The 86,468-nt window shown below is 61.7% G+C and carries 87 protein-coding genes and 1 riboswitch; of the genes, 44 read left to right on the forward strand and 43 right to left on the reverse strand.

Translation table 11 applies throughout. The annotated features are described in order from the left end of the window. Window positions 1-192 precede the first annotated feature (192 nt). The 3 genes from BN32_RS19255 to BN32_RS19265 all read right to left on the reverse strand — a co-directional run bounded on the left by BN32_RS19255 (window position 193) and on the right by BN32_RS19265 (window position 4,145). The gene (locus BN32_RS19255) at window positions 193-1,305 is read right to left on the reverse strand and encodes a DUF2778 domain-containing protein (protein ID WP_019196379.1); all 1,113 of its coding nucleotides are present in this window, start codon (window positions 1,303-1,305) and stop codon (window positions 193-195) included. A gap of 225 nt (window positions 1,306-1,530) precedes the next feature. Continuing rightward, entirely contained in the window at window positions 1,531-3,036 is a 1,506-nt protein-coding gene (locus BN32_RS19260) for a glycosyltransferase family 39 protein (RefSeq protein WP_019196378.1), read from the reverse strand. Then, window positions 3,033-4,145, reverse strand: coding sequence for a glycosyltransferase (locus tag BN32_RS19265; RefSeq protein WP_019196377.1), 1,113 nt, complete (start codon window positions 4,143-4,145; stop codon window positions 3,033-3,035). Before BN32_RS19265 ends, BN32_RS19260 begins: the two co-directional genes overlap by 4 nt. 296 nt (window positions 4,146-4,441) lie before the next feature. Between BN32_RS19265 and BN32_RS19270 the strand changes: the two genes are divergently transcribed. The 4 genes from BN32_RS19270 to BN32_RS19285 all read left to right on the forward strand — a co-directional run bounded on the left by BN32_RS19270 (window position 4,442) and on the right by BN32_RS19285 (window position 8,017). Further along, a complete protein-coding gene (locus BN32_RS19270) occupies window positions 4,442-5,245 on the forward strand; it encodes a DUF72 domain-containing protein (RefSeq protein WP_019196376.1) in 804 nt (267 codons plus the stop codon). Window positions 5,246-5,283: 38 nt separating this feature from the next. Then, window positions 5,284-5,745: a DUF488 domain-containing protein gene (locus tag BN32_RS19275; RefSeq protein WP_019196375.1), complete on the forward strand. Its 462-nt coding sequence runs from the start codon at window positions 5,284-5,286 to the stop codon at window positions 5,743-5,745. Between the two features lie 134 nt (window positions 5,746-5,879). Then, complete coding sequence (gene bcsS, locus BN32_RS19280; protein WP_040427038.1) at window positions 5,880-6,635, forward strand: cellulose biosynthesis protein BcsS; 756 nt, start codon at window positions 5,880-5,882, stop codon at window positions 6,633-6,635. 104 nt (window positions 6,636-6,739) lie between these two features. Further along, entirely contained in the window at window positions 6,740-8,017 is a 1,278-nt protein-coding gene (locus tag BN32_RS19285) for an MFS transporter (protein ID WP_040427040.1), read from the forward strand. Between the two features lie 71 nt (window positions 8,018-8,088). Here the strand turns inward: BN32_RS19285 and BN32_RS19290 are convergent, their stop codons facing one another. From BN32_RS19290 to BN32_RS19350, 13 genes are all read right to left on the reverse strand, one after another. Then, the gene (locus BN32_RS19290) at window positions 8,089-9,237 is read right to left on the reverse strand and encodes an ABC transporter permease (RefSeq protein ID WP_019196372.1); all 1,149 of its coding nucleotides are present in this window, start codon (window positions 9,235-9,237) and stop codon (window positions 8,089-8,091) included. After that, complete coding sequence (locus BN32_RS19295; RefSeq protein WP_019196371.1) at window positions 9,234-10,175, reverse strand: ABC transporter ATP-binding protein; 942 nt, start codon at window positions 10,173-10,175, stop codon at window positions 9,234-9,236. The genes BN32_RS19290 and BN32_RS19295 overlap by 4 nt, the downstream gene beginning before the upstream one ends. Next, window positions 10,172-10,945 carry an HlyD family secretion protein gene (locus BN32_RS19300; RefSeq protein ID WP_019196370.1) on the reverse strand — a complete coding sequence of 258 codons (774 nt, stop codon included), beginning with the start codon at window positions 10,943-10,945 and terminating at the stop codon, window positions 10,172-10,174. The genes BN32_RS19295 and BN32_RS19300 overlap by 4 nt, the downstream gene beginning before the upstream one ends. Further along, complete coding sequence (locus BN32_RS19305; protein WP_019196369.1) at window positions 10,942-11,649, reverse strand: TetR/AcrR family transcriptional regulator; 708 nt, start codon at window positions 11,647-11,649, stop codon at window positions 10,942-10,944. Before BN32_RS19305 ends, BN32_RS19300 begins: the two co-directional genes overlap by 4 nt. Before the next feature lie 113 nt (window positions 11,650-11,762). Next, window positions 11,763-12,173: a DUF4189 domain-containing protein gene (locus BN32_RS19310; RefSeq protein WP_019196368.1), complete on the reverse strand. Its 411-nt coding sequence runs from the start codon at window positions 12,171-12,173 to the stop codon at window positions 11,763-11,765. A gap of 68 nt (window positions 12,174-12,241) precedes the next feature. Next, a complete protein-coding gene (locus tag BN32_RS19315; protein WP_019196367.1) occupies window positions 12,242-13,846 on the reverse strand; it encodes an NTP transferase domain-containing protein in 1,605 nt (534 codons plus the stop codon). Further along, window positions 13,843-14,553, reverse strand: coding sequence for an XdhC family protein (locus tag BN32_RS19320; protein ID WP_019196366.1), 711 nt, complete (start codon window positions 14,551-14,553; stop codon window positions 13,843-13,845). The genes BN32_RS19315 and BN32_RS19320 overlap by 4 nt, the downstream gene beginning before the upstream one ends. After that, window positions 14,550-14,879: an XdhC family protein gene (locus BN32_RS19325; RefSeq protein WP_019196365.1), complete on the reverse strand. Its 330-nt coding sequence runs from the start codon at window positions 14,877-14,879 to the stop codon at window positions 14,550-14,552. The genes BN32_RS19320 and BN32_RS19325 overlap by 4 nt, the downstream gene beginning before the upstream one ends. A 10-nt stretch (window positions 14,880-14,889) precedes the next feature. Further along, window positions 14,890-16,086: a vWA domain-containing protein gene (locus BN32_RS19330; RefSeq protein WP_019196364.1), complete on the reverse strand. Its 1,197-nt coding sequence runs from the start codon at window positions 16,084-16,086 to the stop codon at window positions 14,890-14,892. Window positions 16,087-16,105: 19 nt separating this feature from the next. Beyond that, window positions 16,106-17,014, reverse strand: coding sequence for an AAA family ATPase (locus tag BN32_RS19335; RefSeq protein ID WP_019196363.1), 909 nt, complete (start codon window positions 17,012-17,014; stop codon window positions 16,106-16,108). Between the two features lie 19 nt (window positions 17,015-17,033). Then, window positions 17,034-17,840: an FAD binding domain-containing protein gene (locus BN32_RS19340; RefSeq protein ID WP_019196362.1), complete on the reverse strand. Its 807-nt coding sequence runs from the start codon at window positions 17,838-17,840 to the stop codon at window positions 17,034-17,036. A gap of 26 nt (window positions 17,841-17,866) precedes the next feature. Further along, complete coding sequence (locus BN32_RS19345; protein ID WP_019196361.1) at window positions 17,867-18,352, reverse strand: (2Fe-2S)-binding protein; 486 nt, start codon at window positions 18,350-18,352, stop codon at window positions 17,867-17,869. 215 nt (window positions 18,353-18,567) lie between these two features. Then, window positions 18,568-19,017, reverse strand: a complete 450-nt coding sequence (locus tag BN32_RS19350; RefSeq protein WP_019196360.1) for an SRPBCC family protein — start codon at window positions 19,015-19,017, stop codon at window positions 18,568-18,570. A gap of 204 nt (window positions 19,018-19,221) precedes the next feature. Between BN32_RS19350 and BN32_RS19355 the strand changes: the two genes are divergently transcribed. From BN32_RS19355 to BN32_RS19365, 3 genes are read left to right on the forward strand one after another with little or no spacing between them, the layout of a single operon-like run. Further along, window positions 19,222-20,577 (forward strand): 3-carboxy-cis,cis-muconate cycloisomerase, encoded by a 1,356-nt coding sequence (locus BN32_RS19355; RefSeq protein WP_040427044.1) that lies wholly within the window; start codon window positions 19,222-19,224, stop codon window positions 20,575-20,577. Window positions 20,578-20,604: 27 nt separating this feature from the next. Beyond that, window positions 20,605-21,387, forward strand: a complete 783-nt coding sequence (gene pcaD / locus BN32_RS19360; protein WP_040427046.1) for a 3-oxoadipate enol-lactonase — start codon at window positions 20,605-20,607, stop codon at window positions 21,385-21,387. A 9-nt stretch (window positions 21,388-21,396) separates the two neighbouring features. Continuing rightward, complete coding sequence (locus tag BN32_RS19365; protein ID WP_019196357.1) at window positions 21,397-21,792, forward strand: carboxymuconolactone decarboxylase family protein; 396 nt, start codon at window positions 21,397-21,399, stop codon at window positions 21,790-21,792. On the opposite strand, the gene BN32_RS19370 is transcribed toward BN32_RS19365, so the two are convergent. Continuing rightward, complete coding sequence (locus BN32_RS19370) at window positions 21,762-22,295, reverse strand: hypothetical protein (protein ID WP_040427314.1); 534 nt, start codon at window positions 22,293-22,295, stop codon at window positions 21,762-21,764. The genes BN32_RS19365 and BN32_RS19370 overlap by 31 nt on opposite strands. 311 nt (window positions 22,296-22,606) lie before the next feature. Between BN32_RS19370 and BN32_RS27135 the strand changes: the two genes are divergently transcribed. The 7 genes from BN32_RS27135 (at window position 22,607) to BN32_RS19405 (ending at window position 28,433) form a co-directional block, all read left to right on the forward strand. Continuing rightward, window positions 22,607-22,801, forward strand: coding sequence for a hypothetical protein (locus BN32_RS27135; RefSeq protein ID WP_162161322.1), 195 nt, complete (start codon window positions 22,607-22,609; stop codon window positions 22,799-22,801). Window positions 22,802-23,009: 208 nt separating this feature from the next. Then, entirely contained in the window at window positions 23,010-23,924 is a 915-nt protein-coding gene (locus BN32_RS19380) for an ABC transporter permease subunit (protein WP_019196354.1), read from the forward strand. Between the two features lie 8 nt (window positions 23,925-23,932). Beyond that, entirely contained in the window at window positions 23,933-25,270 is a 1,338-nt protein-coding gene (gene livM / locus BN32_RS19385) for a high-affinity branched-chain amino acid ABC transporter permease LivM (RefSeq protein ID WP_019196353.1), read from the forward strand. Further along, on the forward strand, window positions 25,267-26,112 hold the full coding sequence (locus tag BN32_RS19390; RefSeq protein WP_019196352.1) for an ABC transporter ATP-binding protein: 846 nt from the start codon (window positions 25,267-25,269) through the stop codon (window positions 26,110-26,112). The genes livM and BN32_RS19390 overlap by 4 nt, the downstream gene beginning before the upstream one ends. Then, the gene (locus tag BN32_RS19395; protein WP_019196351.1) at window positions 26,109-26,843 is read left to right on the forward strand and encodes an ABC transporter ATP-binding protein; all 735 of its coding nucleotides are present in this window, start codon (window positions 26,109-26,111) and stop codon (window positions 26,841-26,843) included. Before BN32_RS19390 ends, BN32_RS19395 begins: the two co-directional genes overlap by 4 nt. After that, the gene (locus BN32_RS19400; protein ID WP_019196350.1) at window positions 26,843-27,202 is read left to right on the forward strand and encodes a DUF6867 family protein; all 360 of its coding nucleotides are present in this window, start codon (window positions 26,843-26,845) and stop codon (window positions 27,200-27,202) included. The genes BN32_RS19395 and BN32_RS19400 overlap by 1 nt, the downstream gene beginning before the upstream one ends. Before the next feature lie 115 nt (window positions 27,203-27,317). After that, window positions 27,318-28,433 (forward strand): branched-chain amino acid ABC transporter substrate-binding protein, encoded by a 1,116-nt coding sequence (locus tag BN32_RS19405; RefSeq protein WP_019196349.1) that lies wholly within the window; start codon window positions 27,318-27,320, stop codon window positions 28,431-28,433. A 134-nt stretch (window positions 28,434-28,567) separates the two neighbouring features. On the opposite strand, the gene BN32_RS19410 is transcribed toward BN32_RS19405, so the two are convergent. Next, window positions 28,568-29,302 (reverse strand): cytochrome c biogenesis CcdA family protein, encoded by a 735-nt coding sequence (locus tag BN32_RS19410; RefSeq protein ID WP_040427316.1) that lies wholly within the window; start codon window positions 29,300-29,302, stop codon window positions 28,568-28,570. A gap of 145 nt (window positions 29,303-29,447) precedes the next feature. Between BN32_RS19410 and BN32_RS19415 the strand changes: the two genes are divergently transcribed. Then, window positions 29,448-30,449, forward strand: coding sequence for a P1 family peptidase (locus BN32_RS19415; protein ID WP_019196347.1), 1,002 nt, complete (start codon window positions 29,448-29,450; stop codon window positions 30,447-30,449). A gap of 55 nt (window positions 30,450-30,504) precedes the next feature. Here the strand turns inward: BN32_RS19415 and BN32_RS19420 are convergent, their stop codons facing one another. After that, entirely contained in the window at window positions 30,505-31,233 is a 729-nt protein-coding gene (locus BN32_RS19420; protein WP_019196346.1) for an EF-hand domain-containing protein, read from the reverse strand. A gap of 292 nt (window positions 31,234-31,525) precedes the next feature. On the opposite strand from BN32_RS19420, the gene rpe reads away from it, so the two are divergent. The 6 genes from rpe to rpsD all read left to right on the forward strand — a co-directional run bounded on the left by rpe (window position 31,526) and on the right by rpsD (window position 36,323). After that, window positions 31,526-32,227 (forward strand): ribulose-phosphate 3-epimerase, encoded by a 702-nt coding sequence (gene rpe, locus BN32_RS19425; protein WP_040427318.1) that lies wholly within the window; start codon window positions 31,526-31,528, stop codon window positions 32,225-32,227. A gap of 103 nt (window positions 32,228-32,330) precedes the next feature. Next, a complete protein-coding gene (purB, locus tag BN32_RS19430; protein ID WP_040427049.1) occupies window positions 32,331-33,638 on the forward strand; it encodes an adenylosuccinate lyase in 1,308 nt (435 codons plus the stop codon). A gap of 4 nt (window positions 33,639-33,642) precedes the next feature. Continuing rightward, a complete protein-coding gene (locus BN32_RS19435) occupies window positions 33,643-34,182 on the forward strand; it encodes an MOSC domain-containing protein (RefSeq protein ID WP_019196343.1) in 540 nt (179 codons plus the stop codon). 51 nt (window positions 34,183-34,233) lie between these two features. Next, window positions 34,234-35,025 (forward strand): glutamate racemase, encoded by a 792-nt coding sequence (murI, locus tag BN32_RS19440; RefSeq protein ID WP_040427320.1) that lies wholly within the window; start codon window positions 34,234-34,236, stop codon window positions 35,023-35,025. A gap of 83 nt (window positions 35,026-35,108) precedes the next feature. After that, on the forward strand, window positions 35,109-35,510 hold the full coding sequence (locus tag BN32_RS19445) for a cupin domain-containing protein (RefSeq protein WP_019196341.1): 402 nt from the start codon (window positions 35,109-35,111) through the stop codon (window positions 35,508-35,510). Window positions 35,511-35,705: 195 nt separating this feature from the next. Further along, window positions 35,706-36,323 carry a 30S ribosomal protein S4 gene (gene rpsD / locus BN32_RS19450; RefSeq protein ID WP_019196340.1) on the forward strand — a complete coding sequence of 206 codons (618 nt, stop codon included), beginning with the start codon at window positions 35,706-35,708 and terminating at the stop codon, window positions 36,321-36,323. A gap of 75 nt (window positions 36,324-36,398) precedes the next feature. Here rpsD and BN32_RS19455 read toward each other — a convergent pair whose 3' ends face one another. After that, the gene (locus tag BN32_RS19455) at window positions 36,399-37,640 is read right to left on the reverse strand and encodes a serine hydrolase domain-containing protein (RefSeq protein ID WP_040427322.1); all 1,242 of its coding nucleotides are present in this window, start codon (window positions 37,638-37,640) and stop codon (window positions 36,399-36,401) included. Between the two features lie 215 nt (window positions 37,641-37,855). Between BN32_RS19455 and BN32_RS19460 the strand changes: the two genes are divergently transcribed. Next, window positions 37,856-38,923: a threonine aldolase family protein gene (locus tag BN32_RS19460; RefSeq protein ID WP_040427051.1), complete on the forward strand. Its 1,068-nt coding sequence runs from the start codon at window positions 37,856-37,858 to the stop codon at window positions 38,921-38,923. A gap of 1 nt (window position 38,924) precedes the next feature. Here BN32_RS19460 and BN32_RS19465 read toward each other — a convergent pair whose 3' ends face one another. From BN32_RS19465 to grxD, 3 genes are all read right to left on the reverse strand, one after another. Further along, on the reverse strand, window positions 38,925-40,208 hold the full coding sequence (locus BN32_RS19465) for a serine hydrolase domain-containing protein (RefSeq protein ID WP_040427053.1): 1,284 nt from the start codon (window positions 40,206-40,208) through the stop codon (window positions 38,925-38,927). A gap of 85 nt (window positions 40,209-40,293) precedes the next feature. Then, a complete protein-coding gene (locus tag BN32_RS19470; RefSeq protein WP_019196336.1) occupies window positions 40,294-41,577 on the reverse strand; it encodes a serine hydrolase domain-containing protein in 1,284 nt (427 codons plus the stop codon). A 129-nt stretch (window positions 41,578-41,706) separates the two neighbouring features. Continuing rightward, the gene (grxD, locus tag BN32_RS19475; protein ID WP_019196335.1) at window positions 41,707-42,042 is read right to left on the reverse strand and encodes a Grx4 family monothiol glutaredoxin; all 336 of its coding nucleotides are present in this window, start codon (window positions 42,040-42,042) and stop codon (window positions 41,707-41,709) included. A gap of 308 nt (window positions 42,043-42,350) precedes the next feature. Here grxD and egtB point away from each other — a divergent pair, with 308 nt between their 5' ends. Together egtB and egtD are read left to right on the forward strand one after the other, a co-directional pair. Then, window positions 42,351-43,622 (forward strand): ergothioneine biosynthesis protein EgtB, encoded by a 1,272-nt coding sequence (gene egtB, locus BN32_RS19480; RefSeq protein WP_019196334.1) that lies wholly within the window; start codon window positions 42,351-42,353, stop codon window positions 43,620-43,622. A gap of 22 nt (window positions 43,623-43,644) precedes the next feature. Next, complete coding sequence (gene egtD / locus BN32_RS19485; protein WP_019196333.1) at window positions 43,645-44,622, forward strand: L-histidine N(alpha)-methyltransferase; 978 nt, start codon at window positions 43,645-43,647, stop codon at window positions 44,620-44,622. 2 nt (window positions 44,623-44,624) lie between these two features. Here the strand turns inward: egtD and BN32_RS19490 are convergent, their stop codons facing one another. Then, on the reverse strand, window positions 44,625-45,809 hold the full coding sequence (locus BN32_RS19490; RefSeq protein WP_430641954.1) for a low temperature requirement protein A: 1,185 nt from the start codon (window positions 45,807-45,809) through the stop codon (window positions 44,625-44,627). Window positions 45,810-45,827: 18 nt separating this feature from the next. Further along, window positions 45,828-46,064 carry a BolA family protein gene (locus BN32_RS19495; RefSeq protein WP_040427058.1) on the reverse strand — a complete coding sequence of 79 codons (237 nt, stop codon included), beginning with the start codon at window positions 46,062-46,064 and terminating at the stop codon, window positions 45,828-45,830. Window positions 46,065-46,207: 143 nt separating this feature from the next. Between BN32_RS19495 and BN32_RS19500 the strand changes: the two genes are divergently transcribed. Further along, complete coding sequence (locus BN32_RS19500) at window positions 46,208-46,576, forward strand: DUF427 domain-containing protein (protein ID WP_019196330.1); 369 nt, start codon at window positions 46,208-46,210, stop codon at window positions 46,574-46,576. A 512-nt stretch (window positions 46,577-47,088) separates the two neighbouring features. Here BN32_RS19500 and BN32_RS19505 read toward each other — a convergent pair. Continuing rightward, entirely contained in the window at window positions 47,089-48,300 is a 1,212-nt protein-coding gene (locus tag BN32_RS19505; protein WP_040427060.1) for an ABC transporter substrate-binding protein, read from the reverse strand. A gap of 38 nt (window positions 48,301-48,338) precedes the next feature. Further along, entirely contained in the window at window positions 48,339-49,952 is a 1,614-nt protein-coding gene (gene ggt, locus BN32_RS19510) for a gamma-glutamyltransferase (protein ID WP_040427328.1), read from the reverse strand. Between the two features lie 140 nt (window positions 49,953-50,092). Between ggt and BN32_RS19515 the strand changes: the two genes are divergently transcribed. Beyond that, window positions 50,093-51,070, forward strand: coding sequence for a LysR family transcriptional regulator (locus BN32_RS19515; protein WP_244438216.1), 978 nt, complete (start codon window positions 50,093-50,095; stop codon window positions 51,068-51,070). A 13-nt stretch (window positions 51,071-51,083) separates the two neighbouring features. Here BN32_RS19515 and purL read toward each other — a convergent pair whose 3' ends face one another. Further along, window positions 51,084-53,297 (reverse strand): phosphoribosylformylglycinamidine synthase subunit PurL, encoded by a 2,214-nt coding sequence (purL, locus tag BN32_RS19520; protein WP_019196326.1) that lies wholly within the window; start codon window positions 53,295-53,297, stop codon window positions 51,084-51,086. A 234-nt stretch (window positions 53,298-53,531) separates the two neighbouring features. On the opposite strand from purL, the gene BN32_RS19525 reads away from it, so the two are divergent. Further along, window positions 53,532-53,993: a PaaI family thioesterase gene (locus BN32_RS19525; protein ID WP_019196325.1), complete on the forward strand. Its 462-nt coding sequence runs from the start codon at window positions 53,532-53,534 to the stop codon at window positions 53,991-53,993. Between the two features lie 18 nt (window positions 53,994-54,011). On the opposite strand, the gene purQ is transcribed toward BN32_RS19525, so the two are convergent. The 3 genes from purQ to purC all read right to left on the reverse strand — a co-directional run bounded on the left by purQ (window position 54,012) and on the right by purC (window position 55,861). Beyond that, window positions 54,012-54,713: a phosphoribosylformylglycinamidine synthase subunit PurQ gene (purQ, locus tag BN32_RS19530; RefSeq protein WP_019196324.1), complete on the reverse strand. Its 702-nt coding sequence runs from the start codon at window positions 54,711-54,713 to the stop codon at window positions 54,012-54,014. A gap of 7 nt (window positions 54,714-54,720) precedes the next feature. Continuing rightward, window positions 54,721-54,963 carry a phosphoribosylformylglycinamidine synthase subunit PurS gene (purS, locus tag BN32_RS19535; RefSeq protein WP_019196323.1) on the reverse strand — a complete coding sequence of 81 codons (243 nt, stop codon included), beginning with the start codon at window positions 54,961-54,963 and terminating at the stop codon, window positions 54,721-54,723. 130 nt (window positions 54,964-55,093) lie between these two features. Continuing rightward, on the reverse strand, window positions 55,094-55,861 hold the full coding sequence (purC, locus tag BN32_RS19540) for a phosphoribosylaminoimidazolesuccinocarboxamide synthase (protein ID WP_019196322.1): 768 nt from the start codon (window positions 55,859-55,861) through the stop codon (window positions 55,094-55,096). Between the two features lie 281 nt (window positions 55,862-56,142). Between purC and BN32_RS19545 the strand changes: the two genes are divergently transcribed. After that, window positions 56,143-56,460, forward strand: coding sequence for a DUF1476 domain-containing protein (locus BN32_RS19545; protein WP_019196321.1), 318 nt, complete (start codon window positions 56,143-56,145; stop codon window positions 56,458-56,460). Between the two features lie 66 nt (window positions 56,461-56,526). Here the strand turns inward: BN32_RS19545 and BN32_RS19550 are convergent, their stop codons facing one another. Together BN32_RS19550 and BN32_RS19555 are read right to left on the reverse strand one after the other, a co-directional pair. Next, on the reverse strand, window positions 56,527-57,018 hold the full coding sequence (locus BN32_RS19550) for a GlcG/HbpS family heme-binding protein (protein WP_019196320.1): 492 nt from the start codon (window positions 57,016-57,018) through the stop codon (window positions 56,527-56,529). 114 nt (window positions 57,019-57,132) lie between these two features. Next, complete coding sequence (locus BN32_RS19555) at window positions 57,133-58,320, reverse strand: TrmJ/YjtD family RNA methyltransferase (RefSeq protein ID WP_019196319.1); 1,188 nt, start codon at window positions 58,318-58,320, stop codon at window positions 57,133-57,135. A gap of 185 nt (window positions 58,321-58,505) precedes the next feature. Between BN32_RS19555 and BN32_RS19560 the strand changes: the two genes are divergently transcribed. The 5 genes from BN32_RS19560 to BN32_RS19575 all read left to right on the forward strand — a co-directional run bounded on the left by BN32_RS19560 (window position 58,506) and on the right by BN32_RS19575 (window position 63,550). Then, window positions 58,506-59,687 carry an HlyD family secretion protein gene (locus BN32_RS19560; RefSeq protein WP_082773411.1) on the forward strand — a complete coding sequence of 394 codons (1,182 nt, stop codon included), beginning with the start codon at window positions 58,506-58,508 and terminating at the stop codon, window positions 59,685-59,687. Beyond that, on the forward strand, window positions 59,674-61,263 hold the full coding sequence (locus tag BN32_RS19565; RefSeq protein WP_040427335.1) for an MFS transporter: 1,590 nt from the start codon (window positions 59,674-59,676) through the stop codon (window positions 61,261-61,263). The genes BN32_RS19560 and BN32_RS19565 overlap by 14 nt, the downstream gene beginning before the upstream one ends. A 64-nt stretch (window positions 61,264-61,327) precedes the next feature. After that, window positions 61,328-61,471 carry a hypothetical protein gene (locus BN32_RS26950; RefSeq protein WP_156449386.1) on the forward strand — a complete coding sequence of 48 codons (144 nt, stop codon included), beginning with the start codon at window positions 61,328-61,330 and terminating at the stop codon, window positions 61,469-61,471. Window positions 61,472-61,806: 335 nt separating this feature from the next. After that, window positions 61,807-63,021, forward strand: a complete 1,215-nt coding sequence (locus tag BN32_RS19570) for an NADP-dependent isocitrate dehydrogenase (protein ID WP_019196316.1) — start codon at window positions 61,807-61,809, stop codon at window positions 63,019-63,021. A 91-nt stretch (window positions 63,022-63,112) separates the two neighbouring features. Beyond that, on the forward strand, window positions 63,113-63,550 hold the full coding sequence (locus BN32_RS19575; protein ID WP_019196315.1) for an acyl-CoA thioesterase: 438 nt from the start codon (window positions 63,113-63,115) through the stop codon (window positions 63,548-63,550). A gap of 98 nt (window positions 63,551-63,648) precedes the next feature. Here BN32_RS19575 and BN32_RS25685 read toward each other — a convergent pair whose 3' ends face one another. Both BN32_RS25685 and ybaL read right to left on the reverse strand, forming a co-directional pair. After that, complete coding sequence (locus BN32_RS25685) at window positions 63,649-65,043, reverse strand: outer membrane protein (protein WP_162161325.1); 1,395 nt, start codon at window positions 65,041-65,043, stop codon at window positions 63,649-63,651. 145 nt (window positions 65,044-65,188) lie between these two features. Further along, window positions 65,189-66,910 carry a YbaL family putative K(+) efflux transporter gene (ybaL, locus tag BN32_RS19585; RefSeq protein ID WP_019196313.1) on the reverse strand — a complete coding sequence of 574 codons (1,722 nt, stop codon included), beginning with the start codon at window positions 66,908-66,910 and terminating at the stop codon, window positions 65,189-65,191. Between the two features lie 196 nt (window positions 66,911-67,106). Between ybaL and BN32_RS19590 the strand changes: the two genes are divergently transcribed. Both BN32_RS19590 and BN32_RS19595 read left to right on the forward strand, forming a co-directional pair. Continuing rightward, window positions 67,107-67,940: a universal stress protein gene (locus BN32_RS19590; RefSeq protein WP_019196312.1), complete on the forward strand. Its 834-nt coding sequence runs from the start codon at window positions 67,107-67,109 to the stop codon at window positions 67,938-67,940. A 225-nt stretch (window positions 67,941-68,165) separates the two neighbouring features. After that, window positions 68,166-69,125: a glycerophosphodiester phosphodiesterase family protein gene (locus BN32_RS19595; protein WP_019196311.1), complete on the forward strand. Its 960-nt coding sequence runs from the start codon at window positions 68,166-68,168 to the stop codon at window positions 69,123-69,125. Here BN32_RS19595 and alaS read toward each other — a convergent pair. Further along, a complete protein-coding gene (gene alaS, locus BN32_RS19600) occupies window positions 69,122-71,785 on the reverse strand; it encodes an alanine--tRNA ligase (protein ID WP_019196310.1) in 2,664 nt (887 codons plus the stop codon). The genes BN32_RS19595 and alaS overlap by 4 nt on opposite strands. A gap of 357 nt (window positions 71,786-72,142) precedes the next feature. Further along, a riboswitch (glycine riboswitch) is annotated at window positions 72,143-72,232 on the forward strand. A 134-nt stretch (window positions 72,233-72,366) separates the two neighbouring features. Here alaS and gcvT point away from each other — a divergent pair. The 3 genes from gcvT (at window position 72,367) to gcvP (ending at window position 76,955) form a co-directional block, all read left to right on the forward strand. Next, window positions 72,367-73,545, forward strand: coding sequence for a glycine cleavage system aminomethyltransferase GcvT (gcvT, locus tag BN32_RS19605; protein WP_019196309.1), 1,179 nt, complete (start codon window positions 72,367-72,369; stop codon window positions 73,543-73,545). Window positions 73,546-73,576: 31 nt separating this feature from the next. Continuing rightward, window positions 73,577-73,942 carry a glycine cleavage system protein GcvH gene (gcvH, locus tag BN32_RS19610; protein ID WP_040427338.1) on the forward strand — a complete coding sequence of 122 codons (366 nt, stop codon included), beginning with the start codon at window positions 73,577-73,579 and terminating at the stop codon, window positions 73,940-73,942. A 148-nt stretch (window positions 73,943-74,090) separates the two neighbouring features. Beyond that, the gene (gene gcvP, locus BN32_RS19615) at window positions 74,091-76,955 is read left to right on the forward strand and encodes an aminomethyl-transferring glycine dehydrogenase (RefSeq protein WP_019196307.1); all 2,865 of its coding nucleotides are present in this window, start codon (window positions 74,091-74,093) and stop codon (window positions 76,953-76,955) included. A gap of 321 nt (window positions 76,956-77,276) precedes the next feature. Here gcvP and recA read toward each other — a convergent pair whose 3' ends face one another. Then, window positions 77,277-78,365 carry a recombinase RecA gene (recA, locus tag BN32_RS19620; RefSeq protein WP_040427064.1) on the reverse strand — a complete coding sequence of 363 codons (1,089 nt, stop codon included), beginning with the start codon at window positions 78,363-78,365 and terminating at the stop codon, window positions 77,277-77,279. 284 nt (window positions 78,366-78,649) lie between these two features. Between recA and BN32_RS19625 the strand changes: the two genes are divergently transcribed. Next, window positions 78,650-79,384 carry a hypothetical protein gene (locus BN32_RS19625; RefSeq protein ID WP_152343641.1) on the forward strand — a complete coding sequence of 245 codons (735 nt, stop codon included), beginning with the start codon at window positions 78,650-78,652 and terminating at the stop codon, window positions 79,382-79,384. A gap of 80 nt (window positions 79,385-79,464) precedes the next feature. Here the strand turns inward: BN32_RS19625 and BN32_RS19630 are convergent, their stop codons facing one another. After that, window positions 79,465-80,346: an IS1595 family transposase gene (locus BN32_RS19630; RefSeq protein ID WP_019196304.1), complete on the reverse strand. Its 882-nt coding sequence runs from the start codon at window positions 80,344-80,346 to the stop codon at window positions 79,465-79,467. Window positions 80,347-80,583: 237 nt separating this feature from the next. Here BN32_RS19630 and BN32_RS26355 point away from each other — a divergent pair, with 237 nt between their 5' ends. After that, complete coding sequence (locus BN32_RS26355; protein WP_019196303.1) at window positions 80,584-80,781, forward strand: hypothetical protein; 198 nt, start codon at window positions 80,584-80,586, stop codon at window positions 80,779-80,781. 164 nt (window positions 80,782-80,945) lie between these two features. Here BN32_RS26355 and BN32_RS19635 read toward each other — a convergent pair whose 3' ends face one another. Next, window positions 80,946-81,128 (reverse strand): hypothetical protein, encoded by a 183-nt coding sequence (locus BN32_RS19635; protein WP_051488568.1) that lies wholly within the window; start codon window positions 81,126-81,128, stop codon window positions 80,946-80,948. Between the two features lie 194 nt (window positions 81,129-81,322). Here BN32_RS19635 and BN32_RS19640 point away from each other — a divergent pair, with 194 nt between their 5' ends. Beyond that, window positions 81,323-81,508 carry a hypothetical protein gene (locus BN32_RS19640; RefSeq protein ID WP_019196301.1) on the forward strand — a complete coding sequence of 62 codons (186 nt, stop codon included), beginning with the start codon at window positions 81,323-81,325 and terminating at the stop codon, window positions 81,506-81,508. A gap of 19 nt (window positions 81,509-81,527) precedes the next feature. Here BN32_RS19640 and BN32_RS19645 read toward each other — a convergent pair whose 3' ends face one another. Then, a complete protein-coding gene (locus BN32_RS19645) occupies window positions 81,528-81,794 on the reverse strand; it encodes a hypothetical protein (RefSeq protein ID WP_051488548.1) in 267 nt (88 codons plus the stop codon). A 269-nt stretch (window positions 81,795-82,063) separates the two neighbouring features. Here BN32_RS19645 and BN32_RS19650 point away from each other — a divergent pair, with 269 nt between their 5' ends. Continuing rightward, a complete protein-coding gene (locus BN32_RS19650) occupies window positions 82,064-82,375 on the forward strand; it encodes a PilZ domain-containing protein (RefSeq protein WP_019196299.1) in 312 nt (103 codons plus the stop codon). A 31-nt stretch (window positions 82,376-82,406) separates the two neighbouring features. Here the strand turns inward: BN32_RS19650 and BN32_RS19655 are convergent, their stop codons facing one another. Next, window positions 82,407-82,655 carry a PilZ domain-containing protein gene (locus tag BN32_RS19655; protein ID WP_019196298.1) on the reverse strand — a complete coding sequence of 83 codons (249 nt, stop codon included), beginning with the start codon at window positions 82,653-82,655 and terminating at the stop codon, window positions 82,407-82,409. 44 nt (window positions 82,656-82,699) lie between these two features. After that, a complete protein-coding gene (locus tag BN32_RS19660; RefSeq protein WP_019196297.1) occupies window positions 82,700-83,023 on the reverse strand; it encodes a PilZ domain-containing protein in 324 nt (107 codons plus the stop codon). A 381-nt stretch (window positions 83,024-83,404) separates the two neighbouring features. On the opposite strand from BN32_RS19660, the gene BN32_RS19665 reads away from it, so the two are divergent. Then, complete coding sequence (locus BN32_RS19665; RefSeq protein ID WP_019196296.1) at window positions 83,405-84,631, forward strand: GNAT family N-acetyltransferase; 1,227 nt, start codon at window positions 83,405-83,407, stop codon at window positions 84,629-84,631. Then, window positions 84,628-85,572: a cupin-like domain-containing protein gene (locus BN32_RS19670; RefSeq protein WP_019196295.1), complete on the forward strand. Its 945-nt coding sequence runs from the start codon at window positions 84,628-84,630 to the stop codon at window positions 85,570-85,572. Before BN32_RS19665 ends, BN32_RS19670 begins: the two co-directional genes overlap by 4 nt. A 9-nt stretch (window positions 85,573-85,581) precedes the next feature. Here BN32_RS19670 and BN32_RS19675 read toward each other — a convergent pair whose 3' ends face one another. Then, window positions 85,582-86,379 carry an AraC family transcriptional regulator gene (locus BN32_RS19675; protein WP_244438217.1) on the reverse strand — a complete coding sequence of 266 codons (798 nt, stop codon included), beginning with the start codon at window positions 86,377-86,379 and terminating at the stop codon, window positions 85,582-85,584. Window positions 86,380-86,468: the final 89 nt, after the last annotated feature.

Below are 86,468 nucleotides of genomic sequence, written 5' to 3' on the forward strand. Positions count from 1 at the left end.
AGCATTGCGTTGAGAAAGATCCGTAATAACTTCGTATAGTCATACATTATACGAAGTTATACGAGAGCACAGCGAAGTTTTCGGGTGAGGGGCTGGCACGCGAGAGACTGGATGCCCCTCACCCGCTCGCTCCGCTCGCGACCTCTCCCCGTAAGAACGGGGCGAGGTGAACTGCTCGAGTGAATCGATAACTTACATGCTGGCGACGACGACCAGGCGCTTCACTTCGCCGTTATGATACGCCTTCAGGAATGCGTTGTAGTCCTTGAACGACACGCAGCCGTTGGAATCGCCGTTCGGTCCCAGCATATAAGTATGAGCAAGCAGTCCGGTGCGGCCGTGGATTGCGCCCTCGCCGCCCACCGGCGTCAGCCGCAGCGCCGCCACGCCGTGAAACAGCGCCTCGCGCGGCTTGATCGTGTAGATGTGCGGCGGTGTCGCGCCGTGCATGCGGACATGGACGTAACGCGGATCGTCCATCTTGGCGCCGAGACCGGAATGCGCTTCCAGCTTGGTGCCGTTCGGCATGTAGACCGTGCGCGCGGTGATATCGTAGATCGCGGTCAGCTTGTCGTCCTCGCTCGATCCGCCGGGCGTGACCGAGGTGCCGTCGTTCATCACGCCGCCGTCGGAGCCGGCATAGGCGAGAACGGGACCGGGCGTCGTGCGGCCGAACAGCTTGTCGAACAGGCTCGGTGTCTTGCTGGCCATCGCCGCGAGCGCGGCGTTCTTGGCCCGCTCCACCATTTCGGAGTGGCCGGGCTTGACGCGGCTTTGCGCGAACTTGAAATCGGCCGGACGCGATGCGGGAAGCGGCACGCTGGCGACGCGCGGAGGCGGCGTCGGCGGAAGCGCAACATCGGGCGCGCTGGCGATTTCGGCCCGCGACGGCGCGGGCTTCGGAGTATCAGGGGCAGCGACAACCGTCGGCTTGAACATCACCGGCGGGGCGCCGAGCGAATGGGTCACGTCCATCAGCGCGGCGTAGTTCTTCTGCTCAACAGTGAGCGCCGGCGGTTCATCGGCGGCAGCAGTCACTGTCAGCGCGGTGAAGCGATCGGCGAACGCCTGCTGGTCGAGACCGGGACGCGCGGCAACGAAGACCACACGCCGCTCGGTGACCGGCGCATCGATACCCGTTCCGAACGGATTGCTGCCGAACACGTTGCTGTAGAGCGTCCAGCCGCATGCCAGGGTCACGAACGCAATCGCTGCGCCGCCGGCGATATTCAGAGGGCTGGAAGTCCGCGAGGAACGTCCGTGGTGGGCCGTGTAGCCGGTACGCGCAACAGAACTGGTACTCATACGCCTTGCATCCAGAACAATCCCACCTTGTCCTACCGGCTGCATTCGGCGGTTCATGCGCGAACGGCGCATGCGAAAGCGGGCCAGCGTCAGTTGCCGTGCGGAGCTTGGAGTTCCCCACGCGACATCTCGCAAAGGTGCAGAGCGGCATTAAGGCGGCATTTAGTTAAATGCGGATTAAGTCCCGGCAGATGTAAGGCAGACCAACGGGTTCCATCCGGCCGGTTATCGCGGCTCGCTGAACCCCGGCGGCGGGGAGCGGATGAGGACGTCGCCCTTTGCGCCGTCGAGCAAGTCCACCGCGTAAGTCTCGATCGCGACACCGCTGCGTTTGCGAGTCAGTACGGCGAGGTTTTCGACGCGCGCATACCCGGCAAGATACGCAGGACTTGCGCCCGCCGGGCCGATCAGGAGCGCTTTGCCCTTGAGCAGACCCGCGTCCGGTTCATTCATGAAGGTCCAGCGATAACGCTGCTGGAACTGGGCGACGCAAGTGCCCTTCGGCAGATAGAACATCAGGAACGACGTGGTGCCGTAGTCCGCCGTCAGCACGCAGTTCGCGCCGTGCGCGACACGGATCGCCTCGATCTCCCCGGCGAGCACCGGCCAGCCGACGCCCACGCTGCGCACCGTTGCGTCGCGGCGAAATCCCGTGAACACGCCCGTGTTGGCCTGGACGATCAGCACAACGAACAGCGCGACACCGATTGGCAGCGCCAGGCGGCGCGACCAGTTCATCGTGCGCTGCTCACGCGGATTCCATGTCGTGCCCCAAGCGGCATATGCGGCGGCGATGGCGAACGCCGGATAGACCGGTCCGAGCCAGTTGGCCTCGACGCGGCTGTGCAGCGAATGCCAGGCGAAATAGAGAAAGATCACCCAGACGCTGACGTTGATGAGCGTAGCGCCTGCGGCATGGGCCGCCCTCGCCCGCGCCAGCGCATAAAGGCCAAAGACGCCGAGAATGAAGACCGACGGGGTCGCGAAAGCGAACTGCGTCGGGATCATCTCGCCGAGATATTTGAGCGTCAGGCCCTCGACGCGCGCACGGCCGAGTTGCTTGATGAACGACACCCATTGGTGATCGGCATTCCAGAGGATCACCGGCGAGAAGATCGCGAATGCGACGATGCCGCCAAGATAAGGCCATGGCGACGCCAGCCAGCGGCGCTGATCCTTGACCAGTAAAAGCCAGAGCAATATTTGCGCGCCGAAAAACAGCGCGGTGTACTTCGACAGCAGCGCGGCTCCCACCGCTGTACCAACCGCAAGCCACCACGCGCCGCGCCCGGTCTGCCAGACCTTGGCGAGAAAATAGAGAACGAAACTTGAGGCCACCATCAGTGGCGCGTCCGGCGTCACAACGGTGGTGCCGACCGAGGCCATCAGCATTGCGTTGAGAAAGATCGTCGCCGCCGCCGCGATCCGGGCGTCATCAAACACTATCCTGGCGGCACGATAGACCGCCCAGCTCATCGGCAGCCCGAGCAGGATCGAGACCACCCGCACACCGAACACGGTATCACCCGCAATCATCGTGCCGAGACGGATCACCACGGCGACCATCGGCGGATGATCGTAATATCCGCCCGCCAGATGCTTGGCCCACGTCCAGTAATAGGCTTCGTCGAACGTCAGCTGCGTAAACGCTGCCGCGATCAGACGAAGCACCACCAGCGCGGCTACGGTGACAACGGTCCCGCGTATGAGCCTCGTCTCGGAGGAAATCATTTTGCGCGCCAAACGAAGAGACTGGAGACGCCGTAATTCCAGACCACGCCCATCAGCGCGCCAGCTGCGCCCGCGAGCCACCAGATCGGCTTCTGATCGAAGACGGTCGCGGCGACGCCGACATTGGCGAGCAGACCGACGCTGCAGACCAGATAGAACAGCATCAGGCCGCGAATGAGAGCGAAGCCCTTCAAACGCTGATCCCGGTAGGTCAGCCGGTTATTCAGAAGAAAGTTTCCGGTCATCGCGACGAAAGCAGCGAGGCCCTGCGCCTCGGCGAAGGGAACACTGAGTCCGATCGCGGTATAAAGCGTGACAAGATGCACGCCGAGGCCGATCCCACCGACCAGCGCGAACAGCAGGAACCGAAGCGACACCAGATCGCCGGTCAGCTTGGCAAGGACAAGGCCAAGGAAATCCAGCACGACCATCGAATCCAGTTTGCTCTCGCCGTGGAGCCGCGCCCCGAAGGAATACGGCACCTCGACGGCACGGAGTTTTCCGCCCGCAGTCGCCACGATGTCCAGCAGGATCTTGAAGCCCTGCACCGACAGAGCTGGTGCGAGTTGCTCGAAGCGATCGCGGCGAAGCATGAAAAAGCCGCTCATCGGATCGGCGATCTCGATATGCAGCAGCTTCTTCGCAATATTGGTCGCAAACACGCTGCCGCCGAGGCGCGTGCTGCCGAAGCTTCCGGTGTCGCCGCCGCTGACGTAGCGGCTGCCGACAGCGAGTTCAGCCTCGCCCGATTGCAGCAGCGCGAGCATTTTCGGCAACTGGGTTTCGTCGTGCTGAAGGTCGGCGTCCATGACGGCGACATACGGCGCGCTGGAAGCCAGAATTCCCTCGATGCAGGCGCCGGACAGCCCGCGCCGGCCGATGCGGCGAATGCACCGAACCCGCGGATCGGTCTGGGCCAGTTGTCGCGCGACCTCCCACGTCCCGTCCGGCGAATTGTCATCAACGAAGATGACTTCCCATGAAATGCCGGACAGCGCGGCGTCCAGCTTTGAGAAAAGCTTGGGAACGTTATCGCGCTCTTTGAAAGTTGGCACCACGACGCATAGTTGACGCGCAGGTGCCGCCCCGGGTGAGATGGCCTCAGTCATGGGGCATGCGTATATCCGGGGTGCCGGACGATGCCAAGACGCCTGCCGGGACGCGATTTCGATGCGATAATATCGGGAAACCGGGTGGCGGCAGGTGTTGATGGGGCCAGAAATGCCAACGACCACGGAGGGAAACCGGCGAGAGAATCAAGGCCGCGCGTACATCCGGCGCGCTCAACCTCTCACGGTATCTTCTCGTGGTCGTCCCGGCGACGGAGCGTAGCTGCAACATCGCCGGTAGAAACTAGATAGGTACGGGACCAGCGTTCCGCAAGGGGCCTCAAGGGAAGCAAGAAATGGCGAAAAAATCAGGTCAAATCCACATCGGGATCGGCGGCTGGACATTCGCGCCGTGGCGGGGGGTATTCTATCCCGAAAAGCTGACCCAGGCGAAAGAGCTCCCCTACGCCGCTTCCAAGCTGACCTCGATCGAGATCAACGGCACCTATTACGGGTCGCAGAAGCCTGAAAGCTTCCGCAAGTGGGCCAGCGAGGTGCCGGACGGTTTCGTGTTTTCCGTCAAGGGACCACGCTTCGCGACCAACCGCCGCATGCTGGCGGAAGCAGGCGATTCCATCAAACGCTTCTATGATTCCGGCGTCACGGAAATGGGCGACCGGCTCGGGCCGGTGCTGTGGCAGTTCGCGCCGACCAAGAAATTCGACGAAACCGACTTCGGCGCCTTTCTCGAACTACTGCCACGCAAGTTCGACGGACTCGCCCTGCGCCATGTGGTCGAAGTGCGAAACGACAGTTTCTGCACGCCATCATTCATCGCGCTGCTGCGCAAGCATAACGTCGCGGTGGTATACGCCGATCATGCGAAATATCCAGCAATCTCCGACATAACCTCCGATTTCGTTTATGTCCGGCTTCAAACCGGCAAGGATACGGTCAAGACCGCCTACCCTCCCAAGGAGTTGGATGAATGGGCAAAGCGGCTGACACTGTGGGCGCAAGGCGGCGAACCCACCGACCTCGCCCGCGCCGACAAGACGCCTGCGAAGAAAGAACCCCGCGATGTGTTCGCCTATGTGATCCACGAAGGAAAGATCCGGGCACCCGCCGGGGCGATGGAATTGATCGAACGGGTGAAATGAACTCACAGCCGCGTTAGTCAGCAAGCGCCGGAGACAGAATGGCCAGGGCCAAGAAGCTTTTCACCATCGGCTACGAACAAACGCCAGCGAAGGCCGTGCTCGACGAACTGCAGCGTGCCGGTGTGAAACTGCTGGTCGATGTGCGCGCAATCGCATCGTCGCGGCGGCCGGGCTTTTCCAAATCCCAGCTCGCCGCAGGCCTCGACGAACGCGGCATCTCGTACATCCATCTTCGGGGCCTCGGCACGCCGAAGGATGGCCGCCTGGCTGCGCGCAGCGGCGACATGAAGGCATTATCGAAGATCTATCATGCTCACCTGAAAACGCCGCAGGCGCGGGGGGAAATGGACGAACTGGCGGCGCTGGTGATGAAGGCCGGGCCGGTCTGCATCCTGTGCTATGAGCGCGATCACAACGTCTGCCACCGCAAGTTCATCGCCGAGATCATCAAGGATCGTGAAGACGTGAAGATCGAAGATCTGGTCGCGCCGCAGGTCTGAGTTATCCACAGGGCCCCCAAATCTTCCGCACCTGTTCGCCTCGCGTTCCCGGCTCGTTCGCTAGACGAACGCCAGGTTCAAGGCTCTAATTCCTGAGTATTTTTACGTAGGAATGTCCGGGGCTCGGGGGCTCCATGCGTTGCGTAGGATGGGTGTACGCGTTTTGCGTCGCCGCCGCGCTGTTTAGCGGAGGCTCTCCAACTGTTGCCAGTCACCAGACCGATCCCCTGCCTTCCTCGAGCCAACTCAGCGGCGGCGCATATCCCGAGAAGTTTCTCTATTTCAGCGGCTTCGATCTCTGGCGCAGCGGCGGCTCGTTCTATGGCGGCGTTCAATGGGCGCCGCGGGGCCTGAACGAGGACGGTTTCACTCTCAAGCTGTTGCTGGCCGAAGGCAGCTATCGTTATCTTGCAGGCAGCACCAGTATCCGCGGCACCAGCCTCCTCGCATCGGCTCTCCCCGGCTGGCGGATCAAGCGGAGCGACTTCGAAATCAAGCTTTTCGCCGGTCTCGATCTTCAGAACCACCGCCTGTCGCCGGACGATCCGGGCAACAGCCTGCGTGGCAATCATGCGGGCGTCCGCGTCGCCGCCGATCTGTGGTGGGAACCGACGACATCGCTCATGCTGGCGTCATCGATCTCGGGTTCAACCATCGGCAGCAGCTTCGGCGTCCGTGGAGCCGCTGGCTGGCGTGTCATGGATCGCTTCTGGACCGGTCCGGAGGCGGAAACATCAGGTGACGAAGTCTACCGACAATACCGGATCGGCGCTCATCTGACGTCACTGAAGTTTGCAGCGTTTGAGTGGTCGCTCGGCGCGGGCTATGTTGATGACAATAGCCATCGCTCTGGTCTCTATGGGCGCGTCGGTCTGCTCACGCGCCGATAGCAGACCCGTCCCGGGCGATATCGAAAGTATAAAACACGAAATATTGAATAGTATGATTTTCATCATACTATAAAGTCTGTTTCCGATTTTCACCAGGATACGCGATGATTTCCGCATGGGTTTCCGCTCGCCTCGCCGCTCGAGGCATTCACTACGGCTGGGTCATGGTCGCAGTGACGTTCTTCACCGCTCTTGTCAGTTCGGCTTCCGTCGGCGCCCCTGGCGTCTTCATCCTGCCGCTGGAGAAAGAATTCGGCTGGAGCACCACGCAGATTTCGTCGGCATTGTCGATTCGCTTGCTGCTGTTCGGGCTGATGGCTCCCTTTGCCGCGGCGCTGATGGTGCGCTTTGGACTGCGCAACGTGGTGATGTCGGCGCTGACGATCATCACGATCGGCCTGCTCGCATCTCTCGCCATGACCCAGGCCTGGCACCTGATCGCGCTGTGGGGCTTCGTCGTCGGATTCGGGACCGGCATGACGGCGATGGTTCTCGGCGCAACAGTCGCGACGCGCTGGTTCGTCGCGCACCGGGGGCTGGTCGTCGGAATTCTGGCCGCCAGCGTCGCCACGGGACAGCTGATCTTCCTTCCCGTCATGGCCTACCTGACCGAAGCATTCGGCTGGCGCATCGCTCTCGGCACGATGTGCGTGATGCTCGCTGTCGCCGCCGCAATGGTGTTGCTGTTCCTGAGTGACCGGCCATCGGACCTCGGACTGCGGCCTGTTGGCGATGACGGCACCGCGCCCGTTCCCGTAACCCCACCCGCGACCTCAATCATCTCGGCGGCTTTCACGGCACTACGCGATGCGTCGAAGACCCGTGTGTTCTGGATTCTGTTCGGGACGTTCTTCGTCTGCGGCGCGAGCACCAATGGGCTGGTCCAGACCCATCTCATACCGATGTGCGCCGATTTTGGAATCCCCGCGACAACATCCGCAAGCCTGCTCGCCGCCATGGGCATTTTCGATTTCGTCGGCACCATTGCGTCCGGCTGGCTTTCCGACCGGTACAGCAATCGCTGGCTGCTGTTCTGGTACTATGGTCTGCGCGGCCTTTCGCTGGTGTTCCTGCCGTTCACGGACTTCTCGTTTTACGGACTGTCGCTGTTCGCGGTGTTTTACGGACTCGACTGGATCGCCACGGTGCCGCCCACCGTCAAGCTGACCGCCAAGCACTTCGGACCGGAGCGCGCTGCGATGGTGTTCGGCTGGGTTTTCGTCGGCCATCAGCTTGGGTCGGCAACCGCCGCGTTTGGTGCCGGACTGACGCGAACCCTGTATGAAAGCTATCTGCCGGCGTTCTTTGCGGCAGGCATCCTCTGCCTGATCGCGGCGGCGGTGATGATGCTTCGGAGCGAGCCGAAAGCAGCGACCGCATAAGACGATCAGCCTATAACCCGTCCCGCAGCATCTGCATTCCATGATCCGGGATACGGGACAGCGGGTCACGCTCAATCCAGCGTCCGCCTGAATCGGCTTACCGCGATGGTCATCGCAACCAGCACCAGCACGAACAGCGCGATAGCGTCGTACTGCAGGTTTTGCAGCGATGCGCCCTTGAGCATGATCGCGCGGACGATGCGGATGTAATGAGTGAGCGGGAGCGCCTCGCCGATCCACTGCGCCCACACCGGCATCCCCGCGAACGGAAACATGAAGCCGGACAGAAGGATGTTCGGCAGAAAGAACATCATCGACATCTGCATGGCCTGAAGCTGGTTCTGCGCGATGGTCGAGAACGTGTAACCAATCGACAGATTGGCTGCGATAAATAGCGTCGAGAGCGCAGCCAGCATAGTCAGGCTGCCCAGGATCGGGACCCGGAACAGGAAGAAGCCGATGCCGATGATGATCGTCGCCTGCAGAAATCCGACCAGCACGTAGGGAATGATTTTTCCAAGCATCACCTCCACCGGAGTGATCGGCATCGCCAGCAGATTTTCCATGGTGCCGCGTTCGATTTCGCGGGTGACGGACAGCGCGGTGAAGATCAGCATGGTCATGGTCAGGATTGTTCCGACCAGCCCCGGCACAATGTTCAGCCGCGACTCCGCTGCCGGATTGTAGCGCGCATGGGCGCGGATCTCGAACGGCATCTCGGGCGGATCACCCACCTGCAGATCGTGCTTGAGCGCCGATTGCACGACCTGCCCCAGCGCACCAAGCGCCGATCCTGAAGCCACCGGGTCGGTCGCATCCGCCGCGACAAGCAGTGCCGGCTTGTCGCCACGGCGAACCCCGCGCTCGAAACCACGCGGGACTTCGACGCCGAACAACACCTTGCCGGATTCCAGCAAGCTGTCGAACTCGGCAACGGTGTGAACCTCGCGGGTAAAGCGGAAGTAAGCCGTATTCTGAAGCGCCTTGAGGATCGAGCGGCCGAGATCGCTGTCCTCCTGCAACAGAACCGCCGTGGGCAAATTGCGCGGTGTGGTGTTGATGGCATAGCCGAAAAGCAGGAGCTGCATGATCGGCAACATCACGATCATTGCGAACGAAACACGATCGCGGCGCAGCTGAAGGAACTCCTTCACCAGCATAGCGTAGGTGCGCTGCCCGAAGCCCCGTGCGCCGCCATTGTTCGTGTCGGCTGCGCTCATTGGAAGTTATCCTTCGCGCGTCCCATCAGTTCGATGAAAACATCTTCGAGCGACGGTTCGGATTTATGCCATGCGGTATCGCCACGGGATTTGTACGGCGCGATTGTGTTTTCAAGGGCCGCAACATCACGCCCTGAAACATGAAGGCTGGTGCCGAACGGCGCAACCATATCGATGCCGGGCTTGCCGGTCAGGTCGGCCGTAAGCTTGTTCAGCCCCTCGCCTGTCACGGTATAGGTCGTCAACGCCGAATTCGCGATGACCTCCTCGACAGAGCCGTGCACCAGAAGATTTCCGTAGGCAATGTATGCGATCTCGTGGCAGCGCTCCGCTTCATCCATGTAATGGGTCGAAACGAGCACAGTCAGCCCTTCGGCCGCAAGCGCATGAATTTCGTTCCAGAATTCGCGCCGCGCCTTGGGATCGACACCGGCAGTCGGCTCATCCAGCAGCAGCAACTGTGGACTCGGCAATGTGCAAGCCCCCAGCGCGAGCCGCTGTTTCCAGCCGCCGGAGAGTTCACCGGCGAGCTGTTCCTCACGTCCCGTCAGCCCGATGCGCCCGATCATCTCGCGTGCGGCCCCGCGCGGATCGGGCACGCCGTAAAGCCGCGCGACGAATTCGAGATTCTCGCGAACCGACAAGTCCTGGTAGAGACTGAAGCGCTGCGTCATATAGCCAACGCGCCGCTTGATCTTGTCGGCATCGCGCCGGATGTCGTAGCCGAGGCAGGTTCCCTCGCCGCTGTCCGGCGTCAGCAGGCCGCAGAGCATCCGGATCGTCGTGGTCTTTCCCGAGCCGTTGGGACCGAGAAACCCGTAGATCGATCCGCGCTTAACCTGCATCGACAGGTCATGCACCACCTCGCGGCCGTTGAACGACTTCGACAGGCCATGGACCTCAATCGCGATATCGGATTGTGCGGTGGCGATGCTCACGGTGTCGTGCCATTGGTAAAGATGCTGACCGGCTGTCCAACGCGCAGACTGTCCGGTTTGTTCGGCCGCGCCTGGATCAGATAGACCAGCTTCGATCGTTCATCGAGGCTGTAGATCACCGGCGGCGTATACTCCGCCGTGGTGGCGATGAAGTAGATCTTCGCCGTGATGTCGCTGGGGCAGCCATCGCACGTCACCCGCACCTCGTCACCGACCTTTAGCTTCGGCAGTTCGGGCTCCGGCACAAAGAAGCGTGCCTTCATGTTACCGGGCGGCAGGATCGAGATCACCGGGCGTTGCGCCGCAACGGTTTCGCCCTCGCGGAAGTAAATCTGCTGAATGGTGCCGGCAATAGGTGCCTTCATGCGCCGACGTTCCAGCTTGGTCTGCGATGTGTTCACCCGCGCTTCAGCAACACGAAGGTTCGCCAGCGCCGCATCGTAATTCGCCTGCGTCCCGGAGCCGGTCTTGCTCAGGGTTGCCGCGCGGTCATAAGCTTGTTTAGCGTTGGCGAGCGTCGCGTTGCTCTGGTTCAAATCGGCCTGCTGAAGATCGTCATCGACCGCATAGAGCGGCGCACCCACCTCGACATGATCACCCTCACGGACGTTGAGCTTGACGACGCGTCCCTGCTCATCCGGGCTGACGAAGATCAAGTCGGCTTCGACCCATCCCTGATAACCGCGACTTTTGGAATCCCAGCATCCGGACAGGGAAGCCGTGGCGAGCAACAGCACGAGAGTCCGCGCGACGTTTCGCGACGCAATCATGTCGCTCTCCCCTCGTCAAAAATCAAATCGAGATGAACACGCAGCATCGCGGCAACGTCGAGCGGCGCGTGCTTGCCGAAAAGGCCTTGCCAGATCACGGTCACAATCATCGGTCCGACCAGAAGCTGCGGAAAATCCGCCAGCCCCGGATTGCGAATTTCGCCGCGCGCGATTCCATACTGGATCAGCTTGCGCATCCCGGCGATGCCGTGCGCGATCACCTCGCGGTAATAGAAGTCAGCGAGTTGCGGAAAGCGTGTCCCTTCGGAAATTATCATCCTGACAATGTCTGCGCGGCGCGTGCCGATCACTTCGCGGGCGAACGTCTCGGCCAAAGCCTCCATCGCCGCGCGTGCCGATCCTCCGCCCACGCCAATCGGCGGATTCGAAATCCGCACGATCAACGGACCGAGCGCCGTGCGCACCAGTTCCTGAAACAACGCTTCCTTGTCCTTGAAGTGCAGATAGATCGTGCCCTTGGCCACTCCGGCGCGTTTGGCCACGTCATCGAGGCGGGTCGCCGCAAAGCCTTTCGCCGTGAACTCATCAAGACCCGCCGCAACGATGGCGGCGCGCCGCTCCGTCGCGCCGACAGCACGCTTCGATGGACGCGGCGGAGCAGGACGATCAGCAGGCGCGCGCGCCTTAGTACGCGCGGGCTTGCCTTTGACAGGACGGGTGTCGATCAGCGGGAATTTTGCCATGTCAGAATATGACTGACTAGTCAGTCATATTCAATGGTGAAATTGAAAGCAGTTTAATATATTGATTTATTTGTATTATTTTGCGACAGCGTTGCTGTGGCGCGGCCGGAAGCTCAACCCTTGGCGTCGCAAGCCCAGGCGCGGATGACGCATTCCTTGCCGCCGAAGGCGTAGCACTTCTTCATCGCCTCATTGAGCGCGCTCGAAATGCGCGGTGAAACGGCATAGCCGTGCGGGCCGCAGGGCTTGGTCATGTCGAGGGACAGCGCGGCGCATGCACGCTTCATGGTCACGGCGGTGCAATCACCCTTGCATTGCTTGAGAGCAGCCGCTCGCGCGGCCTGCTCGGCCGGATAGTCGAATGCCTGGCCATAAGCACCACACTTGCCGATCGCCAGTGCGCCGGCTGCGGAAGCCGGTATTGAGACGAACGGAGCGGCAAAGGCTGAAACAAAAACGACAATAAAAAACGCGCGAACCTGCGCGGCAGTGCGGTCGAACAAAATCCCCTCCCCCGAGGTCATTCCGGAATCACATTAGGCGGGAGGGCGTTTCAACTTGGTGAACAAGGTGGAAAGGAAGGCGGTAAACGCTAGCCGCGCCGTACGTCGGCGAGCATTTCGGGTGTGTCGATATCGAGGAACGCGCTTTTACCGTCGACCTCAACTTCCGCGACCGCTTCCGCGTGCTGCGCGATCAGATGGCGCGCGCCGATGTCGCCATCGAGCGTCATCAATTCCGGGAAGAATCTCCGCGACCACAACACCGGGTTACCTCGCCGCCCGCCGGCTACCGGCACCACGATCAGCGAACCGCGATCCGGTGCGAAGGCATTCACCAGCCGGTCGATCAGTTTCGCGTCGATCAGCGGCATATCGCCAAGGCATATCACCGCACCGTCGGCTGTTTCAGGGACCGCACCGATGCCGGCTTTGACCGACGTCGCGAGGCCTTCCGCGAAATCCGGATTGCGGGCGAATTCGACTTTAAGTCCCTTTAGCGCCGCCTCGACCTCAAGACTTTGATGACCGGTCACGACGATCACGGACGATGCCTTCGAAGCAAGCGCCTGCTCGGCGACGATCCGCACCAGCTTCTTGCCGTTCAGTTCGGCCAGGAGCTTGTTCGGTCCGCCCATGCGGGTGGAGCGTCCCGCGGCAAGAACAACTGCCGCGACCTTGTGGTTACCATCTGCCTCGATTGGTACGCGTGGTTGCGGCCGCGTCACGATTTCCATCAGGAGCCCGCCGACACCCATGCCGGTGACATCCGCGCGGGTGACCGGAAGCCCGGCCAGCAGGCGCATCAGGATCCAGTCGAAACCGTTTTCCTTCGGCGAACGCGCACAGCCCGGCGCGCCAAGCACCGGCGAATTCCCGACCTTCCCGATCAGCATGAGATTGCCGGGATCGACCGGCATGCCGAAATGCTCGACCGCACCGCCAATCCGTTCGATCGCCGCCGGAATTACGTCGCGCCGGTCGGCAATAGCGGATGCGCCGAACACCAGCACCAGCTCGGCGCCAAGTCCAAGCAGTTCATTGATGGCGGGCGCGAGCGCGCTCTCGTCGTGCGGAACGCGGCGCTCGCTGATAATGCGGGCGCCGGTCGGTGCGAGACGCTCCTCGGTCACGCGCAACGTCTTTTCGATCACTTTCGGGGCCAACCCCGGCAGCATGGTCGAGACGATGCCGACACGCTTGATGGTGAACGGCGCGACCCGCATCCGCCCTGCGCTTGCTGCGACGACGGCAGCGTCGCGCAGCTTCGCCTCGACGCCAAACGGAATGATCTTGACGGTGGCGATCATTTCACCGGCGACCACCGGCTTGAATGCCGAAAGTGTGGCGAAGGTGATGGCCTCGTCCACGCGGTTGATGCGATCGACAGCGTCGCGGTCCACCACCAGCACGCCGGCCTCCGCCGCGAACAGGTTGGCGCGGCCGGTAAAGGCCCGCTCGACATTGACCCCCTCGCCCGCGACCGCCGCGGCGATGCTTGCGGCTGCTTCGTCCTCGGACACATCGTCCTTGTCGAGGCGCGCGACGACGATTTCCATCACACCCGCCTGCTTCAGCGCGGCGATTTCAGCCGCGCCGATGACGGTGCCTTTCTTGAGAACGAGCGGTCCCTGACGGATCGCGTGAACAGTGACGCCGCCAAGGCCGTCTTCAGGCTTAACAGGACCGAACTTCATGCCGCTGACTTCGTCTTGAGTGGCGCATCGGCGGGAAGCCGCAGCCGCGCGGTAATCTCTGCCATGATGGCCACCGCGATCTCCGACGGCGACACCGCGCCGATATTGAGGCCGATGGGTGCGTGAATTCGCGCCAGCGCGGCATCGCTCGCACCTTGCGCCTTCAGCCGGTCCACGCGCTTGGCATGGGTCTTCCGCGAGCCGAGCGCGCCGATGTAGAAGCAATCGCGATCGAGCGCATGCAGCAGCGCCGGATCGTCGATCTTGGGATCGTGCGTCAGTGCGACGAAGGCCGTGTAACGGTCGATGTTGAGTGGCGGCAATGCGACATCGGGCCAGTCCGCGAACAGGGGTACATCCGGAAAACGTTCCGGCGACGCGAAGGCCGTGCGCGGATCGACCACGTAGACATCGTAGTCCAGCGATTGCGCCAGCGGCGCCAACGCCTGGCTGATATGAACCGCGCCGACGATGACGAGGCGCGCGGTCGGGGCATAGACATTCAGAAACAGCTTGTTGCCGTCGCTCTCGATCATCCCGCTCTTGCCCATGCGCAAGTGCTTGTCGAGGTCTTCATGGAGCGGATCGCTGGCGATGTTCGCAGCCTTGATCAAACGCTGGTCGCCAGTCACGACGTCGGTCACAACGATCACGGCCCGGCGCGCCGCGCGCTCGGCGTTCAGTTCTGCCAGTGTATCCTGTTTCAAGAGTTGCCCACTTTCTCGACAAACACGCGGATATTGCCGCCGCATGACAGCCCGACATTCCAGGCGGTTTCATCGGCGACACCAAACTCCAGCATCTTCGGCTTGCCGCTGGCAATGACGTCGAGCGCCTCGGTGACCACCGCACCTTCGACACACCCGCCCGATACCGAGCCAAGGAATGTCCCATCATCGTTGATGACGAGGCTCGATCCCGCCGGGCGTGGCGCGGAGCCCCAGGTCTCGACCACGGTCGCCAGCGCGACACCGTGACCGGATTTCATCCAGGTCTCGGCGGCTTTCAAAATATCTTCGTCGCGGTTGAGCATGGTTTGATCCTCACGCTGCGGAGCGGGTTTCGATGCGCCGGGGCGGCTGGCTGGACGACAGCGCAGCGATCAGCCCTCCCATGGACTTCAAGTTATGCACGGGACGGAATTCATCAACATGCGGCAGCATCATTTTGATGCCCTGCGCCTTGGCCTCGAAGCCTTCGAAGCGCAGCAGCGGGTTGAGCCAGATCAGGCGACGGCACGACCGGTGCAGCCGGTCCATCTCGAATTCCAGCCGGGAATCGGCTTCGCGCTCCAGCCCGTCCGAGATCAGAAGAACAGTGGCACCCTGCCCGAGCACCCGGCGGCCCCAGAGGTTGTTGAAATTATGTAGCGAGATCGCGATCCGCGTCCCCCCCGCCCAATCCTCGACGCTAGACGAACAGGCTGCCAGCGCCTCGTCGGGATCGCGCGCCCGCAACGCGCGCGTCACGTTGGTGAGCCGCGTGCCGAACAGGAACACCGAAACGCGTTTGCGCGCGTCGGTAATCGCGTGGAGGAACTGCAGGAACAGCCGGGTGTAATCTGTCATCGAGCCGGAAATATCGAGCAGCGCTACGATCGGCGCGGGCTTGTCGATACGGCCGAGCCGCTGGAATTTCACGATCTCGCCGCCGGTACGAAGGCTTCCACGTAGCGTGCGCCGCAGATCGAGCCGCTGGCCGCGCGCGTCCGGCTTGAAGCGTCGCGTGCGCAACTCCGCTTGCGGCAATTTCATCTGTGCAATCGCGCGGGTGACCTCGGCGATCTCGGCCGCGCTCATCTGCGCAAAGTCCTTGCGCTGAAGCACCTCGCGATCGGAAACCGAGAGCTGGACGTCCTTCTCCTCGATCTCAGGCCCCTCAATATTGCGACTCTGGGCGAATGCTTCCTGAACCCGCCGCGAGGCCGGCGGCGGAGGTTTCTTCGCTTCGGGTGGCAACGGGACCGAGTCGAGCATGCTTTCCGTGCCCTCGGCACGGCGGAAGAACAGGTCAAACGCCTGCGCGAACACCAATGCGTGCTCGCGGCGCTTGACGAAGATTGACTCTAGCGTGGTAAACAAATCGGCGCGGTTGCCGATATCGATCAGCTGCATTGCCTTTAACGCATCGATAACAGCGCCCGGCCCGATCGGCAGGCCGGCCACCCGCAAGGCTCGCGCAAATCCGATAACATTGTCCGCGATCAATCCGGCCGCTGGGGTCTCGATGTCATTCGACATGACGTTTTCCGGATTGCGTTCAGGCCGCCGGATCGTTGACGGCTTCCTTGATGACCTTGTCGAGCGCCGGACCCTGCATGCGTCCGATGTCGTCCTGATATTTCAGCAGCGCGCCGAGCGTATCGCCAACCACCTGCGGCGTCAGCGAGCGTGCATCGAGTTCGGTCAACGCGGTCGCCCAGTCGATGGTCTCGGCGACGCCGGGCACCTTAAACAGATCCTGCTCGCGCAGCGCCTGCACGAAACCGACCACCTGCTCCGACAGCTTCGCGCCGATGTTCGGCACGCGCGACTTGACGATGGCCAGTTCGCGCTCGGCGGAAGGATAATCGACCCAGTGATAGAGGCAGCGGCGCTTGAGGGCGTCGTGGATTTCACGAGTGCGGTTTGATGTGACGATAACGATCGGCGGCTGCGGCGCTTTCACCGTGCCGTATTCCGGAATCGTGACCTGGAAGTCGCTGAGGATTTCCAGCAGGTAGGCCTCGAAGGCTTCGTCTGCGCGGTCGAGTTCGTCGATCAGCAGCACCGGCGGCCCAGCGACATCCGGCTCCAAGGCCTGAAGCAGCGGCCGCTTGATCAGGTACTTTTCCGCGAACACGTCCGCGGACAACTGCTCGCGGTCGGTTTCGCCGCTGGCTTCCGCCAGACGAATGGCGATCATCTGCGCGGCGCTGTTCCACTCGTAGACTGCGGACGCAACGTCGAGACCTTCATAACACTGCAAGCGGATCAGTTTGCGCCCGAGAGCAGCACTGAGAACCTTTGCGATCTCGGTTTTGCCGACGCCGGCCTCGCCTTCAAGAAAAAGCGGACGACCCATCTTGAGGGACAGATAGACCACCGTCGCGAGCGAACGCTCCGCGAGATAACCACGGCTGGTGAGCAGATCAAGCGTTGCATCGACGGACGCCGGGATCTTACTCATGCTGGGATGGACTCCAAATTCAGCTCTTCGCGGTCGCGGCTTCCACAGCGCGGCGCGCAAGCACGCCGATCAGATGCGCACGATACTCGGCACTGCCGTGAATGTCGCTGTTGAGGCCGTCGGCAGACACCGTCAACCCGTCAAGTGACTTCGGTGAGAACCGCTTCTTCAGCGCTTCTTCGAACTCGGTGACGCGAAACACACCATCACCGCCCGCGCCTGTCACTGCAACGCGCACATCCGACGGACGCCGCGCGACGAACACGCCGACCAGCGCGTAACGCGAAGCCTGATTACGGAATTTCTGATACGCGGCCTTCTTCGGTAGCGGAAACATCACGCGGGTGATGATCTCGTCGGGCTCAAGCGCGGTGGTGAACAGGCCCTGGAAAAATTCCTCCGGCTTCAGCCGGCGCTTGTTGGTGACAACGGTTGCACCCAGCGCCGTGACCGCTGCCGGATAATCCGCCGTCGGGTCATTGTTGGCGAGCGAGCCGCCGATGGTGCCCTTGTGGCGAACGGCTGGATCGCCGATCAGGCCTGCAAGCTCCGCAAGCGCGGGGATTGCTTCACCGACGACGGCCGAATTGGCGACTTCGGCGTGGGTCGCGGTCGCGCCGATCACCAGATTGCGGCCCTTCATCTCGATGCCGTTGAGGCCTTGGATATGGCTGAGATCGACCAGATGCGGCGGGCTGGCAAGCCGCTGCTTCATCACCGGCACCAGCGTATGGCCGCCGGCGATCAGTTTTGCGTCTTCATTCTTGACGAGAAGATTGGCGGCCTGCCGCACAGTCCCCGGACGATGATACTTGAAGTCGTACATGAGCTGTCCTTCGGGAAAGTCGTCAATTACGCAAGATCGGATTTGGCCATCGCCTTGGCGCCGGCCGCAATCGACAGCACGATGTTCTGATAACCCGTGCAGCGGCACAGATTGCCTTCAAGCTCCTCGCGGATGACATGATCACTGAGGTCATGGCCCTTGCGATGGACGAGATCGACCGCGGTCATGATCATGCCGGGGGTACAGAAGCCGCACTGCAGACCATGATGTTCGCGGAAGGCCTCCTGCATCGGATGCAGCGGTGCCCCATCGGCAGCAAGGCCCTCAATGGTTGTCACACTATGACCATCCGCCATCACTGCCAGAGTGGTACAGGACTTCACAGCCTTGCCGTCGAGATGGACCACACAGGCCCCACACTGCGATGTGTCGCAGCCGACATGGGTCCCGGTCAGACGAAGATGCTCGCGCAAGAACTGGACGAGCAGCGTGCGCGAATCGACCTTGCCCATCACAGGATTGCCGTTCACGATCAGTGAAATCTTGGCCATCAACACTCTCTTGTTTTCGGCTTGGCGCCCAGATTCGTGGACATAACCTCTGGGACTCAAGTTCCGCACGCACCGTGCGTGGCGCGGTGCAAAACGCGTTTAAAATGGTTCCAAATTCATAATATGGGCCATTGCGGCAATGAGCAACCTCACCGCGCACCGCTCCCGGACGAGAAGGCTTGATTTATGCGGGGAGCTGATATGCCCAAACGGCCTCAGGCCGCCTTCACCGCGTCTGCGAATTTCGCGAAGAATTCATCGGCCAGCTTCTTGGCCGCGCCGTTGATCAGCCGCTGACCAAGCTGCGCCAGCTTTCCACCGATCTGGGCCTCGACATTATAGCTCAGCAGTGTGCCGCCATCCTTTTCGGCGAGCGCCACCGTCGCCCCGCCCTTGGCGAATCCGGCGACGCCGCCTTCGCCTTCGCCGGAGATCTTGTAGCTGTTCGGCGGATCGAAATCGCTCAGGGTGACCTTGCCCTTGAACCGAGCGGACACCGGTCCAACCTTCATCTTGGCGACGGCCTGAAACTGGTTGTCTCCGACCCGCTCCAATTCCTCGCAACCCGGAATGCAGGCCTTCAGAACAGCCGGATCGTTGAGTTTTTCCCATACCACTTCACGAGAAGCAGGAAGCTGCACCTCACCCGTCATCGTCATTGCCATGTGCAAGCTCCTTCATTCGATAGCCGCATCCCGCGGCCCTGCCGATCTCAGTTAGGATACAGCGCTCACAAAAGAAAGGGGAACGTTCGGGAACGAGCGATGCAAAAACATCAAACAGCAAGCCCCGCGCCGTGTTGCAGTGCTTTCACTGAAGGGTATCGCGCTATTGGCATGCGTCGGAGCCTTGGATAGGGTCCGCGCATCATGAGTTCATCCCTGCCTCCCTTGCTCGCGCCTTTGCTGTCGAGCGCCGCCATGCGCACTGTGTGCGACGATGAAGTATATCTCCAGCATATGCTGGACTTTGAGCATGCCCTTGCGCGCGCTGAAGCGGCGGTCGGCATCATTCCAGCCAGCGCCGTCGTCAGCATCGCGAAAGCCTGCCATGCCGAATCGTTCGACCGCGCGGCGCTTGCCGAGGCGGCGGTACACGCCGGAAATCTCGCAATTCCGCTGGTAAAAATGCTGACCGTGAAGGTCGCCAGTGCCGATCCTTCCGCCGCGCGCTATGTGCACTGGGGCGCGACCAGCCAGGACGTGATCGACACCGCCACAATGCTGGGCCTGCGCGCCGCCATCAACGCGCTGATCACGGACCTCGACCGCGCCATCACAGGTTTTGCCCGGATGGCTATCCAGTACCGCGAGACAGCGGTGGTCGCGCGGACATGGTTGCAACACGCCCTTCCGATGCCATTCGGATTGAAACTGGCTGAGTACGCAGCTGCGCTGCATCGTTCACGGGGACGGCTGAAGCGGATGCGCCGCGACACCCTCGCCCTGCAGTTTGGCGGTGCGGCCGGAACGCTCGCGGCCTTGGGCGGCAACGGCCTCAAGGTCGCTGAACAACTTGCAAACGAATTGTCGCTGCCGCTGCCGGATGCGCCGTGGCACACGCATCGCGACCGAATCGCGGATGTGGCGACAGCCCTGGCCATTCTTACAGGCACCTGCGGCAAAATCGCCCGCGACGTGTCGCTGATGATGCAGACCGACGTCGCGGAAGCCTTCGAACCTGCGGGCGAAGGCCGCGGCGGCTCTTCGACGATGCCGCACAAGCGCAATCCTGTGGCGGCGGCAAGAGCGCTGGCGGCGGCGACAATGGCGCCGAATCTTGCGGCGACGATTCTCGCTGCTCAGGTTCAGGATCATGAACGCAGCGCCGGCCCCTGGCATGCCGAATGGCCGACATTGCCGACGCTGCAACTGGTGACGTCGGGGGCGCTCTCCGCCATCGCCGAGATCGCTGAAGGACTCGAAGTCGATGCCGCACGCATGCGCGCCAATCTCGACATGACCCAGGGCCTCGTCATGGCCGAGGCCGTGTCGATGGCGCTGGCGGAGAAGGTCGGCAAAGGCGAAGCCCATCACATCGTCGAGGCCGCGAGCCGCAGAGCTATCGAAACCCGTCAGCATCTGCGCAGCGTTCTCGCGGACGACACGCGCGTCACCACCCACATCGATACCGGCACTCTCGAAAGCCTGTTCGACCCGATGGCCTATCAGGGCGTCGCGCAAACGCTGATCGACCGGCTGCTCGCTTCGCTGGACAGCGAATAAACAACAAGAAGTCACGGAGAATTTAACATGCCTATGATCGACGCCGACGGATGCCTGCTCAATGTCTCGGTGGAAGGGCGCGACGGCGGACCGACGATCATGCTGTCGAATTCGCTCGGCGCGACCATGCAGATGTGGGAGCCGCAAATGGCGGCGCTGACGAAGCTCTATCGTGTCGTCCGTTATGACCGCCGCGGCCACGGCAAATCCGGTGTTCCGGCCGGTCCTTACTCGATGGAGCGTTTCGGCAAGGACGTGCTGGCGATCCTCGACGACCTCAACATTGAGAGAGTGCACTGGTGCGGGTTATCGATGGGCGGCATGGTCGGCCAGTGGCTGGGAGCGAACGCGCCGGAGCGCATCGACAGGATGATCCTCGCCAATACGTCCTGCTATTATCCCGATCCCACCAACTGGCTGAACCGCATCAAGGCTGTCAGCGATGGCGGCATCGCGGCAATCGCCGACGCCGTGATCGCAGCTTGGCTGACCGAGGATTACCGTGAACGCGAGCCGGAGATTACCGCGCGCATGAAGGCGATGCTGATGGCCACGCCCGTGCAGGGCTATGCCGCCTGCTGCGAGGCCCTGAGCCGGCTCGATCAACGCGACTTGCTTCCGCGTATCAATGCGCCGACGCTGGTGATCGCGGGCCGCCACGATATGGCGACGCCGGTTGAAGCCAGCGTCTTTATCCGCAGCCACATCCCGAATGCGAGCATGACCCTGCTCGATGCGGCTCATATCTCCAACATCGAGCAATCGCACAACTTCACCGAAGCCGTGGTGGGCTTCCTGACACAGCGGTGAGAGCATCTCATGGACGACGATCAACGCCGCGATCAGGGAACAGCCCAACGCCGCAAGGTGCTCGGCAACGCATGGGTCGACAAGTCTGCGGCGGGAAAGAATTCATTCAACGCAGACTTTCTCGACCTCATCACGCGCTATGCATGGGGCGAGATCTGGACACGACCGCATTTCGACGAGCGCACACGCCGCGTCCTTGTGATCGGCACCATGGTGGCGCTCGGGCAATGGGATGAATTTCGCCTGCATGTCCGCGCGGCCTTGAGCGAAGGCGGCTTCACGCCGGACGACATCAAGGAAATCCTGCTGCAGCAGGCAATCTATTGCGGCGTCCCCGCAGCCAATCATGCGGTCAAGGAAGCCGCCGGCGTGGTTCAGGAATTGGGGCTGCTCGACAAGCCGTGATGCGGCGCGACCGACTCTACCGCTTCCGCTTCGGTTTTGTGCTCCACAGCAGGGTCAGTGTCGATGATCAGCAGGATCGCGGCGCCGATCAGCAGCAACGCTTCGCTGGCATGAAGGCGCAGCGCTGCCAGTTCGCCGACCTTTGAGGCGGCGATCAGGCACGCCATGCTGATGAACGCGCCAACTCCCAACGCGAAGGCCAGCGCCTCATCGGCACCGCCCTTGTTGCGGATCGCCGCGCGGATCACCAGCAGCAGAAACACGAAGAAGAACGCGGCGACTATCACTTTGGAAAGCGCGAGCAGCCATGCGACGCGGATGGTTCCCATTGCCGGGAGAGTCATAAAATCGCTGACATACATCGCAGCGGCGATATTGGAGCGGTCGTAGAATCCGCGGATCGGCGAGACCCAGATCTTCATCGCCGAAATGGTCCATGACGGGATGAAGTAACACGCCAGAAGCACGCCGTTGAACGTGCTGATCCGCCAATCCTTCGCCATGCCGCCTGCCCCTGACTTGAGGAACATGGCGTCCGAAACCAAGGCTTCGATGTCATGCTCCGGCCAAAGCCGCGCCGTCGGGCGCCGCATCGGCGGAGCTAACTCCGCTCAAACGCGAGCGGCAATTTAAACCCTTTTTTAACCTTAACGGCGCGGCGGGACCTGTGGACAACGGATAGGAACAATGGGCCCAAGAAAACACCCAAGAAAGCACCCGAGAAAAATACCAAGAAAAATCCCGCCTTTCGGCGGGACTTTCCTTCATCTGTAGACCCGAGGCTCCCGAAACGGGAACCGGGATCAATAAGCTAGTGTCCGCCCTTTTGGCTCTGCTGACCCTGCTGGCCGGGCTTGTGGCTGGGATCCTGCTGCTGCTGGCCAGGCTTCTGGCCGCCACCTTGCTGCTGACCTGGCTTCTGGCTCGGGTTCTGGCTCTGCTGGCCCGGGTTCTGGTTCGGATTGTTCTGGTTGCCCATGTTGGCATCTCCATTGTTGAGAACACGTAGCCAACCGCCCGCATCGCCATCGGTTGCAAAGGAACTCCAGTTCCGGCGTGATCCTTTCGCGGCAGCGAAATGTTGGGTGGATGACGACGGAAGCTGCACCCGGTACGGTTGCCGCCCCCTGTTCCCGCTGTTAGAAAATGGGACGACGCGACGATCCGGCTGCCGGAGCCTTCGACGTGTCGATCGCTTTGCTCGAACACGGCAGCCCATGGATTACTTCGCCCAGCAGCTCATCAACGGATTGGTGCTCGGCTCGATCTATGGCCTGATCGCGATCGGTTACACGATGGTGTACGGCATCGTGGGCATGATCAATTTCGCCCACGGCGATATCTTCATGATCGGCGGCTTTATTGCCCTCATCACCTTCCTCATCCTTGTTTCGATCGGCCTCACCACCGTTCCCGTCATCCTGCTTCTCGTGCTGCTGGTCGCAATGGCGATCACCGCGCTCTACGGCTGGACTGTCGAACGGATCGCCTATCGTCCGCTGCGGCAATCGTTCCGCCTGGCGCCCATGCTGTCCGCCATCGGCATGTCGTTTGTCCTGACCAACTACGCGCAGGTGTCGCAGGGCGCGCGCGTCAAGCCGGTGCCCCCTGTCATCACCGGTGGTTACACGCTGTTCGAAAACGACGGCTTCGTGGTGCGGCTGTCAAACATCCAGATCATCGTCGTCATCACCACGATTATCCTTCTTGCGGTCTTCTCATGGCTGGTAGCGCGTACGCGGCTCGGCCGCGACATGCGCGCCTGCGAGCAGGACCAGACCATGGCCGCGCTGCTCGGCGTCGACGTCGACCGCACGATCTCCATGACATTCGTGATCGGCGCTGCGCTCGCGGCCGTCGCCGGCATGATGTACCTGCTCTACTACGGCGTGGTCGACTTCTTCATGGGCTTCGTCGCAGGCATCAAGGCGTTCACCGCCGCCGTACTGGGCGGCATCGGTTCCCTCCCGGGCGCGATGCTGGGCGGACTTCTGATCGGCCTGATCGAAACCTTCTGGTCCGCGTACTTCACATCCGAATACAAGGACGTGGCGGCGTTCTCGATTCTCATTGTCGTTCTTATCTTTCTTCCGACCGGCCTGCTCGGCCGTCCGGAAGTCGAAAAAGTCTGAGAGGCAGCGTGGCGCGCTCCACCGATCCCGCCATTCGTGCGCCAAAAGCCGCCGCAGCCGGGCACGGCATCGCCTTCATTCTCAAAAAATCATTCATCAGCGCCCTTGTGGCGCTGGTTCTGTTTTCACTGATGATTGGCATCCGGACTGAAGCCGGACCGGAGGGCCAACTGGTCTACTGGACGCGGTTCGGCGATCTCGCCGCACTCGTGGCGGCGGTGTTTTTCGGAAGCATCATTGTTGAACTACTGCGGCAATGGATCGGACCGTCGAAGGGCGTCTCGCTGCTTCCGGAATCCGCCAGCAGCACGATCGCCACCCTGCGGCGCTTTCTCGCCCCGGCGCTTCTCGTGTTTGCCGTGCTGGTCCCGGTGATCTTCTACGACCAGCGTTACATCCTCGATCTTGGCATCCTCGTTCTGACCTACGTCATGCTGGGATGGGGACTGAACATCGTCGTCGGTCTCGCCGGTCTGCTCGATCTCGGCTACGTCGCATTCTATGCAGTCGGCGCCTATTCCTACGCGCTGCTGGCGACGACCTTCGATCTCTCCTTCTGGGTCTGCCTTCCGCTGGCCGGAATCCTCGCAGCTTTCTGGGGCGTGTTGCTCGGCTTTCCCGTGCTGCGATTGCGTGGCGATTATCTTGCCATCGTGACCCTCGCCTTCGGCGAAATCATCCGGCTCATCCTGCTGAACTGGCAGCATGTCACGGGAGGCCCGAACGGCATCACCGGGATTCCACGGCCGTCGTTCTTCGGCATCCCGCTCACCAACACCGATGACGGACTCGCCGCCCTGCTCGGCATCGAGTTCTCCACCACGCATCGCGTGGTCTTCCTGTTCTATCTGATCCTCGCGCTCGCGCTGCTGACGAACTGGGTCACCATCCGCCTGCGACGTTTGCCGATCGGCCGCGCATGGGAAGCGCTGCGCGAGGATGAAGTCGCGTGCCGCTCGCTTGGCATCAACACCACCACGACGAAGCTGACGGCGTTTGCGACCGGCGCGATGTTCGGCGGCTTTGCCGGTGCGTTCTTCGCCACCCGTCAGGGCTTCATCAGCCCCGAGTCCTTCACGTTCCATGAATCCGCGCTTGTGCTCGCGATCGTCGTGCTCGGCGGCATGGGCTCACAGCTCGGCGTTGCGCTCGCAGCCCTCGCAATGATCGGCGGGTTCGAACTGTTCAGAGGACTTGAACAGTTCCGCATGCTGGTGTTCGGCTCGGCAATGGTGCTCCTGATGATCTGGCGGCCGCGCGGCCTGATCGGTCACCGCGCGCCATCGGTGTTTCTGGAGAAGCCCTCGGAAATTTCATCCGCGATGGTCAAGGAAGGCCACGGATGACCACGAACAATACCAGCAACGACATTCTCGACGTCGATCACCTGTCGATGCGCTTCGGCGGCATCGTCGCCGTCAACGATCTGTCGTTTACGGCGAAGCGCGGCGACATTACCGCGCTGATCGGCCCCAATGGCGCGGGCAAGACAACCGTCTTCAATTGCATCACGGGTTTTTACAAGCCGACCACCGGCATGATGCGTCTCATTCATGACGACGGCCGCGAGTTTCTTCTGGAACGGCTGTTCGACTACCGCATCTCCAAGGTGGCGAAGGTCGCCCGCACATTCCAGAACATCAGGCTGTTCGCGGGCATGACCGCGCTGGAAAACCTGATGGTGGCGCAACATAACGCGTTGATGCATGCATCGGGCTATACGTTTCTCGGTCTGATTGGCGCACCCGGCTTCCGCCGCGCTGAGAAAAGCGCCATCGAACTCTCGCGCTACTGGCTCGATCGCATCGGCCTCACATCGAGGGCCGACGACGCGGCAGGCAACCTGCCCTACGGCGATCAGCGTCGGCTCGAAATCGCGCGTGCGATGTGCTCGGAGCCGGTGCTGCTGTGTCTCGATGAACCGGCCGCAGGATTGAACGCGCGGGAGAGCGATGAACTGAGCCAGTTACTGCTGGCGATCCGCAAGGATCATGGCACGTCGGTGCTGCTGATCGAACACGACATGTCGGTGGTGATGGAAATCTCCGACTGCATCTTTGTGCTCGACCACGGCGTCAAGATTGCAGCAGGTACGCCGCAGGAAATCCGCAACGATCCGAAAGTCATCGCCGCCTATCTCGGCGCGGACGAACAAACCGCCATCGAAGTCATGGAGGGCGGAACGTGAGCGCTCCCCTCCTTTCCATTCGCGGCCTCGTCGCAGCCTACGGCAATATCGAGGCGCTGAAAGGCGTCGATCTCGATATTCACCCGGGCGAGATCGTTGCGCTGATCGGCTCCAACGGCGCGGGTAAATCCACGCTGATGATGTCCGTGTTCGGGCGGCCGCGTGCCCGCGCCGGACTTATCGCATTCGATGGCCGGGACATCACGCATGAGCCCACTCATCACGTCGCGCGGCTGCGTATCGCGCAGTCGCCCGAGGGACGGCGCATTTTCCCGCGCATGACGGTCGCCGAAAACCTGCGCATGGGCGCGGACGCTGCCATGGAAAGCACCGAAGCCGAGCGCAGCGAAAATCTTGAACGCGTTTTCACGCTGTTTCCTCGCCTCAAGGAGCGTATCGCGCAGCGCGGCGGTACGTTGTCGGGCGGCGAACAGCAGATGCTGGCGATCGGGCGCGCACTGATGAGCCGCCCGCGCCTGCTGATGCTGGACGAGCCGTCGCTCGGCCTCGCACCGCTGATCGCGCGGCAAATCTTCGATGCGGTCCGCACGCTCAACCGGCAGGATGGCCTGACCGTCCTGATCGTCGAGCAGAACGCCAACCACGCATTGAAGCTGGCGCACCGCGGCTACGTGATGGTCAATGGCCTGATCACCCTTAGCGGAACCGGCGCGGAACTGCTGGCGCGGCCGGAAATCCGCGCAGCCTATCTTGAGGGAGGGCGCCACTGATGTCCTTCTATTCAAATGAGTCCATTTTTCAGGTTCTGTTTGTCACCCTGGTGCTCGGCGGCGGCTGTGCGGTGCTGGCCGGCCGCGCCATCGCGCTGACCTGGCGAAGCATCGGGATTGCGGTGATTGCAATGATACCGCTGGGGATGGCCGTGCGGTTCGTGCACTTCGCGCTGTTCAATGAGACCCTGTTGCAGCCGCAAGCCTATGTGGTCGAGACCGTCATCCTGATCGCCGCATCCTGCCTGTCTTTTCAGCGTACCCGGGCGCAGCAGATGGTCCGTCAGTACTACTGGCTGTACGAACGGCGCGGTCCCCTCGGCTGGCGGCTGCGGCAAGATGCGCCAGCCAAGGCATGAGCGCGGCCTAAAATTGCCGATGACTTGGCGGTAAAATCAGCGGACAATATCCGGGATGTGTTTGCCCGGCGGGCCGCTTGGCTGCGCCCTTCGAGACCTGCATGAGGATTGCCCTATGAAACCAACCCGTATCCTTGGCCTCGCACTCGGCGCGTCGATTGCCATGTCGACTGCTGCGTTTGCGCAAGACATTTCCGTCGCTGTCGCGGGCCCGATGACTGGCGGCGAATCGGCATTCGGCCGCCAGATGAAGAACGGCGCAGACTTGGCTGTCGCCGACCTCAACGCCGCGGGCGGCGTCAACGGCAAGAAGCTCGCGCTTCAGGTCGGAGACGATGCCTGCGATCCGAAGCAGGCCCGCTCGGTCGCCGAAAAATTCGCAAGCTCCAAGGTCCCGTTCGTAGCAGGCCATTTCTGCTCGTCGTCGTCGATTCCGGCCTCTGAAGCTTATGCCGAGGGCAACGTGCTGCAGATTACACCGGCCTCGACCAATCCGGTCTTCACCGAGCGCAAGCTGTGGAACGTGCTGCGCGTCTGCGGCCGCGATGACCAGCAGGGCCTTGTCGCCGCGCAGTACATTCTGAAAGCTTTCGCGGGCAAGAACATCGCCATCCTCAACGACAAGACGACCTATGGCAAAGGCCTCGCGGACGAAACCAAAAAGGCGTTGAACGCCGGCGGCATGAAGGAAAAACTGTTCGAGTCCTACAACAAGGGCGACAAAGACTTTAATTCCATCGTCTCGCGGCTGAAGCGCGAGAACATCGATCTGGTTTATGTCGGCGGCTATCATCAGGAAGCCGGCCTGATCCTGCGCCAGATGCGCGATCAGGGCATGAAAACGCTTCTTATGGCCGGCGATGCCATGAACGACAAGGAGTTCGCCTCGATCACCGGTGCGGCTGCCGAAGGCACGCTGTTCACTTTCGGTCCTGATCCGCGCAACAAGCCGACCGCGAAGGCCATCGTCGAGAAGTTCAAGGCGAAGGGTATCGATCCTGAAGGCTACACGCTTTACACCTACGCCGCCTTCCAGATCTGGTCGCAGGCCGCCACGAAGGTGAAGAGCACCGACCCCAAGAAGGTCATGGAAGCCATCAAGGGCGGCGAATGGGACACCGTGCTTGGCAAGCTTTCGTTCGACGCAAAGGGCGATATCAAGGTGATCGACTACGTCGTCTACAAGTGGGACGCCAAGGGCAACTACGCCGAGATCAACAAGGGATCGTAAGATCTCGTCAGCCGAAAGTCACATTCAATTGTCATCACCGGGCTTGTCCCGGTGATTTCGATGAGTGGACCACTGTGCTGAATTTATCAGGATGCCCGGGACAAGCCCGGGCATGGCAAACTTTAGATTTGCAGCTACCCAAAATTCTGAAGCTCCGGGAACGTCTCCAGCAGCCAGATGCTGACGTCCGTGACCGCGCCGGTGAGAAATCCGATCCCCACGAGAATCATCAGAACGCCCATCGCGCGCTCCACGGTGGCGAGATGCTTCTTCATGCGCGCGAGCACCGCGGAAAACCGCTCGACCATGAAGGCCGCGATCAGGAACGGGATGCCGAGACCGGCGGAATAGACTGCGAGCAACCCTGCGCCCTTCGTTACGGTGGCTTCCGATGCGGCGACCGACAGAATGGCGGCCAGGATCGGCCCGATGCACGGCGTCCAGCCGAATGCGAAGGCCAGCCCCATCACATAGGCGCCCCACAGACCGACGGGCTTGGGAATTGGCAGGCGTCCTTCGCGCATCAAAAAGCCGATACGTGTGAGACCGAGGAAATGCAGGCCCATCAGGATGATTGCGATGCCCGCAACAATCGATAACTGCGCCGACCATGCGCGGATCAGGCCGCCGATCAGACTGGCGCTGGCGCCGAGCGCCACGAATACGGTCGAAAAACCCAGCACGAAAACCAGCGCCGACAGCATCACAGCGCGTTTCGAGGCTCTCCGCTCTTCTTCATTGGCCACATGCTCGATGGTCGCGCCGGTGAGATAGATCAGATACGGCGGCACGAGCGGCAGCACGCACGGCGAGAGAAAGCTGATGATGCCGGCGGCGAGCGCGGCGGGGATGGAAACGTCCTGAATCATGCCGCTTATTGCACTGTCGCCCATATGCTATGCAAGCTCCGCCGCGCTCCTTCCGCTTGTTGTGATCGGATCGTGATGGACATGATTCCGGACAGTGGAGACCAGTTTTCGGACGAGATCATGCCGAAGATGCCAAGGTGAAGTGATGAAGAACCTGCTGACCGACATTCCCGGCGTCCGCGTCGGCCACGCCCATGACACAACGGTCGCATCCGGCGTGACCGCCGTGATCTTCGACAAGGCCGTTGTCGCCTCCGCCGATGTGCGCGGCGGGGGACCCGGAATCCGGGACGGCGCATTGCTCGAACCGGTCAACACAGTCGAAAGCATCGATGCGATCGCGCTCTCCGGGGGCTCGGCGTTCGGGCTGGAGGCCGGCGGCGGTGTGCAGGCATGGCTCGCTGAACAAGGGCGCGGCTTTGCCGTGGGCGACGCCCTGATCCCGATTGTTCCGGGTGCCGTCATGTTCGACATGCTGAATGGCGGTGACAAGGCATGGGGCCGCTTCCCGCCCTATCGCGATCTCGGCTACGCGGCGGCCGCAGCAGCGACCGATGGCCCGTTCACGCTCGGCAGCGTCGGCGCAGGCTTCGGCGCGACCACCGCCAACTTCAAGGGCGGGCTTGGCTCGGCCTCCGCCGTGATGACAAACGGCGTGCGTGTTGCAGCCATCGCATCCGTCAACGCGGTCGGCAGCGTGAATGTCGGCGACGGACCATGGTTCTGGGCAGCGCCGTTTGAGCAAAATAATGAGTTCGGCGGACGCGGCCTGCCACCATCTTTTACGCCGGACATGCTCGCGATGCGGCTCAAGGGCGGCGCCGCCGCGACGTCGATCGAGAACACCACACTGGCCTTGGTCGTCACCGACGCCATCCTCACCAAGCCGCAGGTCAATAGGCTTGCGATGATCGCGCAAACCGGATTTGCCCGCGCGATCTATCCGGTCCACGCGCCGCTCGACGGCGACATCGTGTTCGCCGCAGCGACCGGAGAAAGAGCCATCGATCCGCTCTATGGGCTCACCGAACTTGGCGCGGTGGCTGCAAACGTTATCGCACGCGCGATCGCGCGCGGCGTTTACGAAGCGAAGGCGCTTCCTTTCGCCGGCGCGCTGCCGTCGTGGAAAGAACGGTTTGGGACATAGCGGTCAGCGCGCGGGATACCGACCCGATTCAGCCTGCAGGCGAATCCCGATTACATCAGATGTTGATGGAGACCGACTGTTTCGCGGACGCGGCGAGCGCATCCGTCTGACGCTGCATCATTTTCTCGAGGAGATTGTATTGTGTCGAGGCGGCGGTCGATGTCGCCGACGATGCGGGCTGGCTCAGCGTGATCTTCGATCCGTCGGCATATGTCAGCGTGGTCGTGATCGAGCCGTCGCTGTTTGTTGTCGTCGTGCTCGACGCGCCTCCCAGAGCCTGCTTCAGCGCGTCGGCGCCGCCACCGGCCTGATGCGCATGACCGCCGCCCTTGCCCTTGAGCGCAGTCGCCATTTCATCGAGACTGACAGAACCATCTTCGTTGGCATCCATCTTGTTGAAGACGTTGTCGGCGGCGGCGATATTGGTGCCGCCCGCGCCGAGCTTGTCCTGGAATTCGGCCTTGGTGATCTTGCCGTCGCCGTTGCCGTCGATCTGCGCGAACAGACTCTTCAATGCATCTGATGGACTGGCTTTGCCGTTGGAATCTTGCGCCGACAGCAGCGCATTGAATGTCGATGGCGACAGGGCTCCGGCCGGAGTGGAACTTGTCGAGGATACGGACGTCGTGCTCGGCGTGCTGCTGTTCGAACCGATCACATCGAACAGGGAATTCGTCTGTTTGACGCCGGTCTTGGCCGCTGCCGACTTGTCCGGTGTCAGCGAGGACAGCAAATCGAGCGCGCCAATAGCGGCAGCTCCAACAGCACCTGCTGCAAAGAACATCGCGATACTCCCCAAAGCCGATGAAACACGGCTGAGATCAACCCGAGAAGTATCCAGCAATTGCCGTGCCGCTCCAGTAACCCAATAAATTCGGGCATTTTCGCCGCCAGGTGGCGCTTCCGGCGCGGCAATTTCTGCCGCCACGGCAGGATTTGCCGCTAAATCCGCGCTGTTCCTGTGTACGCCGCCTGCCTCACATTGCCCGCGTGCAGGCGGCATGTTAGGCGAAACCTATCCGTCACTGCTGGCACGTCAGCTCCAGAATACGCCAAGGGAAGCACCGGAAACCGCCATGTCCCAACCCCTTGCACCCCGCCCGCTGATTATCGCGCCGTCGATCCTGGCGTCGGATTTCTCGAAGCTCGGCGAGGAAGTCCGCGACGTCGATCAGGCCGGCGCCGACTGGATGCATCTCGACGTGATGGACGGCCATTTCGTGCCGAACATTTCCTACGGGCCGGACGTCATCAAGGCGATGCGCCCGCACTCGAAGAAGATCTTCGACGCACATCTGATGATCGCGCCGTGCGACCCGTATCTCGAGGCCTTCGCCAAGGCCGGTTGCGACATCATCACCGTGCACGTCGAAGCGGGACCGCATCTGCATCGCTCATTGCAAGCGATCCGTGCACTCGGCAAGAAGGCTGGCGTCTCGCTCAATCCCGCGACGCCGGCGAGCGCCATCGAATACGTGATCGATATAGTCGATCTCGTACTGGTGATGTCGGTCAACCCCGGCTTCGGCGGCCAGTCGTTCATTCCTTCCGTGCTGGAAAAGATTTCGCAAGTCCGCGCGATGTGCGCCGGACGGCCGATCGACATCGAAGTCGATGGCGGAGTCACAGCCGACAACGCCGCCAAGGTCGCCGCCGCCGGCGCGAACGCGCTGGTCGCCGGCTCCGCCGTTTTCAAGGGCAGCACGATGGACAGCTACAAGGCGAACATCGCTGCAATCCGCAACGCAGCCGCTCACGCCCGCAGCGAAGCGATTTAGGCCAAGAAGGCCCGATTTTCCGGGCATAATCGCGTCTCAAGGGTGGCCTCGCCGGAAGCGATCTGCTAAAGCGCGGCGTAATCCCCAACCCTACGAGTTCGCGATGATTCCCCGTTATTCCCGCCCCGAAATGGTCTCCATTTGGGAGCCGCAGACGCGTTTCAATATCTGGTTCGAGATCGAGGCGCATGCTGCTGATGCACTGGCCGAACTGGGCACGATCCCGAAGGACGCCGCCAAAACCATCTGGGCCAAGGCCAAGGACGCGACCTTCAACGTCGAACGAATTGACGAGATCGAGCGCGAGACCAAGCACGACGTCATCGCCTTCCTGACGCATCTGGCCGAGATCGTCGGCCCGGAAGCGCGCTTCGTGCATCAGGGCATGACCTCGTCGGACGTGCTCGACACCTGCCTCAATGTGCAGCTTTCGCGGGCCGCCGACATCCTGATCGCCGACATCGACAAGGTGCTCGCCGCGCTCAAGACCCGCGCTTTCGAGCACAAGATGACGCCGACCATCGGCCGCTCCCACGGCATCCATGCCGAGCCGGTCACGTTCGGCCTCAAGCTCGCCTATGCCTATGCCGAGTTCACCCGCGCTCGCGAGCGTGTTGTGGCGGCGCGCAAGGAAATCGCGACCTGTGCGATTTCCGGCGCGGTCGGCACCTTCGCGCAGATCGATCCACGCGTCGAAGAGCATGTCGCGAAGGCCATGGGCCTCGCCGTCGAGCCGATTTCGACACAGGTCATCCCGCGTGATCGCCACGCGATGTTCTTCGCGACGCTGGGTGTCGTCGCCTCGTCGGTCGAGCGCCTCGCCACTGAAATCCGCCACATGCAACGCACCGAAGTGCTGGAAGCCGAAGAGTTCTTCTCCGAAGGCCAGAAGGGTTCGTCGGCGATGCCCCACAAGCGCAATCCGGTGCTGACCGAAAATCTCACCGGCCTCGCCCGCATTGTCCGTTCCGCCGTGACGCCCGCGCTGGAGAATGTCGTGCTCTGGCACGAGCGCGACATCTCGCATTCCTCCGTCGAGCGCATGATCGGCCCCGATGCGACGGTGACGCTGGATTTCGCGCTCAACCGTCTCGCGGGTGTCGTCGAGAAGCTGCTGGTCTATCCGGCCAACATGCAGAAGAACCTCGACCGCCTCGGCGGTCTGGTTCATTCGCAGCGACTGCTGATTGCGCTGACCCAGAAGGGGGCCTCGCGCGAGGACTCCTACAAGCTGGTCCAGCGCAACGCGATGCCGGTCTGGCGCGGCGAAGGTGACTTCCAGTCACTTCTGAAGAAGGACGCCGACGTGAAGAAATATCTGTCGGACAAGGAGATCGAGGAACAATTTGATCTCGCGTATCACTTCAAGCACGTCGATACGATCTTCAAGCGGGTGTTCGGAGCATCCTGAACCTATGGGCATCGTCACCGCGGTGAGCCTGCGCAAGGGTCACCACTTCAGCAAGACGAACTCCTTGAGCATCCGCCTGCTCAAAGGGCTCGGCGTCGACGGTGACGCGCATATGGGCGATACGGTGAAGCACCGCTCCCGTGTCGCGAGAGATCCGACCCAGCCAAACCTGCGTCAGGTGCATCTGATCCACGAAGAGCTGTTCGACGAGCTGGCCCCGAAAAACTTCATCGTCCGGCCCGGCGAGATGGGCGAGAACGTCACCACCCGCGGCATTGACCTGCTGGCGCTGCCAACCGGCACGCGGCTGCACCTCGGCGAGACGGCCCTGATCGAAGTTACCGGCCTCCGTAATCCGTGCATCCAGATCGACCGCTTCCAGCAAGGCCTGATGGCCGCAACGCTGGACAAGGATGCCGACGGCAACCTGATCCGCAAGGCCGGGGTCATGAGCGTGGTTTTGGCGAACGGCGACGTCCGCCCCGGCGACGTTGTCCGGGTTGTGCTGCCGGAGGGGCCGCACCGCCCGCTTCAGCCGGTCTAGCCGCCCTGATTACAACAAAGTGGTAACCGCAGATCGGCTATCATGTCCTTTGTGTCCCAGGCGCCCACGATACTCGTGTTCGATTCCGGCCTTGGCGGTCTCACCGTGTTCCGCGAGATCGTCAAGCTGCGGCCGGGCGCGCGCTACGTCTATGTCGCGGACGACGCCTATTTTCCTTACGGACAGCACACCGAGGATGAGATCGTTGCCCGCGTCGTGCCGCTGGTTGGCGACCTGATCGCCGAACATCGGCCGGAGCTTGTGGTCATTGCCTGCAACACGGCCTCAACCCTGGTCATGACGCATCTGCGCGAGGCTTACAGCGTGCCATTCGTCGGCACGGTACCCGCCATCAAGCCCGCCTGCGCATCCTCGAAGACGAAACGCGTGTCGGTGCTTGGCACCAAGGGCACCGTGAAGCGCGAATACACCAAAAAATTGATCGCCGATTTCGCGCAGGGCTGCGACGTGACGCTGGTGGGCGCGGAAAATCTCGCAAGCCTCGCCGAAGCGGCGCTGCGCGGCGAACGCGTCAGCGACGACGCCATCGCCGCCGAGATCGCGCCGTGCTTCCTCAATGGCGATGCACGAACCGATACCGTTGTGCTGGCCTGCACGCACTATCCCCTGCTGATCAATCAGATGCTTGCGCTGGCACCATGGAGCGTGGACTGGATCGACCCCGCGCCCGCCATCGCGCGGCGGGTCAGCGACCTGCTGGGCCCCACCAATGGCACCAACGAAGCACTCGGTGCGCGCATCCTCTTCACCTCAGAACAAGCGCCCTCGCCGGTACTGGCCAAGGCACTCATCCCGTTCTTCGGCGCCAGCCTCGTGAACTGAGAACCGTCCTTCCGCAGATACCATTCGGCTGTTAGCCTCCCGCCCGGTCTGTTCCGAAAGAGAACAGCGAAAGGGAGATACACATGCTCAAGAAGACAGTGCTTTGCGTTTCTGTTCTCGCGCTCGCCGGCATTGGCGCGGCCCTCGCCCAGCAGCCGCCCGCGGGCATCAAGCGGACACCGCTCCAGACCGTCGCCTTCCCAGAGGGCTACAATACGGTCACCGGCCTTGCCGAACTGGCTCCGGGGACAAAGGCCGGCCGCCACACTCATCCGGGGGTCGAAACGGGCTATGTCCTGGAAGGGGAACTGGTGTTGTCCATCGACGGGCAGCCCGACAAGATGCTGAAAGCCGGGGAATCTTACCAGATCCCCGCCGGCGCCGTTCACGATGCTGCCGTTCATGGCGATAAGCCTATGAAAGTGCTGGGGGTTTACGTGGTGGACAAGACCAGGCCGCTGGCCTCCCCGGCTCCGGCGAAATAGCCGAACTGTTTGACATTACGGGGGGTTTTTCATAGAACCCCGTTGCTCGCGGGCCGGTTTCGGCCCGCGTTGCGTTTCGCGACCCGTGGTCTTTCTCATCAAGCTTATGAGGCGGACCTGTCAGCACCGGGATCATATCCCGCTGCACAGGAGGGCGCGTTTCCTCAAAACTCAAACTTTTAGAAAGAGGACGCGATGACTAAGCGTAGTGAGGCGAAGTATAAAATCGATCGCCGTATGGGCCAGAACATCTGGGGCCGCCCGAAGAGCCCCGTCAACAAGCGCGAATACGGCCCCGGCCAGCACGGCCAGCGCCGCAAGGGCAAGCTCTCCGACTTCGGCACGCAGCTGCGCGCCAAGCAGAAGCTCAAGGGCTATTACGCCAACATTTCCGAGCGTCAGTTTCACGCGATCTACGTCGAAGCCAGCCGCCTGAAGGGCGATTCGGGCGAGAACCTGATCGGTCTGCTCGAGCGCCGCCTCGACACCGTGGTGTATCGCGCGAAGTTCGTCGCCACCATGTTCGCGGCCCGTCAGTTCATCAACCACGGCCACATCAAGGTGAACGGCAAGCGCGTCAACATCGCCAGCTACAAGGTCAAGGTCGGCGACGTCATCGAGATCAAGGAATCGTCCAAGCAGCTCACCTTCGTGCTGGAAGCCAACCAGCTCGGCGAGCGCGACACCCCCGACTATCTCGAAGTCGATCACGGCAAGCAGACTGCCAAGGTCACGCGCGTTCCGGGTCTTTCGGAAGTGCCGTTCCCGGTTCAGATGGAACCGCACCTCATCATCGAATTCTATTCGCGCTGATCTCTTCAGCCGGATAACAGAAATACGAAAGGCCGCCCCATCGGGCGGCCTTTTTGTTGGCGTGAATTCGATCCGCTATTTCAGCGCGCCGTAAATCAGGCTTTTGATTGCGGACTGAATCCGGCCGCGCTGAGAGGGAGACTGGATCATCAGGATCGCGAACATGTCTTCCTTCGGATCGACAAGGAAGTATGTCCCGCTTCCCCCGCTCCACTCGTACTCGCCGACCGAACCAGCCCAGTGGCTGACGCCCGCTTCCGTCCGCACAGCAACGCCAAGGCCGAAGCCATAGCCCGCACCGGGAAAATAATAGACCCATGGCTTGATGCCCGCAGCCTCGCCGATATGGTTCGACGTCATCAGGTCGACGGTCTTGCGCGCCAGAATGCGCTTGCCGTTCAATTCGCCGCGATTGACCAGCATCTGCACGAAGCGTGCATAGTCCGCGATCGACGACACCATGCCGCCGCCGCCGGATTCCCACTTGGTGACGACACGGGGATCGCGATCCAGCTTGTCATGTTTGTTGGGCAGTGGCTCGGCGAGCAGCGCCTGCCTCAAAGGATCGGCGACAAAGAAACTCGTGTTCGTCATGCCGAGCGGACCGAGCAGGTTTTCCTTTTCGAACTGATAGAGCGACTTTCCCGACACCACCTCGATCACCCGCCCAAGAACATCGGTGGCATGGCCATAGGTCCAGTAATCGCCGGGGTGACTGATCAAAGGCAGTGCCGCGATGCGGTTCGCGACCTCCTCATTGGTGAACTTGCCTGACATGAGGTCGGCGTCTTCATAAGGCTTCTTCACCACGCCATAGGCCAGGGAGGCGTAGGGTATGCCTGCTGACTGCCGCAACAGATCGTGGATCAGGATAGGACGGCGCGGCGCCACCAGGTCGAGCACGGGCTTGCCGTCCGGACCAGGCTTTTCCTCGCCGACCTTGATATCGTAAAACCCGTGAACGTATTTTCCGACCTCGTCGTCGAGCGCGAGCTTGCCTTGTTCCACCAGCATTAGCGCCGCAACCGACGTGATCGGCTTTGTCATCGAAAACAGCGTGAAGATCGTGTCTGGCGTCATCGGCGCCTTGGTTGCCACATTGCGCGCGCCGAAGGCTTCGTAATACGCGGGCTGGCCGCGGCGCTGGACCAGCACGATGGCGCCGGGAATGTTGCCGGTTGTCACCTCGTTGTTGAGGTACGCGCTGATGCGCGCCAGCCGTTCGATCGAGAAACCGGCCGCCTCCGGCGCGGTTTTTCCGATGCTGCCTGCTGAAGCCTGTACGATGAAAAAGCAGATCGCCGCTGTCTGAAACAAGCACAACGCCAAGGCACGGACGGCCACGCGACAATGAGCTGTTAAATGCAAATCAGCCTCATCCGGAAACTGAAAATATCAAGCGGCAAGCCTAGCGATTGACAGCCTCAATGCAAGCAATGCTCCTAGGTCAGCACACCTAAAATCCCGTGACTTCCATTGGCCCCCCCAGCATTCTATTGAATACATCAACACGACGACGCACAGGACGCCCAATGAGAATGACCCCTGCCTCGCCCGATCCGACGTTACCGCCTGTTCGCATCAATCTGATGTCAGACACCCAGACGCGGCCGACACCGGCCATGCGCGAGGCGATGGCGCGCGCGGAGGTGGGCGACGAGCAGATCGGTGACGACCCCACAACGATTGCGTTATGCGAGCGAGTGGCCCACCTGCTCGGCAAGCAAGCCGCGGTCTTCCTGCCTTCGGGGACGATGTGCAATGTGGCGGCCACGCTGGTACATTGCCGTCCCGGTGACGAAATCCTGGCACATCCCTCCGCGCATGTGCTGACCCGCGAAGGCGGTGCGCATGCAGCACTCGGCGGATTTCAGATCACGCCGCTGCCCGGCGAGAACGGGATTTTCACACCAGAGACGTTCCGCGCGGCGATCCAGCCGGTCTCGCGCTACTCTGCGCCACAGCGCGTCGTGACCGTCGAGCAGACCGCGAATATCGGCGGTGGCACCATCTGGAAAAAATCCGTTCTTGACGAGATCACGGCTATCGCGCGCGAGCATGGCCTCATCACCCACATGGATGGCGCACGATTGATGAACGCCTGCGTGGCCACCGGCGTGTCCGCACGGGACATGGCTGAGGGCTGGGACTCGATCTGGATCGACTTCAGCAAGGGACTTGGTGCGCCCATCGGCGCGGTGATCGCGGGGACCGATGACTTCATCGACGAGGTCTGGCGCTGGAAACAGCGCCTCGGCGGCGCGATGCGCCAGAGCGGCATTTGCGCCGCCGCCTGCCTCTACGCGCTCGATCATCACGTCGATCGCCTCGCGGACGACCATGCCAATGCCCGCACGCTGGCACGCGGTCTCGCGCAAATTCCGGGCATCACGGTCAATCAACCCGAGACCAACCTGATCTTCTTCGATCCCACCGGAACCGGCATCACCACGCCGCAGATGATTACGGAACTGCGCGGACGCGGCATCCTGACCGGCGCTCTCGATCACCGCATCCGCGCCTGCACCCATCTCGATGTGACGGCGGCGATGATCGACGAAACGGTTTCATTGATCCGCGCCATCGCATCCAGGGCGTGATCTACCGCTCGAACGCGTCGTAGACCATCGCCTTCAGCGCGGGTTGAATCCGGCCGCGCTCCGACGGCGACTGGATCATCAGGATAACAAACATGTCCTGCGCGCGATCGATCCAGAAGTAAGTCCCACCCGCGCCGTCCCACTTGATTTCGCCGAGCGAACCCGGAGGCGGCGGCGTGGCGTTGCCGGCTTCGGTGCGGACACCGAAGCCGAGGCCATAGCCGAAACCGTCGCCGGGAAAATAAAACGACCCGCGTTTCACTCCAGTTGCTGGCGCGATGTGGTTCGTGGTCATCGTCGCGAAGGTCTCAGGCTTCAGATAACGCCTGCCGTCGAGTTCCCCGCCGTTGAGCAGCATCTGCGCGAACCGGCTGAAATCGCCGATAGTCATCAAGAGCCCGCTGGTCCCCGGCTCCCACTTCGAGAATACGCGCGGATTCCGGGAATTTCCGGTTCTGAAATTGTTATCGCTCGGCAGCGGCTCTGCAATGCGGTGGTGCTGCGACGGATCTGCAATGGAATACGACGTATCCTTCATACCGAGCGGCCCGAACAGCCGCTCTTTCTCGAACGCATAAAGCGATTTCCCGGACACCACTTCGATCACGCGGGCGAGCACATCCATCGAGTGGCCGTAGTCCCACAAAGTGCCTGGCTGCTCGGCCAACGGCAACCGCGCAATCTTTTCGGCCACAGCGGCGTTGTCGGTCCCTTCGGCATACAGGTTAGCGTTGGTGTAGGCAGAACGGACAAGGCTCTTGCCATAGAAGCCATAGGGAATGCCGGCTGACTGCCGTAGCAGATCCTCGATGGTGACCGGACGATCCAACGGAACAAGCTTGAGGACGGGATCACCGTTCTCGGCCTTGGTCTCCACGCCTACTTTCGTATCCGCGAACGACGGAATGTATTTGGACACCGGATCGTCGAGCTTCAGCTTGCCGTCGTCCACCAGCATCATCGCTGCAACGCTCGTAACCGGCTTGGTCATCGAGAATATCCGGAAGATAGCCTCCGGTGTCATCGGTTCGCCCGTCGTCACATCGATCTTGCCGAAGGACTTGAAATAGACCGGCTTGCCGTGGCGCTGAACCAGGACGATCGCACCAGAAATCTTGCCGTTCGCAACGTCGGCGTTGAAATAGTCGGTGATGCGCTCAAGCCGCTGTGGAGAGAGAACGGCATCCGGGGGATAGACCCGCATCGCACCGTCGGCCCCGGCGGCACTCGCCGTCAGCGCAATCATCCCTGCGGGAAGCAGGCTCCAGATACGCCGCGATCTCATTGGGTCCTGCTTTCAGTCTGCAGTCGGTCCATCAGATACGCATGCCGCCCGGCGCGGTTGCACCGGGCAGCCATATGTCAGGCTTTTACTTCTCGAACGCACCGTAGACGAGATTCTTCAGCGCGATGCGGTGGCGGCCGCGATGCTGCACAGTCTGGGACATGAACACCACGAACATGTCCTCCTTCGGATCGACCCAGAAGGTGGTGCCACCGGCGCCAGACCAGTTCATCTCCCCGACGCTGCCCTCCATGATGCTGACCCCGGGCTCGGTCCGTACCGCAAATCCGAGACCGAAACCGAACCCCGGGCCTGGCAGATAGTACGGGCCATTCGCCACCCCTGACGCGGGACCTATATGGTTCGACCCCATATAGGCGATGGTCTTCGGGCTCAGGTAACGCTTGCCGTTGAGCGTCCCGCCGTTCGCGATCATCTGCGCGAACCGGGCGTAATCGCCGATGGTCGACATCATGCCGCCGCCGCCGGACTCCCACTTGCGCACGACGCGCGGGTCATTCATGTCGGCGTCATTGCCGATCTTGCGGTCGTTCGGGAACGGCTCGGCAATCAGCGGCTGCTTGGCCTTGTCGGTGACGTAGAATGCGGTGTCCTTCATGCCGAGCGGATCGAGAATGCGCTCCTTCTCGAATTGATAGAGCGATTTGCCCGACACGACTTCGACCACGCGCCCCAGAATGTCGGTCGAGTGGCTGTAGTCCCAGGTCGATCCCGGCTGATAGGCCAGCGGCAATTTGGCGATGCGATCCGCAAAGCCGGCATTATCGACATCTTCCGAGGAGATTTTCGCATCGACATAGGCCTTCTTCACAAGCCCTTCTCCGAAGAATCCATAAGTGATGCCCGACGTATGACGCATCAGATCCTGAACCGTCATGGGACGGCGTGACGGCACGAGGTCGAGCGTCATATTTCCATCGTCGCCCTTCTTCTCGACGCCGACCTTCACGTCCTTGAACGCGGGAATGTAATTCGCAACGGGATCGCCAAGCTGGAGCTTGCCTTCTTCCACGAGCATCATCGCTGCGACCGTCGTGATCGGCTTGGACATCGAGTAGATGCGGAAGATCGTGTTCGCCGTCATCGGCGCCTTGGTGGCGGGATCGCGGACGCCGAAGGTCTCGTAATAGGCGACCTTGCCGCGGCGCTGGATCATCATCACGGCGCCGGGAATCTTGTTGGCTGCGATTTCGTTCTTGAGATAGTCGCCGATCCGCGCGAGCCCTTTGGGCGACAGTCCGGCTTCAGCGGGCTGGGTGCGGACAACGCTGTCGGCAAAAGCGCCTGTTGCAGCGAACAGTACGGTGGCAATGACGAGCGACGCCTTGATGTGGCGGGACACGAGCATAGAAAAACCTCCCAAGTCTTTTCAGACGAACGCCCGGATCGTTGGTGTCCGGGCTTGGGAGGACTGTATCGGCCCTAAAGGCAGCTGCACAAGCGAGACGGCGACTTGCACCGCCTCGCCTTGGAAAGATCAGCCGGCAGGCTGCTGAACCACGACGCCCTTGTCGGCGAGCAGCTGCTGCAATTCGCCAGCCTGGAACATCTCGCGGATGATGTCGCAACCACCAACGAACTCACCCTTGACGTAGAGCTGCGGGATGGTCGGCCAGTTCGAATAGATCTTGATGCCATCGCGCAGTTCGGATGATTCGAGCACGTTCAAGCCTTTGTAGGCGATGCCGACGTGGTCGAGAATCTGGACCACCTGGCCCGAAAATCCACACTGCGGAAACTGCGGCGTGCCCTTCATAAACAGCACGACGTCGTTGGACTTCACTTCGTTGTCGATGAATTGGTCGATGCTCATATTCGCGTCCCTAACTGCCTCGGTCCCGCGGCAAGGCCGGGAATCCTCAACGGCCTGTCGCTCTGCCCATATATGTAGCGTGAAACGGTTCCGCAGCCCAATCAAATCGCTGAAAGGGTGCCATGCCATCCCCGAAAAAAGAGGCCAAAGCGGGCCCCTCACGCCCGACCGCACATCAGCATCATAGCTGACGCGCATCATTCATGGCCGACGGTGCCTTTTATCTCCGGTGGGGCGCCCTATCTAGAGCATCCGTTCTGCGGAACCGATCCGGAGAAGCATCGTTCTCTCCTCAACCGGAGATTCTCGTGACGAAACCAGCATCCCAGCCAGACGCCCGTGTCGCCACTTCCTCCGCATTTACGGCCGAATTCCGCCAAGAAATCCGCGATGAGCTGGCCACCAGGCTACTGACGGCCTATCGCACCGTCCGAGACGAAACCGAGCGACGGGCAGCCCCGTTATCGCCCGAGGACCAACTGGTCCAGTCGATGCCGGACGCCAGCCCCACGAAATGGCACCGCGCCCACGTCACCTGGTTCTGGGAGCAATTCCTGCTGGGCGAACATTCTCCCGGCTACAAGCCCTATCACCCGGACTACGCCTACCTGTTCAATTCCTATTACGTCAGCGCCGGGCCCCGTCACGCGCGCGCCCAGCGTGGCCACCTCACCCGTCCGGGCGCGGACGAGGTGACGGCCTATCGCAAGCACGTTGATGCCGCAGTGGCGGCATTTTTCAGTTCGGCGGACGCGGCCACGCTGACGAAGCTGGAGCCGCTGATCGAGGTCGGGCTTAACCACGAGCAGCAGCATCAGGAATTGCTGCTCACCGACATCTTGCATGCCTTCGCGCAGAACCCGATCCCGCCTGCCTATGAACCCGGCTGGACGTTTCCGGCGGCGCACCGTGATGGCGATACGTGGGTTACGCTGATGGAAGGCATCCACACCATCGGTCACACCGACAATTCATTTCACTTCGACAACGAGAAGCCCGCGCATCGCGCGCTGGTCGGCCCCGTCAAGCTCGCGCGCAATCTCGTCACTAACGCCGAGTGGCTCGCGTTCATGAACGACGGTGGCTACACGACGCCGACGCTGTGGCTGATGGACGGCGTCGCCGCAGCCGAACGTGAGGAATGGCAGGCCCCCGGCCACTGGCGGAAGATCGACGGTGAATGGATAATCATGACGCTCGGCGGTTTGCAGCCGGTCGATCCATCAGCTCCCGTCTCGCACGTCAGCTACTACGAAGCCGATGCCTTCGCGCGCTGGAGCGGAAAACATCTGCCCACCGAAATGGAATGGGAAGTCACCGCCCGCGCGGGTCATCTCAACGACGCATTCGGCATCGTCTGGCAATGGACCCGCAGTTCGTACTCGCCCTACCCCGGCTACCGCGCCATTGACGGCGCGCTTGGGGAATACAACGGAAAATTCATGGTCAATCAACTGGTGCTGCGCGGCTCATCGCTGGCAACGCCGGACAATCATAGCCGCATCACCTATCGCAATTTCTTCTATCCGCATCATCGCTGGCAGTTCACGGGACTGCGGCTCGCCGATTACGCCATCTGAACCCTCAACCCATGAGTTCGTCATGAATGTGCATGTCAACACGCGGGCCGATGCTCCGCTTCACGATCAAATTGACCGCTCTTTTGCCCGGGACGTGATCGCGGGATTGTCGCAGCAGCCGAAGAAACTGTCGCCGAAATATTTTTACGACGAAGCAGGCTCCAAACTGTTCGAGCAGATCACGCTGCTGCCGGAATACTACCCGACCCGCACCGAGCTGCGCATTCTGCGCGACCGCGGCGCGGAGATCGCCCAGACGATTCCTGCGAATGCGGCGCTGGTCGAATTCGGCGCCGGCACCACGACCAAGGTGCGCCTGCTGCTCAAGCAATGCGCGTTCAAGGCCTACGTTCCGGTGGACATCTCCGGTGACTTCCTCAACGGCCAGGCCAGCGCCTTGCGTAGCGATTTTCCCGATCTCGCGGTTTATCCGGTGACGGCTGATTTCACCGAGCCGTTCGACTTGCCGCCGGAAGTCAAGAACATGCCCAAGGTCGGCTTCTTTCCTGGCTCGACCATCGGCAATTTCGACCCGCATGAAGCCTGCGCCTTCCTGCGCGGCGCGCGGGCCATTCTCGGCGAAGGCGCAACGCTGATCGTCGGCGTTGATCTCGAGAAGGACGAGCGTGTGCTTCACGATGCCTACAACGACGCGGCGGGTGTGACCGGCCAGTTCAATCTCAACGTACTGGCGCGGATCAACCGCGAACTCGGCGGCAATCTGGATCTCGACGGGTTCAAGCACCGCGCGATCTACAACCGTGAGCGCCATCGCATCGAGATGCATCTGATCAGCAGCAAACCGCAGACTGTGCGGGTGCTGGATCACACCGCGACGTTCCGGACTGGCGAAACGATCCACACCGAGAGCAGTTACAAATACAGCATCGAGCGCTTCACCACGCTGGCGCGCGGCTCGGGATGGACTCCCTGCGCATCATGGACCGACCCCGACGGAATGTTCTCGGTTCACGCGCTGGTCGCGGAAGACGGGGCCTGATTTCAGACTTCGTCGGATATCGCCCGCGAGCGAAGCGAAATCGCTTCCCAAGCTGCGACGATCAGCATGATTGCGGTTGTCGCAGATGACAGCAGCAGCGGCGACAAATGATGCGCGAACGGGATCAGCATGACCAGCAGACCGATGCCGACAAGGTGCGAGAGCTGAAAGATGCCACGGATGCTGCGTTTGAACAGGATGGTGCCGATCAGGAAGAGTAGCGGCCCGCCGATCATGCTGAGAATGGTTTTGGCATCCGCATGGCCCTCGGGATGCGCCAGCAGCAGTTCGTCGCCCACCGCCGAGACGACAATGCCAGCGACAATCGGCAGGTGCAGATAGGTGTAGGCGAGCCGCGCCAACTTTCCGGTCTCGTCGGAATGCGAGATGTGTTCCGCCCCCGCCTCTGCACCGATATGGAAATACACCCACCACATGGCGATGCTGCCGATCAGCGCCACAACGAAGCCCATGATCACCGGCGCGGTCCATGCGGCTGACGCGAAGGTCGCGCCGGTGACCACGATGGATTCGCCAAGCGCGATGATGATGAATAGCGCGCAGCGCTCGGCCATATGGCCGCCTTCGACCTCCCAGTCCGCAAGAGGGGTCGCACCTAAACCGGGAAGCCGGAACCGCATCGCCGGTCCGCAATACTCGATCGCCACCGCAACGATCCACAGAAGTAGCCGCGCCTGCCCCTCGGCGAAGCCGCCTGCGATCCAGAACACGCCGCTGCACGCGAGCCACAGGGTGATGCGCAACAGATTCATGCGCAAACCGGGCTCGGACTTCGGGATCGACCAGTACGTGAAGGCCGATCGTCCGACCTGCATGACGACATAGGCCAGCGCGAACGCCAGCCCCCGGCTTTCAAACGCCTTGGGAATGGAGGTGGACAGCAACAGGCCGGCGATCATCAGCCCGAACAGCATCACGCGGACCGGCGTGCGCTCCGGGTCGAGCCAGTTGGTGATCCAGGATGTGAAGATCCAGACCCACCACACAGCCAGAAACAGGATGGTGGTCTGCAACACGCCCAGCGGCGTAAAATGCGCCAGCAGCGTGTGGGAGATCTGCGTGATGGCGAAAACGAAGACGAGATCGAAAAACAGTTCAACGTAGGTAACACGGTGATGCTGGTGCGGCGCACGGGCTCGCAACAGGGTTCCGTTTGCTGACACCATTGCCCCCGGTCCCGACGGTCAGGCGTCAGGCACGCCCGTTTGCAGCGCCAGCGCGTGCAGCACGCCGCCCATCTGCCCCTTCAGCGACTGATAGACGATTTGGTGCTGCTGCACCCGCGACTTGCCGCGAAATGCTTCGGAGATGACGGTGGCGGCGTAGTGGTCGCCGTCGCCCGCGAGATCGCGGATTTCCACCTTCGCGTCGGGCAACGCAGCCTTGATCATCGTTTCGATGTCCCGCGCGTCCATTGGCATGTCGTTGAATCTCCTCATGTTGAGCCATTCCCGGCTCACGCAATACACCGAAATATGACTGATTCTAGCCCGTGCAGCCTGCCTCGTCACGCGAGCATTGCGCAGGATCGCTCCTATATTGTGGCCTCAACAGGGAGCCCGCCATGAACGTCCGTATGAGAATTCCAGGCCCGGACCACCCGATTACAATCGCGGCGAACCCGAAACGGGTCCGGATCAGCGTCGGCGGCGAGGTTATCGCCGAAACCATCCACGCCCTGACCCTGAAAGAGGCGAGCTACGCACCTGTCCAGTACATTCCCCGTGCTGATGCCAATGCTGCGAAGCTGAAGCGGACGGACCACAGCACCTATTGTCCCTACAAGGGCGACGCGAACTATTTCAGCATCCTCTCCGGCGGCAAGACGCTGGAGAACGCTATATGGACCTATGAGACGCCCTACGAGTCGGTGAAAGAGATTGAAGGGCATTTGGCGTTCTATCCGGACAAGGTCACGATCGAGGAACTGTAACTCATTCCTGCTAGCCGCTATGCGTGCGCCTCTATGACCGGCCCTGCCGCGCGCAGAATGACATGGAACAACCCCCTGTCCCTTGTGTTGCCTCCCAACGGTACCTTTGCCGCACAGGAGGCTTATGATGAGACATTTCACGATAGCGCTTTTAGCAGGTGCAGGCGCTCTTTTGGCCGGTGGAGCGATCGCAGCACCGATGACGAATGGCATTTCGAGTGTGAAAACCGGATCGAACGTCGAGCACGTTCGCATGGTGTGCGATGAACACGGCCGATGCTATCGGACCCGTGGCGCACGCCGCGTCGTTGTTCAGGACGACTCGTACGCTTACGCTCCGCGACGCCAATACAGGGAGCGTGGTTACTACAATGGAGGTCCGAGCGTCGGCGTATACGGTGCCCCCGGGGTCGGCGTCAGCATAGGCGTCGGACACGGCCGCTGGTAATCCGTCAAACTGCAGTCAGAGAAAAACCGCAGGTTTCGCCTGCGGTTTTTCCGGGTTGCTGCTTCTACTTTTTAACCAGCGGACATTCGCTTTCCGCCAGCGGCTTGAACGACTCGTCGCCGGACATTTCAGCGAGCTGCTGATAGAAGTCACCGCGATATTTGGAATCCGCCGGCGACTTCACCTTCATCAGGAAGGTCTTGTGCATCACCCGGCCGTCCGCACGGATCTGCACGTTCTTGTTGTAGAAGTCGTTGACCGGCAGCTCTTTCATCTTCGCGGCCACCGCCTTGCCCTCGTCCGTTCCGGCAGCCTCGACCGCCTTCAGGTAGTGAAGCACCGATGCGTAGGTTCCCGCGGTGATGAGGTTTGGAATGAAGCCGCCGGAGCGCTCCATAAACCGCTTCGCCCAGGCGCGCGTTTCATCGTTGGCGTCCCAGTAGAACGAGGTCGTGAGCGTCAGCCCCTGCGCGACGTTCAGCCCGACGCCTTCGATATCGTTGATGTAGATTACGAGGCTGGCGAGATTCTGCCCGGACTGCGCGATGCCAAACTCACGCGCCTGCTTGATCGCGCTTAGGAGATCAGCGCCCGACATGGCGAGCCCGATCACTTTGGCCTTGGAGGCCTGCGCCTGAAGCAGGAATGACGAGAAGTCCGGCGAGCCGAAAGGGAAACGCACACTGCCAAGCACCTTGCCGCCGCTGGCCTCGACGAAGCGGCTCGCGTCCCGCTGGAGCGAATGACCGAAGGCATAGTCGCTGGTCAGGAAATACCAACTGTCACCACCCTGCTTGGTGACCTGGCTCGCCGTGCCCTTGGCGAAGGCGTAGGTGTCGTAGCTCCACTGCGATGTCGTCGCCGAACAGGCCTTGCCCGTCAGTTCGGTGGTCGCGGCGCCCGAGATCAGCAACACCTTGCCGCGCGACCGCGCGATTTCCTGAGTGGCAAGGGCAACGGCGGAGCCCGCGACGTCGGTAATGGTATCAACGCCCTCGGTCTCGAACCATCTGCGGCTGATCGCGGAGGCAATGTCCGCCTTGTTCTGATGATCCGCCGTAATGACGCTGATCGGCTTACCCAGCACCTTGCCGCCGAAATCGTCGACCGCCATCTGGGTCGCTTCGACAGAGTACTTGCCGACGAGATAGGCGAAGCCGCCCGAGTGGTCGGTCAGCACGCCGATCTTGACGGCGTCGTCAGACACCTGCGCCTGCGCCGCACTGCAAGCCATCAGCATGGCCGCGACCGTCAGTCCGATCCTGGTTGTTCTCACGATATCTCTTCCTCCTTCTGAATTCTGTTTGTTCGGTGTCAGACCGGCAGCGCGATGCCGTCATGGCCGGGGTCGGCGCCGCCATCGAGCCTGTCGCCGCCGATCCGGATGCCATGCACGGCTGCGAAACCGAACGTGTAGGGGCTGCGGATCACCTGGTAGCCGTCGGCTTCGAGTTGGTTGGTGACGCCGTGGATGATGCGGTTCGACACATCGATGGCGTTGCTCGTGGCCGAGAAACGCGGCGCGCTGACCGCCTCGGTCATGGTCATGTTGAAATCGAGCACGTTGAGAATGGCCTGCAGCACACCCATGGCGATCTGCGTCGCGCCGGGCGCACCGATCACCAGATAAGGTTTTCCGGCGTGGAAGACGATCGACGGCACGACCGACGTGAAGCGCGCCTTGCCCGGCGCGATTGAGCCGGCGCGGCCCGGACGCGGATCGAATACGCCCATGCAGCCATTGTAGAAGAAACCCATGCCGTCGGTGATGACGCCGGACGGCATGCCGAGCGAGTGCGTCATGGTCACGCAATTGCCGTCGCGATCGACCACCGACACATGCGTGGTGTCCTTCGATGGCATGCCGGAATTGAAACGCGGCACGTTGCCTTTGACGTGCGCCTTGATTTCGCCTGCCATTCCCGCGGCGTACTCCTTCGACGTCAGTTTCTCGACTGGAATATCGAGAAAATCGGGATCGCCCAGGAAACGATCCTTGTCGGCGGTCGCGCGCTTCATCGCCTCGCAGACCACACGCAGATATTCGGCGCTGTTGTGCCCGAGCGCCGAGAGGTCAAAATGCTCAAGCACGTTGAGCATCTCGAGCAGCATGACGCCGCCGCCGGGAGGATTGTTGGTCGTCACTTCATAGCCGCGATACTGCCCGCGCAGCGGCTCGCACCATCGCGGCTGATAATTTGCAAGATCATCCGCGGTGATGAGACCGCCATTGGCCTTCATATCGGCGGCGATGCGCTGCGCCAGTTCGCCGCGATAGAAGACGTCGGAGCCGCCCTCGGCGATCATGTGCAGCGTCTGCGCGTAATCCGGATTGTGGACGACATCGCCGACGCGCTTGTAGGTTCCGTCCTCGCGGCAATAGAGCTTGCGGCCGGAAGCCGTAAACGAGAGCCGATCGATTCCCGAGGCGCGATCCATGATGCCGGGATCGGACCAGAAAAATTCAACGTGGGGGCGCACCATCCAGCCGCGCTCAGCCCATGCAATCGCCGGCGCGACGATGTCCCGCCACGGCAACACGCCGAATCTGGAATGCGCCTCGTAATACGCCTTCAGCGCTGCAGGCACGCAGATCGACTGATAGCCGAGATCGTTGACCTTGCCGCGCAGGATGAAGCCATAGCCGTCGCGCGCTTCACCCTCGATCAGATCGGCCCACATGTCGGGGCGCGCAGCGGCCGGCGCCGGTGCGTGGAAATCGAGATACTGGTGGAAGCCCTGTCCGGGGAAATAGATGCCGGCGCTGCCGAAACCGGCGATGCCGGTCATCAACGGATCGACCACGCCCTGAACCAGCGCGCAGGCAATCGCAGCGTCGATGGCGTTTCCGCCCGCCTGCAGGATGTCCGCACCGGCCTCCGCCGCTTCGGCCTGCGCCGCGACGATCATCGCCTTCCCTTTCGGCATGCTTTCTCCCATGAGATGTCTTGTGGTTACGCCGCTGCAAAGGCGGACCGGGCCGCCGCACTGCGCAGGCTGATAGGCCTGATTTGACAGATCGCATTCATGCCTGTCCAATACCAATCAAGCTGCTATTGATGCTTTTTATGGTAACAAAGGAAGGCCGCCGTCGCGGCCGTTGCGCGATGGTCCGTCCCCTGCTTCCAGCCAAAATCCCTTACTTTCTTGCGGTCGGTGAAACGCTGAACTTCCGCAAGGCCGCCGAGAAGCTCGGGATCGCCCAGCCGGCGCTCAGCCGCAGCATTCGGGATTTTGAGCACCAGTTAGGCTTTACGCTCTTCGAGCGATCGACCCGACGCGTCGTGCTGACGCCTGCCGGAGAGGTGCTCTATCGCGAAAGCGCTGACGCGATGCAGCGCCTGGCCCGCGCCACAGTGCATGCGGAACGCGTTGCCCAGGGCCTGAGCGGCACGGTCAGCGTCGGTTACTCGACCTTTGCCGCGACCGGCCCGATGTCCGATATCATCATCGAATTCCGCAAACGCCACCCACAGGCACAGGTCGGCCTGCGCCTGCTCGCGTCATCTGAACAGGCTGCGGCATTCGACGAGGGAGCGCTCGATCTCGGGTTCATGATGTCGAATGTCGTCGTGCCGCCACAGCAGACAATTCCGATCTCGCGCGAACGGCTGGTCGCGCTGGTCCCGACAAGCCATGCCTGGGCGGCAAACCGCGCGATCTCGCTGCGAGCCCTGTCCACCGCTCCGCTGGTGATCGGCAGCGTCCGGCGGTGGCGCGGTTTCCGTGCGCTCATCAACGGGCTGATGGCGGACCGCGGGCTCTCCCTGACAATTGCAGAGGAAGCCGACGACGTGCCCGTGCTGCTGCAACTGGTGCGATCGGGATTCGGCTGCACGATTCTCGATGCATCTTTTATCCCGACCCTGCCTCCGGGGATCGCGGCGCTGGAGATCGAAGACGCGACCGCGACCCTCGATATCTCGCTGGTGTGGCGCGAGGATCATCTGTCGCCGCTGGCGGCACGTTTCATCGATGTCGCGAAAGCATCCATGGCGTCGCGGCAGGAGGCGCCGCGACGGCGCACGCGCCAGAGCAGAAAATAATCGCAGCGCGCGATCAGCCCTTGCCGGCCATGTAAGCCGGCAGCCAGTTCTCAAAGCCCGCCTTGAGCGACACCACCGAAACCGGTGCCTCGCCTTCGACGGCGATGTCATGGCCGCCGGTCTTGCCGATCACATGGCACGGCACGCCGACCGCCTTCAGCTTGCTCAGCACCGTCAGCAACTGCTCTTCCTGTACGGTGATGACGTAGCGCGCCTGATCTTCGCCGAACCACCACGCATGCGGCACGGTCTCTTCCGGCGGCGCATCGAGGATGGCGCCGATGCCGCTGGCCATCGCCATTTCGGTCAACGCCACCAGCAAGCCGCCATCCGCAACATCGTGAACAGCGGTTGCGGTGCCGCCCCTGATCATGCCGCGCACCACGTCGCCGTTGCGCTTCTCGATATTGAGATCGACCGGCGGCGGTGCACCCTCTTCCTTGCCGCAGATGTCGCGCAGATAGACCGACTGGCCGAGCCAGCCCTGCGTATCGCCGATCAGCAGGATGGCCTCATTCTCGGCCTTGAACGCCAGCGTCGCCGACTTGGTGAAGTCATCCAGCAACCCGACGCCGCCGATCGACGGCGTCGGCAGGATGCCGCGGCCGTTGGTTTCGTTGTAGAGCGAGACGTTGCCGGACACGACCGGGAAATCCAGCGTGCGGCAGGCTTCCGCGATGCCCTTCAGGCAACCAACGAACTGGCCCATGATCTCGGGCCGCTCAGGATTGCCGAAATTGAGATTGTCGGTGATCGCGAGCGGACGCCCGCCCACCGCTGTGATGTTGCGCCAGGCTTCCGCCACCGCCTGCTTGCCGCCCTCGAACGGATCGGCCTCGCAATAGCGCGGCGTCACATCGCAGGTCAGCGCAAGCCCCTTCGGTCCGTCCTGCACGCGCACCACCGCGGCATCGCCGCCGGGGCGCTGCATCGTGTTTCCGCCGATCACGTGATCGTACTGCTCCCACACCCAGCGCTTCGAGCACAGTTCGGGGGTCGCAATCAGCTTGGACAGCGCGTCTGAAATCGAAACCGGCGGCTTGACGTCGCGCGCGTGAATGACGGGCAATTGCGGCGACGGCACATGCGGACGATCGTAGAGCGGCGCTTCCGATTCCAGTTCCTTGATCGGCAGATCGGCCATCACGTCGCCGCCATGCTTGACGACGAAACGCTGGGTCGGCGTGGTGTAGCCGACGATGGCGAAGTCCAGTCCCCACTTCTTGAAGATCGCTTCGGCCTGCTTTTCCTTTTCGGGCTTCAGCACCATGAGCATGCGCTCTTGCGACTCCGAAAGCATCATCTCATAGGCGCTCATGCCGGTTTCACGCGTCGGCACCGCGTTGAGATCAAGTTCGACACCGAGGTCGCCCTTCGCGCCCATCTCGACCGCGGAGCAGGTGAGACCCGCCGCGCCCATGTCCTGAATCGCGATGACGCAATCCGCTTCCATGATCTCGAGGCACGCCTCGAGCAGCAGCTTTTCGGCGAACGGATCGCCGACCTGCACGGTCGGGCGCTTCTCCGCGCTATCGTCGTCGAACTCGGCGGACGCCATGGTGGCACCATGAATGCCGTCGCGGCCGGTCTTGGAGCCGAGATAGACGATCGGCATGTTCACGCCGGACGCCGCCGCGTAGAAAATCTTGTCGGCCTCCGCGAGGCCCACCGCCATCGCGTTGACGAGAATGTTGCCGTCATAGCGGGTGTGGAAACGCGTCTGCCCGCCGACCGTCGGCACGCCGAACGAGTTGCCGTAACCGCCGACGCCCGCGACGACGCCCGATACGAGATGGCGTGTCTTCGGATGGCTCGGGTCGCCGAAGCTCAGTGCATTGAGGCACGCGATCGGCCGCGCACCCATGGTGAACACGTCGCGCAGGATGCCGCCGACGCCGGTGGTCGCGCCCTGATACGGCTCGATGTAGCTGGGGTGGTTGTGGCTCTCCATCTTGAAGACAACCGCGAGGCCATCGCCGATGTCGATGACGCCCGCGTTCTCGCCCGGGCCCTGAATGACCCACGGCGCCTTGGTCGGCAGGCCGCGCAGATGGATGCGCGAGGACTTGTAGGAACAGTGCTCGTTCCACATCGCCGAGAAGATGCCGAGTTCCGTGAACGTCGGCACCCGGCCGATCAGCTTCAGGATGCGCTCGTATTCGTCCGGCTTGAGACCGTGGCTGGCGACGAGATCGGGGGTGATCTGGGGTTCGTTCCTGATCGTCAAGGTGACGTCGCTCCGGGTCAAATGCTTCGGCGTCCCTCCGGGTAACCAGAGGGGTCGGATAAGGCGGAATAGGCGTGATTCCGGGCCTCTTTGTGCACGGCAGCCCGGCCTGCGGCAAGCATCAGATAGGGAGAAATCCCGGCTAAAAAACCCCCGGTTGCGGGCCTGCCCCATGAGGTTCTAAGAGAGGCTCCACAGGGCCTGGTGGCCGCTTCTGAAGGATCCCGCGGCATCTTGGACGACATTGTGCAGAAAACCCCACGCCCCCGTCCCGACCTCCTGATCGCCACTGAGGGCGAGTTCGCCGGATGGCGGACCTGGAGCCGCGACAGCTTCGAGTCCAACAACGGGCCGTTCTGGCACCGCTTCGAGGACGACGGGACCGTCCGCTGCGCGTTTCGCGTCGAGAAGAAACACCTCAACGGCATGCGCAATGTCCATGGCGGCTGCTACATGACGTTCGCCGACTATTGCCTGTTTGCCTTCGCTGCCCGCGAGCTTGAAGCTCCGGCGGTGACGGTGGCGTTCGCGTGTGAGTTTCTGGACGCCGCCAAGGAAGGCGACCTGATCGAAGCCGTCGGCGGCATCACCCGCGCGGGCGGCTCGCTGATCTTCCTGCGCGGCACACTCGTCACCGGCGACCGGCCGCTGTTCACGTTCTCCGGCACAATCAAACGGATGAAGAAGAAGGCGTAAGGCGATAAGAGCGCGGAATTAAGCCGCGCTCTTCAGATGCGCCACCAGGCCAGCGAACAGACCGCGGCCGTCGGTGTTGCCCATGATGTCTTCGACGTGGTTTTCCGGATGCGGCATCATGCCGAGCACGTTGCCCTTGTCGCTGACAATGCCGGCGATAGACGCCGCAGCGCCGTTGATGTTGTGGGTGTCGCCGACTTCGCCTGAAGCGCTGCAATAGCGGTAGAGCACCCGGCCCTCGCCTTCGAGACGACGGATGGTATCTTCATCGGCGGCGTAGTTGCCTTCGCCATGCGCCACCGGCACGCGGATCACCTGCCCGGCATTGTAACCGCGTGTAAACGGCGTATCGGAACGTTCGACGCGCAGATGCACGTCGCGGCAGATGAACTTGAGCTGCGCGTTGCGCATCAGGACGCCCGGCAGCAGGCCCGACTCGCAGAGAATCTGGAAACCGTTGCAAACGCCGAGCACGAGGCCGCCATTGGCCGCATAGGCGCGGACGGCGTCCATGATCGGCGCACGCGCCGCGATAGCTCCGCAGCGCAGGTAATCGCCGTAGGAGAATCCGCCGGGGACCACCACCAGATCGGTGCCCTTCGGCAAAGCGGTGTCGGCATGCCAGACCATCGCGGAGTCGTTGCCGGACGCGAGCTTGAGCGCGCGCGCCATGTCGCGTTCGCGATTGATGCCGGGAAAGACGAGAACGGCTGATTTCATCGGTCGCCTAGCCCGAGATCTCGACGCGATAATTCTCGATCACCGTATTCGCGAGCAGCTTGTCAGCCGCTTCCCTGAGCGCGGCTTCGGCCTTCGCCTTGTCCGCGCCGGCGACTTCGATGTCGAACACCTTGCCCTGCCGCACGCTGGCGATGCCATCGACGCCGAGCGATTTCAGCGCCCCTTCGATGGCCTTGCCCTGCGGATCGAGAATGCCGTTCTTCAATGTGACGGTAACGCGCGCCTTCATATCGCTTCCAGTTTTCTGAAACGTCACCCTGAGGCGCGAGGGCAAAGCCCGAGCCTCGAAGGGCGACGTTTTTTAGAGGCCATCCTTCGAGGCTCGCCGCAAAAGCGGCTCGCACCTCAGGATGACGGAATCAGCTCTTCACAAGCACCGGGCCGGAGCCCGCGGGACGATCATTCTCGATCAGGATGCCGAGACGCTTGGCGACTTCGGTGTAGGCCTCAAGCAGCCCACCGAGATCGCGGCGGAAACGGTCCTTGTCCATCTTCTCGTTCGACTTGATGTCCCACAGCCGGCACGAGTCCGGGGAGATTTCGTCGGCGACGATGATGCGCATCATGTCGTTCTCGAACAGCCGTCCGCATTCCATCTTGAAATCCACAAGACGGATGCCGACGCCGAGGAAAAGCCCGGTCAGGAAGTCGTTGACGCGGATGGCGAGCGCCATCATGTCGTCGATTTCCTGCGGCGTGGCCCAACCGAACGCGGTGATGTGCTCTTCGGACACCATCGGATCGCCGAGTTGATCGTTCTTGTAATAGAACTCGATGATCGAGCGCGGCAGCTGCGTGCCTTCCTCGATGCCGAGGCGCTGCGACAATGAACCAGCTGCGACGTTGCGCACCACAACCTCGAGCGGCACGATCTCGACCTCACGGATCAACTGCTCGCGCATGTTGAGCCGCTTGATAAAATGGGTCGGCACGCCGATGTCGTTCAGATGCTGGAAGACGTACTCCGAGATCCGGTTGTTGAGGACACCCTTGCCCTCAATGATCTGGTGTTTCTTGGCATTGAACGCAGTGGCGTCGTCCTTGAAATGCTGAATCAGGGTTCCAGGCTCAGGCCCTTCGTAAAGGGTCTTGCCTTTGCCTTCGTAAATGCGACGCCGACGGCTCATAGGGATGTACCGTGTTCTGTTGAAGTCCATGAATGGAGTGCTCCGGGTGATTTACGCGACCCACGGCGGAGCTGCCGTGAAGTCCGGAATCGTGAAACAAACCGCGAACCGGACTCATCGGCAACCTAACCGATTGATGTGACGGATACAACGCAACGAAAGGCGTTTTACCCGCTTCCTGCGACTTCTCGGACGTTGCTTTGAGGGGGGCCGAACCCATATATGCTGGGTCCCGCCGCCAATCTCCTCGCGGCATCAAATTCAGCTTACGGAACAGATATATGTCCACTTTCGACAAGCGCCAGGAAGGCTTCGAGAAGAAGTTCGCCCTCGACGAGGAACAAAAGTTCAAGGCGGAAGCCCGCCGGAACAAGTTGCTGGGCCTGTGGGCCGCCGAAAAGCTGGGCAAGACCGGTGACGACGCCGCAGCCTACTCCAAGGAGGTCGTGGCGGCCGATTTCGAGGAGGCCGGCGATACCGACGTGCTTCGCAAGGTCGCAGCCGACCTCGCCAGCAAGGGCGTGTCGGAGGCCGACGTCCGCAAGAAGATGGACGAACTGGTGGCGGTCGCCGTCGCCCAGATCAAGGCCGGTCAGTAATTCTAGCGAGTTGAAACGAAAACGCCGCGCGATCCGATCGCGCGGCGTTTTGTTTTGCAGAGCTGATTACTTCAGCGCGTCCTGAACCTTCGCAATGCCTGCGAGGACACAGACTTCGTCCTTGTCGCCGCCGGGCGCGCCGGACGCGCCCACCGCTCCGATCGTTTCATTGCCCACCTTGATTGGCGCAGCGCCGCCGGCCCCAACAACGCCGGGAATTTGAAGCAGGTACGCAGTTTCCGGTTTCGCCGTCAGTTTCTGGAATTCCAGCGAAGTCTGGCCGCGCGTGCGTGAAGTGTAGGCCTTCAGGCGGCTGAATTCCATGGTGTGAGGATTGGTGCCGTCCCCTCGTACTTGTGCAGCCACATTGCCGGCCTTGTCCACCACCGTGACGGACACCTTGTAGCCGTCCTTGGTGCACTGCTCCATCGTGCCCTGGATGATGGCCATGGCCATCGCCATCGAGACATTCTTCTCAACCTGCGGCGCCTGCGCGTGTGCCGGACCGGCAAGAATGATCGCAGCCGTCGTCAGTGCTGCGAGACCGAGTGAACGCATATTGAATCCTCCCTGATTTTATTGGTTCGTGACAATCATCGTGAGCAACAACATTGTCTAGCGCGCTTTAATCCCGCGGCAGAACAAGAATCGATGTTGCGGAAGCGAAGAGCGCTAGGCGCCCGCAAGCCGGTCAAGTTGCGCGGCAAGGTCGGTATCCACGTCCTCTGCATTGATCAGGCAAACGCGATATCCCCGCGCCGCGAGCCATTCGCTCCGTGCCGCGCGGTCCCGCGCAATCACGTCGGTCTCGTTGGCGTTGACGAGCTCAACGGCGATCCGTTTCGTGAATGAGACGAAATCCGGGATGTGCCGCCCCACCGGCGTCTGCCGCTTGAAGTGGGATGCGAAGCGGCGGTCCGTGGTCAGGGCCTGCCACAGGATGCGCTCGGCATCGGTCGGATTCCGCCGCAGCAGGCGCGCAAGTCCCCGCACCGTGCCGCTATCGGACGATGCGCGTCCGTCGGAGTGCTCGGCCAGCAGCGCGCGCAGCCGCGTCGCTTCATTGCCGTCGAGAACCCCGCCCTTTGCGGGGCCTTTGCGGCCTTCCGCGATGGCCATCACCACGCCGTGCAAGGTGTGCATGTCCTGCTTGGTCGGCTCCATCCGCGTGAAGATGTTACGCATGTTGACCAGCATGGTGTCGCGCTTTTCTGGCGGGCGCAGGAATTCGACCTTGTCGAGTTCGTTCACGAGGTTGTCGAAGAACGCCTGAATCTGATGGTTCGAGGCTCGCTCTGAACGCTCCGGCATATCGAACGGTAGCGTGTTGGCCGTGGCGAGCTTGAACCATTCGTAGCCCATCAGCAGAACGGCCTGAGCGAGGTTCAGCGAGGCAAAACCCGGATTGACCGGAAACGTGACAATGCGGTTGGCGAGCGCGACCTCGTCGTTCTGTAAGCCGTAACGCTCGCGCCCGAACATGATGGCCGCCGTGCCGCTCGCCATGGTTTCCCCGACGATCTGGCGGGCGGCCTCCTCCGGACCGACCACCGGCTTGGCCTGATCATGCGCCCGCGCCGTGGTCGCAAACAGCAGCGAGCAGTCGGCCACCGCCGCCTCGACGGTGTCGAACAGTTCGACTTTATCGAGAATGTGATCGGCGCCCGCGGCCGCGCGCTGGGCGGCCATGTTCGGCCAGCCGTCGCGCGGATTGACAATGCGCAGCCGCGTCAGCCCGAAATTGCCCATGGCGCGCGCGCACATGCCGATGTTTTCGCCAAGCTGCGGCTCGACCAGAACCACCACGGGTCCGGCCAATTCCTTTCGCGTCTTGGTTTTGTCGGTGCCTGAACCGGTCATGACCTCTGCTTTTGATATTTTCGCTGCGCCCTGCCGTAACGCAGTTGAGGCTGAACAGGTCAAGACATTTTTCAGAATGGTGAAAATTCCGGCAGAGTTCACCGCAATGCGGCCATGCTGAAAATTGCGGGCTCGGCTTTGAATTTTCACCGCCGATTGGGGTAGCGTGCTGTCAGGGGTGACCCATGGCTCAGACGGATAACGACGCCGCCGCCGGCGGCCCTACCCCACAGCGGGCGGCTCCCCTGACATCTGGCCCGCCTCCGGAGCGCTCACCTGTGAGTGCCATGCTGCGCCGGCTGGCGATCCCAATCGCGTGCCTGATTGCCGCGGCGATCTTTGTGACACTGGCGACGCTGCGCTGGGACGCCTGGGTCGGCAACGCCGTGACCCAGACCACGAACGACGCTTACGTTCGCGCCCAGACGACGCAGCTCAGCAGCCGCGTCGCCGGCGAGGTGATCAAGGTCGCCGCGAGCGACTATCAGCGTGTCAAGGCCGGTGATCTGCTCGTCGAGATCGATCCGGCGGACTATGAAGCGCAGGTCGCGCAGGCCGAAGCCGCCGTGACAGGCGCACAGGCTGCCCTCGACAATCTCGCCAATCAGGTCGAGCTCCAATACGCCACCATCGCGCAATCCGAAGCCCAGCGCGCCTCAGCGGAAGCTTTCCAGGTCGAGGCACAACAGGAGCTGGATCGCCAGCAGTCGCTGATCCAGAGTTCGTCAGGCACTCGCCAGAGGCTGGAACAGGCGACCGCGGCGCTTGCCAAGGCGGAGGCGGATGTCCGCGCCAGCCGGGCGGCGATCGCCGCCCAGCGGCATCAGCTCGACGTTCTCGCCGGAACGAAAAAGCAGCGCGCCGCCGACGTTCTCGCCGCTCAGGCGGCGCTGAAGGCCGCGCGCCTGAAGCTCGGCTACACCCGGATCGTGGCGCCGTTCGACGGCGTGGTGGGGGCACGGCAGGTTCAGCCGGGAGACTACGTCAACATCGGCAGCAACCTGTTCAACATTGTTCCGCTCCCGAACGTCTACGTCATCGCGAACTACAAGGAGACGCAACTCACCCGCGTGAAGGCCGGCCAACCGGTCGAGATCACCATCGATACCTTCCCCGACGAGAAGCTGCGCGGCCACGTCGCGCGCATCTCCCCGGCGAGCGGATCGCAGTTCGCGTTGCTGCCACCCGACAACGCCACCGGCAATTTCACCAAGGTCGCGCAACGAATTCCGCTGCGGATCGAATTCGACAAGGGCCAGCCGCTGCTCGAACGTCTGTTGCCGGGCATGTCGGCGGTCACGCGGATCAATACCGAGGGCACGGTTGCCCCCTCGAATGCCGGAGCCAAAGCCGGTGACGGAAGCTAAAATCATCGCCAGCGGGCCGGTCTCGGTCGGCCAGGCCGTTCACTATCCGCTGCTCGCCGTGATCGCCGTGCTGCTCGGCTCGTCGATGGCGAATATCGACAGCCGGATGTTCTCGATCGGGCTGCCCGATCTCAAGGGAGCCTTTTCGCTCAGTTACGATGAAGGGGCGTGGCTGAGCACGGCGTCAACCGCGTCGCAGATTTTCATCGCGCCCGCGGTGGCGTGGCTGGCCACGGTGTTTGGCCTGCGCCGTATCCTCGGCATCCCGAGTCTCGTGTTCGCTCTGATCTCGCTGATTCTGCCATTTGTCCGCGATTACCAGACACTTCTTGCACTCACCATCCTCCACGGCCTGCTGCTCGGCACCTTCGTGCCGGCCACGCTATTGATCATTTTCCGCAACCTGCCGATGCAATGGTGGCTGGTGGCGATCGGGATCTACGCTCTGCGCGTCGGCTTTTCGCTCAACTTCGGTCCCGCGCTGGTGGGCTTCTATGTTGATCACCTCGGCTGGCAGTGGCTGTACTGGCAGGACGCGATCATTGCAGTGCTGATGGCGTTACTGGTTTACTTCGGTGCCCCGCGCGACCCGATCAACCGGAAGCTGCTCGAAACCGCGGACTGGGGCGGCATGCTGCTGCTCGGAACCGGCATTGCCATGGTCTATGCCGGCCTCGATCAGGGCAACCGGCTGGACTGGCTCAATTCCGGAACCGTTGTGGCGCTGCTCGGCTGCGGCGTTTTTTTGGTGGTGGCGTTTTTCATCAACGAAGCGCTGGTTCAGGATCCGTGGGCCCACGCGAACGTGCTGCTGTCGCGCAATATCGGCTTCGCTCTGGTCGTGATCCTGCTCTACACCCTGACCAGTCTTTCGAATTCGTCGCTGGTGCCGAATTTCCTCTCCACCGTGGCGCAGCTTCGGCCCGAGCAGACCGGCCGCCTGCTTCTGATCTACGGCGTTTTGCCCATGGCGGTGCTGTTCCCCCTCTCGATCTGGCTGCTGCGGCGATTCGACGTGAGGATCGTGCTGGTGATCGGTCTGATCACCTTCGCCGCTGCCGCCCTGCTCGGGATTCAGGTCACGCACGCCTGGCGATTAGCCGACTTCGTTCCCATCGTACTGCTGCAATCAGTCGGCCAGACATTCACGCTTTTCCCGATCATCATCATCGCGCTCTCCAATTCCGATCCGACCCGGGCGACGGCATTCGCCGCCTACATCCAGATCATGCGGCTGGGCGGCGCGGAGTTCGGTATCGCGCTGATGGGCACGTGGCTGCGGGTGCGCGAACAGATCCACTCCAACCTCCTCGGGCAGCACGTCACCCACGCCACGGATCAAGTGCAGCGCTTTCTCGCTCACCTGTCGGGCTATTTCGCCGGCCATGGCGCCGCAACGGCCCCCGCGCGCAGCGTCGGAACGCTGGCCGGCGTTGTTCAACGTGAGGCAAACGTACTCGCCTATATCGACGCCTTCTGGCTGACCTTCGGATTCGCGATCGCTGGGCTGCTTGTCACCGCACTGATCACCAAGTCTCCGCCGGGACCCTTCACGCCGGGCGCAAGAGCCCAATAGCGTGCTCCGCTCCGCGACATCGGCCCGCCTTTCAAGCCAAAGTCCCAGGACTCGGATTCGGGCGATGAAGATAATTGAATCAAGCTATCACCATGCGGATTCAGGCTGCGAAGGCTTTGAATCACCTTCTGAAGGCTTTGATTCAACCCGTGAAGGAATTGATTCAAGAACCGAAGAGACTGATTCAAGTTCCAGCGCACCGCCCTGAAATTACCCTTATAAATCAATGCGGTTAGCGAATCGTTTGAATCTCATGCGACACGCGAGACAGTACTGCGGGAGAGTCGCCGTCCCCCGAATCGGGCAGCCCGGAAGTGCCGGGCACTTTCGCCTCTGAGCGGTTTCCGGCGAGCGGGCAGATGCCCAAGTATTTGTCGTGAAACGGCTCCAGATTTGTTCGTCAGAGCAAATCCAGGCGGGCATGCCAGAAAGTCTCAGGTGCGTTGCCTTCCAGCCCGCGAAGGCGGGTGCTATAGCCTCGCTACGGAACCGGTTGCGGTTTCTCTCGCCCTCTCCGCCCCCAATGTTAAGGCCCGATCCCCCATGGCAAAAATCAAGGTGACCAACCCCGTCGTCGAACTCGATGGCGACGAGATGACCCGGATCATCTGGCAGTACATCAAGGACAAGCTGATCAACCCGTTCCTTGATGTGAATCTCGAATACTACGACCTTGGGATGGAGTACCGCGACAAGACCAACGATCAGGTCACGATCGACGCGGCCAACGCGATCAAGAAGCACGGCGTCGGCGTCAAGTGCGCCACCATCACGCCGGACGAAGCGCGCGTGAAGGAATTCGGCCTCAAGGAAATGTGGAAATCGCCGAACGGCACCATCCGCAACATCCTCGGCGGCGTGATTTTCCGCGAACCGATCATCTGCAAGAACGTGCCGCGTCTGGTTCCCGGCTGGACCAAGCCGATCATCATTGGCCGCCACGCTTTCGGCGACCAGTATCGCGCAACCGACTTCAAGTTTCCCGGCAAGGGCACGCTGACGATGAAATTCGTCGGCGAAGACGGCACGGTCATCGAGAAGGAAGTGTTCAAGTCGCCAGACTCCGGCGTCGCCATGGGTATGTACAACCTCGACGATTCCATTCGCGATTTTGCACGCGCCTCGATGAACTACGGTCTGTCGCGCGGCTATCCGGTGTACCTGTCGACCAAGAACACCATCCTCAAGGTCTACGACGGACGCTTCAAGGATATCTTCCAGGAGATCTACGACACCGAGTTCAAGAAGGACTTCGAAGCCAAGGGCCTCACCTACGAACATCGTCTGATCGACGACATGGTCGCTTCGGCGCTGAAGTGGTCCGGTGGCTACGTCTGGGCCTGCAAGAACTACGACGGCGACGTGCAGTCCGACACCGTCGCGCAGGGCTACGGCTCGCTGGGCCTCATGACCTCTGTGCTGCTGACGCCGGACGGTAAGGTCGTCGAAGCCGAAGCCGCCCACGGTACCGTGACCCGCCACTACCGCGAGCACCAGAAGGGCAAGGAAACCTCGACCAACTCGATCGCGTCGATCTTCGCCTGGACGCAAGGCCTCGCCCACCGCGCCAAGCTCGACAATAACGCGGAACTGGCGAAATTCGCCAAGACGCTGGAGAAGGTCTGCGTCGATACCGTCGAAAGCGGTTTCATGACCAAGGATCTGGCGCTGCTGGTCGGCGCGGATCAGCGCTGGCTGTCCACCACCGGCTTCCTCGACAAGGTGGCGGAAAACCTCACCAAGGCGATGGCCGCCTGAGGCGCAGCAAGCTAAAATTCATACGTTCAACGGCGCAGACGATGTCTGCGCCGTTTGCTTGTGAACTTCAAAAAGAAACGGAACGCCGGGCATGACGCGAGACCAATTCAGCTTCTTCCATCCCTTCCGGATCCGCTATTCGGAGATCGACGGCCAGGGCGTGGTGTTCAACGCCCACTATCTGACCTTCTACGACACTACGATCACCGAATATTTCCGCGCGCTCGGCTACGACCAGTATGCGGATGCCAAGAAGACCGGCATGGACTTCCACGTCGTCAAGTCTGTCGTGGAATACAAGGCGCCGATCCGTTTCGATGCGGAGATCGAGGTCGGCGCCCGTGTCGCGCGGATCGGCAGTTCGAGCATGACCTTTGAGACGGCAATCTTCCTCAAGGACAGCACGCAGCTGATGGCGATAGGCGAAGTGGTCTGGGTCAACACCGATCAATCCACGCACCGGCCAGCGCCGATCACGGCTGAGATTCGCAACCTTATTGCGTCATGCGAAAAGCATCTCGCAGCGTGATTGCGGACCGCACCTCGCAAACATCAAAGGCGCGGATTTCTCCGCGCCTTTCTCATTTTGAGCTTGGGTCAACCGCCAATTTTTTGAGACCGGACAATCTACCGGCTGGCAACCGCGCCTAACGAATCGAACTTGTAGCTCAAGCGGCCGACAACGGTATCCAGCTTGGTCTTGTCGTCGACCGATGTGAGAGTTGTGTCCGCGCCGGTATTGTAGGCGGTGTAATTAGCTCGTCCGAGGTCGATGTGATTGTACTCGATGCCAAGGATGAGATTCTGCGTCAGCATGTATTCGAAGCCCGCGCCGACGATCACGCCGCTCCTGAACTTGCTGCCGGGATTCCATGCGGAAGGACCACCGGACGTTGACGCCGCAGACAATCCAACCTCGCCACCTGCCCAGCCCCCCTTGGCGTAGAACAAGACACGGTCCCAGGTGACGCCAAGGCGACCCGCGATCGTGAAGATATTGCTGATCTTTGCCGTCTCTGTATCGGTGTCAGGATAATAAGGACTGGCAATCGTCGTCTTGTGATTCAGCCCTGACCACGTGCCTTCGATGCCGGTCACGATCGATCCAAGCTGAAAATTGTATCCTGCCTGCACGCCCCCCAGCACGGACGTCTGTCTGGCGAAGGGGATGCCTCCCGTTCCACGGCGGATTATCCACCAGTCATCTCGCTGAAAAGCCCAGTTGGAGCCTGCCGAACTGCCCCCGACGTGACCGCCGATGTAAAGTCCGCTCCAGTTACGAGCAGGTTCAGGGGAGAAGCTGCCCGTGGGTATCTTGCCCACAGGTAGCTTGTAGTTGATGCCCGCCCTGACGATGTTCGCGTTGAAGCTGACGGTTTCCGGCGTCGACGGCAAAATGTCGAACAACGCCGACTTACCGAGATCGACGTACAGATACTCGACCTTCGCGGACCAGTTCGGCGCGAACTTCGTTTCCACGCCGGCTCCCACCGTCCATCCCGGTCGAAGTTCGCTGCCGGATGCCGGCGTCAGAACATCCCAGCCACGCACCTCGCCAACCGCAAGACCGCCGGTCGCAAAGAGCAGCCAATTGCCCGCCGCTCCGACGGCGTAACCGACTCGCCCGCGCAAGGTGCCGAGCGAACTCAGCTTGGTGCCGCAAGCATGAGCATTGTTTGCCGATAATCCGCACTGATCGGAACGGCCGCTGATGTCAGCCCAGGAATAATCGCCCTCAAAGCCGTAAACCCAGCGCGCGATCTGCCAGTTGTAACCGATTGTGCCGCCAATCAGACCGCCATTGACCGCGTAGCTGCCGTCGCCAGGTGGAGGACCTCCTCCTCCTCCGCCGGGCACGAGCGGGCCACGACCGGGATCGGTCTGCTTGGAATTGCCCGTTCCGAAGCCGCCGCTCAGTCCGACGTAGCCGCCCGACCAATTGTCAGGCGCTGGAGGTGCTTTGGTAAAAATGCGCGGAGCAAGATCTGCGGCGACGATGGGGGAAAAAGGAGCGACGGACATCAGACCCGCCACCAAAAACATTCGCTTCAAAACAACCCCCAAGGCATGCTTGCCGAACTGCTCGACAATCCGGTTCCTTATACGGGGATTCCCCGCCAAGGCCGTTACATTCCCGCCACAGTTGAATGGAACTCAACATTTCCGCCTATGGTAGACCCGCACCACCGATCTGCGCGATCATGGCCTTGGCGATTTCCTGTTCTCCCATGATCACGGAGTTCGCGCCGTGATGCTTGAGATGCGCGATTTCCTCTTCCGAGTGTGCGCGCGCGATAATCGGCAGCGTTAAGCTGATTGCCCGAGCCTTGGCGACGATCTGCCCGCCTTCGAACGCATCGGGAATCGCGACGATAAGCCCGCGTGCCGCTTCCAGATTTGCCGCGACCAGCATTCCCGGCGCAGCCGCATTGCCCGTGATCTTCTCGATCCCGGCCTCAGTGAGCCTTTCGAGGCAGCCCGGATCATCCTCGATGACGAGAAATGGCACGCCTCCTTGCTGCAAGGACTTGCCGACGACACTTCCCACGCGCCCGTACCCGACCAGCACGACATGACCGGTGAGCGCCGACACCGGCAACTCTATGCGGGACGGCTTCTTCTTTGCCGCTTCCGCGACGGCCGCCGCAGCGGTATCCTGCGCGGACTGTGCTGCCGCCGCCGCATCTTCGGCTTCTTTCTTCTTCGCCTCATAGCGATCGAGCAGCGCGAAGAACAGCGGGTTCAGCATGATCGAAATGATCGCGCCGGCCAGAACCAGATCGCGGCCGCGATCCGGCAGCAGCGCAAGGCTGACGCCAAGACTGACGAGAATGAAAGAGAATTCGCCGATCTGGGCGAGACTCGCCGAAATCGTCAGCGCCGTCGATGTGGGATGTCCGAACATGCGCACGATGCCGAACGCCGCAACGGACTTTCCGAAGATAATAATGAAAACGGTCGCGAGCAGCGGCAGCGGTTCGCGCGTGATGATGGCCGGATCGACCAGCATGCCCACCGACACGAAGAACAGCACGGCAAACGCATCGCGCAGCGGCAGGGTTTCGTTCGCCGCGCGCTGGCTGAGTTCGGATTCGCTCAGGATCATGCCAGCGAAGAATGCGCCGAGCGCGAACGAGACATCGAACAGGATCGCCGCGCCAAAGGCGACGCCGAGCGAAATCGCAAACACCGCGAGCCGGAACAGTTCGCGCGAGCCGGTATGCGCAACGTAATGCAGGATCCACGGAATCACGCGGCGGCCGACCACCAGCATGAAGATGACGAATGCCGCGACCTTGCCGAGCGTAATGAGGACCGGCTGCGCCATTGCATAGGCGCTGAGACCGTTGGCGCCCTCGCCTTTCAGTATTCCCGCGAGCGCCGGCAGCAATACCAGCGTCAGCACCATGGCGAGGTCTTCGACGATCAGCCAGCCGACCGCGATCCGGCCGCGTTCGGTATCGACCAGCCGTCGCTCCTGCAATGCGCGCAGCAGCACGACCGTACTGGCAACCGACAGCGCGAGCCCGAATACCAGCCCGCCGCCCACCGGCCAGCCGAGCGTCCAGCCAAGGCCCATGCCGAGCAGCGTTGCCACGGCGATCTGCACCACCGCGCCGGGTACCGCGATGGCGCGCACCGACAGCAGGTCCTTCAGCGAGAAATGCAGGCCGACGCCGAACATCAGAAGGATGATGCCGATCTCGGCGAGTTCGTGGGCGATTTTCTGATCCGCCACATAACCGGGCGTGAACGGGCCCATGACGACGCCCGCGAGAAGATAGCCGACAAGGGGTGAGATACGGACCCGCTGGGCCAGCGCGCCGAGTATGAAAGCCAATACGAGGCCGACGACAACCGTTGAAATCAAAGGAGTATTGTGATGCATGCCGCATCTTGCTGCATGAAATAGATTGATGCAAGTGCATCCTTCGCTACTCATCGCCGCAGCAACCAAGCGATGTGAGGCCATTGAAAAACGAGGTGCGAGAGAAGATATCATGAACTGAGCGGACTTCGATTTGTCTCCCGTTTGATCCGTGTCAATTCCGGCATTCCGTCCGCGCTGTTGCGAGGGACTCGCCATGATCAGGGACATTCTTCTCAAGGTCGAGAGCGACAAGCCGCATGATCCCGCTCTTGATTATGCCGTCACAGTCGCCGAGGCATTCGACGCGCACCTTGCTTGCATTGCTTTCGGCGACCTGGTGAACATGCCGGGCTTCATGATGCCGGGCTTGCCCTCTGAAGCGCTCGCAGAAATATTGGCCGCCAGTGAAAAGTCTGCCCGCGCGGCGGTCGAACGATTTGAGATGGCGGCACAACGACGTCATATCTCGACCGAGCACCATCTTGTAACCCAAGGCGGTCTCAGTCCGGGCGAAGCCTTTGCGACGATGGCGCGGCGTTTCGATCTCAGCGTTCTTCAGCAGTCCGGGGCGAATGGCGCAAACAACGATCTTCTGATCGAAGCCGCCCTGTTCAGCTCCGGACGGCCTGTGATGATCGTGCCCTACATCCAGAAAGCCGGGCTGAAGCTCGGTCACGTGCTGTGCTGCTGGGATGGAGGCGCCGCAGCCGCCCGCGCCATCAACGATGCGCTACCGTTCCTGAGAAAGGCGGAAACCGTTGAAATTGTGGTCGTCGTCAACGAGAGAGCCAGATATCCGAAGCGCGCAATTCACGGCGCCGAGATCGCAGGACATCTTGAGCATCACGGCATCAAGGCCGAGGTCAAAACCATCTCGGAGTCCCAAATCGATGTCACCGATTCAATCCTGTCGTACGCAGCGGATTGCTCGGCAGACATGATCGTGATGGGCGGCTATGGGCATTCGCGTCTGCGCGAATTCGTGCTCGGCGGCGCGACGCGGGGCATCCTGTCCACGATGACCGTTCCGGTCTTCATGTCGCACTGAATTCCCGGGGATGCACGCGCACGACCGTGCAGAGAATCAACACCCTTGGCGGCTAGCCGCAAGGCACTTGCGACAAGCAGGCGCGTATCAGAGCGTGTCCTGTTCAGCGGACTACGTGTTTCTGCGCTAGGACCGACTTCCGGTGCGGCGCGAAGGCGCAGCAAACACCGCGCCTTCGTTTTGTCGTGTTTGGCAGCAGAGTGAGTCCTTCCTCAGGAATGCCTCATGCGCCGCCGCATCATTCTCGCCGTTCTTCTTCTCCTCGCCGCCATCTATCTCTTCAACGCAAGCTGGCTCACATTCACGCCGACGGGTAGGCCGTTCCTGCTCGCGCATCGCGGCGTCCACCAGACCTATCCCGCCTACACGCAAACCGCCGATGACTGCACGGCGACCATGATCCGGCCGCCCACGCACGATTTCATCGAAAACACCCTGCCCTCGATGAAGGCCGCCTTCGAGGCCGGAGCGGACATCGTCGAGTTCGATATTCATCCCACCACCGACGGCCACTTCGCCGTCTTTCACGACTGGACTCTCGATTGCCGCACCGACGGCAAGGGCGTCACCCGCGAACACAAGCTCGCGGATTTAAAGCGCCTCGATATCGGCTATGGTTACACCGCAGACGGCGGCAAGACCTTTCCCCTGCGCGGCAAAGGCGTAGGGCTGATGCCAACCCTCGACGAGGTGCTGACCGCGTTTCCTGACCGTCGCTTTCTGATCCACATCAAGAGCAACGATCCCGCTGAAGGCGACAAGCTCGCTGCGCGCCTGAAACAATTGCCGCCCGATCGCCTGAAGCTCCTCATGGTATATGGCGGCGATCATCCGATCACGGCGATGCGCCAGCAGCTGCCGCAGATTCCGACGATGTCGAACCAGCAGGAAATCCGGTGTCTCAAGCACTATCTCGCCATCGGCTGGGCGGGCTATGTCCCGTCATCCTGCGCGGGCACTCTCCTGCTGATACCGCAGAACTACGCGTGGCTGCTGTGGGGATGGCCGGACCGTTTCCTGGTACGGATGCGTGGCGCTTCCGCCGTCGTGATCCTCGCCGGCCCTTATCAGAAAGGTGACTCCTCCACCGGCATCGATACGCCGGAGGAGTTCAAGGCCACACCGCAGCGATCCGGTCTCGGTATCTGGACCAACCGCATCGAGAGCATCGCTGCGTCGCGCTAGGCGCCCATCGCGGCTTCGATGGCCTTCAAGGCTGCATCGGCCTTCGCGCCGTCGGGACCGCCGGCCTGCGCCATGTCGGGACGGCCGCCGCCGCCCTTGCCGCCCAAGGCTTCCGACGCGATCTTCACCAGATCAACCGCGCTGAAGCGCGAGGTCAGGTCAGCCGTGACCCCGACCACCGCGCCCGCCTTGCCGTCTTCGCCGACATTGATGATCGCGACAACGCCGGAGCCGATCTGCTTCTTGCCGTCGTCGGCAAGGCTCTTGAGATCTTTCATCTCGATACCGGAAACGCGCTTCGCCATCAGCTTGACGCCGCTAACTTCGATGAACGCATCCTCACCGCGATGAGAGCCGGATACGCTCGTGCCACCCATGGCGAGCTTCTTGCGTGCATCCGACAGCGCGTTTTCCAGCTTCTTGCGTTCTTCGACGAGTGCGGCGATACGCGCCGGCAAATCGTCCAGCGTGGTTTTCAGTTCCGCCGCTGCCGCCTTCGCGGTGTGAATGGTCGCGTTCACCGCGTGACGCGCATTGTTTCCGGTCAGCGCCTCGATGCGCCGGACGCCGGAGGCCACCGCGCTTTCGCCACTGATGGAGATCAAACCAATGTCGCCGGTACGACGCACATGGGTGCCGCCGCACAGTTCGACCGACCAGCCGAGCGCATTGCCCTGCCCCGCGCCCATCGACACCACGCGGACCTCGTCGCCGTATTTTTCACCGAACAGCGCCCGTGCGCCGGAATCCCGCGCATCGTCCACCGCCATCGAGCGGGTGAGGACTTCGCCGTTCTCCAGCACGACATCGTTGGCGATGTCTTCGATGCGGCGCAGTTCGTCCGCCGTGATCGGCTTGTTGTGGGCGAAGTCGAAGCGCAGCCGCTCAGGAGCAACTAGGGAGCCGCGTTGCGCGATGTGATCGCCCAGCACCTGCCGCAGCGCCTCATGCAGAAGGTGCGTCGCGGAGTGATTGGCGCGGATCGACGTGCGCCGCGCGTGATCGACTTCGAGCTGCAGCGGCACGCCGAGCTTCACCGTGCCCTGCTCGACGGCGCCGAGATGCACGTAAAGATCGCCCGCCTTCTTCTGCGTGTCGGTGACGCGCACACGCACGCCATCGCCGCTAAGGATGCCGGTGTCGCCGACCTGACCGCCGGATTCGGCGTAGAACGGCGTCTGGTTCATCACGATCGCAACGCTGTCGCCAGTCTTGGCGCTGTCGATTTCCTTGCCGTCCTTCACCAGCGCGGTGACGACGCCTTCGGCGATTTCGGTGTCGTAGCCCAGGAACTCAGTCGCGCCGAGTTTCTCGCGCAGCGGAAACCAGACGTTTTCGGTTGCGGTGTCGCCCGACCCGGCCCAGGCCGCGCGCGCCTTCTTGCGCTGCTGCTCCATCGCGTCGGTGAACGAAGCGATATCGACGCCGATGCCGCGGTTGCGCAGCGCGTCCTGCGTGAGATCGAGCGGAAAGCCGTAGGTGTCGTACAGCGTGAACGCGGTCTCGCCGTCGAACATGTCGCCCTTCTTCAGCGACGCGCTTTTCTCGTCCAGAATCGTGAGGCCGCGATCCAGCGTCTTGCGGAAACGGGTTTCCTCGAGCTTCAGCGTTTCCTCGATCAGGTTCTCGGCCCGAACCAGTTCGGGATAGGCCTGACCCATCTCGCGCACCAGCGCCCAGACGAGGCGATACATCAGCGGCTCTTTGGCTCCGAGCAACTGCCCGTGGCGCATCGCGCGGCGCATGATCCGGCGCAGCACATAGCCGCGGCCTTCGTTCGACGGCAGCACGCCGTCGGAAATCAGGAACGACGACGCGCGCAGATGGTCCGCGATCACGCGCAGCGACGCCTTTTGTTCGCCCTGCGGATCAGCCCCGGTCAACTCGGCGATGGCGCGGATCAGCGCAACGAACAGATCGATGTCGTAGTTGTCATGCTTGCCCTGAAGCACGGCGGCGATGCGCTCCAGACCCATGCCGGTATCGATCGACGGCTTCGGCAGCGCGACGCGGTTGCCGGGCGCGATCTGGTCGAACTGCATGAACACGAGATTCCAGATCTCGATGAAGCGGTCGCCGTCTTCCTCGGGCGAACCGGGAGGGCCGCCCCAGATCTTGTCGCCGTGGTCGAAGAAGATTTCGGAGCACGGGCCGCAGGGGCCGGTGTCGCCCATCTGCCAGAAATTGTCCGACGTCGCGATCCGGATGATTTTCGATTCAGGCAGACCTGCGATCTTTTTCCAGAGTTTCGCAGCGTCCTCGTCCTCGGAATAGACCGTGACCAGCAGCTTGTCCTTGGGGAGCCCGTACTCCTTGGTGATTAAATTCCAGGCAAGCTCGATGGCGCGCTCCTTGAAATAGTCGCCGAACGAGAAGTTCCCGAGCATCTCGAAAAAGGTGTGATGCCGCGCGGTGTAGCCGACATTATCGAGGTCATTGTGCTTGCCGCCGGCGCGAACGCACTTCTGCGATGAGGTCGCGCGCTGATAGGGCCGCTTCTCAAGACCCGTGAACACGTTCTTGAATTGCACCATGCCCGCATTGGTGAACATCAATGTCGGGTCGTTGCGCGGAACCAGCGGCGAAGACGGCACGATATCGTGGCCGTTTTTCGCGAAATAATTCAGATACGCCGACCTGATCTCGTTAACGCCGCTCATAATCGTCCAATCGCGCCCAAAAGCTCTATGTTTGACGCGTTCTCTTCACGCGAACCGGTACCCACTTCGCTCGAAAACGCTCTCGATGTTCTGACGCATTCTCATGGCGCGAAACGCTCGCCGTTCCGCCCGAAAACGCCTTGGTGCGCCGCCCGCCTTCAATGACGCGTGCAGCGCAGTTTGTCCCGCCCCGTTTCTAGACGGAACGGGCCTGCAATGTCCAGAAAGTGTGCACCAGATCAGCGGCTTGCAAGCAGTCCCAAGCGCGCCGCGAAGCCCGTTGATAATCTCGCAGTTGCGTTGACAGGGCCTCGAAAGGCGTGTTTTCCTGCCTTAAGTGAGCTATATGTTAAGCTGATAAGTCACGTCGGGAGAGACCGGTTTTATGCCGGCGCCGAAGGAGCAACCGCCCCGGAAACTCTCAGGCAAACGGACCGTGTGACTGACTGAAATCTGGAAAGAGGTGCGGCCGGAGCTTCCGGCGCGGCATCCGCCGACGGGATAATACTCTCAGGCGCAGCGACAGATGGGGCTTCGACATGATTTCGGGAACTGGTCCCGAATCTGTCAGGAGCCCGACCATGCAAGCCGCCGAACGACATCCATCCTCCGCTGCTGACAATGCGCTGAAGCGCGTTCCGCTGCATGACCTGCATGTGGCGCGCGGCGGCAAGATCGTGCCGTTCGCCGGCTATGAGATGCCGGTGCAATACGCCGCCGGCGTGCTGAAGGAACATCTCCACACCCGCGCCTCCGCCGGCCTGTTCGATGTCTCCCACATGGGCCAGATCGCTCTCACGGCAAAGTCCGGCAAGGTCGAGGACGCCGTCCGCGCGCTGGAACGTCTGGTGCCACAGGATATCCTCGCCGTTGCGCCCGGCCGCCAGCGCTATGCGCAGTTCACCAATGACGCCGGCGGCATTCTCGACGATCTGATGGTTGCGAACTTCGGCGATCACCTGTTCCTGGTGGTCAACGCCGCCTGCAAGACTGAGGATGAAACGCATCTTCGTCAGCATCTCTCCGACGTCTGCATCATCGAGCCGCTGCCGGATCGCGCGCTGATCGCGCTGCAGGGACCGAAGGCTGTCGAGGTGCTGGCGAAGCATGCGCCGACAGTCGCCGCGATGAAGTTCATGGATGCCGGACCGCACACGGTGCAAATCTCTGGTCAAGCCATCGACTGCTTCGTCTCGCGCTCCGGTTACACCGGCGAGGACGGGTTCGAGATTTCAGTTCCTGCAAAAGACATCAAGCGTTTCGCAACCGCGCTGCTCGCCGATCCCGCCGTGCTTCCGATCGGCCTTGGAGCGCGCGACAGCCTGCGGTTAGAGGCTGGCCTCTGTCTGTACGGTCACGACATCGACACCACGACCACGCCCGTCGAGGGTGCGCTGGAATGGTCGGTGCAAAAGAGCCGCCGCATTGGCGGCGCACGCGCGGGAGGCTTTCCCGGCGCCGACATCATCCTGAAACAGTTCGAAACCGGCGCATCGCGCCGCCGTGTCGGTTTGCGTGCAGAAGGCCGTGCGCCGGTGCGTGAACATGCGGCCCTCTACGCCAGCGAAACCTCATCCGAAAAAATCGGCACCGTTACCTCCGGCGGCTTCGGACCGACGCTGAATGCACCCGTCGCCATGGGTTATCTGCCGACATCCCTTTCCACCGAAGGCACCCTCGTCTTCGCCGACGTGCGTGGGCAACGCCTGCCGCTGCGCGTTTCTACGATGCCGTTCGTGCCCAATGGTTACAAACGATAACACCATCAACACCGCAAATGCTGAGGACATCATGACCACGCTGTTTACCTCCGATCACGAATGGCTCCAGATCGACGGCGACGTCGCCACCATCGGCATCACCGACTACGCGCAGACCCAGCTCGGCGACGTGGTGTTCGTCGAGCTGCCGAAGGTCGGCCGCACGCTGAAGAAGGCGGAGGCCGCCGCCGTGGTCGAAAGCGTCAAGGCTGCATCGGATGTCTACGCGCCGATCGCGGGGGAAGTGCTGGAGGTCAACGACGCCGTCGCCGCCGATCCAGCGCTGGTGAACTCCGATCCCGGCAAGGCCGCATGGTTTTTCAAGCTACGCATCGCCAACAAGAGCGACCTCGACGGACTGATGGATGAAGCTGCCTACAAGGCCCACACTGCTTAAGGCTGCAGGACAAACGTTCGATGAAAGACACATCGTCATTGCGAGCGAAGCGAAGCAATCCAGTCTTCGGTTGCCAAGGGGTGGATTGCTTCGTCGCTGGCGCTTCTCGCAATGACGAACTCAAATCTCTGTTCCTGAGGAGTTTCACATGACCGCGCATCGCAAACCTGCCGAACCCGCTGTCGATTTCGTGCGCCGGCATATCGGCCCCTCGCCGCGCGACATCGAGAGCATGCTCTCGACCGTCGGTGCATCGAGCCTTCAGGTTCTGATGAGCGAGACGCTGCCGGCTTCGATCCGGCTGAAGGCGCCGCTGGATCTCGGCAAGGCGCTTAGCGAAACTGACGCGATCGCGCATATGCGCAGCATTGCCGGTCGCAATCAGGTGTTCACCTCACTGATCGGCCAAGGCTACTCGGGCACGATCCTGCCCGCGGTGATCCAGCGCAACATCCTCGAGAATCCGGCCTGGTACACCGCCTACACGCCGTATCAGCCCGAGATCAGCCAGGGGCGGCTCGAGGCGCTATTCAATTTCCAGACCATGATCTGCGATCTCACCGGACTCGACATCGCCAACGCGTCGCTGCTCGATGAAGGCACCGCGGCGGCGGAAGCCATGGCGCTCGCCGAGCGCTCGTCCTCGGTGAAGACTAAGGCGTTCTTCGTCGATCATGAAGTGCATCCGCAAACGCTGGCGGTGCTGCGCACCCGCGCCGAGCCGCTCGGCTGGTCATTGATTGTCGGCGATCCGGCGCGCGACCTCGACAAGGCCGACGTGTTCGGCGCGCTGTTCCAGTATCCCGGCACGCATGGCGGACTGTTCGATCCGCGCGCGGCCATCACGGCATTGAAGGCGAAAGGCGCCATCGCCGCCGTCGCCGCCGATCCGCTGGCGCTGACGCTTGTGGCCTCGCCCGGCGATCTCGGCGCGGACATCGCCATTGGCTCGACCCAGCGCTTCGGCGTGCCGATGGGCTACGGCGGACCGCACGCGGCCTATATGGCGGTGAGGGATGCGCTGAAGCGCTCCCTGCCCGGCCGCATCGTCGGCCTCTCGGTGGATTCACGCGGGGCGCCCGCCTATCGCCTTGCGCTGCAGACGCGCGAGCAGCACATCCGCCGCGAAAAGGCGACCTCGAACATCTGCACCGCGCAGGTGCTGCTCGCGGTGATCGCCTCGATGTATGCGGTCTATCACGGCCCTGAGGGGCTGACGCACATCGCTCGCACCGTGCACCGGCGCGCAACGGTTCTGACGGCAGGCCTACGCAAGCTCGGCTTTGCGCCGTTGAATGACGCCTATTTCGATACGGTCACAGTGGCGATCAATGGTCAGCGGCAGGCCATCATCTCGCATTCTGCTCATGAGAACATCAATCTGCGGCTCAACGAGACCACCGTCAGCATCGCGCTGGACGAGACCACGACGCCTGCGGTGGTCGAGAGTGTGTGGCGGACCTTCGGCGGCAACCTTGTCTATGCGGACATCGAGAAGGAGGCGCGCGACGCGCTGCCGCCTGCTCTTGTGCGCACCAGCAAGTTTCTGACCCATCCGGTGTTCCACGAGCACCGCTCGGAAACAGAACTGCTGCGCTACATGCGCAAGCTGTCCGACCGCGATCTCGCGCTCGACCGCGCCATGATCCCGCTCGGCTCCTGCACCATGAAGCTCAACGCCACCACCGAAATGATCCCGGTGACCTGGCCGGAGTTCGGCGCTCTGCATCCGTTCGCGCCATCGGCGCAGGCGGCGGGCTATCACGCCATGTTCGCCACGCTCGAGAAATGGCTCGCCGATATCACCGGTTACGACGCGGTGTCCCTGCAGCCGAATTCCGGCGCGCAGGGCGAGTATGCCGGACTGCTGGCGATCCGCGCCTATCATGCCTCGCGCCGCGAGCCGCACCGCAAGGTGTGCCTGATCCCCTCTTCCGCTCACGGCACCAATCCGGCCTCCGCCAGCATGGTCGGTATGGATGTCGTTGTTGTCGCCTGCGATGCGCGCGGCGATGTCGATGTGGAAGACCTGCGCAAGAAAGCTGCGCAGCACGCGAACGATCTCGCTGCGGTGATGATCACCTATCCCTCGACCCACGGCGTGTTCGAGGAGCACATCCGCGAGATCTGCGACATCGTCCACAGCCACGGCGGACAGGTCTATCTCGATGGCGCCAATCTCAACGCGCAGGTCGGGCTCGCGCGGCCCGGCGACTACGGCGCGGATGTCAGCCATCTCAACCTGCACAAGACCTTCTGCATTCCACACGGCGGCGGCGGTCCCGGCATGGGCCCGATCGGCGTGAAGAAACACCTCGCGCCGTTTCTTCCCGCCAATATCACAAGCGACAGGGAAACTGCGGTCGGTCCCGTGTCGGCGGCTCCTTACGGCTCGGCGTCGATCCTCGTCATTTCCTACATCTACATCCTGATGATGGGCGGCGAAGGCCTGACCCGCGCCACGGAAGTCGCGATCCTGAATGCGAACTACATCGCCAAACGGCTCGATCCTCATTTCCCGGTGCTGTACCGGAACGCCAAGGGACGCGTCGCGCATGAGTGCATCGTCGATCCGCGCGGCCTGAAGACCGGCTCCGGCGTCACCGTGGATGACATCGCCAAACGCCTGATCGACTACGGCTTCCACGCGCCAACCATGAGCTTCCCGGTGCCCGGCACGCTGATGATCGAACCGACCGAATCCGAATCGAAGGCGGAACTGGATCGTTTCTGTGATGCCATGATCGCGATCCGCCGCGAGATCGCCGAGGTCGAGGCCGGACGATGGCCGATCGAAGCGTCGCCGCTGCGGCATGCGCCGCACACGGTGCACGACATCGCCGAGGATCACTGGCAGCGGCCCTATTCCCGCGCGGAAGGCTGCTTTCCAGCTGGCACCTCGCGCAGTGACAAGTACTGGTCACCGGTGGGACGCGTCGACAACGTCCATGGCGACCGCAATCTGGTCTGCTCCTGCCCGCCGGTGGCGGATTACGCACAGGCGGCGGAGTAACGCGCTCGGAGCTTCCAAGTCATCGTCCCCGCGAAAGCGGGGACCCATAATCCCTAGACTGTGGTTCATGTGTCGAGCGCGCAACGCGCCAAACGAGTGCAGGGGTTATGGGTCCCGGCTCGCGCTACGCCTGGCCGGGACGACGCGGAAAGAAACGCTGCCGCCCCGCTCTTCAAAAACAAATCGGGCGCTGGGGATGTCGGCAACTCAACATCCACAACGCCCGTTTGCTTTCCGAAGGTACGATGGATGCCCGAAAAGGATTCCCGTCTTCTCGGATCGCACCTGAACCCGGGCGATTAAGCCCGAGCCAGAAAATGATTAGTCGTCCGCCGGCTCCTCGCCGTCGGCATCGCGCTCCGGCGAGCCTGCGAGGATCTGCTCGGCGATCAGGCCGGAATTCTGGCGGATCAAGGCTTCAATCTTCGCCGTCACCTCAGGATTGGCCTTCAGGAAGGTCTTGGAATTCTCGCGGCCTTGACCGAGGCGTACGCTGTCATAGGAAAACCATGCGCCGGACTTCTCGACGATTCCTGCTTTCACGCCGAGATCGAGAATTTCGCCCAGCTTCGAGACGCCCTCGCCGTACATGATGTCGAACTCGACCTGCTTGAACGGAGGCGCCAGCTTGTTCTTCACCACCTTGACGCGGGTCGAGTTGCCGATCACTTCGTCGCGTTCCTTGATCTGGCCGATGCGGCGAATGTCGAGGCGCACGGACGCGTAGAACTTCAAAGCGTTACCGCCAGTGGTGGTTTCCGGCGAGCCGTACATCACACCGATCTTCATGCGGATCTGGTTGATGAAGATCACCATGGTGTGGGACTTGTTGATCGAGGCGGTGAGCTTGCGCAGCGCCTGGCTCATCAGCCGTGCCTGCAGGCCGGGAAGGCTGTCGCCCATCTCGCCTTCGAGTTCGGCGCGCGGCACCAGCGCCGCCACCGAGTCCACAACCAGCACATCGACCGCGCCGGAGCGCACCAGCGTGTCGGCGATTTCCAGCGCCTGTTCGCCATGATCCGGCTGCGAGATCAGAAGTTCATCGACATTGACGCCGAGCTTGCGGGCATAGACGGGATCGAGCGCGTGTTCAGCGTCGATGAAGGCGCAAATGCCGCCTTTCTTCTGGGCCTCGGCCACCGTGTGCAGCGCCAGCGTGGTCTTGCCGGAGGATTCCGGACCGTAAATCTCGACCACCCGCCCCTTCGGCAGGCCGCCGACACCCAGCGCGATATCCAGCCCGAGCGAGCCCGAGGAAATCGTCTCGATATCCATCGACCGGTCGTTCTTGCCGAGCTTCATGACGGAGCCCTTGCCGAACTGGCGCTCGATCTGGGAGAGCGCGGCCGACAGGGCCTTGGTCTTGTCCATGGATGATCCTTCAACGATACGCAGGGCGGCGGGGGCCATAGTGGTGCTCCTTATGAACGGGATTCGCCAGCCGGACAAACAAGCTGGCTGGCCTGCTGCCCCTGCGGCGGACCGGAATCAGGATCGATCCGATGGAACTGAACGTACCCTATTTGTTCTAGGTTCGCAATATGTTCTTTTGCGGGGGGCGGGCAGATATATCCCCTTGGGACATGTACCCGGAATCGGCTAGATTTAGGGGGATGCGAACGAGGACGAAACTCTACCTATTGGCCCTTCCTGCGTTGCCATACCTTTTCGGCGTGGCGCTTCAGGTTAGTGGCGTGACAAACATAGTCCTATCGGTAGCGATTTTCGAAATCGCCGCGCTTCTCGGTGCTGGAGTTGTCTGGGCGCTATGGTCAGATTGGCGCACGGCGGCGGTTTTCGTTCCAAACGACGGTAAGGCACTTACGAGAGTTCGTCGCTGGGAGGGCGTCAAGCTCAGTCGGTTGGGCTGCATAAGAACCGAGTTCCTAGCGGCTATGACGGTATTTCTCGCCTGCAACGCGGTTATTTATGGGTTTGTAAGTCTTGCAGCGCAATCGCAACCCGTCGCAGTCAAAACCGGCGCTCGGCTGACGATGACAACTGAGGCGCTCACCAAGGGCGCTACTGCATTGAAGATCATAGTAACAAATCGCGGCGATTTGCCAGCGAGAGCGACAAGCGAAGGTGGCGGCTCATTTGTTATTTCGGATCGGATTCTAACGATAGCCGAGGAGGACTTGCTCTATCAGGGCGCTTTAAAAGCAATTTTGGGGACCAGTGGAAGTGGCATAGAGATTTATCCGAATGATGTTCGTTCCTTCTGGGTCCCCGTCCAAATTCCCGATGTAATTTTTGATGCCATCGTCGCAGGCCAAAAGTATCTATACTTTGCTGCAATTGTTGGCTTCGCAGATGATCTGGTGCCACATGGAAAGAAGGCGTTCTCCACGATCTGCGGTCGCTTTAATAAGCGAACAGAAGAACCGCTAGTTTGCCTAACTCATAATAACGTGCGTGTTCTGAACTAACACTTGGGGGTAAAACTAGATGCCGAAGCCAAAGCAACACGACGCCGACAAGCGTTTCGACAGGCTATTGCAGATGATGGCTACTCAACCCGAACCTTCGGGAAAGCCTGCAAAAGAAGCTCAAACATCAAAGCAGGCTGTTGGCGCAGGTTATGGCGATACTCGAACTCGCGCAGGTAAGTCTGCAAGTGCTTCTTCGAAACCCAAACATAAGTCCCGTTGATCCCGCGCTTGACGCTGGACCAGAACGACTCAATGCCATTCGTGTGAACGTCGCCGCGAACGTATTCCTTGGCTGAGTGATCGACCGTTTCGTGATCGTAGCCATGACGCTCAGTCAGCGAACGATAGCTAGACAATTCGTCCGTGTGGACGCGCGATCCCTTCTTCACGAAGCTCACGACATGCGGAACGAGCGTCTTGGCGGTGCGGTCGATAACGTGGCGTGTCACCACGTCGCCGCCGCGCTCTAGGACGCCGAACACCACGGACTTGTCGTCCGGTTTGCCGTTGAGGTCTTTGCCGCCAACGAACGTCTCGTCCACTTCCACGGTCTTGCCGGGGCCACCCACAGGGTTGTCGCCGTCAACGTAGCCCATGTAGAGGCGGATCAGGCGGCACATACGCCACGCCGTTTTATAGGTCACGCCAAGCTGGCGCTGCACTTCCTTTGCGGCCACGCCGTTCCGCGTCGTGCAGAACAGGAACATGACATAGAACCAGTCGCGCAGGCTGGTGCGGGTCTTCTCAAACGGGGTGCCAGCGGTCGGGTAGACCTGATAGCCGCAATGCTCGCACTCGAACGAGCGACGGGCTTTGACCCGGTAATAGGTCGCCTGCTTCTGGCACTTAAAGCAGGTGAACCGCTCGCCAAACCGGGTGCGCATCAAGTGGGCAAGGCAAGCATCCTCGTCGGGGAACCGCTTCTGGAACTGCCGGATATTCGACAACTTCTGAGCCATGCGAGCCTCCCCGTAGAATATAGGTACTCTAACCGGGTTTGTTCTACATGTCCAGAGGGGATATATGCGCGGGGTGGTACTGGCCTGTTTTAACCCCTAGTGGCCTGTTTTGATTTTCGCCGTGGCCTAATTTGCATCTCGTGTGCGGAACTGGACAGACGAGTTCTGAATTAAGGCGTTAACTTTTGCTGCCAGCCAAGAGCCATGGAGCCGCTCTAGCGAACACAGGAGAAGCGCATGCCCCGCCAACCAGAGAAGCCCCCGTTCGAACAAAAATGGAAGGAACTCGCGGACAAGACTCGTGAAGAGGCAATGGATTTGCCCCCGGGCCGTGCGCGTGATGCGATGCTTAAGAAGGCACGTCAGCTCGAAACGGCCTGCCAGATGAGCGAGTGGGTATCGTCGCCGGGACTGCGACCACCTATCGGAAAGTAAGGCCGCCTCGTGCGGCCAGATCAGCCCGAGGGAAACAAGCCGGCCGATGGCATGAAGAAGGAAATCTGCGCAACACAGCGCTAACCGGATGAGGCCGCCGCGATCGCGGCCTCATTTCGTGACGGGACTGCGTAACGGAATTACGCTCTCACGCTTGTCGGGCGTCAGGAATGATCGGCTTCGCTCGCCCGCCCTTCGCCCTGCCCGTCTGCTCCGCCGGGCGGCTCGCGTTCCGTTCCGAGCAGCCGCACAAGATCGGCCATGCTGGACGTATCCTGCGCTTCTGTCTGGGTTTCAGTAGCTGCCGGCCACAGCCAGCGTTGCATCAATCGGATCAGATCAACCATCGTCCCGCCAGGCATCGTCCAAATGAACAGACGAACACGGGATGGCATTCGTTCCATTGCGGGACAAAGATATTTGGCGTGTGGGAGTTACCCTCCGGTGGATCATTTTCCACCGGCCGAGGGTTGAGACAGTCGATACACCGGCCGATCACAAACCGGTGTGCTCACACCTGACATGCAGGAGAGCCTCATTCATGACTCGGACGAACGAGATTTCCATTGGAGAAAAGTGGCAAAGGATCGCGGATGAAACCCGGAACAAGGCCCGCGCGATGCCGCCGTGCGAGAAGCGCGACGATCTTCTGAAGAAGGCCCGTCAGCTCGACGTCGCCGTCAATCTGAATAACCTGCTTTCGTCAGAGCCGAAAATCTCGAAGTAACAGCCGCGCGCCGAGACAATTACTTTGCTGTCGATTTCGCTTTTGCGGTTTTCGGAGCAGGCTCCGTTCGCACCGTGGCCCACGGGTCGCTGCTGGCCTTGGCATCGGGGATCTTCGACCGCGCGGCCTTCGCTGCGTCCTCGTTGGCCTTGGCGCGGGCCTTGTCCTCTTCAGAGAGTTCCTTGCCTTCGCCCAGCTTGAACCCCGGCATCATCTGGGCGAACGCCGGTACGGAGACGGGAACCATCGTCAAGCCGATCAGCATCGCTACCCGAAACACCCGCATCGAAACTCTCCCCGGATCAGTCATCTTCTGTTGGTCATTTGTAAGATTGGACATCGTCGTCCGGACGCGCGTGACGCCGACAATGACAGTGTACCCCACCGCAAAACGATGGCCAAGGCGGGGTCAAGACGGGACCAAGGCGGGGCAAAATCCTGCAAAAAGACCCGAAACAGCCGCCCCGCAGCGATTCCAGCCAGCCGAGCACCGACCCGGGTCAATGTCGTAAATCAATCCTGAACATGAACGCGGCCAGCACCAGGTATCGTTTTATGGACTGGCAACCCGCCGCCGCCATATTTCCGGCCATGACTCACAAGGTCGCGGCCATGACAGACACACCATTGGTGGAGAGGCGGTCGGAAACGCGCCGCCGCGTTTTCAAGGGCGGCGTCATTACGTTCAATGGCGCAGGCATCGACTGCACCGTGCGCAACATGTCGAAGCGCGGCGCGGCGCTGGATGTCGCCAATGCCGCGATGATCCCGCCGCGATTCAGCCTTGCCATCAAGGCGGATGATTTTATCGCCCGCTGCCGCATGGTCTGGAACAACGGCCAACGCGTGGGCATCACGTTCGACTGAACGGCGCCCCTGCACTCATCGTCACAATGCCCTAGAACGAAACTCCGAGGCGTGGGCCCTTCACCCACACCACGCGGCATTTCTTTTTCGATCCGGCGTAGAGCAGTTCGAACCTGTCGGGCAGCGGCATGCGCGGAACAACCTCGAGACACGCCCCGCCCGCGGAATAATCCACGACGTTGCAGCCGATCACCGGGGATTTCGGATCGACGATGATCTTGGCCGTTCGGGAGAGATTTCCTGAAGGCCGGACGCGACTAAAGCGGCGATCTTGATGCATGAGGCACACACTTCGGACTCTAGCAAGGCACTCAAGGTTCGACGTCAGGCTACCACCGGCATCTTTCTCGCAGACGGGTATGCCGACTTCTTCTTGACGTCGGGCTTGAGAAAAATCACGCCGACCTGATCGCCGTTCACCCGCACCATCTTGCATCGCCGGTAAGCGAGACCGGTCGAGGACAGCAACAGGAAAAATTCCTTCAGATCGAGATCGCCGACAGAGCCTTCAACTTTCAGCAAGGCGCCGCCTTCGGACACATCCAGCATCCGGCACGACCGGCGCCAGGTGCCGTCGATCCCCATGATCTGCACATCAATGCCGCGTTCGAAATCGACCCGCTGGCTCTTACGAAGTTCCTTGCCCATTGCGACCTCCTGGGGAGATTGCTGCCTGGTAAAATCGTCTTCCGAAAAACTCGGTTTACAAAAAACTGACTTGTTAAATTTGCCCCGCCGCTCGAAATCTCACGCAGGCGGTGTCATGGTAATTATACGTTGCGCGCAATTGCTTAAATCTTTCTGCACGCCGCGATTTCCAACCGGATAATACCGGCAACCGCCGCTCAAGCCTTCGTCAGCGCGATGGCTTCGTTAACAAGCGATGAAAAAAGCCCGCTGCATTTAACCCTAATCCCACATCCGATTTTGATGTTTGGTCCGTAGCTTCCACAGAGGGACGCACAACAACAACCGCGCGAAGCTGTCGAGCCTCGCGCCGAAAAAATTGCGTGGAATGGGGACTGGTCCGTGGTCGAGATTGCCAATGCAGCACAAGCCGCCGCGCGCCGCGAGGTGAGTTTTGCCCGCGAGCGAGCCAGTGGCCATTCCTTGGTCGAAACGTCCGGTCCGCTCGTACCGCTCGAGGCCGTTGCCGCTGAACGCTGGCGGCGTCTGAGCGACAACACCGTTGAACCCAACGGCTATTTCCTGCCCGAATGGGAGTTGGCCGTGAATGCGTCCGCGCAGGGGCGCACCAATGTCAGCGCCCTCGCAGCCACAACAGTGAACAATGACAGTCCGCGCCTGATCGGCCTGCTGCCGGTGATTTCCGCCTGGCGCGCATATGGCCTTCCCCTGCCCGCGCTGGTCAGCGCCGATCCGTACGGCACTCTCGCCACGCCGTTGCTTGATCGCGAACGGGCCGACGAGGCCGCCGCCGAACTGATGCAACAGGCGCGCAATGCCGGCGCGCGTGCGCTGATCCTGCGCGATATTCCGCTGGAAGGCGCGGCGATGACGGCATTGACCCGCGCACTGGCATGCCGCGGATTGCAGCCGCGCATCCTGCAAAGCCATGCGCGCGCCAGCCTCGACGCAACACGCAGCGCAGACGAGCTACTCCGTGACGCCCTCGGCCCGAAGAAGCTGAAAGAGCTTCGCCGCCAGCGCAACCGGCTCGCCGAGCATGGCGAAGTGATCTTCACGATCGCAACCGCGCCCAGCGAAATCAAACGCGACCTCGGAATTTTCCTCACCCTCGAAGCCAGCGGCTGGAAAGCCCGGCGCGGCACCGCACTGGCTCAGCACGACGGCGACGCGGCCTTCATCCGCCGCGCGGTGTTTGACGCCGCGGCGCGCGGCAACTGCGAGATCGTCACGCTGCATGCGGGAGAAACGCCGGTGGCCTCCGGCATCGTGCTCCGGCATCTCGACCGCGCCTTCTATTTCAAGCTCGGCGTCGACGAAAACTTCGCCAAATGCTCACCCGGGGTGCAGCTGACGCTGGAACTCACGCGCCACATGTGCGCCGACCCGGCCATCACGATGGTCGATTCCACCGCGATCCCCGGCCATCCCATGATCGATCCGATCTGGCGCGGACGCCTTGTCATCGGCGACGTGCTGATTCCGCTCAATCGCCGCGACCCCTTCGTGCCGGCCATCCGGCTCGGCCTCGCCTTGCGCAAGCTCGCCCGCGAGCCGGCGCGCCGTCTTGTTCACACCATCAGGAAAATCCGGGAGACACGCTCATGAACGTTGCCTCAAGCATTTCGCCGGTCATCACCGCTGACAATGAATCGCTGAAGCGCGATTTTCCGCTGAAGCCGTTCGCGATCCGCCACAAGCTTTCGGGTCATCCGCTGCTGACGCTGTCGCGCATCGCGCAGCTTGCTGCGGACATGCCACGCGACCTGATCGAATACAATTCCGGCGACGCCTCCGTCAGCCAGGACCCGGACAAGGTGAAGAGCGTCGATCTCGATCCGGTCGAGGTCGTCAACCGCATTCAGACCGCGGGCGCATGGATGGTGCTCAAGCGCGTGGAGAAAACGCCGGAGTATCGCCAGTTGCTCGAAGACGCGTTGACGTCGGTTGCCCGCGCGCGAGGCTTCAAGAGCATCGAGGATGCCGGTTTCTCGCAAATCGAGGGTTTCCTGTTCGTGTCGTCGCCGAATTCGACGACGCCGTTCCACATGGACGCCGAAGACAATTTCTTCGTGCAGATCTACGGCGAGAAGATTTTCGCGGTCTATGACAACCGCGACGGCGAGATCGCAGACGACGCGCAGGTCGAGCATTCCACCGTCAAGCACCGCAACGTGCCTTTCGACGAAAGCTTCCGGCCGCGCGGCATCGAGTTCGAACTCGATGCCGGCGACGGCTGCTACATTCCCTATCAGTGGCCGCACTGGGTGAAGACCGCGGGATCGCACTCGATCTCGATGGCGATCACCTGGAAGACTGAAGAAGTCCGCCGACTGAACGACCTGCATCGCTTCAACTCGATGCTGCGCGGCCTCGGCCTGCCGCAGGCCGCCCCCGGCAAGAAGCCGTCCCTCGATGCTGCGAAACTCGCGGTCTATCGCACCGCCGCTGCAATCGTCGAACCGCTGCGCGGCTCGGAAACCATGCGCCGGGTCATCCGCCGCATCGCGCTCGGCAAGAACGCGAACTACTACTTGAAGAAGGCGTGAGCTAATCGCTCACGCCCCTCCCTCACCCCTTAGCGAACTCGGCGGCTGGCCCATCGCCTTGCGGAACGCCGCCGAGAACGCGCTCGCGCTGCGATAGCCGCTGCGCTCCGCCACCCGCGAAATCGGCTCGCCCGCGACAATGGCTTCCAGCGCGTTGTGGAAGCGCACGCGTTGCCGCCACGCCGCGAAGCTCAAGCCCAGCTCGGCCTCGAACAGCCGCGCCAGCGTCCGCGACGATGCACCCGCCATACCGACCCAGCTATCCAGCGTCAGGCGGCTTGCCGGATCGGCCAGCAGCGCGTTGCAAACGCGCAGCAGGCGCGGATCACGCGGCATCGGGATCACCAGCGACAAGCGCCGCGCCCTCGCGATCTCGCTCAGGATCAGCAGCGCCACTGCGCCGCCGCGGCCCTGCTCATCGTAGATCACCGGCTCCTCGATCAGCGCCAGCACCAGTTCGCGCAACAAGCCTGAGACCTCCAGCACGGTCGGCGCGACCGGCAGGTCGTCGCTCGCGCGGCGCGCAATATAAAGCGTGCGCATTTCCACCTGACCGCGAATGCCGATCGAATGTTCCGTCAGCGCGGGCAGATACACCGCGCGATCCGGCGGCACGATCCAGGCTTCGGTCGCAGTGCGGATGCGCATGATGCCGCTCACCGCGTAGACAAGCTGGTCGCGGGCGTGATGGTGAGGTGCGATCTCAAACCCGTCGACAAAGCTTTTCGACATCGCTGCGAGCGGCCGCGGCACGGACTGATAGTCGTTGGCGTCGGTGCTGCGGGTATGACGCATTGATCTGGACATCTGCGTCTTTCACCTCTCCCCGTTCACGGGGAGAGGTCGCGAGCGACAGCGAGCGGGTGAGAGGCATTTTGCCGGTTCACGTGATTGCC

The organism is Afipia birgiae 34632, from assembly GCF_000308295.2.
Lineage (GTDB): Bacteria > Pseudomonadota > Alphaproteobacteria > Rhizobiales > Xanthobacteraceae > Afipia > Afipia birgiae.

Coding starts and splice junctions, on each gene's coding strand:
- BN32_RS19315 (WP_019196367.1), bottom strand. CDS start 13,846: ATGAAGTTCGGTCCTGTTAAGCCTGAAGACGGCCTTGGCGGCGTCACT.
- pcaD (WP_040427046.1), top strand. CDS start 20,605: ATGCCTATGATCGACGCCGACGGATGCCTGCTCAATGTCTCGGTGGAA.
- bcsS (WP_040427038.1), top strand. CDS start 5,880: ATGCGTTGCGTAGGATGGGTGTACGCGTTTTGCGTCGCCGCCGCGCTG.
- BN32_RS19655 (WP_019196298.1), bottom strand. CDS start 82,655: ATGCATCAAGATCGCCGCTTTAGTCGCGTCCGGCCTTCAGGAAATCTC.
- BN32_RS19465 (WP_040427053.1), bottom strand. CDS start 40,208: ATGAGATCGCGGCGTATCTGGAGCCTGCTTCCCGCAGGGATGATTGCG.
- BN32_RS19325 (WP_019196365.1), bottom strand. CDS start 14,879: ATGCTCAACCGCGACGAAGATATTTTGAAAGCCGCCGAGACCTGGATG.
- BN32_RS19340 (WP_019196362.1), bottom strand. CDS start 17,840: ATGTACGACTTCAAGTATCATCGTCCGGGGACTGTGCGGCAGGCCGCC.
- BN32_RS19630 (WP_019196304.1), bottom strand. CDS start 80,346: ATGGCTCAGAAGTTGTCGAATATCCGGCAGTTCCAGAAGCGGTTCCCC.
- BN32_RS19650 (WP_019196299.1), top strand. CDS start 82,064: ATGGACTGGCAACCCGCCGCCGCCATATTTCCGGCCATGACTCACAAG.
- BN32_RS19345 (WP_019196361.1), bottom strand. CDS start 18,352: ATGGCCAAGATTTCACTGATCGTGAACGGCAATCCTGTGATGGGCAAG.
- BN32_RS19260 (WP_019196378.1), bottom strand. CDS start 3,036: ATGATTTCCTCCGAGACGAGGCTCATACGCGGGACCGTTGTCACCGTA.
- BN32_RS19495 (WP_040427058.1), bottom strand. CDS start 46,064: ATGCCAATGGACGCGCGGGACATCGAAACGATGATCAAGGCTGCGTTG.
- BN32_RS19275 (WP_019196375.1), top strand. CDS start 5,284: ATGGCCAGGGCCAAGAAGCTTTTCACCATCGGCTACGAACAAACGCCA.
- BN32_RS19335 (WP_019196363.1), bottom strand. CDS start 17,014: ATGAGTAAGATCCCGGCGTCCGTCGATGCAACGCTTGATCTGCTCACC.
- BN32_RS19405 (WP_019196349.1), top strand. CDS start 27,318: ATGAAACCAACCCGTATCCTTGGCCTCGCACTCGGCGCGTCGATTGCC.
- BN32_RS19365 (WP_019196357.1), top strand. CDS start 21,397: ATGGACGACGATCAACGCCGCGATCAGGGAACAGCCCAACGCCGCAAG.
- BN32_RS19290 (WP_019196372.1), bottom strand. CDS start 9,237: ATGAGCGCAGCCGACACGAACAATGGCGGCGCACGGGGCTTCGGGCAG.
- BN32_RS19380 (WP_019196354.1), top strand. CDS start 23,010: ATGGATTACTTCGCCCAGCAGCTCATCAACGGATTGGTGCTCGGCTCG.
- BN32_RS19420 (WP_019196346.1), bottom strand. CDS start 31,233: ATGTTCTTTGCAGCAGGTGCTGTTGGAGCTGCCGCTATTGGCGCGCTC.
- ggt (WP_040427328.1), bottom strand. CDS start 49,952: ATGCCGAAAGGGAAGGCGATGATCGTCGCGGCGCAGGCCGAAGCGGCG.
- BN32_RS26950 (WP_156449386.1), top strand. CDS start 61,328: ATGAAGATAATTGAATCAAGCTATCACCATGCGGATTCAGGCTGCGAA.
- BN32_RS19370 (WP_040427314.1), bottom strand. CDS start 22,295: ATGGCGAAGGATTGGCGGATCAGCACGTTCAACGGCGTGCTTCTGGCG.
- BN32_RS19515 (WP_244438216.1), top strand. CDS start 50,093: ATGGTAACAAAGGAAGGCCGCCGTCGCGGCCGTTGCGCGATGGTCCGT.
- rpe (WP_040427318.1), top strand. CDS start 31,526: ATGTCCCAACCCCTTGCACCCCGCCCGCTGATTATCGCGCCGTCGATC.
- BN32_RS19470 (WP_019196336.1), bottom strand. CDS start 41,577: ATGCTCGTGTCCCGCCACATCAAGGCGTCGCTCGTCATTGCCACCGTA.
- BN32_RS19575 (WP_019196315.1), top strand. CDS start 63,113: ATGACGCGAGACCAATTCAGCTTCTTCCATCCCTTCCGGATCCGCTAT.
- BN32_RS19590 (WP_019196312.1), top strand. CDS start 67,107: ATGATCAGGGACATTCTTCTCAAGGTCGAGAGCGACAAGCCGCATGAT.
- BN32_RS19490 (WP_430641954.1), bottom strand. CDS start 45,809: ATGGTGTCAGCAAACGGAACCCTGTTGCGAGCCCGTGCGCCGCACCAG.
- gcvP (WP_019196307.1), top strand. CDS start 74,091: ATGACCGCGCATCGCAAACCTGCCGAACCCGCTGTCGATTTCGTGCGC.
- BN32_RS19675 (WP_244438217.1), bottom strand. CDS start 86,379: ATGTCCAGATCAATGCGTCATACCCGCAGCACCGACGCCAACGACTAT.
- BN32_RS19645 (WP_051488548.1), bottom strand. CDS start 81,794: ATGCGGGTGTTTCGGGTAGCGATGCTGATCGGCTTGACGATGGTTCCC.
- BN32_RS19265 (WP_019196377.1), bottom strand. CDS start 4,145: ATGACTGAGGCCATCTCACCCGGGGCGGCACCTGCGCGTCAACTATGC.
- BN32_RS19670 (WP_019196295.1), top strand. CDS start 84,628: ATGAACGTTGCCTCAAGCATTTCGCCGGTCATCACCGCTGACAATGAA.
- BN32_RS19330 (WP_019196364.1), bottom strand. CDS start 16,086: ATGTCGAATGACATCGAGACCCCAGCGGCCGGATTGATCGCGGACAAT.
- rpsD (WP_019196340.1), top strand. CDS start 35,706: ATGACTAAGCGTAGTGAGGCGAAGTATAAAATCGATCGCCGTATGGGC.
- BN32_RS19555 (WP_019196319.1), bottom strand. CDS start 58,320: ATGACCGGTTCAGGCACCGACAAAACCAAGACGCGAAAGGAATTGGCC.
- BN32_RS19660 (WP_019196297.1), bottom strand. CDS start 83,023: ATGGGCAAGGAACTTCGTAAGAGCCAGCGGGTCGATTTCGAACGCGGC.
- BN32_RS19310 (WP_019196368.1), bottom strand. CDS start 12,173: ATGACCTCGGGGGAGGGGATTTTGTTCGACCGCACTGCCGCGCAGGTT.
- purC (WP_019196322.1), bottom strand. CDS start 55,861: ATGAGCCGTCGGCGTCGCATTTACGAAGGCAAAGGCAAGACCCTTTAC.
- BN32_RS19350 (WP_019196360.1), bottom strand. CDS start 19,017: ATGGCAATGACGATGACGGGTGAGGTGCAGCTTCCTGCTTCTCGTGAA.
- BN32_RS19500 (WP_019196330.1), top strand. CDS start 46,208: ATGAACGTCCGTATGAGAATTCCAGGCCCGGACCACCCGATTACAATC.
- BN32_RS19355 (WP_040427044.1), top strand. CDS start 19,222: ATGAGTTCATCCCTGCCTCCCTTGCTCGCGCCTTTGCTGTCGAGCGCC.
- BN32_RS19445 (WP_019196341.1), top strand. CDS start 35,109: ATGCTCAAGAAGACAGTGCTTTGCGTTTCTGTTCTCGCGCTCGCCGGC.
- recA (WP_040427064.1), bottom strand. CDS start 78,365: ATGGCCCCCGCCGCCCTGCGTATCGTTGAAGGATCATCCATGGACAAG.
- ybaL (WP_019196313.1), bottom strand. CDS start 66,910: ATGCATCACAATACTCCTTTGATTTCAACGGTTGTCGTCGGCCTCGTA.
- egtD (WP_019196333.1), top strand. CDS start 43,645: ATGAATGTGCATGTCAACACGCGGGCCGATGCTCCGCTTCACGATCAA.
- BN32_RS19460 (WP_040427051.1), top strand. CDS start 37,856: ATGAGAATGACCCCTGCCTCGCCCGATCCGACGTTACCGCCTGTTCGC.
- purS (WP_019196323.1), bottom strand. CDS start 54,963: ATGAAGGCGCGCGTTACCGTCACATTGAAGAACGGCATTCTCGATCCG.
- purQ (WP_019196324.1), bottom strand. CDS start 54,713: ATGAAATCAGCCGTTCTCGTCTTTCCCGGCATCAATCGCGAACGCGAC.
- purB (WP_040427049.1), top strand. CDS start 32,331: ATGATTCCCCGTTATTCCCGCCCCGAAATGGTCTCCATTTGGGAGCCG.
- grxD (WP_019196335.1), bottom strand. CDS start 42,042: ATGAGCATCGACCAATTCATCGACAACGAAGTGAAGTCCAACGACGTC.
- alaS (WP_019196310.1), bottom strand. CDS start 71,785: ATGAGCGGCGTTAACGAGATCAGGTCGGCGTATCTGAATTATTTCGCG.
- BN32_RS19300 (WP_019196370.1), bottom strand. CDS start 10,945: ATGATTGCGTCGCGAAACGTCGCGCGGACTCTCGTGCTGTTGCTCGCC.
- gcvH (WP_040427338.1), top strand. CDS start 73,577: ATGACCACGCTGTTTACCTCCGATCACGAATGGCTCCAGATCGACGGC.
- BN32_RS19270 (WP_019196376.1), top strand. CDS start 4,442: ATGGCGAAAAAATCAGGTCAAATCCACATCGGGATCGGCGGCTGGACA.
- BN32_RS19410 (WP_040427316.1), bottom strand. CDS start 29,302: ATGATTCAGGACGTTTCCATCCCCGCCGCGCTCGCCGCCGGCATCATC.
- BN32_RS19415 (WP_019196347.1), top strand. CDS start 29,448: ATGAAGAACCTGCTGACCGACATTCCCGGCGTCCGCGTCGGCCACGCC.
- BN32_RS19570 (WP_019196316.1), top strand. CDS start 61,807: ATGGCAAAAATCAAGGTGACCAACCCCGTCGTCGAACTCGATGGCGAC.
- BN32_RS25685 (WP_162161325.1), bottom strand. CDS start 65,043: ATGTCCGTCGCTCCTTTTTCCCCCATCGTCGCCGCAGATCTTGCTCCG.
- BN32_RS19560 (WP_082773411.1), top strand. CDS start 58,506: ATGGCTCAGACGGATAACGACGCCGCCGCCGGCGGCCCTACCCCACAG.
- BN32_RS19640 (WP_019196301.1), top strand. CDS start 81,323: ATGACTCGGACGAACGAGATTTCCATTGGAGAAAAGTGGCAAAGGATC.
- BN32_RS19390 (WP_019196352.1), top strand. CDS start 25,267: ATGACCACGAACAATACCAGCAACGACATTCTCGACGTCGATCACCTG.
- BN32_RS19305 (WP_019196369.1), bottom strand. CDS start 11,649: ATGGCAAAATTCCCGCTGATCGACACCCGTCCTGTCAAAGGCAAGCCC.
- BN32_RS19635 (WP_051488568.1), bottom strand. CDS start 81,128: ATGGTTGATCTGATCCGATTGATGCAACGCTGGCTGTGGCCGGCAGCT.
- BN32_RS19255 (WP_019196379.1), bottom strand. CDS start 1,305: ATGAGTACCAGTTCTGTTGCGCGTACCGGCTACACGGCCCACCACGGA.
- BN32_RS26355 (WP_019196303.1), top strand. CDS start 80,584: ATGCCCCGCCAACCAGAGAAGCCCCCGTTCGAACAAAAATGGAAGGAA.
- BN32_RS19595 (WP_019196311.1), top strand. CDS start 68,166: ATGCGCCGCCGCATCATTCTCGCCGTTCTTCTTCTCCTCGCCGCCATC.
- BN32_RS19400 (WP_019196350.1), top strand. CDS start 26,843: ATGTCCTTCTATTCAAATGAGTCCATTTTTCAGGTTCTGTTTGTCACC.
- BN32_RS19285 (WP_040427040.1), top strand. CDS start 6,740: ATGATTTCCGCATGGGTTTCCGCTCGCCTCGCCGCTCGAGGCATTCAC.
- BN32_RS19550 (WP_019196320.1), bottom strand. CDS start 57,018: ATGCGTTCACTCGGTCTCGCAGCACTGACGACGGCTGCGATCATTCTT.
- BN32_RS19435 (WP_019196343.1), top strand. CDS start 33,643: ATGGGCATCGTCACCGCGGTGAGCCTGCGCAAGGGTCACCACTTCAGC.
- BN32_RS19545 (WP_019196321.1), top strand. CDS start 56,143: ATGTCCACTTTCGACAAGCGCCAGGAAGGCTTCGAGAAGAAGTTCGCC.
- gcvT (WP_019196309.1), top strand. CDS start 72,367: ATGCAAGCCGCCGAACGACATCCATCCTCCGCTGCTGACAATGCGCTG.